General features: G+C 59.1%; 106 protein-coding genes, 3 tRNA genes and 2 pseudogenes (1 of these 111 only partly in view). 55 read left to right on the top strand and 56 right to left on the bottom strand.

Going from position 1 to position 112,051, the window contains the following annotated elements; all coding sequences use genetic code 11:
• On the bottom strand, positions 1-2,281 hold the 5' portion of the coding sequence (gene gltB / locus PVE98_RS17680; protein ID WP_033749257.1) for a glutamate synthase large subunit. 2,189 nt of this gene lie to the left of the window's left edge; only the first 2,281 of its 4,470 coding nucleotides appear in the window; its start codon is at positions 2,279-2,281; its stop codon lies beyond the left edge, outside the window.
• An 849-nt stretch (positions 2,282-3,130) separates the two neighbouring features.
• Here gltB and arcB point away from each other — a divergent pair.
• Both arcB and mtgA read left to right on the top strand, forming a co-directional pair.
• Positions 3,131-5,473 carry an aerobic respiration two-component sensor histidine kinase ArcB gene (arcB, locus tag PVE98_RS17675; protein WP_096072471.1) on the top strand — a complete coding sequence of 781 codons (2,343 nt, stop codon included), beginning with the start codon at positions 3,131-3,133 and terminating at the stop codon, positions 5,471-5,473.
• 883 nt (positions 5,474-6,356) lie between these two features.
• A complete protein-coding gene (mtgA, locus tag PVE98_RS17670) occupies positions 6,357-7,076 on the top strand; it encodes a monofunctional biosynthetic peptidoglycan transglycosylase (RefSeq protein WP_313620447.1) in 720 nt (239 codons plus the stop codon).
• Positions 7,077-7,079: 3 nt separating this feature from the next.
• Here mtgA and npr read toward each other — a convergent pair whose 3' ends face one another.
• The 11 genes from npr to PVE98_RS17615 all read right to left on the bottom strand — a co-directional run bounded on the left by npr (position 7,080) and on the right by PVE98_RS17615 (position 15,071).
• Positions 7,080-7,352, bottom strand: coding sequence for a PTS phosphocarrier protein NPr (gene npr / locus PVE98_RS17665; protein WP_033749260.1), 273 nt, complete (start codon positions 7,350-7,352; stop codon positions 7,080-7,082).
• On the bottom strand, positions 7,349-8,203 hold the full coding sequence (rapZ, locus tag PVE98_RS17660; RefSeq protein ID WP_033749261.1) for an RNase adapter RapZ: 855 nt from the start codon (positions 8,201-8,203) through the stop codon (positions 7,349-7,351). Before rapZ ends, npr begins: the two co-directional genes overlap by 4 nt.
• Before the next feature lie 54 nt (positions 8,204-8,257).
• A complete protein-coding gene (ptsN, locus tag PVE98_RS17655) occupies positions 8,258-8,737 on the bottom strand; it encodes a PTS IIA-like nitrogen regulatory protein PtsN (RefSeq protein WP_033749262.1) in 480 nt (159 codons plus the stop codon).
• Positions 8,738-8,893: 156 nt separating this feature from the next.
• Positions 8,894-9,181, bottom strand: coding sequence for a ribosome hibernation promoting factor (gene hpf / locus PVE98_RS17650; protein ID WP_048784682.1), 288 nt, complete (start codon positions 9,179-9,181; stop codon positions 8,894-8,896).
• A 21-nt stretch (positions 9,182-9,202) separates the two neighbouring features.
• Entirely contained in the window at positions 9,203-10,636 is a 1,434-nt protein-coding gene (gene rpoN / locus PVE98_RS17645; RefSeq protein WP_096072473.1) for an RNA polymerase factor sigma-54, read from the bottom strand.
• 47 nt (positions 10,637-10,683) lie between these two features.
• Entirely contained in the window at positions 10,684-11,409 is a 726-nt protein-coding gene (lptB, locus tag PVE98_RS17640) for an LPS export ABC transporter ATP-binding protein (RefSeq protein ID WP_033749265.1), read from the bottom strand.
• 5 nt (positions 11,410-11,414) lie between these two features.
• Complete coding sequence (lptA, locus tag PVE98_RS17635) at positions 11,415-11,963, bottom strand: lipopolysaccharide ABC transporter substrate-binding protein LptA (protein WP_033749266.1); 549 nt, start codon at positions 11,961-11,963, stop codon at positions 11,415-11,417.
• The gene (gene lptC / locus PVE98_RS17630) at positions 11,932-12,510 is read right to left on the bottom strand and encodes an LPS export ABC transporter periplasmic protein LptC (RefSeq protein ID WP_033793307.1); all 579 of its coding nucleotides are present in this window, start codon (positions 12,508-12,510) and stop codon (positions 11,932-11,934) included. The genes lptA and lptC overlap by 32 nt, the downstream gene beginning before the upstream one ends.
• Positions 12,507-13,073 carry a 3-deoxy-manno-octulosonate-8-phosphatase KdsC gene (kdsC, locus tag PVE98_RS17625; protein ID WP_033749268.1) on the bottom strand — a complete coding sequence of 189 codons (567 nt, stop codon included), beginning with the start codon at positions 13,071-13,073 and terminating at the stop codon, positions 12,507-12,509. Before kdsC ends, lptC begins: the two co-directional genes overlap by 4 nt.
• Before the next feature lie 13 nt (positions 13,074-13,086).
• Positions 13,087-14,073, bottom strand: coding sequence for an arabinose-5-phosphate isomerase KdsD (gene kdsD / locus PVE98_RS17620; RefSeq protein ID WP_033749269.1), 987 nt, complete (start codon positions 14,071-14,073; stop codon positions 13,087-13,089).
• A gap of 17 nt (positions 14,074-14,090) precedes the next feature.
• On the bottom strand, positions 14,091-15,071 hold the full coding sequence (locus tag PVE98_RS17615; RefSeq protein ID WP_096072474.1) for a calcium/sodium antiporter: 981 nt from the start codon (positions 15,069-15,071) through the stop codon (positions 14,091-14,093).
• 225 nt (positions 15,072-15,296) lie between these two features.
• On the opposite strand from PVE98_RS17615, the gene mlaF reads away from it, so the two are divergent.
• The 7 genes from mlaF to murA all read left to right on the top strand — a co-directional run bounded on the left by mlaF (position 15,297) and on the right by murA (position 20,102).
• Positions 15,297-16,112 carry a phospholipid ABC transporter ATP-binding protein MlaF gene (mlaF, locus tag PVE98_RS17610; protein ID WP_033749271.1) on the top strand — a complete coding sequence of 272 codons (816 nt, stop codon included), beginning with the start codon at positions 15,297-15,299 and terminating at the stop codon, positions 16,110-16,112.
• 4 nt (positions 16,113-16,116) lie between these two features.
• Positions 16,117-16,899 carry a lipid asymmetry maintenance ABC transporter permease subunit MlaE gene (gene mlaE / locus PVE98_RS17605; RefSeq protein WP_033749272.1) on the top strand — a complete coding sequence of 261 codons (783 nt, stop codon included), beginning with the start codon at positions 16,117-16,119 and terminating at the stop codon, positions 16,897-16,899.
• 4 nt (positions 16,900-16,903) lie between these two features.
• Positions 16,904-17,449, top strand: a complete 546-nt coding sequence (gene mlaD / locus PVE98_RS17600; protein ID WP_096072475.1) for an outer membrane lipid asymmetry maintenance protein MlaD — start codon at positions 16,904-16,906, stop codon at positions 17,447-17,449.
• 13 nt (positions 17,450-17,462) lie between these two features.
• The gene (gene mlaC, locus PVE98_RS17595; RefSeq protein ID WP_033749275.1) at positions 17,463-18,095 is read left to right on the top strand and encodes a phospholipid-binding protein MlaC; all 633 of its coding nucleotides are present in this window, start codon (positions 17,463-17,465) and stop codon (positions 18,093-18,095) included.
• Between the two features lie 2 nt (positions 18,096-18,097).
• Complete coding sequence (mlaB, locus tag PVE98_RS17590; RefSeq protein WP_033749276.1) at positions 18,098-18,403, top strand: lipid asymmetry maintenance protein MlaB; 306 nt, start codon at positions 18,098-18,100, stop codon at positions 18,401-18,403.
• A gap of 115 nt (positions 18,404-18,518) precedes the next feature.
• Positions 18,519-18,776 (top strand): BolA family iron metabolism protein IbaG, encoded by a 258-nt coding sequence (ibaG, locus tag PVE98_RS17585; protein ID WP_033749277.1) that lies wholly within the window; start codon positions 18,519-18,521, stop codon positions 18,774-18,776.
• A 66-nt stretch (positions 18,777-18,842) separates the two neighbouring features.
• A complete protein-coding gene (murA, locus tag PVE98_RS17580) occupies positions 18,843-20,102 on the top strand; it encodes a UDP-N-acetylglucosamine 1-carboxyvinyltransferase (protein WP_033749278.1) in 1,260 nt (419 codons plus the stop codon).
• A 64-nt stretch (positions 20,103-20,166) separates the two neighbouring features.
• Here murA and PVE98_RS17575 read toward each other — a convergent pair whose 3' ends face one another.
• The gene (locus PVE98_RS17575) at positions 20,167-20,469 is read right to left on the bottom strand and encodes a helix-turn-helix transcriptional regulator (protein WP_033749279.1); all 303 of its coding nucleotides are present in this window, start codon (positions 20,467-20,469) and stop codon (positions 20,167-20,169) included.
• Between the two features lie 248 nt (positions 20,470-20,717).
• On the bottom strand, positions 20,718-21,689 hold the full coding sequence (gene ispB / locus PVE98_RS17570) for an octaprenyl diphosphate synthase (RefSeq protein WP_033749280.1): 972 nt from the start codon (positions 21,687-21,689) through the stop codon (positions 20,718-20,720).
• Positions 21,690-21,945: 256 nt separating this feature from the next.
• Here ispB and rplU point away from each other — a divergent pair, with 256 nt between their 5' ends.
• From rplU to cgtA, 3 genes are all read left to right on the top strand, one after another.
• Positions 21,946-22,257, top strand: coding sequence for a 50S ribosomal protein L21 (rplU, locus tag PVE98_RS17565; RefSeq protein ID WP_033749281.1), 312 nt, complete (start codon positions 21,946-21,948; stop codon positions 22,255-22,257).
• Between the two features lie 15 nt (positions 22,258-22,272).
• On the top strand, positions 22,273-22,530 hold the full coding sequence (gene rpmA / locus PVE98_RS17560) for a 50S ribosomal protein L27 (protein WP_006121751.1): 258 nt from the start codon (positions 22,273-22,275) through the stop codon (positions 22,528-22,530).
• A 229-nt stretch (positions 22,531-22,759) separates the two neighbouring features.
• A complete protein-coding gene (cgtA, locus tag PVE98_RS17555) occupies positions 22,760-23,932 on the top strand; it encodes an Obg family GTPase CgtA (RefSeq protein ID WP_048784677.1) in 1,173 nt (390 codons plus the stop codon).
• A gap of 39 nt (positions 23,933-23,971) precedes the next feature.
• Here cgtA and PVE98_RS17550 read toward each other — a convergent pair whose 3' ends face one another.
• Genes PVE98_RS17550 through PVE98_RS17530 form a run of 5 tightly spaced genes read right to left on the bottom strand, consistent with a single transcriptional unit; the run spans position 23,972 to position 28,824 of the window.
• Positions 23,972-24,388 carry a hotdog fold thioesterase gene (locus PVE98_RS17550; protein ID WP_096072476.1) on the bottom strand — a complete coding sequence of 139 codons (417 nt, stop codon included), beginning with the start codon at positions 24,386-24,388 and terminating at the stop codon, positions 23,972-23,974.
• Positions 24,389-24,391: 3 nt separating this feature from the next.
• Positions 24,392-25,150: a 2,3-dihydro-2,3-dihydroxybenzoate dehydrogenase gene (gene dhbA / locus PVE98_RS17545; RefSeq protein ID WP_096072477.1), complete on the bottom strand. Its 759-nt coding sequence runs from the start codon at positions 25,148-25,150 to the stop codon at positions 24,392-24,394.
• Entirely contained in the window at positions 25,150-26,001 is an 852-nt protein-coding gene (locus PVE98_RS17540) for an isochorismatase (RefSeq protein ID WP_096072478.1), read from the bottom strand. Before PVE98_RS17540 ends, dhbA begins: the two co-directional genes overlap by 1 nt.
• Positions 26,002-26,018: 17 nt before the next feature.
• On the bottom strand, positions 26,019-27,635 hold the full coding sequence (locus PVE98_RS17535) for a (2,3-dihydroxybenzoyl)adenylate synthase (protein ID WP_096072479.1): 1,617 nt from the start codon (positions 27,633-27,635) through the stop codon (positions 26,019-26,021).
• Between the two features lie 10 nt (positions 27,636-27,645).
• Positions 27,646-28,824, bottom strand: coding sequence for an isochorismate synthase (locus tag PVE98_RS17530; RefSeq protein WP_033749632.1), 1,179 nt, complete (start codon positions 28,822-28,824; stop codon positions 27,646-27,648).
• Between the two features lie 177 nt (positions 28,825-29,001).
• Here PVE98_RS17530 and fepB point away from each other — a divergent pair, with 177 nt between their 5' ends.
• On the top strand, positions 29,002-29,967 hold the full coding sequence (gene fepB, locus PVE98_RS17525) for a Fe2+-enterobactin ABC transporter substrate-binding protein (RefSeq protein WP_096072480.1): 966 nt from the start codon (positions 29,002-29,004) through the stop codon (positions 29,965-29,967).
• Here the strand turns inward: fepB and entS are convergent.
• A complete protein-coding gene (entS, locus tag PVE98_RS17520; protein ID WP_096072481.1) occupies positions 29,962-31,212 on the bottom strand; it encodes an enterobactin transporter EntS in 1,251 nt (416 codons plus the stop codon). The genes fepB and entS overlap by 6 nt on opposite strands.
• 144 nt (positions 31,213-31,356) lie before the next feature.
• Between entS and fepD the strand changes: the two genes are divergently transcribed.
• From fepD to PVE98_RS17505, 3 genes are read left to right on the top strand one after another with little or no spacing between them, the layout of a single operon-like run.
• Positions 31,357-32,346: a Fe(3+)-siderophore ABC transporter permease gene (fepD, locus tag PVE98_RS17515; protein ID WP_096072482.1), complete on the top strand. Its 990-nt coding sequence runs from the start codon at positions 31,357-31,359 to the stop codon at positions 32,344-32,346.
• The gene (gene fepG, locus PVE98_RS17510) at positions 32,343-33,323 is read left to right on the top strand and encodes an iron-enterobactin ABC transporter permease (RefSeq protein ID WP_096072483.1); all 981 of its coding nucleotides are present in this window, start codon (positions 32,343-32,345) and stop codon (positions 33,321-33,323) included. Before fepD ends, fepG begins: the two co-directional genes overlap by 4 nt.
• Positions 33,320-34,120: an ATP-binding cassette domain-containing protein gene (locus PVE98_RS17505; protein ID WP_096072484.1), complete on the top strand. Its 801-nt coding sequence runs from the start codon at positions 33,320-33,322 to the stop codon at positions 34,118-34,120. Before fepG ends, PVE98_RS17505 begins: the two co-directional genes overlap by 4 nt.
• Positions 34,121-34,279: 159 nt before the next feature.
• Here the strand turns inward: PVE98_RS17505 and PVE98_RS17500 are convergent, their stop codons facing one another.
• Genes PVE98_RS17500 through fes form a run of 3 tightly spaced genes read right to left on the bottom strand, consistent with a single transcriptional unit; the run spans position 34,280 to position 39,663 of the window.
• Positions 34,280-38,200, bottom strand: a complete 3,921-nt coding sequence (locus PVE98_RS17500) for an enterobactin synthase subunit F (protein WP_096072485.1) — start codon at positions 38,198-38,200, stop codon at positions 34,280-34,282.
• On the bottom strand, positions 38,193-38,411 hold the full coding sequence (locus PVE98_RS17495) for an MbtH family protein (protein WP_096072486.1): 219 nt from the start codon (positions 38,409-38,411) through the stop codon (positions 38,193-38,195). The genes PVE98_RS17500 and PVE98_RS17495 overlap by 8 nt, the downstream gene beginning before the upstream one ends.
• A 40-nt stretch (positions 38,412-38,451) precedes the next feature.
• Positions 38,452-39,663, bottom strand: coding sequence for an enterochelin esterase (gene fes, locus PVE98_RS17490; RefSeq protein WP_096072487.1), 1,212 nt, complete (start codon positions 39,661-39,663; stop codon positions 38,452-38,454).
• A gap of 276 nt (positions 39,664-39,939) precedes the next feature.
• On the opposite strand from fes, the gene PVE98_RS17485 reads away from it, so the two are divergent.
• Positions 39,940-42,174, top strand: a complete 2,235-nt coding sequence (locus tag PVE98_RS17485) for a TonB-dependent siderophore receptor (protein ID WP_096072488.1) — start codon at positions 39,940-39,942, stop codon at positions 42,172-42,174.
• On the opposite strand, the gene pmrB is transcribed toward PVE98_RS17485, so the two are convergent.
• The 3 genes from pmrB to dacB are packed head-to-tail and all read right to left on the bottom strand — an operon-like array spanning position 42,175 to position 45,329.
• Positions 42,175-43,233 (bottom strand): two-component system sensor histidine kinase PmrB, encoded by a 1,059-nt coding sequence (gene pmrB, locus PVE98_RS17480; RefSeq protein ID WP_407568527.1) that lies wholly within the window; start codon positions 43,231-43,233, stop codon positions 42,175-42,177.
• Complete coding sequence (gene pmrA / locus PVE98_RS17475; RefSeq protein WP_033749300.1) at positions 43,230-43,892, bottom strand: two-component system response regulator PmrA; 663 nt, start codon at positions 43,890-43,892, stop codon at positions 43,230-43,232. The genes pmrB and pmrA overlap by 4 nt, the downstream gene beginning before the upstream one ends.
• 3 nt (positions 43,893-43,895) lie before the next feature.
• Positions 43,896-45,329 carry a serine-type D-Ala-D-Ala carboxypeptidase gene (gene dacB, locus PVE98_RS17470; protein WP_048785414.1) on the bottom strand — a complete coding sequence of 478 codons (1,434 nt, stop codon included), beginning with the start codon at positions 45,327-45,329 and terminating at the stop codon, positions 43,896-43,898.
• 250 nt (positions 45,330-45,579) lie between these two features.
• Here dacB and greA point away from each other — a divergent pair, with 250 nt between their 5' ends.
• Entirely contained in the window at positions 45,580-46,056 is a 477-nt protein-coding gene (gene greA / locus PVE98_RS17465) for a transcription elongation factor GreA (protein WP_033749304.1), read from the top strand.
• Between the two features lie 121 nt (positions 46,057-46,177).
• Here greA and yhbY read toward each other — a convergent pair whose 3' ends face one another.
• Entirely contained in the window at positions 46,178-46,471 is a 294-nt protein-coding gene (gene yhbY, locus PVE98_RS17460) for a ribosome assembly RNA-binding protein YhbY (protein WP_033749305.1), read from the bottom strand.
• Positions 46,472-46,597: 126 nt separating this feature from the next.
• Between yhbY and rlmE the strand changes: the two genes are divergently transcribed.
• From rlmE to PVE98_RS17375, 17 genes are all read left to right on the top strand, one after another.
• Complete coding sequence (rlmE, locus tag PVE98_RS17455; protein ID WP_033749635.1) at positions 46,598-47,227, top strand: 23S rRNA (uridine(2552)-2'-O)-methyltransferase RlmE; 630 nt, start codon at positions 46,598-46,600, stop codon at positions 47,225-47,227.
• Between the two features lie 112 nt (positions 47,228-47,339).
• The gene (gene ftsH, locus PVE98_RS17450; protein ID WP_033749306.1) at positions 47,340-49,265 is read left to right on the top strand and encodes an ATP-dependent zinc metalloprotease FtsH; all 1,926 of its coding nucleotides are present in this window, start codon (positions 47,340-47,342) and stop codon (positions 49,263-49,265) included.
• 81 nt (positions 49,266-49,346) lie between these two features.
• Positions 49,347-50,180, top strand: a complete 834-nt coding sequence (gene folP / locus PVE98_RS17445) for a dihydropteroate synthase (protein WP_096072491.1) — start codon at positions 49,347-49,349, stop codon at positions 50,178-50,180.
• Between the two features lie 7 nt (positions 50,181-50,187).
• A complete protein-coding gene (gene glmM, locus PVE98_RS17440) occupies positions 50,188-51,522 on the top strand; it encodes a phosphoglucosamine mutase (protein ID WP_407568526.1) in 1,335 nt (444 codons plus the stop codon).
• Between the two features lie 216 nt (positions 51,523-51,738).
• Entirely contained in the window at positions 51,739-52,068 is a 330-nt protein-coding gene (gene secG, locus PVE98_RS17435) for a preprotein translocase subunit SecG (RefSeq protein ID WP_033749638.1), read from the top strand.
• 48 nt (positions 52,069-52,116) lie between these two features.
• Positions 52,117-52,203 (top strand) — tRNA-Leu (locus PVE98_RS17430).
• 58 nt (positions 52,204-52,261) lie between these two features.
• Positions 52,262-52,338: transfer RNA gene (locus PVE98_RS17425), tRNA-Met, on the top strand.
• A gap of 209 nt (positions 52,339-52,547) precedes the next feature.
• Positions 52,548-53,000, top strand: coding sequence for a ribosome maturation factor RimP (gene rimP, locus PVE98_RS17420; RefSeq protein WP_033749310.1), 453 nt, complete (start codon positions 52,548-52,550; stop codon positions 52,998-53,000).
• 24 nt (positions 53,001-53,024) lie between these two features.
• The gene (gene nusA, locus PVE98_RS17415) at positions 53,025-54,512 is read left to right on the top strand and encodes a transcription termination factor NusA (RefSeq protein ID WP_033749311.1); all 1,488 of its coding nucleotides are present in this window, start codon (positions 53,025-53,027) and stop codon (positions 54,510-54,512) included.
• Positions 54,513-54,529: 17 nt separating this feature from the next.
• Positions 54,530-57,217: a translation initiation factor IF-2 gene (gene infB, locus PVE98_RS17410; RefSeq protein ID WP_033749312.1), complete on the top strand. Its 2,688-nt coding sequence runs from the start codon at positions 54,530-54,532 to the stop codon at positions 57,215-57,217.
• A 65-nt stretch (positions 57,218-57,282) separates the two neighbouring features.
• Positions 57,283-57,690, top strand: a complete 408-nt coding sequence (gene rbfA, locus PVE98_RS17405; RefSeq protein WP_033749639.1) for a 30S ribosome-binding factor RbfA — start codon at positions 57,283-57,285, stop codon at positions 57,688-57,690.
• Positions 57,690-58,634, top strand: a complete 945-nt coding sequence (gene truB, locus PVE98_RS17400) for a tRNA pseudouridine(55) synthase TruB (RefSeq protein ID WP_096072493.1) — start codon at positions 57,690-57,692, stop codon at positions 58,632-58,634. Before rbfA ends, truB begins: the two co-directional genes overlap by 1 nt.
• Before the next feature lie 118 nt (positions 58,635-58,752).
• Entirely contained in the window at positions 58,753-59,022 is a 270-nt protein-coding gene (gene rpsO / locus PVE98_RS17395) for a 30S ribosomal protein S15 (RefSeq protein ID WP_033749314.1), read from the top strand.
• A 307-nt stretch (positions 59,023-59,329) separates the two neighbouring features.
• Positions 59,330-61,465 (top strand): polyribonucleotide nucleotidyltransferase, encoded by a 2,136-nt coding sequence (gene pnp, locus PVE98_RS17390; RefSeq protein WP_096072494.1) that lies wholly within the window; start codon positions 59,330-59,332, stop codon positions 61,463-61,465.
• 131 nt (positions 61,466-61,596) lie between these two features.
• Entirely contained in the window at positions 61,597-62,481 is an 885-nt protein-coding gene (nlpI, locus tag PVE98_RS17385) for a lipoprotein NlpI (RefSeq protein ID WP_033749316.1), read from the top strand.
• A gap of 105 nt (positions 62,482-62,586) precedes the next feature.
• Positions 62,587-62,643: a protein YrbN gene (yrbN, locus tag PVE98_RS17380; protein ID WP_100229640.1), complete on the top strand. Its 57-nt coding sequence runs from the start codon at positions 62,587-62,589 to the stop codon at positions 62,641-62,643.
• 16 nt (positions 62,644-62,659) lie between these two features.
• Positions 62,660-64,573, top strand: a complete 1,914-nt coding sequence (locus PVE98_RS17375; RefSeq protein WP_048781994.1) for a DEAD/DEAH family ATP-dependent RNA helicase — start codon at positions 62,660-62,662, stop codon at positions 64,571-64,573.
• A gap of 69 nt (positions 64,574-64,642) precedes the next feature.
• Here PVE98_RS17375 and PVE98_RS17370 read toward each other — a convergent pair whose 3' ends face one another.
• Complete coding sequence (locus tag PVE98_RS17370; protein WP_096072495.1) at positions 64,643-65,389, bottom strand: SDR family NAD(P)-dependent oxidoreductase; 747 nt, start codon at positions 65,387-65,389, stop codon at positions 64,643-64,645.
• Positions 65,390-65,569: 180 nt separating this feature from the next.
• Here PVE98_RS17370 and PVE98_RS17365 point away from each other — a divergent pair, with 180 nt between their 5' ends.
• A complete protein-coding gene (locus PVE98_RS17365; RefSeq protein WP_096072496.1) occupies positions 65,570-66,472 on the top strand; it encodes an AraC family transcriptional regulator in 903 nt (300 codons plus the stop codon).
• Positions 66,473-66,490: 18 nt separating this feature from the next.
• Here the strand turns inward: PVE98_RS17365 and PVE98_RS17360 are convergent, their stop codons facing one another.
• The 3 genes from PVE98_RS17360 to PVE98_RS17350 all read right to left on the bottom strand — a co-directional run bounded on the left by PVE98_RS17360 (position 66,491) and on the right by PVE98_RS17350 (position 69,505).
• Complete coding sequence (locus tag PVE98_RS17360; RefSeq protein WP_033749321.1) at positions 66,491-67,501, bottom strand: luciferase-like monooxygenase; 1,011 nt, start codon at positions 67,499-67,501, stop codon at positions 66,491-66,493.
• 116 nt (positions 67,502-67,617) lie between these two features.
• Positions 67,618-68,499 (bottom strand): U32 family peptidase, encoded by an 882-nt coding sequence (locus PVE98_RS17355; RefSeq protein WP_096072497.1) that lies wholly within the window; start codon positions 68,497-68,499, stop codon positions 67,618-67,620.
• Between the two features lie 10 nt (positions 68,500-68,509).
• Positions 68,510-69,505, bottom strand: coding sequence for a peptidase U32 family protein (locus PVE98_RS17350; protein ID WP_096072498.1), 996 nt, complete (start codon positions 69,503-69,505; stop codon positions 68,510-68,512).
• 203 nt (positions 69,506-69,708) lie between these two features.
• Between PVE98_RS17350 and PVE98_RS17345 the strand changes: the two genes are divergently transcribed.
• Together PVE98_RS17345 and PVE98_RS17340 are read left to right on the top strand one after the other, a co-directional pair.
• The gene (locus tag PVE98_RS17345; RefSeq protein ID WP_096072499.1) at positions 69,709-70,233 is read left to right on the top strand and encodes an SCP2 domain-containing protein; all 525 of its coding nucleotides are present in this window, start codon (positions 69,709-69,711) and stop codon (positions 70,231-70,233) included.
• Positions 70,227-70,733: a GNAT family N-acetyltransferase gene (locus PVE98_RS17340; protein ID WP_096072500.1), complete on the top strand. Its 507-nt coding sequence runs from the start codon at positions 70,227-70,229 to the stop codon at positions 70,731-70,733. Before PVE98_RS17345 ends, PVE98_RS17340 begins: the two co-directional genes overlap by 7 nt.
• On the opposite strand, the gene PVE98_RS17335 is transcribed toward PVE98_RS17340, so the two are convergent.
• Positions 70,717-71,004: a GIY-YIG nuclease family protein gene (locus PVE98_RS17335; RefSeq protein WP_033749640.1), complete on the bottom strand. Its 288-nt coding sequence runs from the start codon at positions 71,002-71,004 to the stop codon at positions 70,717-70,719. The genes PVE98_RS17340 and PVE98_RS17335 overlap by 17 nt on opposite strands.
• A 90-nt stretch (positions 71,005-71,094) precedes the next feature.
• Here PVE98_RS17335 and PVE98_RS17330 point away from each other — a divergent pair, with 90 nt between their 5' ends.
• Entirely contained in the window at positions 71,095-71,541 is a 447-nt protein-coding gene (locus PVE98_RS17330) for a YhbP family protein (protein ID WP_033749327.1), read from the top strand.
• A gap of 18 nt (positions 71,542-71,559) precedes the next feature.
• On the opposite strand, the gene PVE98_RS17325 is transcribed toward PVE98_RS17330, so the two are convergent.
• Positions 71,560-72,081 (bottom strand): type 1 glutamine amidotransferase domain-containing protein, encoded by a 522-nt coding sequence (locus PVE98_RS17325; protein ID WP_033749328.1) that lies wholly within the window; start codon positions 72,079-72,081, stop codon positions 71,560-71,562.
• Positions 72,082-72,224: 143 nt separating this feature from the next.
• On the opposite strand from PVE98_RS17325, the gene PVE98_RS17320 reads away from it, so the two are divergent.
• Positions 72,225-72,851: an NAD-dependent epimerase/dehydratase family protein gene (locus tag PVE98_RS17320; RefSeq protein ID WP_096072501.1), complete on the top strand. Its 627-nt coding sequence runs from the start codon at positions 72,225-72,227 to the stop codon at positions 72,849-72,851.
• On the opposite strand, the gene nrdG is transcribed toward PVE98_RS17320, so the two are convergent.
• From nrdG to argF, 6 genes are all read right to left on the bottom strand, one after another.
• Positions 72,848-73,324, bottom strand: a complete 477-nt coding sequence (nrdG, locus tag PVE98_RS17315; RefSeq protein WP_187143672.1) for an anaerobic ribonucleoside-triphosphate reductase-activating protein — start codon at positions 73,322-73,324, stop codon at positions 72,848-72,850. The genes PVE98_RS17320 and nrdG overlap by 4 nt on opposite strands.
• The gene (nrdD, locus tag PVE98_RS17310; protein ID WP_096072503.1) at positions 73,324-75,462 is read right to left on the bottom strand and encodes an anaerobic ribonucleoside-triphosphate reductase; all 2,139 of its coding nucleotides are present in this window, start codon (positions 75,460-75,462) and stop codon (positions 73,324-73,326) included. Before nrdD ends, nrdG begins: the two co-directional genes overlap by 1 nt.
• 197 nt (positions 75,463-75,659) lie before the next feature.
• Positions 75,660-76,046, bottom strand: coding sequence for a 2-iminobutanoate/2-iminopropanoate deaminase (gene ridA / locus PVE98_RS17305; RefSeq protein WP_048781966.1), 387 nt, complete (start codon positions 76,044-76,046; stop codon positions 75,660-75,662).
• Between the two features lie 82 nt (positions 76,047-76,128).
• On the bottom strand, positions 76,129-76,593 hold the full coding sequence (gene pyrI / locus PVE98_RS17300; RefSeq protein WP_033749334.1) for an aspartate carbamoyltransferase regulatory subunit: 465 nt from the start codon (positions 76,591-76,593) through the stop codon (positions 76,129-76,131).
• 12 nt (positions 76,594-76,605) lie between these two features.
• Positions 76,606-77,541: an aspartate carbamoyltransferase gene (gene pyrB / locus PVE98_RS17295; protein WP_096072504.1), complete on the bottom strand. Its 936-nt coding sequence runs from the start codon at positions 77,539-77,541 to the stop codon at positions 76,606-76,608.
• Positions 77,542-77,775: 234 nt separating this feature from the next.
• Positions 77,776-78,783: an ornithine carbamoyltransferase gene (gene argF, locus PVE98_RS17290; RefSeq protein ID WP_033749336.1), complete on the bottom strand. Its 1,008-nt coding sequence runs from the start codon at positions 78,781-78,783 to the stop codon at positions 77,776-77,778.
• Between the two features lie 163 nt (positions 78,784-78,946).
• On the opposite strand from argF, the gene rraB reads away from it, so the two are divergent.
• Both rraB and miaE read left to right on the top strand, forming a co-directional pair.
• Entirely contained in the window at positions 78,947-79,375 is a 429-nt protein-coding gene (gene rraB / locus PVE98_RS17285) for a ribonuclease E inhibitor RraB (protein WP_048781961.1), read from the top strand.
• Between the two features lie 56 nt (positions 79,376-79,431).
• The gene (gene miaE, locus PVE98_RS17280; RefSeq protein WP_033749339.1) at positions 79,432-80,193 is read left to right on the top strand and encodes a tRNA isopentenyl-2-thiomethyl-A-37 hydroxylase MiaE; all 762 of its coding nucleotides are present in this window, start codon (positions 79,432-79,434) and stop codon (positions 80,191-80,193) included.
• A 14-nt stretch (positions 80,194-80,207) separates the two neighbouring features.
• Here the strand turns inward: miaE and PVE98_RS17275 are convergent, their stop codons facing one another.
• The 4 genes from PVE98_RS17275 to pepA all read right to left on the bottom strand — a co-directional run bounded on the left by PVE98_RS17275 (position 80,208) and on the right by pepA (position 85,753).
• On the bottom strand, positions 80,208-80,714 hold the full coding sequence (locus PVE98_RS17275) for a GNAT family N-acetyltransferase (RefSeq protein WP_096072505.1): 507 nt from the start codon (positions 80,712-80,714) through the stop codon (positions 80,208-80,210).
• Between the two features lie 72 nt (positions 80,715-80,786).
• Positions 80,787-83,642, bottom strand: a complete 2,856-nt coding sequence (locus tag PVE98_RS17270; protein WP_096072506.1) for a valine--tRNA ligase — start codon at positions 83,640-83,642, stop codon at positions 80,787-80,789.
• A 5-nt stretch (positions 83,643-83,647) separates the two neighbouring features.
• Positions 83,648-84,106 (bottom strand): DNA polymerase III subunit chi, encoded by a 459-nt coding sequence (locus PVE98_RS17265; protein ID WP_033749344.1) that lies wholly within the window; start codon positions 84,104-84,106, stop codon positions 83,648-83,650.
• Positions 84,107-84,241: 135 nt separating this feature from the next.
• On the bottom strand, positions 84,242-85,753 hold the full coding sequence (gene pepA / locus PVE98_RS17260) for a leucyl aminopeptidase (RefSeq protein WP_096072507.1): 1,512 nt from the start codon (positions 85,751-85,753) through the stop codon (positions 84,242-84,244).
• A gap of 258 nt (positions 85,754-86,011) precedes the next feature.
• Between pepA and lptF the strand changes: the two genes are divergently transcribed.
• The 3 genes from lptF (at position 86,012) to PVE98_RS17245 (ending at position 88,577) form a co-directional block, all read left to right on the top strand.
• Positions 86,012-87,112: an LPS export ABC transporter permease LptF gene (gene lptF, locus PVE98_RS17255; protein ID WP_033749346.1), complete on the top strand. Its 1,101-nt coding sequence runs from the start codon at positions 86,012-86,014 to the stop codon at positions 87,110-87,112.
• On the top strand, positions 87,112-88,188 hold the full coding sequence (lptG, locus tag PVE98_RS17250; RefSeq protein ID WP_033749348.1) for an LPS export ABC transporter permease LptG: 1,077 nt from the start codon (positions 87,112-87,114) through the stop codon (positions 88,186-88,188). Before lptF ends, lptG begins: the two co-directional genes overlap by 1 nt.
• A gap of 200 nt (positions 88,189-88,388) precedes the next feature.
• The gene (locus tag PVE98_RS17245) at positions 88,389-88,577 is read left to right on the top strand and encodes a hypothetical protein (RefSeq protein ID WP_127908363.1); all 189 of its coding nucleotides are present in this window, start codon (positions 88,389-88,391) and stop codon (positions 88,575-88,577) included.
• 85 nt (positions 88,578-88,662) lie between these two features.
• Here the strand turns inward: PVE98_RS17245 and PVE98_RS17240 are convergent, their stop codons facing one another.
• From PVE98_RS17240 to PVE98_RS17230, 3 genes are all read right to left on the bottom strand, one after another.
• On the bottom strand, positions 88,663-89,943 hold the full coding sequence (locus PVE98_RS17240; RefSeq protein ID WP_096073863.1) for a DUF445 domain-containing protein: 1,281 nt from the start codon (positions 89,941-89,943) through the stop codon (positions 88,663-88,665).
• A gap of 41 nt (positions 89,944-89,984) precedes the next feature.
• A complete protein-coding gene (locus tag PVE98_RS17235) occupies positions 89,985-91,487 on the bottom strand; it encodes a helicase HerA-like C-terminal domain-containing protein (RefSeq protein ID WP_096072508.1) in 1,503 nt (500 codons plus the stop codon).
• 140 nt (positions 91,488-91,627) lie between these two features.
• Positions 91,628-93,199, bottom strand: a complete 1,572-nt coding sequence (locus PVE98_RS17230; protein ID WP_096072509.1) for an ABC transporter substrate-binding protein — start codon at positions 93,197-93,199, stop codon at positions 91,628-91,630.
• Positions 93,200-93,781: 582 nt separating this feature from the next.
• Between PVE98_RS17230 and PVE98_RS17225 the strand changes: the two genes are divergently transcribed.
• The 3 genes from PVE98_RS17225 to PVE98_RS17215 are packed head-to-tail and all read left to right on the top strand — an operon-like array spanning position 93,782 to position 97,575.
• The gene (locus PVE98_RS17225; RefSeq protein ID WP_033749351.1) at positions 93,782-94,510 is read left to right on the top strand and encodes a gluconate 2-dehydrogenase subunit 3 family protein; all 729 of its coding nucleotides are present in this window, start codon (positions 93,782-93,784) and stop codon (positions 94,508-94,510) included.
• Between the two features lie 34 nt (positions 94,511-94,544).
• On the top strand, positions 94,545-96,314 hold the full coding sequence (locus tag PVE98_RS17220; RefSeq protein WP_096072510.1) for a GMC family oxidoreductase: 1,770 nt from the start codon (positions 94,545-94,547) through the stop codon (positions 96,312-96,314).
• 4 nt (positions 96,315-96,318) lie between these two features.
• Entirely contained in the window at positions 96,319-97,575 is a 1,257-nt protein-coding gene (locus tag PVE98_RS17215; RefSeq protein ID WP_096072511.1) for a cytochrome c, read from the top strand.
• A gap of 194 nt (positions 97,576-97,769) precedes the next feature.
• Here PVE98_RS17215 and PVE98_RS17210 read toward each other — a convergent pair whose 3' ends face one another.
• The 4 genes from PVE98_RS17210 to PVE98_RS17195 all read right to left on the bottom strand — a co-directional run bounded on the left by PVE98_RS17210 (position 97,770) and on the right by PVE98_RS17195 (position 100,301).
• Complete coding sequence (locus PVE98_RS17210; protein WP_096072512.1) at positions 97,770-98,447, bottom strand: MarC family NAAT transporter; 678 nt, start codon at positions 98,445-98,447, stop codon at positions 97,770-97,772.
• A 23-nt stretch (positions 98,448-98,470) separates the two neighbouring features.
• A complete protein-coding gene (locus PVE98_RS17205) occupies positions 98,471-99,106 on the bottom strand; it encodes a hypothetical protein (RefSeq protein ID WP_033749355.1) in 636 nt (211 codons plus the stop codon).
• 95 nt (positions 99,107-99,201) lie between these two features.
• Positions 99,202-99,681: a carboxymuconolactone decarboxylase family protein gene (locus PVE98_RS17200; protein ID WP_096072513.1), complete on the bottom strand. Its 480-nt coding sequence runs from the start codon at positions 99,679-99,681 to the stop codon at positions 99,202-99,204.
• Between the two features lie 14 nt (positions 99,682-99,695).
• A complete protein-coding gene (locus tag PVE98_RS17195; RefSeq protein WP_096072514.1) occupies positions 99,696-100,301 on the bottom strand; it encodes an FMN-dependent NADH-azoreductase in 606 nt (201 codons plus the stop codon).
• A 95-nt stretch (positions 100,302-100,396) separates the two neighbouring features.
• On the opposite strand from PVE98_RS17195, the gene PVE98_RS17190 reads away from it, so the two are divergent.
• On the top strand, positions 100,397-101,782 hold the full coding sequence (locus PVE98_RS17190; protein ID WP_187143617.1) for a PLP-dependent aminotransferase family protein: 1,386 nt from the start codon (positions 100,397-100,399) through the stop codon (positions 101,780-101,782).
• Between the two features lie 57 nt (positions 101,783-101,839).
• On the opposite strand, the gene PVE98_RS17185 is transcribed toward PVE98_RS17190, so the two are convergent.
• Positions 101,840-102,361, bottom strand: coding sequence for a DUF2501 domain-containing protein (locus tag PVE98_RS17185; protein ID WP_096072516.1), 522 nt, complete (start codon positions 102,359-102,361; stop codon positions 101,840-101,842).
• Between the two features lie 269 nt (positions 102,362-102,630).
• Between PVE98_RS17185 and PVE98_RS17180 the strand changes: the two genes are divergently transcribed.
• Positions 102,631-102,715, top strand: a tRNA-Leu gene (locus PVE98_RS17180).
• Between the two features lie 163 nt (positions 102,716-102,878).
• Positions 102,879-104,067: pseudogene (locus PVE98_RS17175) on the top strand (tyrosine-type recombinase/integrase).
• A 488-nt stretch (positions 104,068-104,555) separates the two neighbouring features.
• Here the strand turns inward: PVE98_RS17175 and PVE98_RS17170 are convergent.
• Positions 104,556-105,272: a hypothetical protein gene (locus PVE98_RS17170; RefSeq protein WP_407568525.1), complete on the bottom strand. Its 717-nt coding sequence runs from the start codon at positions 105,270-105,272 to the stop codon at positions 104,556-104,558.
• Between the two features lie 362 nt (positions 105,273-105,634).
• Positions 105,635-106,148 (bottom strand): annotated as a pseudogene (locus PVE98_RS17165) (primase-like DNA-binding domain-containing protein); the annotation flags it as partial.
• Positions 106,149-106,767: 619 nt separating this feature from the next.
• On the opposite strand from PVE98_RS17165, the gene symE reads away from it, so the two are divergent.
• Positions 106,768-107,100, top strand: coding sequence for an endoribonuclease SymE (gene symE, locus PVE98_RS17160; RefSeq protein ID WP_096072519.1), 333 nt, complete (start codon positions 106,768-106,770; stop codon positions 107,098-107,100).
• Between the two features lie 35 nt (positions 107,101-107,135).
• Here the strand turns inward: symE and PVE98_RS17155 are convergent, their stop codons facing one another.
• Together PVE98_RS17155 and PVE98_RS17150 are read right to left on the bottom strand one after the other, a co-directional pair.
• Positions 107,136-107,744 carry a bifunctional 2-polyprenyl-6-hydroxyphenol methylase/3-demethylubiquinol 3-O-methyltransferase UbiG gene (locus tag PVE98_RS17155; protein WP_227741467.1) on the bottom strand — a complete coding sequence of 203 codons (609 nt, stop codon included), beginning with the start codon at positions 107,742-107,744 and terminating at the stop codon, positions 107,136-107,138.
• A complete protein-coding gene (locus PVE98_RS17150) occupies positions 107,741-108,754 on the bottom strand; it encodes an HNH endonuclease (RefSeq protein WP_333620636.1) in 1,014 nt (337 codons plus the stop codon). The genes PVE98_RS17155 and PVE98_RS17150 overlap by 4 nt, the downstream gene beginning before the upstream one ends.
• A gap of 240 nt (positions 108,755-108,994) precedes the next feature.
• Here PVE98_RS17150 and PVE98_RS17145 point away from each other — a divergent pair, with 240 nt between their 5' ends.
• Entirely contained in the window at positions 108,995-110,011 is a 1,017-nt protein-coding gene (locus PVE98_RS17145; RefSeq protein ID WP_096072520.1) for an isopenicillin N synthase family oxygenase, read from the top strand.
• 9 nt (positions 110,012-110,020) lie between these two features.
• Positions 110,021-110,812 carry a MetQ/NlpA family ABC transporter substrate-binding protein gene (locus PVE98_RS17140; RefSeq protein ID WP_096072521.1) on the top strand — a complete coding sequence of 264 codons (792 nt, stop codon included), beginning with the start codon at positions 110,021-110,023 and terminating at the stop codon, positions 110,810-110,812.
• Positions 110,813-110,887: 75 nt separating this feature from the next.
• On the opposite strand, the gene PVE98_RS17135 is transcribed toward PVE98_RS17140, so the two are convergent.
• Complete coding sequence (locus PVE98_RS17135) at positions 110,888-111,097, bottom strand: hypothetical protein (RefSeq protein WP_127908365.1); 210 nt, start codon at positions 111,095-111,097, stop codon at positions 110,888-110,890.
• Positions 111,098-111,277: 180 nt separating this feature from the next.
• Between PVE98_RS17135 and PVE98_RS17130 the strand changes: the two genes are divergently transcribed.
• Positions 111,278-112,024, top strand: a complete 747-nt coding sequence (locus PVE98_RS17130; RefSeq protein WP_369826141.1) for a CDP-diacylglycerol diphosphatase — start codon at positions 111,278-111,280, stop codon at positions 112,022-112,024.
• The last annotated feature ends 27 nt before the right edge of the window (positions 112,025-112,051 follow it).

Here is a 112,051-nt window from a genome sequence, read left to right as displayed (position 1 = left end):
CGGCGAAGCTGGCGCCGCTGATGCGGCTGACCACGCCCTGGAAGCAGAGGCGCGATACATCGGCATGCAGGCCCACCGCTTCGAACAGTTTCGAGCAGCGATAGGAGGCGATGGTCGAGATGCCCATTTTGGACATGATCTTGTAAAGGCCTTTGTTGATGCCGTTACGGTAGTTCAGCATCACGGCGCGATAGTCTTTTTCGATCACGTTGCTGTCGACCATCTTCGCCAGCGATTCATAGGCCAGGTAAGGATAGATAGCGGTCGCGCCGAAGCCGAGCAGTACGGCAAAGTGGTGCGGATCGCGCGCGCTGGCGGTCTCGACGATAATGTTGGCGTCGCAGCGCAGGTTTTTCTCAACCAGACGCGTCTGCACCGCGCCGACGATCATCGGCGCCGGAACCGGCAGGCGATTTTCGCCGATGGCGCGATCGGAGAGCACCAGCAGCACGGTACCGTCGCGCACCATACGTTCGGCCTCGTCGCACAGCGCGTGCATCGCCTGTTCCAGCGTTTGCGTCGCCGGGTCGAAGGTGCAGTCGAGCGTGTCGGCGCGATAGTACTCGCCTTCCATGGTGGTCAGCTGATTAAAGTCGGACCACAGCAGGATAGGGGACTTAAAGCTGACGCGGTGCGCCTGACCTTCCGCTTCGCAGAAGACGTTCATTTCGCGGCCGATGCTGGTGGCCAGCGACATCACATGGTTTTCACGCAGCGGATCGATCGGCGGGTTGGTCACCTGCGCAAACTGCTGGCGGAAATAGTCATAAATAATACGCGGGCGGCTGGAGAGTACGGCAAACGGCGTGTCGTCGCCCATCGAGCCGACCGCTTCCTGGCCGTTCTCGCCCAGCACGCGAATAATAGTGTCGAGCTCTTCGCTGCTGTAGCCGAACTGCTTCTGGTAAGTCGCCAGCAGCGGATCGTTCAGCTCGCGGCTGCCGACCTGGTCGTCAGGCAGATCTTCGAACGGCACCAGACGCTTAACGTTTTTCTCCATCCACTCTTTATAGGGATGGCGACTCTTCAGATCGTTATCGGTTTCCGCCGAATGGAGGATGCGCCCGATACGGGTGTCGATCACCATCAGCTCACCGGGACCGACGCGGCCTTTCTCTACCACTTCGTCCGGCTGGTAATCCCAGATGCCGACTTCGGAGGCGCAGGTGATCAGCTTGTCTTTGGTAATCACGTAGCGCGCCGGACGCAGGCCGTTACGGTCAAGGTTACAGGCGGCGTAGCGGCCGTCGGACATGACGATGCCCGCCGGGCCGTCCCACGGCTCCATATGCATGGAGTTGAAGTCGAAGAAGGCGCGCAGTTCCGGATCCATATCCGGGTTGTTTTGCCATGCGGGCGGCACCAGCAGGCGCATCGCGCGCACCAGGTCCATGCCGCCGTTGAGGAACAGCTCCAGCATGTTGTCCATCGAACTGGAGTCGGAGCCGGTTTCATTGACGAACGGCCCGGCGTTCTGCAGATCGGGGATCAGCGGCGTATTGAATTTGTAGGCGCGCGCGCGCGCCCACTGCCGGTTACCGGCGATGGTGTTGATTTCGCCGTTGTGCGCCATATAGCGGAACGGCTGCGCCAGCGGCCAGCGCGGTACGGTATTGGTAGAGAAGCGCTGATGGAACAGGCAGATAGCCGATTCCAGACGCAGGTCCGCCAGATCGAGATAGAAGCGCGGCAGGTCGGCCGGCATACACAGGCCTTTGTAGATATTGACCTGGTTAGAGAAGCTACAGATATAAAATGCTTTATCGTCGGTCTGTTCAATGCGCTTTTCCGCGCGGCGGCGCGCCATATAAAGGCGACGCTCCATATCGCGCGGACGCCAGCCGGCCGGGGCGTTAATAAAGAGCTGCTGAATGCGCGGCATAGAGGAGAGGGCGATCTCTCCCAATACGTCCTGATTGACGGGCACGTCGCGCCAGCCGACCACAGAGAGGGTTTCACGGACCACTTCCTCTTCCACAATGCGGCGGCTCGCCTGAGCCTCTTCTTCATCATGGCTCAGGAACAGCATGCCCACGGCGTAATTTTTCGCCAGGCGCCAGCCTTTTTCTTCCGCAACGACGCGGAAGAAACGGTCAGGTTTTTGTAATAACAGACCACAGCCGTCGCCGGTCTTGCCGTCGGCAAGGATCGCGCCACGGTGTTGCATACGGGCCAGCGCGTGGATAGCGGTACGCACCACCTTGTGGCTAGGTTCGCCTTCTATATGGGCGATGAGGCCGAAACCACAGTTATCCTTTTCAAGGGATTTGTCATACAACATTTCAGTGAACCTCCCCAGGCTCTGTGGATTCCCTTTGGTCGGGCTACGGGCGCAGAAAGTGCTAAGCGACAGGCTGGCGCGCATCGTGCGCTGCACTCCTGTGTCGCCCCATCTGTCTGGCCTTTGGCGTCGTTGTCACAAGCGTCGTGGTCTTGTTACAGGGGGAATCTCTGTTACTGCATAAATATGACGAGTTGAGCACCCGTCCAGAAAGCTTCCAGCGGATTTCCAACTTATCGGGAAAGCGGAATAAGGTCAAATAGCGTTCCTGGTCGTCTTTTTATCAGGGTGTTGTTGCTTAACTTACTGAATTTCATTCATTTAAATGCTAAAAAAGCGGCTGCAGGCCATTACCTCTGCCCGGCCGAAATGTGAACTGTCTCACTGTCATGCAGCCGTCACATCCCTTCGCCGTGCTGGTTTGATATGCTTTAACAGCAGAATCTGCTGGATAGCAGATTACCCGCACATCATGTATCTGTTTTTCTTATAACAGCCTTTTTGCCGCAAATGAGCAGGCTTCATAAGTAAAATTAATCAGGATGAGCGCGACTATTCACGCAATTAAAATGAATTTCTATTCAAATGGAAAAAGGGATGCCGGGACAACGAAAGGTTGTCGACAAAGAAAAAGAAAGGTTTGGATCACAGTCGCCACGCAACAGGCGGCCCTTCAGATTATTCGGTTGGCGCAATTAGTCAAGTGATTTAGCGCCAGCGCAGGTATCGTCGGCGATCGTGGCGTCAGATGCACTATAACGGGGCGTAACGCGCGCTTTCCGGCGCTTCGTCGCGCCATCGGCAGAGTAATTACGCTATGATGAGCCTGTTCTTTTCCAGGGAGTTCGTATGAAACAGATTCGCCTGCTGGCGCAGTATTATGTTGATTTGATGGTTAAGCTGGGACTGGTGCGTTTTTCGCTGCTGCTGGCGTCGGCGCTGGTGGTGCTGGCGATGGTGGTGCAGATGGCGGTGACCATGGTGCTGCGCGGCCATGTCGAGAGCATCGACGTGGTACGTTCAGTGTTCTTCGGGCTGCTGATTACGCCCTGGGCGGTCTACTTTCTCTCGGTGGTGGTCGATCAGCTGGAGGAGTCGCGTCAGCGTCTGTCGCGGCTGGTGGACAAGCTGGAAGAGATGCGCACCCGCGATTTAGAGCTCAATCAGCAGATGAAAGAGACCATCACCCAGCTCAATCAGGAAATTAACGATCGTATCAAGGCGGAGCAGGCGCGCGAGCAGGTGATGGATAAGCTGCGCGAGGAGATGGCGCGCCGCGAACAGGCGCAGATCGAACTGGAACAGCAATCCTCGTTTCTCCGCTCTTTCCTCGACGCTTCGCCCGATCTGGTGTTCTACCGCAATATCGACAAGCAGTTTTCCGGCTGTAACCGCGCCATGGAGTTGCTGACCGGCAAAAGCGAAAAGCAGCTGATCGGCCTGACGCCGCGCGATATTTATGACGATGACGCTGCTACCAAAGTGCTGGAGACGGATGAAAAAGTTTTCCGTCATAACGTGTCGCTCACTTATGAACAGTGGCTGCAATATCCGGACGGGCGCAAAGCCTGTTTTGAAATTCGTAAAGTGCCTTACTACGACCGCGTAGGCAAACGCAGCGGGCTAATGGGCTTTGGCCGCGATATTACCGAGCGTAAGCGCTATCAGGACGCGCTGGAGAATGCCAGCCGGGAGAAAACCACCTTTATCTCTACGATCAGCCACGAGCTGCGTACGCCGCTTAACGGCATTGTGGGCCTGAGCCGCATTTTGCTCGATACCGATCTCAATCAGGAGCAGCTGAAATACCTGAAAACCATTCACGTTTCAGCGATTACGCTCGGCAATATCTTCAACGACGTTATCGAAGTCGACAAGATCGAGCGCCGTAAGGTGCAGCTGGATAATCAGCCGCTCGACTTCACCGGCTTCCTGGCGGATCTGGAGAACCTTTCCGGGCTGCTGGCGCAGCCGAAAGGGCTCAGATTCGTGATGGCGCCTGAGCTACCGCTGCCGCACAAGATTTGCGCCGACGGCACGCGCCTGCGCCAGATCCTGTGGAACCTGATCGGCAACGCGGTGAAGTTCACCCAGCAGGGCGAAATCGTGGTGCGCGTCGCCTACGAGCCGAACGAGACTCTGCGCTTCGAGGTTGAAGACTCCGGGCAGGGTATTCCACAGGAAGAGCAGGACAAGATCTTCGCCATGTATTATCAGGTGAAAGATCAGCACGGCGGCAAGCCGGCCACCGGTACCGGCATCGGGCTGGCGGTGTCGCGTCGCCTGGCGCAGGCGATGGGCGGCGATATTACCGTACGCAGCGCGCCGGGCCAGGGCTCCTGCTTTACCGTGCTGATCAAGGCACCGCGCGTGGCCGAAGAGGTGGAAGATGACAGCAGGGACGACAGCATGCCGCTGCCGGCGCTGCACGTTTTGCTGGTGGAAGATATCGAGCTGAACGTAATCGTGGCGCGGTCGGTGCTGGAGAAGCTTGGCTGCAGCGTCGAGGTCGCCATGACCGGCCAGGCCGCGCTGGAGATGTTCGATCCGCTGGAATTCGATCTCGCCCTGCTGGATATCCAGCTGCCGGATATGACCGGCCTCGACGTCTCGCGCGCCATCCATCAGCGTTATCCAGACGCCAGCCTGCCGCCGCTGGTGGCGCTGACCGCCAACGTGCTCAAAGACAAAAAAGAGTATCTGGAGGCCGGTATGGACGACGTGCTGAGCAAACCGCTTTCCGTTCCGGCGCTGACCGCCATGATCAAGAAGTTCTGGGATCATCAGAACGAAGAGATCGACGCTGACCACCCTGAAAGCGATGACAAGACGCGCGCGCTGCTGGATGTGCCGATGCTGGAGCAATATATCGAACTGGTGGGTCCCAGCCTGATTACGCAGAGCCTGACGATGTTTGAACAGATGATGCCTGGCTATCTGGAGGTGCTCGATTCGAATCTTATGGCGCGCGACCAGAAAGGCATTGCGGAAGAGGGGCACAAAATTAAAGGCGCGGCGGGATCGGTCGGGTTACAGCATCTGCAGCAGGTGGCTAAACAGATTCAAAGCCCGGAACTGCCGGCATGGTGGGACAACGTAGGCGAATGGGTCGAAGAGCTCAAGCGCGAGTGGCGTCATGACGTTCAGGTATTGCGCGACTGGGTGGCGGAAAGAGAAAACCAGGGGGCTTAAAAAAAATGACCCCAGTCGAAGACCGGGGTGCGCGAATACTGCGCCAACACCAGGGAAAAAGTCGCTGTTGCTATACTTGGAGGAGTTTAAGCGCAGCAGCGTGGTATCGGTTAACGTCTGTCATCACCTTAGCAAATTCATCAATGACCAGGTAAAGATTCATTAAAATGTGTGATGTTGAGCAGCGTTTAAATACAGAAAACATTAATTTGGCAACACAGTCAAGCAAGGAATTAATTTCTGCGTTGCATTGCGCTTATTTTGACCAATTGTTGCATTTTTTGTGCGGTTTTCGTTTGCCGTGACGATAAGCGCATGGCCTCAAACCAGGGAAAAGGGCACCCAACCGTTTTTAGCCGTTTTAAGTATGATAACGCAATGAAATTTAAAGTATAAAGTGCTGTTGCCACGATATTATCCAAAACGTTTTGGAAAGCGCGCCTTTAAAGTTCCAGATTTAAATTAAGTCCTGTCATTTTACAGGGCGCTAAGCATAAAATTGAGTGGCACAGACAGCGCTACGAAGATCAAATTAGCAGCCTGAAGTTGCCTGTTGTGTAACCATTCGCTTCAATTGGTGAAAAGCACAACAGTACGCTGTCTGTCATAGTTTAGAAAATCGAATCATTAGAAATGGTGCTTATTACAAATCGTTAAGTGTATGGCGTGGAAAGCGATAAGCGGACAACAAGTATGGAACCGATTCCTTTTTTACGGAAGTGCTTGATGTCATTCGATCTGTTTTAATATTTTACGGTCAAAACTGCGCTGCAACGGTTAAGCAACGCGTAAATTCAGACGCTTCTTCAGCGATTTTGACCAAGACGCGACTTTCATCACGTCGGGAATTGATTAATGCAGGGAACAGGTAAGAGAACATTGCATGAGCAAGAATAAAGGGAACCGCTGGCAACGCGTTAAGCGCGCTGTTATCGGCGCAGTGGTCGCCATAGCGGGGATCTGGGTCGCCGGAATTATTCTGTTTTCCTTTCTGCCGGTGCCGTTTTCCGCGGTAATGGCGGAACGGCAAATCGGTGCCTGGCTGCGCGGCGACTTTCATTATGTCGCGCACGCCGACTGGGCGGGCCACGACGAGATATCGTCCTGGATGGCGCTGGCGGTGATTGCCGCAGAAGATCAAAAATTTCCTGAGCACTGGGGTTTTGACGTCGACGCGATTGAAACGGCGCTGGGCAGCGAAGGCGAGCGCATGCGCGGCGCCTCGACACTGTCGCAGCAAACGGCGAAAAATCTTTTTCTCTGGGATGGGCGCAGCTGGGTGAGGAAAGGGCTGGAGGCGGGCTTAACGGTCGGTATCGAAACGGTCTGGACCAAACGTCGCATCCTGACGGTTTATCTCAATATCGCCGAGTTCGGGCAGGGCACCTTCGGCGTGGAGGCGGCGGCGCAGCGCTATTTTCATAAGCCGGCCAGCCGTTTGACGATAGCGGAAGCGGCGCTGCTGGCGGCGGTGCTGCCGAATCCCATCCGTTTTCGCGCCGACGCGCCTTCAGGCTATGTGCGGCAGCGTCAGCAGTGGATTATGCGCCAGATGCGCCAGCTAGGCGGAGAAGGCTTTTTGCAGCGCCATCATCTCAACTAGTCTTTACTCTTCGTCGAAGCCGGCTTCGAAAAGTTCGATGACGGCAGTCAGCGCCTGGCGCTCTTCCGGGCCGCTGGCTTCAATTTCAATATGACCGCCTTTCGCCGAGTCGAGCATCAGCAGGGCAATGACGCTGCTGGCCTCCGCCTCGGTGCCGGATTCGTTACGCAGCAACACTTCGGCGTCGAAGCTCTGCACCAGCTCAAACAGCTTCATGGCCGGACGCGCGTGCATGCCCAGCTTATTTTTGATTTCCACGGTTTGTTTGACGGTCATGATTTGCGTTTTTCCAGCGTACGATGGCGTGACTGCACGTTTTTGCCGCGTGAGCGGAAGTAGTCCGCCAGCTGCTCGGCGATATAGACCGAACGGTGTTTACCGCCGGTACAGCCGATGGCGACGGTCAGATAGCTGCGGTTGTTGGTTTCCAGCATGGGCAGCCAAAGTTCAAGGTAGCTGCGTGTCTGGTAGATAAAGTTGTGCACTTCCGTATGGCGATCGAGAAACGCCGCTACGGGGCGATCGAGGCCGGTCATCGGCCGCAGCTTGGGATCCCAGTGCGGGTTCGGCAGAAAGCGCACGTCAAAAACGTAGTCAGCGTCGATAGGGATGCCGTGCTTAAAGCCAAAAGACTCGAATACCATGGTCAGTTCGCGTTCGCGCTTGCCCAACAGGCGCGTGCGCAGCATCTCCGCCAGCTCGTGAACCGACATTTCTGAGGTATCGATAATTAAATCGGCGCGCGAGCGCAGCGGCTCCAGCAGATCGTTCTCTTCATCGATGGCGCTTTCCAGCGACAGATTTTTGCTGGAGAGCGGGTGCAGGCGGCGCGTGTCGCTGTAGCGGCGGATTAGCGTATTGCGATCGGCGTCCAGAAACAGCAGCTGCGGCGAAAAGGCGTCCGGCAGATTATTCAGCGCATGTTCGAATACCTCTGGCGACTCCGGCATATTGCGCACGTCGATGCTGACGGCGGCCGAAATATTGCGCTCCACCAGCGAGTTCGCCAGCTCGGGCAACAGCACCACGGGCAGGTTATCGACGCAGTAGAACCCCATATCTTCCAGCGCGCGTAGCGCCACCGACTTTCCTGAGCCTGACCGACCGCTAACGATCATCAGCACCATGACCTTCTCTCCCGTTTTAAACCGGCGCGCACGCCGGTAAAAGCGCAGCGCGCGTTACTGCTCCTCTGGAGCTTCTGTAATAATGGCGTAGAGTTCTTCATCGCTCTGCGCCGCGCGCAGGCGGCGACACACGGTCTTATCCGCCAGGCGTTTCGCGACCAGAGACAGCGTGTGCAGATGGGTTTTGCACTGATCCGCCGGCACTAGCAGCGCAAACAGCAGATCGACCGGCTGGTTGTCCACCGCATCAAATGCGATAGGCTGGTCGAGGCTGATAAAGACGCCGACGGCGCGCAGCGTATCCTCTTCCAGTTTGCCGTGCGGAATGGCGATACCGTTGCCGATACCGGTGCTGCCCATGCGTTCACGGGTCAGGATCGCTTCAAACAGCGTTTGATGCGGCAGATTAAGCTGCTTCGCTGCCAGCTCGCTAATAATTTCTAGCGCGCGCTTTTTACTCTGGCAGTGTACGCCGCTGCGCGTACAGTCCGGCGTCAGCACGGTGCTCAGTTCCAGTGTCAGATCGTTGTTCATTGTCGTTTCACTTGCGAGTTCACAGAGCCGCAGGCCTGCCGCGCTAAACGGCCGCGCGGTATCCCGTGGCGCTTGCACAGATGGCAAAACGGGGCGGTAAATCCGCCCCATCCTGACCGCCCCGAGCGCGCGGCAAGCGCGCTGCAAGCGTGAAGGTTAGTGTTTTTTCAGTTTGTCTTTGTGCCGGGTGAGCTGACGGGCGAGTTTATCCACCAGTCCGTCAAGCGCCGCGTACATATCTTCCGCTTCCGACGTGGCGTGCAGCTCGCCGCCGTTGACGTGCAAAGTCGCTTCCGCAACCTGAGTGACCTTTTCCACTTTCAGAACAATATAAACCTGATTGATACGATCGAAGTAGTGTTCCAGTTTGGCAAATTTCGTGTTGATGAATTCACGCAGTGGTTCGGTGATTTCAACGTTTTGCCCAGTGAGGTTTAGCTGCATAGGTCTTCCTTCTCATTTCGGTCAAACCAGCTGTTTACGCTGGTTGGAGGGCGGGATAGATAAAGACTCGCGATATTTAGCGACGGTCCGGCGCGCCACCATGATGCCCTGTTCAGATAACATGGTGGTGAGCTTGCTGTCACTCAAGGGTTTAGCGGGATTCTCCGCCGAGATTAATTTTTTCACCAGCGCGCGGATCGCCGTAGAAGAGGCTTCGCCGCCGCCTTCGGTATTCACGTGGCTGGAGAAAAAATATTTAAGTTCGAAGATGCCGCGCGGGCTGTGCAGGTATTTCTGCGTGGTCACGCGAGAGATGGTGGATTCATGCATATCTACGGCCTGGGCGATATCCGCCAGCACCATCGGACGCATAAACTCTTCGCCCTGCTCGAAAAAGGCCTGCTGCTGCTCAACGATGCAGCGCGTAACCTTCAGCAGCGTGTCATTGCGGCTTTCCAGGCTTTTGATCAGCCAGCGCGCTTCCTGCAGATTGCTGCGGATAAACTGGCTGTCGCTGTCATTGCGCGCCGCGCCGCCCATAGCGGCATACTGCTGATTAATTCTGAGACGCGGCACGCTATCGGCGTTGAGCTCAACCGTCCAGCGCTTGCCGACCTTGCGCACCAGCACATCGGGAATGACATATTCCGGCTCGCCGGTCTGCACCGACTGGCCAGGACGCGGATCCAGCGACTGAATCAGCAGCATCGCCTCTTTCAGCACATCTTCTTTGAAACGGGTGACGCGCATCAGGCTGCGGAAATCGTGGTTGGCCAGCAGGTCAAGATGGTCGCTGACGATTAAACGCGCTTCGGCCAGCATCGGCGTGGTCGGCGCGAACTGAGAAAGCTGCACCAGCAGGCAGTCGCGCAGGTCGCGCGCGCCGACCCCGACCGGATCGAAGCGCTGAATGCGCTTCAGCACCGCCTCGACCTCATCCAGCGCCAGCTCTTCATCGCCCATGCTGTCGAGGATATCGTCAAGCGAAACGGTGAGATAGCCGGTATCGTCGATGGCGTCGACGATCGAGGTAGCGATAGCGCGATCGGTATCGGTAAAGGGCGTTAAATCCACCTGCCACATCAGATAGTCCTGCAGCGACTGGGTGGTTTCGCCCTGATAGACCGGCAGCTCGTCGTCCTGATAGTCGGTGCCGGTGCCGGAAGGGGTGCCTGCGGTATACATCTCGTCCCAGGTGGCGTCGAGCGGCAAATCGTCCGGCATCTCTTTCTGTTCAAGCGCCTCGCGCGTGTCCAGCACCTCATCTTCCTGATAGTCGCGGCTGTCGATCTCTTCATGCACTTCAGCCTGTTCCAGCAGCGGATTGCTCTCCAGCGCCAGCTGCAGCTCTTGCTGCAGTTCAAGCGTAGAGAGTTGCAGCAGCCGGATGGCCTGCTGCAACTGTGGAGTCATCGCCAGCTGTTGGCTGAACCTGAGTTGCAAACCTTGCTTCATATTCAGGACGGGATTTCCTAAGCAAACATCGTATTAACGACACCTTATCAGAGTCTGAACTCTTCGCCCAAATAAACCCGTTTAACCTGCTCATCTTCAAGAATTTCATTCGGCGTGCCGTGAGCGATAAGACGCCCCTGGCTGACGATATAGGCGCGTTCGCAAACCGCCAGGGTTTCACGTACGTTATGGTCGGTAATCAGCACGCCGAGCCCGCTGTCGCGCAGGTGCTCGATGATTTTTTTAATGTCGATAACCGAGATGGGGTCAACGCCGGCGAAAGGCTCATCCAGCAGGATAAATTTAGGATTGGCGGCCAGCGCGCGCGCAATCTCGACGCGGCGGCGCTCGCCGCCCGACAGCGCCTGACCCATGCTGTCGCGCAGATGGGCGATATGGAACTCATCCATCAGCTCGTTAGCGCGATCCTGACGTTGCTCTTCGGTAAGATCGTCGCGAATTTGCAGCACCGCCATCAGATTGTCATAGACGCTGAGACGGCGGAAAATCGACGCCTCCTGCGGCAAATAGCCGATGCCGCGGCGCGCGCGGGCGTGCAGCGGCAGGATGCTGATATCATCCTCGTCGATCACGATGCGGCCCGCGTCGCGCGGCACGATGCCGACGACCATGTAGAAGGTGGTGGTTTTGCCCGCGCCGTTAGGGCCGAGCAGGCCGACGATCTCGCCTGATTTCACCTGCAGGCTGACATCTTCCACCACGCGACGGCCTTTATAGGCCTTCGCCAGATTTTCTGCGATTAAAGTGGCCATAGCGATCAGTTACTCTTTTTCGGGCTGTTAGCGTTCTTGTCCTGCAGCTGCGACGGCACCAGCACAGTGGTGACGCGCTTGCTCTGACCCTGGCTGTAGGCCTGCATTTTCTGCTCTTTGACCAGATAGGTAATACGGTCGCCTTTGATATTGCTGTCCTGCTGCTCGATATAAGCGTTGCCGGTCAGCTCGACGAAATCTTTCGCCAGCTCATAGTGCAGCTTAGCGGCGTGGCCCTGAACCGGCTTGCCGCTGTCCTGCATCTGGTAGAAGGTGGCGGGATTGCCGTAGGCGTCCACGATGGTTTTATTGCTGTCGCCGCCGGGACGCGTCACCACCACTTTATCGGCGGTGATTTTGATCGTTCCCTGCGTCACGATGACGTTGCCGGTAAAGGTCGCCACATTGCCTTGCAGGTCCAGCGCCTGGTTCTCGGAATCGATGTTGACGGGTTTGTCCGAGTCGCCGGTCACCGCCAGCGCGGGCAAGCTGGCCGCCAGCAGAGCGCCGACCAGGAAAAACTTAAGGCTGTTGTTGTGCATTTTGAATTTCATAATAAGTTTTGACCTTTTCAATCAACTCGGCGTTTTTCGTCCGTAAATTCCCGCGCATCTTCATGCCGGTAGAGTTAAAACCGCGCCCGAACAAGGTAACCTGATCGTCGGAGGTCACGTCCTGCGAGACGAGGTTGACCTGCGCGTTGTCAGTTTTGATGCGCTGCAGCTGCGAATCCTGCGTCAGGGTATTCACCTCGACGTGGCCATACAGATAAAGCATACGATCTTTGGTTAATTTGGCTTTATCGGCGCGCACCGACCATGTCGGCACTTTATTTTCGTCGTAGGTGGTCATTACCGGCTTATCGAACCAGCTCACTTCATCCGTCGCGAAATAGGTCACTTTATCGGACACCAGTTTGTAAGCCAGCGCCCCTTGCGGGTTGTAGACCACGGTGTTCGAATTCGCGCTGGTATAGGTCGGCTCCTGATCGTTGGCGGCGACCGGCGCGCTGCTTTCATCCTGACTGGTCAGGTTCCAGCCGATTAGCACCAGCGCAATTAAGGCCAGAATCAGCGTTATCCAACGCCTGCTTTTACTCATACTGATTGCCCTTTGGCATCCTCAAATTTGTTCTGCGCCATTAAAATCAGGTCGCACAGTTCGCGTACTGCGCCGCGTCCGCCGGCGATACGCGTAACGTAATGGGCGCGCGGCGGCAGCACCGGATGCGCATCCGCTACCGCCACGCTCAGCCCTACTCGGGCCATCACTGGCCAGTCGATTAGGTCATCGCCGATGTAGGCGACCTGCTCATCGGAAAGCGACAGTTTATCCAGAAGTTCGCGATAGGCCAAAAGCTTATCGGACTGTCCCTGGTAAAGATGGCGAATGCCTAAAGTTTTGCAGCGATCCTCCATCAGACGCGCGTTGCGTCCGGTAATAATCGCTACCTCTATATCAGAGGTTAGCAAACAGCGGATGCCGTAGCCGTCGCGCACGTTAAAAGCTTTCAGCTCTTCGCCGTTATTGCCCATATAGATCACGCCGTCAGACATCACGCCGTCAACGTCGCAAATCAGCAGACGGATCTGACTGGCGCGTGCCATCACCTCCGCGCTGACCGGGCCGTAGCAGGTTTCTACCAGGGAAGTATTTACCGACATTCTCATTTCCTGTTCAGACTACGCCGGCGCGCAGCATGTCATGCATATGTACCACACCGAGCAGACGATCGTCATCGGCCACCAGCACAGCGGTAATGTTTTTGTTTTGCATCAGGTTCAGCGCCTCGACCGCCAGCATATTAGGGCGAACCCGAATGCCACCGCGCGTCATCACTTCTGAAATGGTGGCCTTCTGAAAGTCGATGCCCATATCGAAGATGCGGCGCAGGTCGCCGTCGGTAAAGATGCCCTCGATCTTCATCAGATCGTCGACGATAACCGTCAGCCCTAAATTTTTGCGCGTAATCTCCAGCAGCGCGTCGCGCAGCGAGGCGTCGCGCGTCACGTGCGGGATTTCGTCGCCGCTGTGCATGATGTCGCTCACGTGCAGCAGCAGCTTGCGGCCCAGCGCGCCGCCCGGATGCGACAGCGCGAAATCTTCCGCGGTAAAGCCGCGCGCTTCCAGCAGTGCTACCGCCAGCGCATCGCCCATTACCAGCGTTGCCGTGGTGCTGCTGGTGGGAGCGAGCCCGAGCGGGCAAGCTTCCTGCGGCACTTTTACGCACAGATGCACGTCGGCGGCGCGGCCCATGGCGCTATCGGGGCGGCTGGTGAGGCAGATAAGCGGCACATGCTGGCGCTTCAGCACCGGGATCAGCGCCAGAATCTCGTTGGACTCGCCGCTGTTAGAGATAGCAAGCACCACATCGCTGCGGCCGACCATGCCAAGATCGCCGTGGCTGGCTTCGCCCGGATGCACGAAAAAGGCGGGCGTGCCGGTACTGGCGAAGGTGGCGGCCATCTTTTTGCCGATATGGCCCGACTTGCCCATGCCCATGACGACGACTTTTCCCTGGCAGCGATAGATCATCTCGCAGGCGCGGGTAAAGTCGTCGTTAATATACTGGTCCAGCTGCTCCAGACCTTCACGCTCGATGCGCAGTACCGCTTTTCCCGCCGTCTGAAAGTCGAAATTCGCGTTTGAAAGCTGAGTTGACATGGCAAATCGGTCCTTTGTTATCCGTCGAGGAAAGCGGGCTGAATCCACAAAAGCGCGCCCCAGACGATGAAACCACAGAGTAAGAAAGCGCCCGCGGCGCGCCCGATGCGGCGGCGGCGCTGCAGGCAGAGCAGGGCGAACAGCGCGCTGACGGCCAGCATGACCCAGTAATCGCGCGCGAAGGCGTGCTCGTCCACGCTACCGGGGTTGATCAGCGCCGGTAAGCCCAGCACGATGGCGATATTATAAATATTGGCGCCGATGAGATTGCCGATGGCGATATCATCTTCGCCTTTCAGCGCGCCCGCCAGCACCGTCGCCAGCTCCGGCAGACTGGTGCCTACCGCGATCAGCGTGGCGCCCATCACCAGCTCGCTGACGCCGAAATAATCGGCAAAGGTGGTGGCGTTGTCGATCACCATGCGCGTCGCCATGGGCAAAATAATCAGCGCGACCGCCAGCCAGAGAAAGGCGACCGTGTTGCCGCTCTCTTCGCGCGGCAGCTCCGCGAGCTGTTCGCGCGTCAGGGTATCGCTATTGTCCCGCTCGGCGCGGCGCGCGAAGCGGATCGCCACCAGCAGATAGGCGATGGCGATGGCAATCAGGCCGAGGCCGTCAAGGCGGCTCAGGTAGTTATCGAACAGCATCAGACCGCTGAGCAGCGAGACCAGCAGCATCAGCGGCAGTTCGCGCCGGATCAGATTGGAGTATATGTTCAGAGGGTGCAGCAGCGCTGCGCCGCCGAGTATCAGTAAAATATTGGTAATATTGGATCCCAGCGCGGTGCCGACGGCGAGATCCATCTGGCCGTGCTGCGCGGCTGAAAAAGAGAGGATCATCTCGGGTAGCGAAGTGCCGATGCTGACGACCGTCATGCCGATAATCAGCGGCGGGATGCCAAAGGATCGACACAGTATCGCGGCGCTAAACACCAGGCGATCGGCGCCATAAGCCAGTAAAATCAAACCAATGATCAGCAGGGCGGCGGCTACGAACATGAAAAATCCTTGGATGAAATGCGTTGCCGACACGTCTTGTGCGGCAGGTTTCAGGTTCTGTCATCAGAAACAGGCGCTGATTTTGACCGTCTGAGCGGCAAAAGTAAATTTTATGCCCGCTTTCGCCAAATGAAGGCAGTAAGTTTCTGTAATGCTATCGTGAACTGGCGCGTTACAGGCTACCATCGTAGGCTTTATAACGCCCGATCCACAGAAGAGGTAATAATGGACCAACAGGAAACGAACCTGGTTGAGGTTCGTGGCGTCAGTTTTACTCGCGGCGATCGTCCGATTTTCGACGATATTTCGCTGACGGTGCCAAAGGGAAAAGTTACGGCCATTATGGGGCCGTCGGGCATAGGCAAAACCACGCTGCTGCGCCTGATCGGCGGCCAGCTGCAGCCCGATCGAGGCGAAATCTGGTTTCGCGGCGAAAATATTCCCAGCTTGTCCCGCGCGAAGCTTTATGAAACCCGTAAAAAGATGAGCATGCTGTTCCAGTCCGGCGCGCTGTTCACCGACCTGACGGTATATGAAAACGTGGCCTGGCCGCTGCGCGAGCATACGCAGCTGCCTGCGGCGCTGCTGCACAGCACGGTGATGATGAAGCTGGAAGCGGTGGGACTGCGCGGCGCGGCGCAGCTGAAGCCGGCAGAGCTTTCCGGCGGCATGGCGCGCCGCGCCGCGCTGGCGCGCGCGATCGCGCTTGAGCCGGAGCTCATCATGTTCGACGAACCTTTTGTCGGCCAGGATCCCATTACTATGGGCGTGCTGGTCAAGCTGATCGACGAGCTCAACCATTCGCTGGGTCTCACCTGCATTGTGGTATCGCACGATGTGCCGGAGGTGCTCAGCATCGCCGACAGGGCCTATATTGTGGCTGGCCAGAAAATCATTGCGCAGGGCAGCACGCCGGAGCTGCGGCAAAATCCCGACCCGCGCGTGCGTCAGTTTCTGGATGGGATTGCGGACGGACCTGTCCCGTTCCGGTTTGCCGCCGGAGACTATCTTGCCGACTTAACCGGCTCAGGGAGAGTGTAAGCCAATGTTGTTAAAGGCGCTGGCGTCATTAGGACGCCGGGGAATCAATACCTGCTCCACCTTTGGTCGGGCAGGCTTAATGCTGTTTCACGCGCTGGTAGGGAAACCTGCCTTTCGTAAACACACGCCGCTGCTGATCAAACAGCTTTACAGCGTCGGCGTCTTATCGCTGTTGATTATCGTCGTGTCCGGGCTGTTTATCGGCATGGTGCTGGGGCTGCAAGGCTATCTGGTGCTGACCACCTACAGCGCGGAAACCAGTCTCGGCATGCTGGTGGCGCTGTCGCTGCTGCGCGAGCTGGGGCCGGTCGTGACCGCGCTACTGTTCGCCGGCCGCGCCGGATCGGCGCTGACGGCGGAGATTGGCCTGATGAAGGCGACCGAACAGCTCTCCAGCATGGAGATGATGGCGGTCGATCCGCTGCGCCGCGTTGTCTCGCCGCGTTTCTGGGCGGGCTTTATCAGCATGCCGCTGCTGACGCTGATTTTTACCGCCGTCGGCATCGCTGGCGGCGCGCTGGTTGGCGTGAGCTGGAAGGGCATCGACCCCGGCTTTTTCTGGTCGGCGATGCAAAACGCGGTCGATTTTCGCACTGACGTAATCAACTGCATTATCAAAAGCGCCGTTTTTGCCGTGACGGTCACCTGGATCGCGCTGTTTAACGGTTACGACGCGATTCCGACCTCTGAAGGGATTAGCCGCGCGACGACGCGCACCGTGGTGCACGCCTCGCTGGCGGTGCTCGGTCTGGATTTTGTGCTGACAGCACTGATGTTTGGGAACTAATGCAATGCAAAGCAAAAAAAGCGAAATTTGGGTTGGCGTGTTTATGCTTCTGGCGCTGGTGGCGATGCTGTTTCTCTGCCTGCGCGTGGCGGATCTTAAGTCGCTCGGTACGCAGCCGACCTGGCAGCTTTACGCCACCTTCGATAATATCGGCGGCCTGAAAGTCAGCTCGCCGGTTAAAATCGGCGGCGTGGTGATCGGCCGCGTTACTGACATCTCCCTTGAACCTAAAACGCTGCTGCCGCGCGTCACTATGGCGATCAGCGAGGAGTACGCCGACAAGATTTCCGATACCAGCTCGCTGGCGATCCGCACGCAAGGCTTACTCGGCGAGCAGTTTTTAGCGTTGAATTTAGGCTTTGACGATCCCGAGCTGGGCTCGGCGATGTTGAAAGACGGCGACACGCTCCGCGATACCAAATCGGCGATCGTGCTGGAGGACCTGATTGGTCAGTTCCTGTATAAGAGCGGCGGCGACAAGAAAGACGATACGGATACCAAGGATCCGCAGGGCGAAGAGAACGCGCCTGCGGCCCCGGCCCAACCCTGAGAGGTAACAATCGATGTTTAAACGTTTACTGATGGTCGCCATGCTGGTCATCGCGCCGCTGGCCGCGGCGAATGCAGCCGATCAAACCAACCCCTATAAGCTGATGAACGAAGCGGCGGCGAAGACCTTCACGCGCCTGAAAAACGAACAGCCGAAGATTAAGCAGAACCCCAACTATCTGCGCGACGTCGTGCGTCAGGAGCTGCTGCCCTACGTGCAGATCAAGTATGCCGGCGCGTTAGTGCTCGGCCGCTACTACCGCGAGGCGACGCCGGCGCAGCGCGAAGCCTACTTCAACGCCTTCGGCGACTATCTGGCGCAGGCTTATGGTCAGGCGCTGGCGCTCTATCACGGCCAGACTTATCAGATCCAGCCGGAGCAGCCGCTGGGCGACGCTAAAATCATCGCTATTCGCGTGACCATTATCGATCCCAACGGCCGCCCGCCGGTACGTCTCGATTTCCAGTGGCGTAAGAACAGCCAGAGCGGCAACTGGCAGGCGTACGATATGGTGGCGGAAGGCGTCAGCATGATCACCACCAAACAAAACGAGTGGAGCGATCTGCTGCGCACCAAAGGCATCGACGGCCTGACCGCGCAGCTTAAAACCTATGCGGCGCAGCCGATTACGCTGGATAAACAGTAACGATGCATGAGTCATTACGCTGGCAGCGTGACGCCAGCACGCTGTCGCTGTACGGCGAACTGAACCGCGATACGCTGCTGGCGCTGTGGCAGCAGCGCGACACGCTGATCGACAAAGCAGAGATTATCGACGTTTCCGGACTGGCGCGCGTCGACTCGGCCGGTCTGGCGCTGCTGGTGCACCTGCGTGAAATCGCCCGCGCTCAGGGCGTCACGCCGCGTTTTAGCGGCATCAGCGAGAAATTGCAGTCGCTGATCACTCTCTACAATCTTCAGCAGATTATTGTTTCTGCGGAAAAAAGCAGCTGACCGCTTTCTCACGCTCTTAAGCCCCTGTTTCTGGCAGGGGCTTTTGCATGTTTAAGAGTCCGCCGCTTTCCTCTAAGATGTCCCCCTTTATTCTTTACAACTTAAGTAATGAGCAATGGAAAACAGTGAAATTCAGGCCGTGCTGATGAAAGCGCTGCCGCTGGACGAAGTCCACGTGATGAGCAACGACGGCAGCCACTTTCAGGTAATTGCCGTAGGTGAAATGTTTGGCGAGCTGAGCCGCGTGAAAAAACAGCAGGCCGTTTACGCGCCGCTGATGGAGTATATCGCCGACAACCGCATTCATGCCGTCTCCATTAAAACTTATACCCCTGCTGAATGGGCGCGCGACCGTAAACTCAACGGTTTCTGAGCCTTCATCATGGGCGCTCGCCGCTGGCGAGCTCTTCCCGTCTTTAGTTAATTGAGAGCCGTGTTAATGGACAAATTTCGTGTGCAAGGCCCCACCCGTCTGAGTGGTGAAGTAACCATTTCCGGGGCGAAAAATGCCGCGCTGCCGATTCTGTTTGCTGCGTTGCTGGCTGAAGAGCCGGTCGAGATCCAGAACGTGCCGAAGCTGCGCGATATCGATACCACAATGAAGCTGCTGAGCCAGTTGGGTGCGAAGGTTGAGCGCAACGGCTCCGTCCACGTCGACGCCAGCAAGGTCGATATTTACTGCGCGCCGTACGATTTAGTGAAAACCATGCGCGCTTCTATCTGGGCGCTCGGACCGCTGGTCGCGCGCTTCGGCCAGGGTCAGGTCTCCTTGCCGGGCGGCTGCGCCATCGGCGCGCGTCCGGTCGATCTGCATATTACGGGCCTGGAGCAGCTGGGCGCCGAAATCAAGCTGGAAGAGGGCTACGTTAAAGCCTCTGTCGACGGCCGCCTGAAAGGCGCGCATATCGTGATGGATAAAGTGAGCGTAGGCGCGACCGTGACCATCATGAGCGCGGCGACGCTGGCTACCGGCGTCACCATTATCGAGAACGCGGCGCGTGAACCGGAAATTGTCGATACGGCCAACTTCCTGATTACGCTGGGCGCGAAGATCAGCGGCGCAGGCACCGACAAGATCACCATCGAAGGCGTTGAGCGTCTGGGCGGCGGCGTCTATCGCGTCCTGCCGGACCGCATCGAAACCGGCACCTTCCTGGTGGCGGCGGCGATCTCAGGCGGCAAAGTGCTGTGTCACAACACCCAGCCGGACACGCTGGACGCCGTACTGGCGAAGCTGCGCGACGCGGGCGCCGACATCGAAACCGGCGACGACTGGATTAGCCTGGACATGCACGGCAAACGCCCTAAAGCGGTTAACGTACGCACGGCGCCGCATCCGGGCTTCCCAACGGACATGCAGGCGCAGTTCACCCTGCTTAACCTGGTGGCGGAAGGCACGGGCGTCATCACCGAAACCATTTTCGAAAACCGCTTTATGCACATCCCGGAGCTGATCCGTATGGGCGCGCACGCGGAAATCGAGAGCAACACTGCCATCTGCCACGGCGTGGAAAAACTCTCCGGCGCGCAGGTGATGGCGACCGATCTGCGGGCGTCAGCGAGCCTGGTGCTGGCGGGTTGCATCGCCGAAGGCACGACGCTGGTGGATCGCATCTACCATATCGATCGCGGCTATGAGCACATCGAAGATAAGCTGAAGGCGATGGGCGCGCAGATTGAACGCGTAAGCGCTGAATAAACCCAGCGCGAATAAGAAAACCAGCCACGGCAGCGCGGCTGGTTTTTTTTTGCCTGTTCGATCCTCAGGCGCTGGCGGGATCCTGCTTGCGCTTCTCGTCTCCTGCGGGGGATCGAATACGCTTTTTGCGATCCAGCAGCAGGTGGGTCTGCGGATCGTAGTAGCGGCTTGGCCAGATCTCAGCGGGATGGACCTCAATCGCCTCCGCAATTAGCCACTCTCCTTTCGGCCAGGGACGCGAAAGGGCATTGGCCAGCGTGGATGAACTCAAGCCCGCCTGGCGTGACAACGCCGCCAGCGTCGTGCCGCGTCTGCGCAGCGCGGCAATCACATCGGCGGGATGCCAGTCTTCACTCCTTTTTTGCATATCGCATTCTCCTTGTTCCTTGCGTGAATATTCCCAGTGCAGCGAGGGATCTTGCTCTTTTCTCTTATCTGGAAAGTTGTGGAATTTTTATACCAGAAAGTTTCTTGTTGTTTCCAGTAATTTTTGGCCCAGTCGCGAGAAGTGAGCGTCTCGACGCAAAAGCGCGGCAACAAGAGAGAGGCGTTTCTGAAAAAAGTGAAGCGGGAAGGGGAAAGCAGCGGAGCTGCGGCGGCAGCTCCGAAGGGAGATCAGAAATCGCGCTGGACAGACATATGCGCCAGCGCTTCGAGCGCGCTGCGCCAGGGCGATTCCGGCAGCGCGCTGAGCGCCGCAATAGCCTTATCCGCTTCCTGCTCGGCGCGCTTGCGGGTCCATTCCAGCGAACCGCACTGCTGCATGGCGGCGAGCACCGGTTCGAGCAGGTGACGGCCGTTGCCCTGTTCGATCGCCTCGCGGATCATCTTCGTCTGTTCCGGCGTGCCGTTATGCATCGCATGCAGCAGCGGCAGCGTCGGCTTGCCTTCGCTGAGATCGTCGCCGGTATTTTTGCCCAGCGTGGCGCCGTCGGCGCTGTAGTCGAGCAGATCGTCGATTAACTGGAAAGCGGTGCCGAGAAAGCGTCCGTAATCCTGCATCGCTTTCTCCTGCGCCGGCGTGGCGTCGGCGAGAATAGCGGATGCCTGCGAAGCGGCTTCGAACAAACGCGCGGTTTTGCTGTAAATCACGCGCATATAGCTCTCTTCGGTGATATCCGGATCGTTGACGTTCATCAGCTGCAGCACTTCGCCTTCGGCTATTACGTTCACCGCTTCGGACATCAGCGCCAGAATGCGCAGCGAGCCCATGCTGGTCATCATCTGGAAGGCGCGCGTATAGATAAAGTCGCCGACCAGCACGCTGGCCGCATTGCCGAACGCCGCGTTAGCGGTGGCTTTGCCGCGACGCATATCGGATTCATCCACCACGTCGTCATGCAGCAGCGTCGCGGTGTGGATAAATTCGATCAGCGCCGCGTTAATGACGTGCAGCTCGCCCTGGTAGCCGAGCGCGCGTGCCGAAAGCACGGCGATCATCGGACGGATGCGCTTGCCGCCGCCGCTGATGATGTAATAGCCAAGCTGATTAATCAGCGAGACCTCGGAATTCAGCTGGTCGAGGATGGTCTGGTTGACGGCCGCCATATCCTGCGCGGTTAATTCATTAATTTGTTCTAAGTTCATTCGTCTGTTCAGCTTTGACTCGTTTCAACGGCTCATGGTACGTGCTTTAACCAGCCTGAGTTCGGGTAATCTGTTACTGATTGTACTTGAATTTTCCGGATGAGAAACGTTTGCGATCGGCCTGTGTTTTTTTTCTGCAAGAGAGTGCAAAGTGCTCTTGTCTTCTGCTGGAGATTTGCGTAGAATTCGCGCCCTATTGTGAATATTTATCGCGCCGCCTGATGAACGAAAGGCATGCGCAGAAGCGGAGTTTTATATGTACGCGGTTTTCCAAAGTGGTGGTAAACAACACCGAGTAAGCGAAGGTCAGACCGTTCGCCTGGAAAAGCTGGACATCGCAACCGGTGAAACCATTGAGTTTGACCAGGTGCTGATGATCGCAAATGGCGAAGACGTGAAAATCGGCGCGCCACTGGTTTCAGGCGGCGTTATCAAAGCTGAAATCGTTGCTCACGGTCGTGGCGAGAAAGTTAAAATCGTTAAGTTTCGTCGTCGTAAGCACTACCGTAAGCAGGCTGGCCACCGTCAGTGGTTCACTGATGTGAAAATCACTGGCATCAGCGCTTAAGAGGAGATCTGACAAATGGCACATAAAAAGGCTGGTGGCTCGACTCGTAACGGTCGTGACTCCAATGCAAAACGTCTGGGTGTAAAACGTTTCGGTGGCGAATCTGTTCTGGCAGGTAGCATCATCGTTCGTCAGCGTGGCACTAAATTCCACGCCGGTAACAACGTAGGTTGTGGTCGTGACCACACCCTGTTCGCTACCGCAGACGGCAAAGTTAAATTCGAAGTGAAAGGTCCGAACAACCGTAAATACATCAGCATCGTTGCTGAGTAAGGTTGTCGTGACGCAGACAGCGACTGTCTGAACGCACGAATAAAAGCCCCGCAGCCATTGCGGGGCTTTTTACATTCTGCGACCTGTCGTTGCGTATTGCTGTACACTTTATGTACGCCTGATGCAAATCAGTCCTGATTTATCCGCCGCCGGTCAGCGCAGACAGACCCTGGCGGACCCGTTCGCAGCCCAGCAGGGCGCGCGGACGATTGTGTGACGGAGAAAGAAAATGAAGTTTGTTGATGAAGCGACAATCCTGGTGGTTGCCGGCGATGGCGGCAATGGCTGCGTCAGCTTCCGCCGTGAAAAATATATTCCGAAAGGCGGTCCAGACGGCGGCGACGGCGGCGACGGCGGCGATGTCTATCTGGTTGCTGACGAGAACCTGAATACCCTGATTGACTACCGCTTTGAGAAATCCTTCCGCGCCGAACGCGGTCAGAACGGCCAGAGCCGCGACTGTACCGGCAAACGCGGTCAGGACATTATCGTTAAGGTGCCGGTCGGCACGCGCGTGATCGATCAGGGCACCGGCGAAACGCTGGGCGATATGACGCGTCACGAGCAGAAGCTGATGGTCGCCAAAGGCGGCTGGCACGGCCTGGGCAACACGCGCTTTAAATCCTCGGTAAACCGTACCCCGCGTCAGAAAACCATGGGAACGCCGGGCGAGAAGCGCGATTTGCAGCTGGAGCTGATGCTGCTGGCTGACGTTGGCATGCTGGGCCTGCCGAACGCCGGTAAATCGACCTTTATCCGCGCCGTCTCTGCGGCCAAGCCGAAAGTGGCGGATTATCCGTTTACCACGCTGGTGCCGAGTCTGGGCGTGGTGCGCATGGACAGCGAGCAGAGCTTCGTTATCGCCGATATTCCGGGCCTGATTGAAGGCGCCGCCGACGGCGCTGGCCTCGGCATTCGCTTCCTGAAGCACCTCGAGCGCTGCCGCGTACTGCTGCACCTGATCGATATCGCGCCGATCGACGAGTCCGATCCGGTGGACAACGCGCGCATTATTCTCGGCGAGCTGGAAAAGTACAGCGACAAGCTGTTCAACAAGCCGCGCTGGCTGGTGTTCAATAAAATCGACGTCATCGGCGAAGAGGAAGCGCAGGCGCGCGCCAAAGCGATTGCCGAAGCGCTGGGCTGGGAAGAGAAATATTATCTGATCTCCGCAGCAAGCCGTCAGGGCGTGCAGGATCTCTGCTGGGACGTGATGAGTTTCATCAACGCCAACCCGAAAGAAGCGGAAGAAGAAGAGAAGAAACCCGAGAAAGTCGAGTTCATGTGGGATGATTACCACCGTGAAACGATGGAAAGCGTGGTTGAAGAAGAAGATGAAGAGTGGGATGACGACTGGGACGAAGATGACGACGAAGGCGTCGAAATCATCTACCAGCGTTAATGCCGGAAAAAAGGGACAGCGAAAGCTGTCCCTTTTTCGTTACCCCAGCACCGCCACCGTCAGGCGCGACGAGCAGCAGAGCTGACCGCGCGCGTTGCGGATTTCAATCTGCCACACCTGATTGCGTGAGCCGATATGCAGCGGGCGGCAGATGCCGCGCACTTCGCCGCTGGAGACCGAGCGGTGATGGCTGGCGTTCACCTCAATGCCCACCACGCTTTTGCCCTCTTCAGTGCAGAGATAGCCGGCGATCGAGCCCATCGACTCCGCCAGCACCACCGACGCGCCGCCATGCAGAAGGCCGAAAGGCTGATGGGTGCGCGCATCGACCGGCATGACCGCCTCCAGGTAATCGTCGCCGATGGCGGTAAAGCGGATGCCGATATGCGCCACCAGCGAGTTCTCGCCGATCGCGTTCAGCGCGTCGAGATCGGTCTCGCGTTTCCAGATCGCCATCGGTCAGGCTCCCAGCGTCGCGCCGCCGTCGACTACGATATCCTGCAGCGCCACGTGGCTGGCAAGATCCGAGGCGAGAAACAGCACGTTGTTGGCGATCTCCTGCGGCGTGGCGATCTTCCGCAGCGGGATCCCCAGCTTATATTGATCCGGGAAACCGTCGATCATCTCCTGCTCGGCGGTCGGCGTATGCCACAGGCTGCGCTGCATCTCGGTGTCGGTCGAGCCGGGCGAAACGATATTGCAGCGCACGCCATAGGGCGCTATCTCCAGCCCGACCGTCAGAGTGAGGCTGCGCAGCGCGGCTTTTGACGCGCCGTAGGCCGACATGCCGATACGCGGCGCGTGCGCCGAGTTAGAGGCGATAGAGATAATGGCGCCTGCACGCTGCTGGCGAAATACCGGCAGCGTCTGCTGGAACATATTGAAGGCGCCGCCGACGTTGACCGCCAGACAGGCCTGGAAATCCGCGGCGGAAATTTCGTCGGTGGCGCCGATACGCAGGATGCCCGCGCCGTTCACCAGCACGTCGAGGCGCGGCTGCTGTGCCAGCAGGCGCTGGCACACCGTTTTCACCTGTCCGGCATCGGCCACGTCAAGCGTATGGCAGGCGAAAGGGTAATCGATGTCGTGAAAGCGCAGATCGAAGCCCTGAACCTGCGCGCCCGCGGCGTGAAACGCCAGCGCGGTGTAGTAGCCGATGCCCTGGCCTGCGCCGGTCACCCAGACCTGTTTACCGCTAAAGTCGAAGCGCTGGCTCATTACGCAGGCTCCCGTGACAGCAGCGCCCACCAGCCGTCGATAGTGGGATTTTTCGCCAGGCTGACGAAGTCGATATCGCCGTGCGCCTGACGCCAGCGCGCCGCCAGCGCCATCATGCGCACCGAATCGAGACCGTAGTCGATCAGGTTCTCATTATCTTCCGGCACGTCGTCATCTTCCAGCAGCGGCAGAACCAGCGCGCGCAGATCCTCCTTGCTGAGCGGCAGCGGCATTAAATCTGCGGTCATCACCACTTTGCCGCTGCGTCCGGCGGTATAGGTCAGCGCCATCATATGTTCTTCGCGGCTAAAGTCCGCCAGCGCATCCGCCACCATAAAGGGCTGGATGTTGCGCATAAAGGCATCGGTCGCGGTGGTCAGGCAGCCGATGTGGGCGTACACGCCGGTGATGATCAGCTGATCGCGTCCCATCTCCTGCAGAATCGACTCCAGCGGCGAGCGGACAAAGGCGCTGTAGCGCCACTTGGTCAGCACCTGATCCTCGGCGTCGGGCGCCAGCGCATCGACAATCTTCTGCTGCTCGGGATGTTTGTTCAGGCCCGGCCCCCACATATCGTTCAGCAGCGCGCGATCTTCATCGCTCTGCTGATTAGGCTGCGCGGTGTAGAACACCGGGATGCCCTGCGACTTGCACCAGGCGCGCAGGCGGGCAATGTTCTCCACGACCTGATTGACCAGCGGGCTGTTTTCACCCCAGAAGTTAAGAAAGTAGGCCTGCATATCGTGAATCAGCAGGGCGGCGCGCTGCGGCTCCAGCGTCCATTTCACCTTGTTGGCGGGCAGCTCGGCGGCGGCAGGCAGCGAATATGAGGTCAGTTTTGGAATAGCCATAAAATCTCCGGAACAGGTCAGGCTTGCGCTTGTTGATCGGCAAGCTGTTGGCGCAGGCGTTTCTTGTCTACTTTGCCGACGGGCGTCAGCGGCAGCGCATCCACGCAGGTAATACGATCGGGCAGTTTATATTCGGCGACGCCCAGCTCGCGCAGATGGCGGCGCAGCGCCACCGGCTTGAGCGGCTGACGCGCGACGATAAAGGCGCAGCTTTTTTCACCCATCAGCTCGTCATGCATCGACACCAGCGCCGCATGGATCACGTCCGTATGGCGCTGCAGCAGGTTTTCGATCTCCTCGGCAGCAATCTTTTCGCCGCCGCGGTTGATCTGATCTTTCTCACGCCCCTGCACGGTGATATAGCCCTGCGGGTTAATCTCGATCAGATCGCCCGAGCAGTAAAAACCGTCGGCGTCGAAGCTGGCGGCGTTGTGCTCCGGGCTTTTATAGTAGCCGCGGAAGGTATAGGGGCCGCGCGTCATCAGGCGGCCAATGGCGCCGGTCGGCAGCGGATCGCCGTTCTCGTCGGCTACCCAGACCTCATCGTCCGGCGAAATCGGACGGCCCTGAGTCGTGAGAATGGTGCGCTCGTCGTCGTCGAACCGGGTGTAGTTCACCAGCCCTTCGGCCATGCCGAACACCTGCTGCAGCCGGCAGCCGATCTCGCTCTGAATGCGCGCCGCCAGCGTTTCGCCCAGTTTGGCGCCGCCGACCTGCATCCGCTGCAGCGACGCCAGCGCCTGGTTGCTGCCCCACTCCTGGATCGCCTGCAGCCACAGGCTGACGGCGGGCGGCACCAGGCCGGTATCGGTGACCTGGTGCTTTTCAATCAGCGGGAAGCAGTTCGTCGCGCTGGGATCCTCGGCCAGAATCACCTGGCCGCCCGCGTAGAAGACGCCGAGCGCGCCGGGCGAGCTCATCGCAAAGTTATGCGGCGCGGGCAGGGCGATCAGATAACGCGTGTCGGCGGTGACCGCGCAGATCTCGTCGCTGGCGCGGATGCTGTAGTAGTAGTCGTTGTGGGTGCGCGGGATCAGCTTCGGCGTGCCGGTGCTGCCGCCAGAGAGCTGGAAAAAGGCGACTTCGTCAGCGGCGGTCGGCGTCGGCTGAAAATCGCCCGCCGCTTCGGCCATGAGCGCTTCCAGCGTGTTTTCCGGCTGGTTGTCATTGCGCAGGATCACCTGCCGCAGCGACGGCTGCGCGGCGCACAGCGCGTCGATAAAACTGTCGTCGGCGAACAACGCATGGCGGCGATCGGCGATCAGCAGCGCGGGTTCGATCTGCGCGGCGTAGGCCTGCAGCTCGGTGCGCTGGTGGCTGAACAGCGCATAGACCGAGGCGACGCCCAGCTTGAACAGGGCGAAAACGGTAACGTAGAAGTCGGCGACGTTGCCAAGCTGCACCAGCGCGGTGTCGCCGTTTTTCAATCCGCGGCGCTGTAGCGCGGCGGCGAGGTTGTCGCTGCGCTGCGCCAGCTGACGGTAGCTCAGCCGCAGATCGCCTTCGATAACGGCGATGGCGTCGCTATTTTCATGACGCGCCAGGATATCGGTCATCGGCACATCCAGCCAGTAGCCTTTCTCGCGGTAGCGTGCCGCCAGATCGTCTGGCCAGCGATGGTAAGGGATCGACATGGTATTTCCTTTATTGCAGTCCAAAAGCACGCAGCATGGTGTCGAGTTTGACACCTGTCTCGCGCCATTCTGATTCCGGTTGCGAATCGGCCACGATGCCCGCGCCGGCAAACAGGCGCACCCGCGCGCCGTGCACGGTGCCGCAGCGGATAGTCACGACCCATTCGCCGTTGCCCTGCTCGTCGCACCAGCCGACGATGCCGCCGAACAGGCGGCGGTCAAACGGCTCCAGCGTCTGGATCAGCTGCTGCGCGCGCCTGTGCGGGAAGCCGCTCAGCGCCGGCGTCGGATGCAGCAGGCAGGCGAGCGACAGCGCGTTCTCCTGCTCGTCGAGCGCTTCGCCGTCAATCTGCGTCGCCAGATGCCACAGCGTGGCGGTGGTGAGCAGAGAAGGGGTGGCGGGCACCGAGAGCAGGCGGCTGCGCGGCTGCAGCACCTCGCGCATCGCGTCGGTCACCAGCTTGTGCTCGTGGCGATCTTTCGTCGACTGCATCAGGGCGTCGCCTGCGGCCCTGTCGCGCTGCGCGTCGGCGTCGCGTCGCGCGGAGCCGGCCAGCGGGCAGGAGCTGAAATCACGCCCCGCTTTACGCAGCATCAGCTCCGGGCTGGCGCCCACCAGCGAGCCGCCCTGCGGCAGCGGCAGGTGAAAGTGATAGCTGTTCGGGTTTTGCGCCACGATGCGCTGCATCAGCGCGGCGATATCCACCGGCTGCTCCGTCACGATATCCATCAGGCGCGACAGCACGACTTTATCCAGTTCGCCGCGCTGCGTTGCAGCCACGGCCTCTGCCACCATGGCGGTAAATACATCGTGCTCCGGCATGGCGGCACGGCGGCGCACCTGCGGCAGCGGCGCCTGAACGGCGGGCAGCGCAGCCTGAAGATCGGCGCGGTTGAAGGTCTGATGCGATTCCGGAATAAACAGCGCGGCGGGCTGCGTGACGTCGAAGGGGATGGCGCCGACCAGAATCGGATGGGCGATGCCCTGTTTTTTTGCCGATGCGAAGTGGCGTCGCAGCTGCTGTTGAAAGTCGCCGTTCAGCGCGTCGCCATCGGTCGCCGGCGTGGCGATCGTGGTGTAGCAGCCTTGCGTAGCGATACTGCGCCACGGGGATGTGAAGATAAATCCCCGGCACAGCGCGGAGAAATCCTCAAGCAGGGGATTTCCAAACGTCAACGTTTCCACCATAATTTTCACCTATAAATGATAAGATAACTAATAATGATTATCATTTGTATTGTGGTTCTGTAACCTACGTTGATTAGGCTGGAGTGTCAATAAATTCGCGGCAGTGAGCGCGCGATCTCAGCATGATGCGTAGAGGCGACAGAAGGTTGTATTACAGTAAAAGGTGGACTGAATCTTATGTTTAAGCGGATTTTTACCACGGTGGCCGCGCTGGCTTTCATGACCGTGCTGGCTCACCCGGACGCGCGGGCGGAAGGCGGCTGGCCGCGCACGCTGCAAAGCGCCGGCGGTAGCGTCACGCTGGAGAAAGCGCCGCAGCGCATTGTCTCTACCAGCGTCACCCTGACCGGCTCGCTGCTGGCGATCGACGCGCCGGTCATCGCCAGCGGGGCGACCGCGCCGGGCAGCCGACTGGCGGACGAGCAAGGCTTTTTCCGTCAGTGGAGCGACGTCGCGAAGCGTAAAAATCTCAAGCGGCTCTATATTGGTGAACCGAGCGCCGAAGCGGTGGCCGCCGAAGCGCCAGATCTGATTATCGTCAGCGCGACCGGCAATGACTCCGCGCTCAAGCTGGTGGATCAGTTCTCGGCTATCGCGCCGACGCTGGTGGTGAACTATGACGATAAAAGCTGGCAGCAGCTGGTGACGCTGCTCGGCGAAGCGACTGGCCACGAGGCGGATGCGGCGGCGCGCGTGAAGGCGTTCGATGCGCAAGAGGCGGCGCTGAAGCAGAAAATCACGCTGCCGCCGCAGCCGGTTTCCGCGATGGTATTTAACGGCGGCGGCCGCGCGGTGAACCTGTGGACCCGCGAATCGGCGCAGGGCAAGCTACTGGAGCAGCTCGGCTTTACGCTCGCCGTGCCGCCTGCGGATCTGCAGCAAACCCACAGCATGGGCCAGCGCAAAGATATTATTCAGCTCTCGGGCGAGAACGTCGCCAGCGGCCTGAACGGCAACAGCTTCCTGCTGTTCGCCGCGGAGGAGCAAGGGGCGAAACAGCTGATGCAGAATCCGTTCCTGGCGCAAACCACGGCGGTGAAGCAGCAGCAGGTTTACGCGCTGGGCGCCGACACCTTCCGTCTTGACTACTACAGCGCCCGCCATCTGCTGGCGCGTCTGGAGCAGCTGTTCGTTAAGTCATGACGCCTCTTCCGCCAGCGTCGGCGCTGGCGGTTGATAGCGTCGCAGCTTCGCCATCAGCATCCACATCACTCCTCCCAGCAGCGCCGCGCCGAAACCGAACAGCGCGGCGGCCTGCTGCGGCAGCAGCCATGACCCCAGCGCGCCGATCATCGCCGCGCCGATCGCATCGCCGGTGACGTTCTGCGCCGTCCACAGGCTGTTGATGCGTCCCAGCAGCGCATCGGGCGTCAGCGACTGGATCAGCTGGTACTGCACCAGGCTGTTAACGGCGCTGCAGTAGCCGAACGCCGCCAGGCAGGCAAGGCCAAGGGCGAACTGCGGCATCAGGCTGAAGGCGCCAAGCGCGAGGAAAGCGGCGACGGCGCTGGCTAACATCACTTTGCCTGGCTGCGGCGTCTGCGCCAGCCGTCCGCTGGTCAGCGCGCCCAGCGCCGCGCCGAGCGGCACGGCGGCGTACATCAGTCCCAGCTCATCGAGGCTGACCTGCCAGTGCGGCGCCAGCGCCGGATAGAGCACGCGCACCGCGCTCGCCAGCGTGACCAGCGCGCCGATCAGCGCCGCCATGCCCACCAGCGGCGCGGCGAACAGAAATTGTACGCCGCTGGCGAGCGCTCGCAGCGGATGTTCGCGCGGCTGCGGCGGCGGCGGCATCACGGGCAGCCGCAGCAGGGTCAACACGGTGAGCAGCGTGCCGAGGGCGGCGAGGCCGTAGTTCCACGCCGCGCCGCCGTGCGCCAGCACCAGCCCGCCGACGGCGGGAGAGAGAATCGCGCCGAAGCGCACCGTGAGCATGGTAATGGCGCCCGCCTGCATCAGGTTTTCGCGTCCCACCAGCGCCGGCGTCGCCGCCAGCAGCGCCGTGACGCCGATCGCGCCGAAGAAACCATCCCACAGGCCGAGCAAAAAGACCGCGCTGACCGACGGCGTCGGCAGCGAGGCGTTAACGGCGAGCGCCACGAAGCCGAGGCCGCAGGTAGATCGCGCAATCAGGATTAGCCGTTTGCGCTCGTAGCGATCCGCCAGCACGCCGCCGGTGAGCAGTCCGACGAACATGCCCGCGCCCGCCAGGGTCACCGCCAGCCCGACCAGCGCGGGCGAGCGGGTCAGCTGCTGGATCTGTACCGGCACGGCAATCGCCAGCATGCCGAGCGCGACGATAGAGATAAAACGGGCGATAAAGACGGCGCGAAAAGCGGGATGCGTCTTCAACAGGCTGAGATCGATGAGAAGGGAGGGTTTGTTCATTGCTTCGCCTTTTGCTGCGGTTTTCCTCGCTATGGTCGAGGCGAATCATGGTAACATACAAAAATACGAGTAATAACGATAACAAGTATCATTATCAAATTGACGCGTTCGCTGCGTCAGTGAACAGTGAAGGTTCGGAACGTTATGCGCCAACTCACCGCAATAGCCGCTTCAGGGACGCTGCTGTTGCTCCTGCTCGCGCTCAGCCTAATGCTCGGCGCCAAATCGATCGCCATTCATGATGTTTACCTGGCCCTCACTACCCGCTGCGGCAGCGCCGACTGCGTTATCGTGCGCGAGGCGCGGCTGCCGCGCACCCTTGCCGGCCTGCTGGCGGGCTGCGCGCTCGGACTGGCGGGCGCGCTGATGCAGAGCCTGACGCGCAATCCGCTTGCCGATCCCGGCATTCTCGGCGTTAACGCGGGCGCAGGTTTCGCCGTGGTGCTGGGCATTGCCCTGTTCGGCGCGGATTCGCCGGCCGACTGGCTCGGCTTCGCCTTCGTCGGCGCGCTGCTGGCGTCGCTGCTGGTGGCGCTGACCGGCGCGCTCGGCGGCGGCCGCGTCAATCCGGTGCGCCTGACCCTGGCGGGCGTGGCGCTCGGCGCGGTGCTGGAAGGGCTGACTTCCGGACTCTCGCTTCTCAACCCCGATATTTACGATCATCTGCGCTTCTGGCACAGCGGCTCGCTGGATATTCGCAGCTTTGCCGTGCTGCGCGCCACCTGGCCAGCGGTAGCGGTCGGCGCGCTGATCGCGCTGCTGCTGGCGCGCGCGCTCAATACCCTGAGCATGGGCGGCGATCTGGCGACGGCGCTCGGCACGCGCGTGGCGCGTACCCAACTGCTGGGGCTGCTGGCTATCGCCCTGCTGAGCGGCGCCGCCACGGCCGCCGTCGGCCCCATCGCCTTTGTCGGGCTGATGACGCCGCATCTGGCCCGCTGGCTGTGGGGCAACGACCACCGCTGGATGCTGCCCGGCATGCTGCTGATCACCCCCTGTCTGCTGCTGGCCGCCGATATTCTGGGCCGCCTGATGGTGCCGGGCGAACTGCGCGTCTCGGTGGTCACCGCGCTGCTCGGCGCGCCGATGCTGATCGTGCTGGTGCGCCGCAAGCTGGGGAGAGGGCAGGTATGAGTCGGGCGATGATGCACGCCATCTGGCTGCTGGCGGCCTGCGCGCTGCTGGCCTTTTTCGGCGTTACGCGCGGCGCGCTGCCGGTTACGGGCGCGCAACTCTGGCAGCTGGTTACCGGCGAGGCGGCGCGCAACGTTCAGCTGATCGTGCTGGAGTGGCGGCTGCCGCGCGTGGCGATGGCGCTGCTGCTCGGCGCGGCGCTCGGGATCAGCGGCGCGATTTTTCAGTCGCTGTTGCGCAACCCGCTCGGCAGCCCCGATATTCTCGGCTTCAATACCGGCGCCTATAGCGGCGTGCTGGTGGCGCTGGTGCTGTTTCAGCAAAACAGCGAGGCGATGACGCTGGCGGCATTGCTGGGCGGCGTGTTGACCGCTGGCGTAGTTTATCTGTTCGCCTGGCGCAACGGCGTAGAGACCTTCCGGCTGATTATCGTCGGCATCAGCGTGCGCGCGCTGCTGATGGCGCTTAACGGCTGGCTGATTATCAGCGCCTCGCTGGAGGCGGCGCTCAGCGCCGGGCTGTGGAGCGCCGGATCGCTTAACGGCATCACCTGGGCGAAAACCGCGCCGGCGGTTGCCGTGCTAGCGGCGGCGCTGCTGCTGACCGCGCTGCTGGCGCGGCGTATGCGCCTGCTGGAGATGGGCGACGACACCGCCTGCGCGCTGGGCGTGCCGGTAGAGCGCAGCCGGCTGTGGCTGATGCTGCTCGGGGTGGTGCTGACCGCCGCCTCGACCGCGCTGGCCGGCCCCATTTCGTTCGTCGCTCTGCTGGCACCGCAGATCGCTCGTCGCCTGTGCGGCGGCATCAAAGGCGCGCTGCCGCTGGCGGCGCTGTGCGGCGCGCTGCTGCTGCTGGCGGCGGACTATGCTGCGCAGCATCTTTTCCTGCCGTATCAGCTGCCGGTCGGTGTGATTACCGTCAGCCTTGGCGGACTTTATTTGATTGCACTACTGGTCAGGGAGGCGCGACGCCAATGACAGAGAAGATTGCGCGCCTGCAGGGCGACGCGCTGACGCTGGGCTACGAGAAAAAAGTGGTGGCGGAGGGGCTGTCGGTGACCATTCCGGATGGCGAACTGACGGTGATCATCGGCCCCAACGCCTGCGGCAAATCGACGCTGCTGCGCGCGCTGAGCCGCCTGGCGCCGCCGCTGAAGGGGCAGGTGCTGCTCGACGGCGAGGCGATTTCGCGCCTCTCCACCAAAGAGGTGGCGCGGCGTCTCGGTCTGCTGCCGCAGAGTTCGCAGGCGCCCTCCGGCATCAGCGTCAGCGAGCTGGTGGCGCGCGGGCGCTATCCGCATCAGCCGCTGTTCGGCCGCTGGCGCGACGAGGACGAAGCGGCGGTGCAGCAGGCGATGCAGGCGACCGGCGTGGCGGATATCGCCGCGCAGCCGGTGGATCAGCTTTCCGGCGGCCAGCGCCAGCGCGTCTGGATCGCCATGGTGCTGGCGCAGCAGACGCCGCTGCTGCTGCTGGACGAACCCACCACCTGGCTCGATATTACCCATCAGATCGAACTGCTGGAGCTGATGCAGGATCTCAATCAGCAGCATGGCCGCACGCTGGTGGTGGTGCTGCACGATCTGAATCAGGCGTGCCGCTACGCCACGCATCTTATCGCGATGCGCAGCGGCCAGATTGTCGCCGAGGGCAGGCCGTCGGAGATTGTCACGCCAGAACTGATTGAGGCGGTCTATGGACTGCGCTGCGTTATCGTTGAGGATCCGGTGGCGCATACGCCGATGATTGTGCCGCTGGGACGCGGGCGCAACTGAGGCGCTAGCTAAAACCCGCACTGCGTATAAAGGAGCGGGTAGTCTGGCCCGAAGAGCAAAGCGTCCCGCGCCAGGGATGGCGCGGGACGAGCGGGCATGGATGCCTTAAGCGACTTTGCGATCGGGCCAGACTACCCGCGACCGCACCTTTCTTCAGAATCAGGCAAACTTCGCCAGCAGCTGCTGCAATTGCGGCCCGATCTGCTCGAACATGCGCGGCGAGATAATCTCGACGTGGGCGCACGCCAGCGGCCGCACCTCAAGCTCACCCACATAGGGCGCCCATGCGCGATGCGCATCCTGACCCGGCTGCTGCGTCTCGGTGGCGAGGAACAGCGTGGCGCGACCGCTGAAGCGCGCGCTGCGCGCCGTCGCCAGCAGCCGCACCGAGCTGGCGTAGTTGGCCTCGATGGCGTCGAACATCGCCTCCAGGCCTTCGCCCGCCTGCTGACGCTGGGCGGCGACAAACTGCTCGCGCTCACGGTTCACCTCTTCCAGCACCGCCGGATCGAGCTGATTCTTGCCGCGCTTCTCGTCCCAGTTCTGCGTCTCCGGCGGCCAGGTGTCGAGCAGGCCGAGGAACGCCACCTCTTCGCCCAGCGCCTCCAGCCGCGCGGCGATGCCCTGCGCCAGCGTGCCGCCCAGCGAATAGCCGAGGAAATAGTAGGGGCCCTGCGGCTGCTGCTGGCGCAGCGTGGCGAGATGCGCGTCGCACACCTCATCGAGATGCGCCGCCTGACTGAGCGGGCCGCTGGCGTCGGGCGACTGAATGCCGACGATAGACCAGCGCGCGTCGAGATAGCGCTGCAGAATGCTGAACTGCCAGGCGAAGCCGGACGCGGGATGGAAGCAGAACAGCGTCGGCCCACTGCCGACACGCAGCGGCAGCACCGGCTCGAAGCCGGCGGTTTGCGCCGTCTGCGCATCGCTCAGCAGCGCCGCCAGCTTCTCAACCGTCGAGGCGACCATGATCTGGCCGACGGAAACCGGCTGCTTCAGCTGGCGCCGCAGCTGCGCCGCCAGCCGCATCGCCAGCAGCGAGTGGCCGCCGAGGGCGAAGAAATCCTCCTGCGCGCCGACGCTGTCGCGTTCCAGCAGCGCGGCGAATGCCTCTGCCAGCTGCGTCTCCAGGCCCGGCAGCGGGGCGCGGCTCGCGTCGCCCGCGCGACTTTGCGGCAGCGGCAGGGCTTTACGATCCAGCTTGCCGTTGCTGCTGAGCGGCAGCGCCTCCAACGTGACGATCGCCACCGGCACCATATGCGCCGGCAGCTGCTGCGCCAGCGCGGCGCGCATCGCCTCGCTATCAACGGCGCGGTCTGCCACCACATAGCCCACCAGCTGGCGCGCGTCGCCCTGCTGCGCGCCGGCGTTGCCCAGCACCACCGCGTGGGTGACCGCCTGCTGCACGCCCGGCAGCGCCGCCAGCGCATGATCGATTTCATTCAGCTCGATACGCTGTCCGCGGATCTTCAGCTGATCGTCGCTGCGGCCCAGATACTCTACCGCGCCGTTCGCCAGCCAGCGCGCCACGTCGCCGGTACGGTACATGCGCGTGCCGTCGCCGAACGGATCGGCGACGAAACGGCTGGCGGTGAGATCGGGACGATCGAGATAGCCGTGCGCCAGCTGCACGCCGGTAAGATAGAGATCGCCCGCGACGCCTGGCGGAACCGGCTGCAGGCGCGCGTCGAGGATGCGCAGGCCGGTGTTCCAGACCGGGAAGCCGATCGGCACGCTGGCGCCTTCCACCGCCGCCAGCTCCGGGCCGAAGGCAGGGTAGTAGCTGACGTCTACCGCCGCTTCGGTGGGGCCGTAGAGATTATGCAGCGGCGTCTGAGTCAGCGCTTCCCACTGGCGCGACAGATCGGCCGGCAGCGCTTCGCCGCTGCAGAAGACGCGGCGCAGGCTGGCGCAGCGCGCCACCGCATCCTCGTCCTGCAATGAGGCGACGAAGGCCGCCAGCATCGAGGGAACAAAGTGGGTCGTGGTGACGCGATAGCGCGCAAAAAGCTGCTGCAGCGCGTCGGGATCGCGGTGCGCCTCCGGCGGCGCCATCACCAGCTGCGCGCCGGTCATCAGCGGCCAGAAAAATTCCCAGACCGAGACGTCGAAGCTGCTGGGGGTCTTCTGTAACACCACATCCGTGGCATCGAGCGGGTAGCTCGCCTGCATCCACAGCAGACGGTTGACGATCGCCTCATGACTGACCAGCACGCCTTTGGGACGGCCGGTCGAGCCGGAGGTATAAATAAGATAGGCGCCGTCCTGCGGGCGCGGCGGCTGCCCAGGCGCGGGCGCGGCGACGCCGGGCAGCAGCGCGTCGTAGAAGAGCGGAGCAACCGGCGAAAGAGCGGCGAAGCGCGTCGCCAGCGCGCGGCTGACGATCAGCGTCTTCGGCGCGGCGTCCTCCAGCATCATCTGCAGACGGTCGTCGGGATAGCCGGTATCCAGCGGCAGGTAAGTAGCGCCGACGCTGACGATCGCCTGCAGCGCCAGCGACAGAAAGACCGCGCGCGGCAGCGCCACGGCGACGATATCGCCGCGCCGCACGCCGCTGGCGATCAGCTGCTGTCCCAGCGCCTCGACCTGCTGCCGCATCTCGCGGTAGCTGAGCCGGTGGCTATCGTCCGCCAGCGCGGGCGCGTCCGGGGTGCGCCGCGCCTGCGCCTGCAGCAGGCTGTCGAGCGTGGCCGCTGGCAGCGCCATCGCGGTCTGATTGATGCTCTCCAGCTGCTGATGTTCCGCTTCGGTCAGCAGATCCAGTTCGCCGCAGGGGCGCTCCGGCTGCGCCGCCAGCTGCCGCAGCAGCAGATCGAAACGGCTGGCGTGCTGCGTCAGCGTTGTTTCCTGATAGCGTTCCGCATTAGCCAGCAGCTCCAGCGTCAGCTCGCCCTGTTCGCTGAGGTAGATCGCGATCTCGAGGTCGCGCACCGGCCCGGAGGCGAGCTGATGCGTTATCCCTTCCACCCCGTTGAAGTCGAGCTGATAGTCGAACATCTTCAGGTTGATTACCGGGCCGTAAAGCGGATCGCCGTCGCCGAGCCGTCCGGCGTCGCGCTGCACCTGCTCGGCGTCGAAGCGCTGATGACGACGCATCTTTTTCACTTCTGCGGCCAGCTGGCGGGCCAGCGCGCCGAGCGGCTGAGCGGGATCGTAATGCACCGCCATCGGCAGCACGTTAATCACCGGTCCGGTGGCGCAGAGCGCCGCCGAGCCGATGCGGCGCATAAAGATAAAGCCGGCGGCGAAATCGTTCTGGCCGCTCAGGCGCGCCAGCCACAGCGCCACCAGCGCAAAGGCGGCGTCAGCCGCGCTGACCTCCAGCTGCTGAACCAGCGACTGAAAGCGCGCACTCTCCAGTGAGAAAGTGTGACGCAGCAGCGCGGTGCTGGCGCTCTGTCCGGCCAGCGGCAGGGAAGAAATCGAGGCGGGCGGCGGCAGCTGCGCGCTCTTTTCGCGCCAGAAGTCGCGATCCCGCTGCCAGTTCGGCGAAGCCTGATAGCGCTGATACTCCTCTACCACCTCGCTGAAGGGCGTAAAAGGCGTCGGTTCCGGCGTTTCGTTGCGCATCCACGCGGTATAGAGGTTAGCGATGCGGCGCGTCAGGGCGGTAAAGCTAAAGCCGTCCACCACCAGATGATGATAGCGCTGATACCAGAACCAGCGCTGCTCTCCCAGCCGCATCAGCTGGTGATGCCACAGCGGCGCGCCGCTCAGCACGCGCAGATCGCCAGCCATATCGACGCGCATCAGATGGCGCGCGGCGGCCTCTGGATCGGCGTGCTGACGCAGGTCGACGATCTCAGGCAGGAGAAAGGTTTGCGGCGACAGCCACTGCACCGCCTCACCCTCAAGCTCGCCGAACGCCATGTTTAGCGTATCCGCCTCTTGCATTCCAGCGACGATCGCCTTGCTCAGCAGCGCGCTGTCCAGCTCGCCTCGCAGCTCGACAAAGTGCGCGACCGCATAGGCGTTAGTCTGCTGCGACAGCTGGTCGGCCATCCAGATGCCGGGCTGCGCCGCCACCAGCGGCAGGATTTTCTGGTCGGTATGGTATGGGTTCATCAGCGTCTCAGACATGGTCGCTCCGGTGCGTGCTCGGGTGGGCCGGGCGAATATCGCGCCAGTTCGCGTTGAGCCAGCTCAAACATTCCGCCTGCGGCTGCGGGCCGAAGAGGCAGCGCCAGCCAGCGGGCAGGGCGCGAAAAGCGGGCCAGAGGCTGTACTGCTGGCGATCGTTGATCAGCACGAGACAATCCTGCTGCGGATCGTCAAAGGGATTAGGTTGCATATCGGTCTCCTGCCCGCAACAGTCGGGCTAGCCAGGCGATTTAAAGAAGATGTTGCCACATTGCTTTCAGTCCATTGAGCAGCCCGCCGCGCCAGCACAGCGCGTCGTGGCCCCCGTCGACCGGATGAAAAACGACCTGATGCCCTGCGGCGGACAGGTCCTGTTGAAGCTGCTGGTTTGCTTTGAATATCAGCTGTTCGCGGCGTCCCGCTTCCAGATAGATGCGCGATGGCGCGAGACGGTATTCGCCCTGCTGCAGCTGCTGGATCAGCCTGCCGTTGGGCTGACCGCGTTCCGGCCACCAGAACGAACCGGAGAGGCTGATGGCGCCGCCGAAATGGTGCGGCCAGTTAAGCGCGGCGTAGACGGACGACAGCCCGCCGAAGCTCTGCCCGCTCACCAGCGTCTCAGCGGCGCTGACGCGATGCGGCGCCCAGCCCTGCAGCTGCGGCAGCAGCTCTTCCTGCAGGGCCAGCCAGAAGTCGGGATTGCAGGGCAGTTCGCGGCTGCGGTGTTCGCGGTCGATGATATCGATCATGACGTAGACCGCCGGCGGGAGTTCGCCAGCGTCGGTGAGCTGTTGCAGCGGCCAGGCGATCGGCATGCTGTTAGCCCAGAACTGGCCGTCCAGCAGCAGCGCCAGCGGACGTGCGGTCGGCTGCGCGTCGCCGGTGGCGTAAATCCACACCGAACGGCGATTGCCGAGGCGCGCGCTGTGCCAGATATGATGCTGAAGCGGCAGCGCGGGCGCGCGACCGCTGTCGACCGCCTGCCAGACGCGCTGATCGGGCGCGTCCGGCAGATGCAGCGGCGAGACATGCATGCCGCGTCCGCCCGCCCAGCCGCGCTGCGGGTTCAGCGCATCCGCCTGCGCGGTGGGGAATTTTTCGCGCCACCAGGCGCGCAGGGTCGTCATATCCGGCTCGCCCTCAAAATCGGCGGGATCGCTGTCGGGCATCAGGCAGTAGCTGCCGCGCCAGCTGGCGGGCAGCTGCGTGCGCCAGAACCAGACGTCGGTGCCAGGGATGCGGCTAAGCGAGCGGGGCGCGGCGCGCTGATGATGATCGGTGACGCCGGTGATATTGATCCAGACGCGACGGGTAGAGGAGGTGGCTTCGCTTCCCTGCGGATCGCGCCAGAAAAAGGTGACGGCGCATTCACCGCGCCCGGCGGGTTCGATTAAGGGAAGACCCTGCTGCTGTAATGTTCGCCACCAGGATTCACTGCCGGTTTCGTTGGTTAACCACGTCATAGAGAGCTTATTTACTGGGCCAGAAGCACCTGAAGGTGCGCGGATGTTATGAAGAATACTATTGATAATTATTTGCATTTGCAATAGGGTGTTTTCCGCTCCGACATCAAGGAGCGCGCGCGTTCCGCCAGCCTCATCCGCCTGTATTGTCAGACAGATGTTCCGCAAAGGAGAGCCTGGGCGCGGCTGGAATGCTTGCTCGCAAGGAAAGACTCTTTTACCGGCGCGCCCGCAGGAGACGGTGAGGTTTCCGCAGGCAATCCAGGAATATAAAAAATGCCTACATTATCCCGTTTGTCATTAGCCATTCTCATTGAACTCGGCCTGGCCGCGACCAGCGTGCAGGCTGCCGACACCAGCACTGCTTCAACTGCCGACGTCGGCGATACCCTGGTGGTCAGCGCGGCGCAGCAGAACCTGCAGGCGCCGGGCGTCTCCACCATCACCGCCGACGAGATTAAAAAGCGACCGCCTGCGCGCGACGTATCGGAGATCATCCGCACCATGCCGGGCGTCAATCTGACCGGCAACTCCACCAGCGGCCAGCGCGGCAACAATCGCCAGATCGATATTCGCGGCATGGGGCCGGAAAATACTCTGATCCTAGTGGACGGCATGCCGGTCTCCAGCCGCAACTCGGTGCGTCTCGGCTGGCGCGGCGAACGCGATACGCGCGGCGACACCAACTGGGTGCCGCCGGAGATGATCGAACGTATCGAGGTGATCCGCGGGCCGGCAGCGGTGCGCTACGGCAACGGCGCGGCGGGCGGCGTGGTGAATATCATTACCAAAAAGTATGACGACAAGCAGTGGCACGGATCCTGGAACGCCTATTACAACGTGCCGGAGCATAAGGACGAGGGCGCGACGCGCCGCACCAACTTCAGCCTGGAAGGGCCGCTGGGCGACGACGTCAGCTTCCGACTCTACGGCAACCTGGCGAAAACCCAGGCGGACGCGTATGACATCAACGAAGGGCATGCGGCGGACCGCACCGGCACCTACGCCGGCAGCTATCCGGGCGGGCGCGAAGGGGTGGTCAATAAAGATATCAACGCGCTGCTGCGCTGGGCGTTCGCGCCGATGCAGGCGCTGGAGTTTCAGGCGGGCTACAGCCGTCAGGGCAACCTCTATGCTGGCGACACCCAGAACACCAACACCAGCGCGCTGGTGAAAAGCCTGTATGGCAAAGAGACTAACCGCCTCTATCGGCAGAACTTTGCAGTGAAGTGGACCGGCGCCTGGGATAACGGCATCAGCACCAACAGCTACGCGCGCTATGAAAATACCCGCAACTCGCGCATCAACGAAGGGCTGGCGGGCGGCACCGAAGGCATCTTCTCCAACAGCGGCTTCAATACCATCGAGCTGGACGATGTGCTGCTGCACAGCGAAGTCAGCGTGCCGTTCGAGATGCTGGTAAATCAGACCGCCACCCTCGGCATCGAGTGGAACCAGCAGCGGATGAAAGATCCTTCGTCGACCACGCAGGCCGCCTCTAACGGCGCGGTGCCAGGTATCGCCAGCAGCGGACGCAGCCCCTATTCGCAGGCGGAAATTTTTTCGCTGTTCGCCGAAGACAATATGGAGCTGACCGACAGCACCATGCTGACGCCAAGCCTGCGCTTCGATCACCACTCTATCGTCGGCGATAACTGGAGCCCGTCGCTTAACCTTTCCCAGGGCTTAGGGGACGATTTCACGCTGAAGATGGGCATCGGGCGCGCCTATAAAGCGCCGAGCCTTTATCAGACCAACCCCAACTATCTGCTCTACAGCAACGGCCAGGGCTGCGCGGCCAGCACCGGCGCCTGCTATCTGCAGGGCAACAGAGACCTGAAAGCGGAAAACAGCATCAATAAAGAGATTGGCCTGGAGTGGAAGCATGAAGGCTATCAGGCGGGGCTGACCTGGTTCCGCAACGACTATCGCAACAAGATCGAAGCGGGCTATGGGCCGTCCGGCAAAGCCTCGAACGGCACCACCGACATTTATAAGTGGGAGAACGTGCCGAAAGCGGTGGTGGAAGGGCTGGAGGGCTCGGTGAATATTCCCGTGACGGAGAGCATCGCGTGGAATAACAACTTCACTTATATGTTGCAGAGCAAGAATAAAGAGACCGGCGATCGCCTGTCGATTATTCCCGACTATACGCTCAACTCAACGCTGAGCTGGCAGGCGACGCAGGATTTGTCTCTGCAAACCACCCTGACCTGGTACGGCAAGCAGGTGCCGAAGAAGTATGATTACAAAGGCAATGCCGTTACCGGCAGCGCGACCGATGAGGTGAGTCCTTACTCAGTGGTCGGCCTGAGCGGCACTTATGACGTTAATAAATACGCCAGCGTGACGCTCGGCATCGACAACCTGTTCGATAAGCGCCACTACCGCCAGGGCAACGCCCAGACTACCGGCAACGCCAACACCAACTCTTATCTGTATGGCGCGGGCGCGAATACCTACAATGAGTCTGGCCGTACTTATTACGTCAGCCTGAATACGCACTTCTAATCAGTTAAGCCGTAACGGCAGCACGCAGCGGGCAATCAGCCCGCTGCGATCGCTGCGATTGATCAGCTTTAGCTCGCCATAGTGCATCTGCAAAATACGCAGCACGATATTCAGCCCCAGGCCGCTGCCGCCGTAGCGCTGATCGCGACGGCGAAACGCTTTGGTCAGCTCTTCCGCCGCATCGGGATCGATGCCTGGCCCCTCATCAATCACGCTGAGGACGATATGGCCGTCGCTCTCTTCGAGCCTGATTTCAATCTGACTCTCCGTCGGGCTATAGCGCGAGGCGTTCTCCAGCAGATTGCGCAGCAGCAGACGCAGCAGCACCGGTTCGCCCTGGCTTTGCGCCACCGCCTTGTCCGGCCAGCTAAGCTGCTGCTGACGCAGTTCAACCAGTTCGCGCATCTCCGGCTGCAGCGGCTGCAAAATGTCCGCCTGCCAGTGAATCGCCTGCGCATGCCCGCTGGCCAGCGCCTGGCTGGCGCGCGCCAGCATCAGCAGCTGCTCGACGGTATGCATCAACTGATCGATACGCGCCACCAGCATTTCGCTGTGCGGCACGCCCTGCTGCTGCAACAGCTCAAGATGCAGGCGCAGTCCGGCGAGCGGGGTGCGCAGCTCATGCGCGGCGTCCGCCGTGAAAAGCCGCTCCTGCTGCAGCGTGTGATCGAGGCGCGCCAGCAGCTGGTTAATCGCGCCGGTTACCGCCACCACCTCTTCCATATCGGACTGAATGGCGAGCGGCGTCAGGTTGTCGGCGGAGCGCTGCGCCAGGCTGGTCTGCAGCGCGCGCAGCGGACGCACGATCCAGCTAATCGCCCAGAAGGAGAGCACCAGCGTCAGGCCGACCATGACGACAGAGGGCAGCAGCAGCGAGGCGATCGCTTCGCGGATCTCATTTTCGACGCGATCGTTGCGCGCCTTAGCGGAGAGGGTTTCGTTGACGAGAAAGCTGATCTGCTCGCGGCTTTCGTGCCACAGCCAGAAGGCGCTCATGATCTGACAGGTGAGCAGAATCAGCGCCAGCATAATCAGCAAGCGCTGACGCATGCTGTTCATTCGCGGTTCTCCAGCCGGTAGCCGACGCCGCGCACGGTTTTAATGCGATCTTTGCCCAGCTTGCGGCGCAGATTATGGATATGCACCTCTAGCGTGTTAGAGCCGGTATCGTCCTGCCAGCTGTAGAGATCCTGCTGCAGCGTTTCGCGATGCACATTTTGTCCGATGCGCATCAGCAGACGCGTCAGCAGCGCGAACTCTTTGGGCGTAACGTCAAGCGGCTGATTCTCCAGCAGCACCTGCTGCGAAGAGAGGTTCAGCGTAAGATCGCCCTGGCGCAGCAGGTTATCGCTGTGGCCCTGATAGCGGCGGATCAGGGCGCGCACGCGCGCCTGCAGCTCCGCCAGCGCCAGCGGCTTGATCAGATAGTCGTCGGCGCCGGCGTCGAGCCCCTCCACGCGATCGCTGAGCGCGTCGCGCGCGGTCAGGATCAGCACCGGCAGATCGACACCCGCTCGCCGCCACTGCCGCAGCAGATCGCCGCCGTCGCGATCCGGCAGGCCGAGATCCAGCACGATCAGGCTGTACTGCGCGCTGTGCAGCAGCGCGTCCGCCTCGGCGGCGCTGGAGGCGCAGTCAACGGCGTAACCCTGGCTGCTCAGCGCCTGGCTCAGACCGCCCTGCAGCAGTACATCGTCCTCAACGATCAATATTTTCATGCGTTAGTTGTTCTGATAGATATCCCGATAGAGACGGCTCTCAAAGCGTACCAGCGGAATACGCCGCGTGCGCTGGTCCTGCGGCGGCACCGCATAGCCCGACAGGTACTGCACAAAGGCGACGCGCGCGCCGCTGGCGGTGGTGATAAAGCCAGCCAAATTATAGACACCCTGCAGCGAGCCGGTTTTCGCCGACACTTTGCCGTCCACGCCCGCCTCGTGCAGGCCGCCGCGATATTGCAGCGTGCCGTCGTGGCCCGCCAGCGGCAGCATGGAGATGTAGTCCAGCGTCGCGTCGTTTTTCGCAATGTACTGCAACACCTGCATCATGGTATCCGGCGCGATGAGGTCATGGCGCGACAGCCCCGATCCATCCACCTGAATGCTGTTGCCTAAATCAATGTTGGCTTTCTCGCGCAGGATACGGCGGATAGCGTCCGATCCGGCGCGGAAGGTGCCGGGCACGTTGAAATAGTGATGGCCGATAGTGCGGAACACCGTGTCGGCAATCATGTTGTCTGACTTTTTCAGCATAGTATGCAGCAGCGAATGCAGCGGCGCGGACTGGGTGGACGCCAGCACGGTGCCCGGCGACGTGACCTGCGTCTGGCGTACCAGGTGACCGCTGTAGTCGATATCAGCCTGACGCAGCTCCTGCTTCAGGATCTCTCCGGCCCAGGCGGCGTCGTCCTGTACGGCGAACGCCAGCGGCAGCGGCTCCGCGCGCTGGCGCATGCAGCCGGTCAGCGTATAGCGGTTGAGCTCGCCCGGCACCACGTCCAGCTCGCAATACTGCGCTTCGCCGCTGTTGCGGCCGAGGGTGCGCACCTGGCTGAACATATGGGCGGGGTAGTAAGAGGCGATACGCACGAAGGCGGTTTCGCCCGGCGTGCTGGCGCTGTAGAGCGACACGGAGAAGCAGTTTTTATCGACGATAGCGGCGCCTGGCGGCGCGCTGAAGCACTGCGTCAGATCGTTCCACGGCCAGCCCGGCGCCATGTCATGGCTGGCGAACACCGAGGTGTCGATCACCAGGTTGCCTTTGATATGGGTGACGCCCTGCTTTTTCAGCGCGGCGACCATATTGCGCAGATCCTGTCGACCCAGCGTCGGATCGCCGGCAAAGCGCGCGACCAGATCGCCGTTTAGCGTGCCGTCGCTGATGGCGCCTTTGGTTTCCAGCGTAGTCTGGAAGCGATAGTCGCCGCCCAGCTCCAGCAGCGCCGCCAGCGCGGTAATCACCTTCATGGTGCTGGCGGGCAACGCCATCTGTTTGCCGTGATAATCGATTATTGGGGTGCTGGCGCCGATTTTCTGCACCATCAGCGCCAGATTGGCGCCATCCGGCAAATACTGCATGTATTCATCTACGGGCGCTGCTTGTGCCTGCAGCATAAACGCACAGGTTAGTCCGGTAACAAGTCGTGAAAATCGCATAATCTCGCGGTAACTGGCAGGTGAAGCCGTCAATACTACGTCCCGCAGCGGTGGAAAGTAAACGATGACCCGCAGGGAACTCTGGGTTAAAATACGTATCAAAATGCAAAACCAGATTCTGGCCTGGAACCTTTTCCGGGTCAGGATTCTTTTATTTGCAAAACGAGGGTCAGGCCCTGCAGAACCGGTTTTTCTGTGGACACTGGTCAGGATGACGCCGTTAAAACAGGAAAGAGAGCGAGGAGCTTAAATGAATCAGATTCCGATGACGTTAAGGGGCGCCGAAAAGCTGCGCGAAGAGCTGAACGAGCTGAAAACCGTTAAACGCCCGCGCATCATCGCCTCAATCGCTGAAGCACGTGAGCACGGCGATCTGAAAGAGAACGCGGAGTATCACGCCGCGCGCGAAGAGCAAGGGTTTTGCGAAGGTCGTATTCAGGAGATCGAAGCCAAGTTGTCTAACGCGCAGGTTATCGACGTCACCACCATTCCGAACAACGGCCGCGTGATCTTCGGCGCGACCGTAACCGTGCTCAACACCGATACCGACGAAGAGTCGACCTATCGCATCGTGGGCGACGACGAAGCGGACTTTAAGCAAAATCTGATTTCGGTCAACTCGCCGATGGCGCGCGGTCTGGTAGGAAAAGAGGTGGACGATGTGACCATCATCAAAACCCCGGGCGGCGATGTTGAGTATGAAATTCTTAAAGTGGAATACCTTTAAGAGAGAGCTACGCTTTGAAAAGCGTCGAAGCATTATGTAAAGAATGGAAAAGGCCGCGATGCGGCCTTTTAACCCATGCGGGAGCATGGCACTTTCTCTGGCCGGTTGCCCGGCGACGCCTTTAGCGCGGCAGAGAAATCTTGCTCTCTTTAGAAGGGCGATACAGCACCAGCGTTTTGCCGATCACCTGCACGTTGCCGGCTTTGGTCTCACGCACGATAGCCTCAACGATCAGCTGTTTGGTTTCACGGTCTTCCGAGGCAATTTTCACCTTGATCAGTTCGTGATGTTCCAGCGCGGATTCGATTTCGGCCAGCACGCCTTCGGTCAGGCCGTTGCCGCCGATCATGACCACGGGTTTCAGTGGATGGGCGAGGCCTTTCAGGTGCTGTTTTTGTTTGGTACTTAGATTCATCGTATTTTTTGCTTACTCAGGGATTGAAAACGGTTCATTCTACCGCCATCTCGGGGTTATCACCAAATCAACGCAACCCATTGCGTGCAGGTTTATCGCTGCGATGACGATTTAGTTGAGAAAATTATGACGGGTAAAAAGCGTTCGGCCAGCTCCAGCCGCTGGCTACAGGAACACTTTAGCGATAAATATGTGCTTCAGGCACAGAAAAAGGGGTTGCGTTCGCGCGCCTGGTTTAAACTTGATGAAATACAACAGGGTGACAAGCTTTTCAAACCCGGTATGACCGTGGTAGATCTGGGTGCGGCGCCCGGCGGCTGGTCGCAGTATGTGGTCCAGCAGATCGGCTCTTCGGGACGCGTTATCGCCTGCGATATTCTGCCGATGGATCCTATCGTCGGCGTCGATTTCCTTCAGGGCGATTTTCGTGAAGAATCGGTGATCAAGGCGCTGCTCGATCGCGTAGGCGATCAAAAAGTGCAGGTGGTCATGTCGGATATGGCGCCCAACATGAGCGGGACGCCGGCAGTCGATATTCCCCGGTCGATGTATTTGGTTGAACTGGCGCTCGAAATGTGTCGGGATATCCTGGCGCCGGGCGGCAGTTTTGTAGTGAAAGTGTTTCAGGGAGATGGCTTCGATGAATACCTGCGGGAAATTCGCTCCCTGTTTACGAAAGTGAAAATTCGTAAGCCGGACGCTTCGCGATCTCGTTCGCGCGAAGTGTACATTGTGGCGACAGGGCGCAAACTATAGCCCAATTGATGAAGTTGCAGCCCACCAGCCGCGATTCCATGTATGAAGGATATATAGTACCCTACGCTGTCTGTTAACACCGTTGTAATATGAGGTTAATCCCTTGAGTGACATGGCGAAAAACCTGATTCTCTGGTTAGTCATCGCGGTCGTGCTGATGTCAGTATTCCAGAGCTTTGGGCCCAGCGAGTCGAATGGCCGTAGGGTTGATTATTCAACCTTCCTGTCGGAAGTGAACCAGGATCAGGTCCGCGAGGCACGTATTAACGGGCGTGAGATTAACGTAATCAAGAAAGACAGTAATAAATACACGACCTACATTCCTGTCAATGATCCCAAGTTACTCGATAACCTGTTGACCAAAAACGTCAAAGTGGTTGGCGAACCGCCGGAAGAGCCGAGCCTGCTGGCTTCGATCTTCATCTCCTGGTTCCCGATGCTGCTGCTGATTGGCGTGTGGATCTTCTTTATGCGCCAGATGCAGGGCGGCGGCGGCAAAGGCGCGATGTCCTTTGGCAAAAGCAAAGCCCGTATGCTGACGGAAGATCAGATCAAAACCACTTTCGCTGACGTGGCAGGCTGCGACGAAGCGAAAGAGGAAGTGGGCGAACTGGTCGAGTATCTGCGCGAACCGAGCCGCTTTCAGAAGCTGGGCGGTAAAATCCCGAAAGGCGTGCTGATGGTGGGCCCGCCAGGTACCGGTAAAACCCTGCTGGCGAAAGCGATCGCAGGCGAAGCGAAAGTACCGTTCTTTACCATTTCCGGTTCCGACTTCGTGGAAATGTTCGTGGGCGTCGGCGCCTCTCGCGTACGCGACATGTTCGAACAGGCCAAGAAAGCCGCACCGTGTATCATCTTTATCGATGAGATCGACGCCGTCGGTCGTCAGCGCGGCGCAGGTTTAGGCGGCGGTCACGATGAACGTGAACAGACCCTGAACCAGATGCTGGTTGAGATGGACGGCTTTGAAGGTAATGAAGGTATTATCGTTATCGCCGCGACTAACCGTCCAGACGTTCTCGACCCGGCGCTGCTGCGTCCAGGCCGCTTTGACCGTCAGGTCGTCGTGGGTCTGCCGGACGTGCGCGGCCGCGAACAGATTCTGAAAGTGCATATGCGCCGCGTGCCGCTGGCGACCGATATCGACGCCGGCATCATCGCGCGCGGTACGCCGGGCTTCTCCGGTGCGGATCTCGCTAACCTGGTGAACGAAGCGGCGCTGTTTGCCGCACGCGGCAACAAGCGTGTGGTATCGATGGTTGAGTTCGAGAAAGCGAAAGACAAAATCATGATGGGTGCGGAACGTCGCTCCATGGTGATGACGGAAGCGCAGAAAGAATCCACCGCATACCACGAAGCGGGCCACGCGATTATCGGCCGCCTGGTGCCGGAACACGATCCGGTGCACAAGGTAACGATTATTCCGCGCGGACGTGCGCTTGGCGTGACCTTCTTCCTGCCTGAAGGCGACGCTATCAGCGCCAGCCGTCAGAAGCTGGAAAGCCAGATCTCTACCCTGTACGGCGGTCGCCTGGCTGAAGAGATTATTTACGGTGCGGAACACGTTTCCACCGGCGCCTCTAACGACATCAAAGTGGCCACTAACCTGGCGCGCAACATGGTGACGCAGTGGGGCTTCTCGGAAAAACTGGGTCCGTTGCTTTATGCGGAAGAAGAGGGCGAAGTGTTCCTCGGCCGTTCCGTGGCGAAAGCGAAACATATGTCTGACGAAACCGCGCGCATTATCGACCAGGAAGTTAAACACCTGATCGACAGCAACTACCAGCGCGCGCGCCGTATTCTGAGCGAGAACATGGACATCCTTCACGCGATGAAAGACGCGCTGATGAAGTATGAAACCATCGATGCGCCGCAGATCGACGACCTGATGGCGCGCCGCGAAGTGCGTCCGCCAGCGGGCTGGGAAGATCCGGGCAGCAATTCCGACAGCAACGGCACGCCGAAGGCGCCGCGTCCGGTCGATGAGCCGCGCACGCCGAATCCTGGCAATACCATGTCAGAGCAGTTCGACAAATAACAGGGTTTCACCCTTGCAAAAACCCCGGCTGGTCCGGGGTTTTTTACATCCGTAATCAGGTAATCAGAGGAGATTTTCCCCATGAAGTTGTACGCCCGTGATACCCATCTCGATCTGTCGTTTCCCCATGTGATGGGCATTTTGAATGTCACGCCGGACTCCTTCTCCGATGGTGGAAAACATCACACGCTGGTCGAGGCGCTGACGCATACCAATGAAATGGTTAACGCGGGCGCCACCATTATCGACGTCGGCGGCGAGTCGACCCGTCCGGGGGCGGATGAGGTAAGCGTCGACGAGGAGCTGGCGCGCGTTATTCCGGTGGTAGAGGCGATTGCGCAGCGTTTCGAGGTGTGGATTTCGGTTGATACCTCAAAAGCGGAGGTTATCCGTGAAGCAGCGCGAGCGGGCGCTCACATTATTAACGATATTCGCTCGCTCTCTGAACCCGGCGCGCTGGAAGCGGCGGCGGCGGCAGATTTGCCGGTTTGCCTGATGCATATGCAGGGCGAGCCGCGCACCATGCAGCAGGCGCCTGAGTATTGCAATGTGGTAAGCGAAGTGGATGCTTACTTCGTGCATCAAATCGCGCGCTGCGAGGCTGCAGGCATCAAAAAAGAACATCTGCTGCTCGACCCTGGCTTCGGTTTCGGTAAGAATCTCAACCACAACTATGAACTGCTGGCCCACCTTAGCCATTTTCACCATTTCGGGCTGCCGCTGCTGGTGGGCATGTCGCGCAAATCTATGATTGGTCAGCTGTTGAACGTCGGGCCTTCGCAGCGTCTGACGGGCAGCCTGACCTGCGCAACGATCGCCGCGATGCAGGGCGCGCAGATCATTCGCGTACATGACGTAAAAGAGACGGTCGAGGCGATGCGCGTTGTCGAAGCGACACGGAGAGCAAAAGGATAATTAAGGCATGAGTAATCGTAAATATTTTGGTACAGACGGCATTCGCGGCAAGGTTGGCGAAGCGCCGATTACCCCTGATTTTGTACTAAAGCTGGGCTGGGCGGCGGGAAAAGTGCTGGCGCGTCACGGCTCACGAAAGGTGCTGATCGGTAAAGATACGCGTATCTCCGGCTATATGCTGGAGTCGGCGCTGGAAGCGGGCCTGGCGGCGGCGGGCTTGTCCGCCGCCTTTACCGGCCCGATGCCGACGCCCGCCATCGCCTATCTGACGCGCACCTTCCGCGCCGAAGCGGGCATCGTCATCTCCGCGTCGCATAACCCGTTCGACGATAACGGCATTAAATTCTTTTCTGCCGAAGGCACCAAGCTGCCGGACGAGGTAGAAGAGGCGATTGAGCTGGAAATGGAGAAGCCGCTGACCTGCGTCGAGTCCGCCGAGCTGGGGCGCGCCAGCCGTATCGTAGACGCCGCCGGCCGCTATATCGAGTTTTGCAAGGGCTCCTTTCCGAGCGAGCTTAGTCTTAACGGCCTGAAAATCGTGGTCGACTGCGCGAACGGCGCCACCTACCACATTGCGCCGAACGTGCTGCGCGAGCTGGGCGCCACCGTTATCGCTATCGCCACGCAGCCCGACGGCATGAATATCAACAAAGAGTGCGGCACGACCGATCTGCGTATGCTGCAGCAGCGCGTGCTAGCGGAAAAGGCGGATATCGGCCTGGCTTACGACGGCGACGGCGACCGCATCATGATGGTCGACCATTTAGGCGAGAAGGTCGATGGCGACCAGATCCTGTATATCATCGCGCGCGAAGGGCTGCGTCAGGGCCAGCTGCGCGGCGGCGTGGTCGGCACCCTGATGAGCAATATGGGCCTCGAGCTGGCGCTGAAGCAGCTCGGCATCCCTTTCGCCCGCGCCAAAGTGGGCGACCGCTACGTGCTGGAAAAGATGCAGGAGAAGCAGTGGCGACTCGGCGCGGAGAACTCCGGCCACGTTATTCTGCTGGATAAAACCACCACCGGCGACGGTATCGTAGCAAGTTTGCAAGTGCTCACTGCAATGGTGCGCAACCATATGAGTCTGCATGACCTGTGCAGTGGCATGAAGATGCTGCCGCAGGTGCTGGTAAACGTGCGCTTCAGCGGCACGAACGACCCGCTGGAAGACGAGACGGTAAAAAGCGTGACGGCGGAAGTGGAAAAGACGCTGGCCGGACGCGGACGCGTGCTGCTGCGTAAATCGGGTACCGAGCCGTTGATTCGCGTGATGGTCGAAGGGGAAAACGAAGCGCAGGTTACTGAGCTGGCGCATCGTATCGCCGAGCAGGTCAAAGCGGTTTAAGGCATGAACGGCGGACGGTTTTACGCCGATCCGCCGTTAAAATCATCAGGATGGCGCTTTTTTCCGCAGTCGATCGCGGCGAAGAAAATTACCCTTGCAGAGGGGTGCGCCTTTGGTTAGTATTCACACCCGCTTCTGATGGGTGATGACGACACGGCCCATCTATACTGGCTGAAGCTTAACTGTGCGGTTATCGCGCAAGGAAACAGGTTGATTATGTACGAAGCTCTTTTAGTTATCTTCCTTATTGTAGCCATCGCCCTCGTGGGTTTGATTATGCTGCAGCAAGGTAAAGGCGCTGATATGGGAGCCTCATTCGGTGCAGGCGCATCCGCAACGCTGTTCGGTTCTACGGGTTCAGGTAACTTCATGACTCGCATGACCGGCATTCTCGCGGCGCTGTTCTTCATCATCAGCCTTGTTCTGGGTAACCTGAACACCAATAAGACTTCAAAAGGAAGCGAGTGGGAAAATCTGTCAGCGCCGGCGCAGTCAACGACTCAGCCAGCACAACCGGCAACGCCGGGTAACGATATCCCGAAATAAGTTCGTCATGCTTGCGACGCGACAGATTCAAGTCGTGGTCTGAACAGTGCCGAGGTGGTGGAATTGGTAGACACGCTACCTTGAGGTGGTAGTGCCCGATTGGGCTTACGGGTTCAAGTCCCGTCCTCGGTACCAAATCTGGTTTTACTTGCAAATATCGCAAGATCAGCGTAACATTCGTCACGTTTTCGGACGCGGGGTGGAGCAGCCTGGTAGCTCGTCGGGCTCATAACCCGAAGGTCGTCGGTTCAAATCCGGCCCCCGCAACCACTTTCCCTTAGAGTTCTTTTTCAAATATACTGTGTGCATCGACGGGCGCATCGCAGCGAGTTTTGAAAAAAATTCTTCTGGACAGTGCCGAGCCGCTTAGCGGCGTACAGGGTCCAGTCACAAAAAGCCCCGAATTTTCGGGGTTTTTTGTTATCAGGAAATCGCAACACTGGGCTATTAAGCCCTTTTTTTATGTCTTGGGGGTGGGCTTGTCCACATTAGAGCAAAAATTGACAGAGTTGGTATCGGCTCCGGTAGAAGCGCTCGGCTACGAACTGGTCGGTATCGAATTCGTTCGCGGTCGCACATCAACCCTGCGCATCTATATTGATAGTGAAGATGGCATCAATGTCGATGATTGCGCGGATGTCAGCCACCAGGTAAGCGCGGTGCTGGATGTGGAAGATCCCATCACCGTGGCTTACAACCTTGAAGTCTCCTCACCGGGACTGGATCGCCCGATGTTTACCGCGGAACACTACGTGCGGTATACAGGCGAAGAAGTCAGTCTGGTCCTGCGTATGGCGGTACAGAACCGTCGTAAATGGCAGGGCATCATCAAGTCGGTCGACGGCGAGATGGTGACGGTGACCGTTGAGGGTAAAGACGAGGTGTTCGCGCTGAGCAATATTCAGAAAGCGAACCTGGTCCCCCACTTTTAAAAGTCCGGATTGAGGCTAACCAGGATGAACAAAGAGATCTTAGCTGTTGTAGAAGCCGTTTCTAACGAAAAAGCCCTGCCGCGTGAGAAAATCTTCGAAGCGCTGGAGAGCGCGCTGGCAACTGCAACCAAGAAGAAGTACGAGCAAGAGATTGACGTTCGCGTCAGCATCGATCGCAAAAGCGGCGACTTCGACACCTTCCGCCGTTGGGAAGTGGTAGAAGAAGTGACGCAGCCGACGCGCGAGATCACGCTGGAGGCAGCCCGCTTCGAGGATGAAGCGTTCAATCTGGGCGATTACGTTGAAGATCAGATCGAATCGGTCACCTTTGACCGTATCACGACCCAGACCGCGAAGCAGGTTATCGTGCAGAAAGTGCGCGAAGCCGAGCGTGCGATGGTGGTCGATCAGTTCCGCCAGCACGAAGGCGAAATCATCACCGGCGTGGTGAAGAAAGTGAATCGCGACAACATCACTCTTGATCTCGGCAGCAACGCCGAAGCGGTGATTTTGCGCGAAGATATGCTGCCGCGTGAGAACTTCCGTCCGGGCGACCGTATTCGCGGCGTGCTTTACGCCGTACGTCCGGAAGCGCGCGGCGCGCAGCTGTTCGTGACCCGTTCCAAGCCGGAAATGCTGATCGAGCTGTTCCGCATTGAGGTGCCGGAAATCGGCGAAGAAGTCATCGAAATTAAAGCGGCGGCTCGCGATCCGGGTTCACGCGCTAAAATTGCGGTGAAAACCAACGACAAACGCATCGATCCGGTCGGCGCCTGCGTCGGTATGCGCGGCGCGCGCGTACAGGCTGTTTCCAGCGAACTGGGCGGCGAGCGTATCGATATCGTGCTGTGGGACGATAACCCGGCGCAGTTTGTTATTAACGCCATGGCTCCGGCCGACGTGGCGTCAATCGTGGTTGATGAAGATAACCACACCATGGATATCGCTGTTGAAGCCGGCAATCTGGCTCAGGCGATCGGCCGTAACGGCCAAAACGTGCGTCTGGCTTCCCAGCTGAGCGGCTGGGAGCTGAACGTGATGACCGTCGATGATCTGCAGGCGAAACACCAGGCCGAAGCGCATGCTGCTATTGATATGTTTACTAAACATCTCGACATCGACGAAGAGTTCGCCACCGTACTGGTGGAAGAGGGCTTCTCTTCGCTGGAAGAGCTGGCATACGTGCCGATCAACGAGCTGCTGGACGTTGATGGTCTGGACGAAGAGACCGTAGAAGCCCTGCGTGAACGAGCCAAAAATGCGTTAACCACCCTGGCGCTGGCGAAAGAAGAGAGCCGTGGTAATCAGGAGCCCGCTGAGGATCTTCTGAATCTCGACGGCCTGGATCGTACGCTGGCGTACCGCCTGGCGGCGAAAGGCGTTTGCACGCTGGAAGATCTCGCCGAGCAAGGTGTCGACGACCTGACGGATATTGAAGGGCTGAATGATGAGCAAGCCGGCGCGCTGATTATGGCCGCGCGAAATATCTGCTGGTTCGGCGATGACGCGTAATAACAGGAAGGAACAGCATGACAGATGTAACCGTAAAATCGCTGGCCGCAGAGATTCAGACCCCGGTCGATCGCCTGGTTCAGCAATTTGCTGACGCAGGGATCCGCAAGTCGGAGAACGACGCGGTCACGCAGCAAGAGAAAGAAACTTTATTGTCTCACCTCAATCGCGAGCATGGTCAGACCGGCTCAAGCAAGTTAACATTGCAGCGTAAGACGCGCAGTACCTTGAATATCCCAGGCACCGGGGGTAAAAGTAAATCGGTGCAAATCGAAGTCCGCAAAAAGCGCACCTACGTAAAAGGTGATGCGGAAGCTGAACAGGCAGAAGCAGAAGCCCAGGCTCAGCGTGAAGCGGAAGAAAAGGCGCAACGCGAGGCTGAAGAAAAAGCCCGTCGCGAAGCTGAAGAAAAAGCGCAACGTGAAGCCGAAGAGAAAGCCAAGCGCGAAGCCGCTGAAAAGGCGAAGCGTGAAGCAGCGGAAAAAGAAAAAGTGACGAATCATCAAACCGACGATATGACCAAGGCTGCGCAGTCCGACAAAGCCCGTCGCGAAGCCGAAGCGGCTGAACTGAAGCGTAAAGCGGAAGAAGAAGCGCGCCGTAAGCTCGAAGAAGACGCTCGCCGCGTCGCTGAAGAAGCGCGCCGCCTGGCTGAAGAAAAATCGGCTGAATGGGAAAAACCTGAGGAAGAAGACAAAGGCGACTATCACGTCACCACTTCGACTCATGCCCGTCAGGCAGAAGACGAAAACGACCGCCAGGTAGAAGCGGGCCGCGCACGCGCGCGCACCACTGCTAAAGCGGCGCGTCCGGCGAAGAAAGGCAACAAGCATTCTGAAGCTAAAACCGATCGCGAAGAAGCGCGCGCGCAGATTCGTGGCGGCAAAGGCGGCAAACACCGCAAGCCAAGCGCACTGCAGCAGGGCTTCAATAAACCTGCTCAGGTTGTTAACCGCGACGTCATCATTGGCGAAACCATTACCGTAGCCGAACTGGCTAACAAAATGGCGGTGAAAGGTTCGCAGGTCATCAAAGCGATGATGAAGATGGGCGCCATGGCGACCATCAACCAGGTTATCGATCAGGAAACGGCTCAGCTGGTTGCGGAAGAGATGGGTCACAAAGTGATCCTGCGCCGCGAGAACGAGCTGGAAGAAGCGGTAATGAGCGATCGCGATACCGATGCCGCGCAGGAATCCCGCGCGCCGGTCGTGACCATCATGGGCCACGTCGACCACGGTAAAACCTCGCTGCTGGACTACATCCGTTCGACCAAAGTCGCCTCTGGCGAAGCGGGCGGCATTACCCAGCACATCGGTGCTTACCATGTCGAAACCGACAACGGCATGATCACCTTCCTCGACACCCCGGGCCACGCCGCGTTTACCGCGATGCGTGCGCGTGGTGCGCAGGCGACGGATATCGTTATCCTCGTGGTGGCGGCTGACGACGGCGTGATGCCGCAGACCATCGAAGCGATCCAGCACGCGAAAGCGGCGGGCGTGCCGGTGGTGGTTGCCGTCAACAAAATCGATAAGCCGGAAGCCGATCCGGATCGCGTCAAGAACGAACTGACTCAGTACGGCATCATCCCGGAAGAGTGGGGCGGCGAAAACATGTTCGTCAACGTCTCTGCGAAAGCCGGTACCGGCATCGACGATCTGCTGAATGCGATTCTGCTGCAGGCGGAAGTGCTGGAGCTGACCGCTATTCGCGAAGGCATGGCGAGCGGCGTGGTGATCGAATCCTTCCTGGATAAAGGTCGTGGTCCGGTCGCTACCGTACTGGTGCGCGAAGGTACCCTGAATAAAGGCGACATCGTGCTGTGCGGCTTCGAATACGGCCGTGTGCGTGCGATGCGCGACGAACTGGGCCGCGAAGTCATGGAAGCGGGTCCGTCCATTCCGGTGGAAATCCTCGGTCTCTCCGGCGTGCCGGCAGCGGGCGACGAAGCGACCGTAGTGCGCGACGAGAAGAAAGCGCGTGAAGTTGCGCTCTATCGTCAGGGCAAGTTCCGCGAAGTCAAACTGGCGCGTCAGCAGAAGGCGAAGCTGGAGAACATGTTCGCCAACATGACCGAAGGCGAAGTCTCCGAGCTGAACATCGTGCTGAAGTCCGACGTCCAGGGTTCTGTGGAAGCGATCTCCGACTCGCTGCTGAAACTCTCCACCGACGAAGTGAAGGTGAAGATTATCGGTTCGGGCGTAGGTGGTATCACCGAAACCGACGCCACGCTGGCTGCGGCGTCCAACGCCATCATCCTTGGCTTCAACGTGCGTGCCGATGCCTCTGCGCGTCGCGTCATCGATGCTGAAAACGTCGACCTGCGTTACTACTCCGTCATCTATAATCTGATCGACGAAGTGAAAGCGGCGATGAGCGGCATGCTGGCGCCGGAGTTCAAACAGCAGATTATCGGTCTGGCTGAAGTTCGTGACGTGTTCAAGTCACCGAAATTCGGCGCGATCGCCGGCTGTATGGTCACCGAAGGCAACATCAAGCGTCACAACCCGATCCGCGTTCTGCGCGACAACGTGGTTATCTACGAAGGCGAGCTGGAATCTCTGCGTCGCTTCAAAGATGACGTCAACGAAGTGCGTAACGGCATGGAGTGTGGTATCGGCGTGAAGAACTACAACGACGTTCGCGTTGGCGATATGATCGAAGTGTTCGAAGTGATCGAAGTTAAGCGCACCATCGAATAAGCATTACGCGATGTGTTGCAATTTGGGAGGCCGCTGGCCTCCCGAATTATTTTGGAGAGATGATTATGGCGAAAGAATTTGGCCGCCCGCAGCGCGTGTCGCAGGAGCTGCAAAAAGAGATCGCAATCATTCTGCAGCGCGAGATTAAAGATCCGCGTCTCGGCATGATGGTGACGGTATCCGGCGTGGAAGTGTCGCGCGATCTCGCGTATGCCAAAGTGTTTGTCACCTTCCTTAACGACAAAGACGAGGAAGCGGTGAAAAATGGCCTGAAGGCGCTGAAAGAGGCTTCTGGCTATATCCGTATTCTGCTCGGCAAAGCGATGCGTCTGCGTATCGTGCCGGAACTGACCTTCTTCTACGACAATTCGCTGATTGAAGGTATGCGCATGTCGAACCTGGTGTCGAACGTCATCAAGAACGACGTCGAGCGTCGCGGTGAAAACCCGGCGGAAGATGACAAGGAGGACTGATGAGTCGTCCTCGTCGTCGCGGTCGCGACGTCCACGGCGTGTTCCTGCTCGACAAGCAGCAGGGCGCGTCGTCCAACGATGTGCTGCAAAAAGTTAAACGTCTGTTTAACGCCAACAAAGCGGGCCACACCGGCGCGCTCGATCCGCTGGCGACCGGCATGCTGCCGATTTGTCTCGGCGAAGCGACTAAGTTCTCTCAGTATCTGCTCGACTCGGATAAGCGTTATCGCGTTATCGCGCGCCTCGGCGAGCGCACCGATACTTCCGACGCCGACGGCAATATCGTCGAAACGCGTCCGGTCTCTTTTAGTCAGCAGCAACTCGACGTGGCGCTGGAGAGCTTTCGCGGCGAGACGATGCAGGTGCCGACCATGTTCTCGGCGCTGAAGTATCAGGGCCGAAAGCTGTATGAGTACGCGCGCGAAGGCGTGACCGTGCCGCGTGAAGCGCGTCCGATTACCGTCTTCGAGCTGCAGTTTATTCGCTGGGAAGGCGATGAGCTGGAGCTGGAAATCCATGTCTCCAAAGGCACCTATATCCGCACCATTATTGACGATCTGGGCGAGAAGCTCGGCTGCGGCGCGCATGTCATTATGCTGCGTCGTTTGCAGGTGGCGCGCTATCCGATCGAAAAGATGATGACGCTGGAGCAGCTGCAGGCCGTCGCGGCGACGGTAAACGCGGCGGAGACGCCCGATTACGCGCCGCTCGATGCGCTTCTGCTGCCGATGGATAGCCCGGCGGACGCGTTTCCCCTCGTTAATCTGCCTTCCGCCGTCGCCGCCTTCTTCAAACAGGGCATGCCGGTTCAGGCAGCGAATGCGCCGCAGCAGGGACTGGTGCGCGTTACCGAAGGCGATACGCATAAATTTATCGGCATGGCCGAAATCGCCGCTGACGGGCGCGTAGCGCCGCGTCGTCTGGTGGTGGAGTATCCCGCGTAACGTTACGCAACGCTGTATTTGCGTTGCTCTCGGGCGAAGAGTAGAATAGCGCGGCTTTAAAGCGGGTAGCTGAATTAGAGATCGGCGCCCATACATTCATTTATTACTGGAGTTTATTATGTCTCTAAGCGTAGAAGCTAAAGCAGAGATCGTTGCTAAATACGGTCGTGGCGCTAACGACAGCGGCTCAACCGAAGTTCAGGTTGCACTGCTGACTGCCCAGATTAGCCACCTGCAGGGTCACTTCTCTGAGCACAAGAAAGACCACCACAGCCGTCGCGGTCTGCTGCGCATGGTATCTCAGCGTCGTAAGCTGCTGGACTACCTGAAGCGTAAAGACGTTGCACGCTACACCAGCCTGATCGAAAGCCTGGGCCTGCGTCGCTAAGTCTGAAGAATCTGATCAAGGATGTAGCGCAGAGAGTTTGCGAAAAAACGCGTCTTGCGATCAGATTCGTGCGAGTTTCACGAAAAGGGGGCCTTTACGGCCCCTTTTTTCGAGCAATGCGCAGCAATCCGGACCAAACTCATGTATTGTTGCAGTGAGTGATCTTCGTTTGCAGAGGTTCGCGCGGCTAATGAGAGGCTTTACCGCAGATTCGGTTAAGGGTTGTCATTAGTCGCGAGGATGCAACTGAAGATCGGTAATCCATGGCACGCCAGAAAGGCGCTGCCCCGAAGTTAAGGAATTCATTTTGCTGAACCCGATCGTACGTCAATTCCAATATGGTCAGCATACCGTCACGCTGGAAACCGGCATGATGGCGCGCCAGGCCACCGCAGCCGTTATGGCCAGCATGGACGACACCGCTGTATTCGTTACCGTTGTTGGTCAGAAAAAAGCCAAACCCGGCCAGGACTTCTTCCCGCTGACCGTGAACTACCAGGAGCGTACCTACGCCGCTGGCCGTATCCCGGGCAGCTTCTTCCGTCGCGAAGGCCGTCCTAGCGAAGGCGAAACCCTGATTGCGCGTCTGATTGACCGCCCGATTCGTCCGCTGTTCCCGGAAGGCTTCGTCAACGAAGTTCAGGTTATCGCCACCGTGGTGTCCGTTAACCCGCAGGTTAACCCGGATATCGTTGCGATGATCGGCGCCTCTGCCGCGCTGGCGCTGTCAGGCCTGCCGTTCAACGGTCCGATCGGCGCCGCGCGCGTCGGCTACATCAACGACCAGTATGTGCTGAACCCGACCGCTGACGAAATCAAACAGTCTCGTCTGGATCTGGTAGTTGCCGGTACGCAGAATGCGGTACTGATGGTTGAGTCCGAAGCGGACATCCTGACCGAAGATCAGATGCTGGGTGCAGTGGTGTTCGGCCACGAGCAGCAGCAGGTCGTTATCGAAAACATCAATTCTCTGGTCGCAGAAGCGGGTAAACCGCGCTGGGACTGGCAGCCTGAGCCGGCTAACGACGCGCTGATCGCACGCGTTGCCGCTCTGGCTGAAGCGCGCATCAGCGACGCTTACCGCATCACCGACAAGCAAGAGCGCTACACCCAGGTTGGCGTCATCAAAGACGAAACCATCGCCGCGCTGCTGGCTGAAGACGAAACGCTGGATGACGCTGAAATCGGCGACATCGTTCATAGCCTGGAAAAGAACGTGGTGCGTACCCGTATCCTGAACGGCGAACCGCGTATCGACGGCCGTGAAAAAGATATGATCCGTGGTCTGGACGTTCGTACCGGCGTACTGCCGCGCACGCACGGCTCGGCGCTGTTCACCCGTGGCGAAACGCAGGCGCTGGTCGCCGCGACGCTGGGTACCGCGCGCGACGCGCAGAACCTGGACGAGCTGATGGGCGAACGTACCGACAGCTTCCTGTTCCACTACAACTTCCCTCCTTACTCGGTAGGCGAAACCGGTATGGTCGGCTCGCCGAAGCGTCGTGAGATTGGTCACGGTCGCCTGGCGAAGCGCGGCGTGCTGGCCGTGATGCCGAAGCAGGAAGAGTTCCCGTACACCGTGCGCGTTGTTTCTGAAATCACCGAATCCAACGGCTCGTCCTCTATGGCTTCCGTATGCGGCGCTTCACTGGCGCTGATGGATGCCGGCGTGCCGATCAAAGCGGCCGTTGCAGGCATCGCGATGGGTCTGGTGAAAGAAGATGAGAAGTTCGTGGTACTGTCTGACATCCTCGGCGACGAAGATCACCTCGGCGACATGGACTTCAAAGTAGCCGGTAGCCGCGAAGGCATCACCGCGCTGCAGATGGACATCAAAATCGAAGGCATCACCCGCGAAATCATGCAGGTTGCCCTGAATCAGGCCAAAGGTGCGCGTCTGCATATCCTGGGCGTGATGGAGCTGGCGATCAGCACGCCGCGTAAAGAGATCTCCGAGTTCGCGCCGCGCATTTACACCATCAAGATCAATTCCGACAAGATCAAAGATGTGATTGGTAAAGGCGGTTCCGTAATCCGCGCGCTGACCGAAGAGACCGGCACCACCATCGAAATCGAAGACGACGGCACCGTGAAAATCGCGGCGACCGACGGTCTGAAGGCGAAAGAGGCGATTCGTCGCATCGAAGAGATTACTGCCGAGATCGAAGTGGGCCGTGTGTACAGCGGTAAAGTGACCCGTATCGTCGACTTCGGCGCCTTCGTCGCTATCGGCGGCGGCAAGGAAGGTCTGGTGCACATTTCTCAGATCGCGGACAAGCGCGTAGAGAAAGTGACCGACTACCTGCAGATGGGCCAGGAAGTGCCGGTTAAGGTACTGGAAGTGGACCGTCAGGGCCGCGTCCGTCTGAGCATCAAAGAAGCGACAGAGTCTAAGCCTCAGGGCGAAGAAGCTGCCGTGACCAGCGCGCCAGACGCAGAGTAATTCCCTGTTTGCCTCTCCTTATCCCACCGCGGATGGGAGAGGCGTTTGTGTCATCGCGAGGGCGGGAATCCTTGTGCACAGCAGCCGGATGACAGGAGCGTTATCCTAATGTTTGTATTCGGGAGTGGGAAATGAAGCCTTTTTTGCGCTGGTGTTTTGTTGCGACAGCTATCACGCTGGCAGGATGCAGCAACTCCAATTGGCGTAAGAACGAAGTTCTTGCAGTACCTCTACAGCCCACACTGCAGCAGGAAGTGATTCTGGCGCGCATGGAACAAATTCTTGCCAGTCGCGCCCTTACCGATGATGAACGCGCACAGCTATTATATGAGCGCGGAGTGTTGTATGATAGTCTCGGTCTGAGAGCACTAGCGCGGAACGATTTCTCGCAAGCGCTGTCTATAAGACCAGATATGCCGGAAGTGTTTAACTATCTCGGCATATATTTAACGCAGGCAGGCAATTTTGATGCTGCCTATGAAGCGTTTGATTCTGTACTTGAGCTTGATCCAACTTACAATTATGCGCATTTAAACCGTGGTATCGCTCTCTATTACGGCGGTCGATACAAGTTAGCGCAAGATGATCTGCTGGCGTTTTATCAAGACGATCCCAACGATCCTTTCCGCAGCCTGTGGCTCTATCTCGATGAACGCGAGATGGACGCTGATAAGGCGAAAGTTGCGCTGCAGCAGCGTTACGACAAAGCGGCCCGTGATCAATGGGGATGGAACATTGTCGAATTCTACCTTGGCGACATCAGTGAAAGCACGCTGATGGAACGTCTCAAGGCAGACGCAACGGATAACACCTCGCTCGCTGAACATCTCAGTGAAACCAACTTCTATTTAGGTAAGCACTACCTAAGTCTGGGGGAGAAGGACAACGCGAAAGCGCTGTTCAAACTGGCGGTGGCCAACAACGTCAATAACTTTGTTGAACACCGATACGCATTGTTGGAACTGGCGCAACTCGGCCAGACACAAGACGATTTATCAGAATCTGACCAGCAATAGCTGACGAACTTTTATTGCCTGAAGTACCCGTTATGTCATCATCTTCCGGGATGAGGGCCTTTCTGTTCGTCAAAACTTCTAATTTGAGCCGGTTCACACTTTTTGATGAAAATGACTGAAAATTTTCACGACGAGTTATGTAGACTGGCCGCCGCAATCTAAGAGGCACGTGTACTACATGACTGATATCCAAACCACTTTTGCTGACCTGGGCCTGAACGCCGACATCCTCGAATCACTGAACGGCATGGGCTACGTTAAGCCTTCTCCGATCCAGGCTGAGTGTATTCCTCACCTGCTGGCGGGCCGTGACGTACTGGGCATGGCGCAGACCGGCAGTGGTAAAACCGCGGCGTTCTCGCTGCCGCTGTTAAACAACATTGATCCTTCTCTTCGCGCACCGCAGATCCTGGTGCTGGCGCCTACCCGCGAACTGGCGGTTCAGGTTGCTGAAGCGATGACCGAATTCTCTAAACATATGCGTGGCGTCAACGTCGTGGCCCTTTACGGCGGCCAGCGTTATGACGTGCAGCTGCGCGCGCTGCGTCAGGGCCCGCAAATCGTGGTGGGCACCCCGGGTCGTCTGCTCGACCACCTGAAACGCGGTACGCTGGATCTCTCTAATCTGCGTGGCCTGGTGCTGGACGAAGCTGATGAAATGCTGCGTATGGGCTTCATCGAAGACGTTGAAACCATCATGGCGCAGATCCCGGAAGGTCATCAGACCGCGCTGTTCTCAGCGACCATGCCGGAAGCGATCCGTCGCATCACCAAGCGTTTCATGAAAGATCCGCAGGAAGTGCGCATTCAGTCCAGCGTCACTACGCGCCCGGACATCAGCCAGTCTTACTGGACGGCGTACGGTCGTAAAACCGACGCGCTGGTGCGTTTCCTTGAAGCGGAAGATTTCGATGCCGCTATCATCTTCGTGCGTACCAAAAACGCTACGCTGGAAGTGGCTGAAGCGCTGGAGCGCAGCGGCTACAACAGCGCCGCGCTGAACGGCGACATGAACCAGGCGCTGCGTGAGCAGACTCTGGAGCGTCTGAAAGATGGCCGTCTCGATATCCTGATCGCCACCGACGTTGCGGCGCGTGGTCTGGACGTTGAGCGCATTAGCCTGGTCGTTAACTACGACATTCCGCTGGACGCTGAGTCTTACGTTCACCGTATCGGTCGTACCGGCCGCGCCGGCCGTGCTGGTCGCGCGCTGCTGTTCGTCGAGAACCGCGAGCGTCGTCTGCTGCGCAACATCGAGCGCACCATGAAGCTGACCATTCCGGAAGTCGAACTGCCGAACGCTGAACTGCTGAGCACTCGTCGTCTGGAGAAATTCGCCGGACGCGTACAGCAGCAGCTGGAAAGCAGCGATCTGGACCAGTATCGCGCACTGCTGGAGAAACTCTCTCCGCAGGACGAGCTGGATATGGAAACGCTGGCCGCCGCGCTGCTGAAAATGGCGCAGGGCGAACGTCCGCTGATCGTCCAGCCGGACGCGCCGCGTCCGCAGCGTCGCGAGTTCCGCGATCGTGACGACCGTCGTGATGACCGTCGCAGCCCGCGTGAAGCGCGTGACAACCGCGAAGGCGGCGATCGTCCGCGTCGCGAACGTCGCGACGTCGGCGAAATGGAGCTGTACCGCATTGAAGTGGGCCGTGACGACGGCGTTGAAGTGCGTCACATCGTCGGCGCTATCGCCAACGAAGGCGACATCAGCAGCCGCTACATCGGCAACATCAAGCTGTTTGGCACCCACTCGACTATCGAGCTGCCGAAAGGCATGCCGGGCGATATCCTGCAGCACTTCACCCGCACGCGTATTCTCAATAAACCGATGAATATGCAGCTGCTGGGCGATGCGCAGCCGCAGAGCGAAGCGCGCGGCGAACGTCGCGGCGGCGGCCGTGATTTCGGCGGCGAGCGTCGTGGCGGCGGCAACCGTGAAGGCGGTCGCGAAGGCGGACGTCGTTTCTCTTCCGAGCGTCGCGAAGGCGGTCGTGAAGGCGGACGCAGCAGCTTCAGCCGTGAAGGCAGCCGCGGTCCGCGTCGCGAAGAGGGCGCTGCAGCAGCGCCGCGTCGTCGCGAGTTCTGATAATCAGCCTGGCTGATTGATAAAAAGGGAAGCCCTCGGGCTTCCCTTTTTTTATCTTCAATTTTCGCGTTACGCGCCGCCGGCGATCAGGACGCGCTCGCCACTGATATAGGCGGCCTCCTCCGAGGCGAGAAACAGCGCCACCTGCGCCACATCTTCCGGCAGTCCGAAACGCCCCAGCGGCGTCGCCGCCAGCAGCTGCGCCTTGAGCTGCGGATTGAGTTTCTTCGCGGACAGCAGCCCTTCCGTCATAATAATGCCCGGCGCCAGCGCGTTAACGCGAATATTGCGCGGGCCCAGCTCGCGCGCCAGCCCCTGCGTCAGCGTATCGATTGCGCCTTTGGTCGTCGCCCAGAGCACCGAACCCGGCGTGCTCTGCTGGCTGTTCAGCGCGCTGAGATTGATAATGCAGCCGCCGTGCGCCGGAAAACGTCGCGCCGCCTGCTGACAAACCAGCAGCGTGCCGAGCAGATTCACGTTGAGCTGCTGCTGCATCTCCAGCAGGCTCAGGGCGCCAAACTCGCCGTGATGAAACTGCCCGGCGTTATTGACCACAATATCGGGCGCGCCAAAGTGCGCCTGCGCGGTGTCGAACAGCCGCTCGACGTCCGCTTCGCGGGAAATATCCGCCTGTACCGCCAGCCCTTCGCTGCCCAGCGTACGAATATCGCTCACCACATCCGCTGCGCCCACTTCATCCTGGCGGTAGTTGACAACTACGCGCGCGCCGGCCGCGGCGAACGCCGTAGCAATCGCCGCGCCAATGCCCTTCGAGGCGCCCGTCACCAGCGCAATTTTTCCGTCAAGTGCTTTCATCTTGTCTCTCCACCTGAGTATCGCGTCTGCAAAATATGCGCTTTCAGGTCAATTGGGCGGTAGCGCAATCCTGCAAGTCTCTTGCACAATCCTGCAAATCTGGCGGCGAGGCGGCTGCCTTCGTCGCGCGTTCGGGTAACATGTTCAATACACTTTACTCGCGGAGAAAAGGAAGAGGATATGGCGGAACCGGCACAGCTGGCGCATCTGGCGCAGCTTATCGCGCGGCATGCAGCCGACGATGGCCGTCACGACAGCGCGATTGATTTTCTCTTTTTCGGTCGCAGCTCCCGGCCGTCCGAACCCACCTATCATGCTCAATGGGCCAGCTTCGCGCTGGTGGCGCAGGGCGGAAAAGCGCTGCGTATGGGAGAGGAGATTATTCACTACGGCCCCGGCGATCTGCTGCTGGTGACGATGGATATGCCGGTGCGCTCCTGCGTAACGGTCGCCACGCCCGAGAAGCCGAATCTCGGCATCGGCATCGCAATAAACGAAGAGAGACTGATGCGCTATCTCGATACGTTTCCGCTCACTTCGCCGCTGGTGGAAGCGCGCACCGAGCGCGGCATCGCCGCGCACAAAGTGTCGCCGCTGCTGGTGGATGCGGTTATCCGCCTGATTCGCCTGCTGGATCAGCCGCAGGATATCGCCGCGCTGGCGCCGCTTATCGAGCAGGAGATCTTCTATCGTCTGCTGACCGGTCCGGAGGGCGGGCGCATCCTCAATATGGCGCTGGCGGAGCGGCCGGGCAACAAGGTGGCGCGCGCGGCGCGCTGGCTGCGGGAGAATTTTCATCAGCCGTTGAAAATCGGCCGGCTCGCCAGCAGCGTCGGTATGAGCGCCTCTTCGCTGCACCATCATTTCAAAGCGGTCACCGCGATGACGCCGATGCAGTATCAGAAGCAGCTGCGTCTCAACGAGGCGCGACGGCTGATGATGGTAGAGAAGCTGGATGCCGGAACGGCGGGCTATCGCGTGGGGTACCAGAGCGCGTCGCAGTTCAGCCGGGAATACAGCCGTTTTTACGGCCGGTCTCCCGCGCGCGACGTGCGCCAGCTGGCGGTGGGGCCGGAAGCGTAGCGCCCACCGCAGAAGAGCTTACAGCGAGCGGGCCGCTTCCATCGCGATGGCGAAGGAGCGCAGACGCGCTTCGGTATCGAAGATTTGGCCGTTGACCATGATCTCATCCGCCTGGGTTTCACGCATCAGTCCGGCCAGGCCGTGACGCACTTTATCGGCATCGCCGACCAGCGACATGCTCAGCGCCTGCTGCACGCCATACTGCTCCGACGGCGACCACAGATTATCCATGTTTTCCACCGGCGCAGGCAGCGGGCCCGGCTTGCCGCGGCGCAGGTTGATAAACTGCTGCTGCTGCGAAGTGAACAAGAAGCGCGCGTCGCGCTCGCTGTCGGCGGCGACGACGTTGATGCAGACCATGGCGTACGGCTTGTCCAGACGCGCCGAAGGCTGGAATTTTTCACGATAGAGATGCAGCGCCTGGAACAGCTGATCGGGCGCGAAGTGCGACGCAAAGGCGAACGGCAGGCCGAGCTGCGCCGAGAGCTGTGCGCTGTAGAGGCTGGAGCCAAGCAGCCAGACGGGAATCTTCATGCCGAGGCCAGGCACGGGCTGAACCGGCGGCTGCGCATCTTCGTCGGCGTCGAACCAGTTAATCAGCTCCTGAACATCATCCGGGAAGGTATCCGCATGGATGCTGGAGAGGTGGCGGCGCAGCGCCATCATGGTGCGCTGGTCGGAGCCCGGCGCGCGGCCCAGGCCTAAATCGATGCGACCGGGATAGAGCGACGCCAGGGTGCCGAACTGTTCGGCGATCACCAGCGGCGCATGGTTCGGCAGCATAATGCCGCCCGATCCCAGATGCAGGGTTGTGGTGTTGGCCGCCAGATAGCCGATCAGCACCGAGGTCGCCGCGCTGGCGATGCCGGTCATATTATGGTGCTCAGCCAGCCAGTAACGTTCATAGCCCAACGCTTCCGCCTGACGCGCCAGCGCCAGCGAGGTATGAAAGGCATCGCGCGCGGTGGAACCCTGCGGAATTGGCGCCAGATCCAGCACGGAAAGACGAAGGGGTTTTTTCTCAGACATGGGCACTCCAGTTGGGTATGGCGCAGGTGATGATTGACCTGCACCAACCAGTATTACGTAATAATGCCCATATTAAAACTGCTAACAAAGGCAGGCGGCTAGCCTGTATGTGCCTTTCAGGAGGATAACAGCGTCATGCCGGCCACTTTACGCCAGTAGCCGTTGCAGTCGTTGCCGTTGGCCATCATCAGCGGCGACTGCCCCTCTTCATTGGCGCGGAAGCGGGCGATCTCATCCAGCGTCGCGGTGCTTTGCGGCGACAGACGCAGAATATCGACCCAGCCACGCATGCCGACCAGATCGTTGCCGAGGTTGTAGCAGTAGCCGCTCATCGTCTGAATGCCGTTTAGCACGAACACCTGCTGGCCTTCCTGCGAGTGGACGCGGCGTCCGTTAGGATAGTTAATGCAGCAGGTCTGACAGTCGTCTTTGGCGCGATGTTCGGCGCGGGCGGTAAAGCAGCGCGCCGACAGCGCCAGCGGCAGATAGCCGTAGCCCAGCACTTCGACCTCGAACCGGCCGCGGATGTTACGCTCTTCGCTCTGCTGCAGCAGCTGCAGCAGCCAGTCGCGCGACATCTCCACCGGCATGCACCAGCGCGTCATGCCCTCTTTTACCAGCAGATGCAGGGTTTCGACGTTATAGACGTTAAGCGTGGGCCCGGCGACAAAGGGCAGCTTGCGCTCGGCCGCCATATTCACCGTGCCGATGTCGTTGGCCTCGATGAGAAATTCGCCGTTATCGACGTAGCGCTTCAGCTCTTTCAGCTCCGAAGGCGACTGCAGCAGCGCCAGCGTGCTCAGCACTACCTGCTTGCCGCTGGCCGCCAGCTCGCGCGCCAGCTCCATCCAGCGCTGATACGAGGTGGCGCGTCGTTTGCTGCACACCGCTTCGCCAAGGTAGACGATATCCGCACTGCTGTTCGCCGCCTGCTGGTAAAAGCTCGCCAGCTGCTCTGTCGGCCAGTACCACAGCACCGGACCGATTGCGTATTGCATTCTCTTCTCCTTATTGCCATTCACGGTGGTAAGCGCCAAGCGTGGTCTGCGAGCCTTCGGAGAGCTCATCGAGCGCCGCCGTCCAGGCCTCGGTAACCGCAAAGTTCTCCGGCTCGCGGGTGCAGCGATCGATCGCCTGTCGCCAGACGCGCGCCACCTGCGCCACATAGGCCGGGCTGCGCTGACGTCCCTCAATCTTCACCGAGGCGACGCCCGCGCGCAGCAGATCCGGCAGCAGCGTCAGGGTATTGAGGCTGGTGGGCTCCTCCAGTACGTGATAGCGCTGGCCGTCGACCTGATAGCGGCCTTTGCACAGCGTGGGATAGCCGGCGCTCTCATCCGGCGCGTAGCGATCGATCAGCACGTCGTTAAGGCGCGACTCCATGCCGTTGGGCGTTTGCTGCCAGCGCACGAACTTCGCCGGCGAACAGGCGCCCGCGCTGTTGGGCGACTCGCCGGTCAGCCAGGAGGAGAGATAGCAGCGGCCTTCCGCCATAATGCAGAGGCTGCCGAAGGCGAACACCTCGAGCGGCACCGGCGTCTCGCGCGCCAGCTGCTTCACCTGATGCAGCGACAGCACGCGCGGCAGCACCACGCGGCTCAGCGCGAAGTGACGATGGTAGAAGCGCACCGCTTCCAGATTGGTGGCGGAGGCCTGTACCGACAGATGGCGTTCAACCTCGGGATAGCGCTGCGCGGCGTACTCCAGCGTGGCGATATCGGCAAGGATCAGCGCGTCCGCGCCGTTCTGCGCCGCCACGTCGATGGCGCGTTGCCAGCGGCCCATGCCGTCAGGATGAGCGAAGGTATTAATAGCGACATGTAATTTACGGCGATGCTGATGCAGATAGCGCGCCGCTTCCGCCAGCTTCTTGTCGGTAAAGTTCAGCCCGGCGAAGTGGCGCGCGTTGGTGTCATCTTTCAGTCCGACATACACCGCATCGGCGCCATTCTCCACCGCTGAACGCACGGCAGGCAGATTACCGGCCGGACACAGCAGTTCCATAGTGATCCCTCGTCGACAGGATAAGGCGACGAGTCTAGGCAAGCGGCCGGGCGGAAATGTTGATTTGGGGCAGTGAATCGCCAGTTGACGAGACGGATAGCGGAAATTTCGCGCAGCGTGGCGGTGAAATTATTGATCTCGGCTGCAGCGTGCGGCGGCGGATGTGGCAATATACCTGAAATTTTCTAAAGGGAGAGACGCCCGTGTTTCAACAGTTACGTGCTGAGTTAGTGAAAAAAGGCCCGAAATTCCTTGCTTTACCTGTTTCGCTGACCCCGTTCCCGTTAAAAAAAGCCTTTCTGCAACAACTCCTAAACTGGCAATTTCGTCATGCTTTGGCGGAAGGTGAGTTAGACTTTCTGCAGGCGCGTCATCTGGGTATCGAGATTGCGGATGTGGGTTTACGCTGGATTACCACCATTGAAGAGGGCCAGCTCAGGGTCGTACAGAATGCCGAAGCGGACGTCTGGTTTCGCGGCAATGCTAACGATCTGCTGCTGGTCGCCGCCCGTAAAGCGGATCCGGATATGCTGTTTTTCCAGCGTCGTCTGCTGATCGAAGGCGACACGGAGCTGGGACTGGAGGTAAAAAACCTGATGGATGCTCTGGAACTCGAGGCCATGCCCACGGCGTTGCGCACGGGACTGCAGCAGCTGGCTGCGTTTGTCGAAGCGGGAATGAAACAGGACGCGAAGGCCGCACAGGCGCGCGCGGAGAGTGTATGTTAATTCGCACAGAAATAGGCGTGGATGCGGCAAGCATCGACAGTTTGTTAAGACGCAGCTTCAAGACCGAAGCGGAAGCCGAACTGGTTCAGCAGCTGCGGGAAGACGGGCTGCTGACGCTGGGCGTGGTGGCGACGGACGACGAAGGCCAGGTGCTGGGCTACGCTGCCTTCAGCCCGGTAACCTTACAGGGCGAAGATCGCAACTGGGTCGGCCTGGCGCCGCTGGCGGTAGACGAAAGCGTGCGCGGCCAGAAAATCGGCGAGCAGCTGATCTACGCCGGGCTGGATACGCTGAATGAGTTCGGCTACGGCGCGGTGGTGGTGGTGGGCGATCCGGCATACTACCATCGCTTCGGCTTCGAGCCGGCCGCACGCCACGGGCTGCGCTGCCGCTGGCCAGGCGCCGAAGCGGCGTTTCAGGTCTATCGCCTGGCGGACGACGCCTTTGTCGGCGCGGAAGGCGAGATCGATTTTGCCGAGCCGTTTAGCCGGCTTGCGTAAGCCAGCTGACGAGGCAGTCCGGCTGTTGCGCCACCAGCCGCAACTTCTGCTGGCGGCTGAGCTGCTTGACCTGGTACTCCAGCCGCGACGCCGCGGCGCGGTCGCCGGCGTCGCAGCGATACACCAGCGCCAGCGGGCCTCTGCCGCGCAGCGCGCGCGCGCCGCGTCCGGCTGCATGCTGTTCGACGCGCCGCGTCACGTCGGTGGTAATGCCGGTGTAGAGCGCGCCGGCGGCGGTCTGGACGATATAGAGCTGCCAGCCCTCATTCATAATCTGCATCCCTGAATCTTTACTGCCGGGCAGTGTAGCGCGCCAGCGGCGCGGCGGCTATCCGGCGATCTTTGCACGGAGCAATAGAACGTGTCTGACCATTCTCATCTGGTGCGTTACCTGAAAAAACAGCATGTCCTCTCTCTTTGCTGTCAGGCCGACGGCGATCTCTGGTGCGCCAACTGTTTTTACGTCTTCGACGAGGCGCGTATGGCGTTCTGGCTGATGACCGAACCCGACACGCGCCACGGCGCGCTGTTGCAGGCCAATCCGCAGGTCGCGGGCACGGTGAACGGCCAGCCGAAAACCGTGCTGCTGATTAAAGGCGTGCAGTATCGCGGCCATATCGCGCTGCTCGACGGCGACGCGGAAGCGCAGGCGCGCAAGGCGTATCAAAAACGTTTTCCGGTGGCGCGCAAAGTCTCTGCGCCGCTGTGGGAGATTCAGCTGGATGAGGTCAAGATGACCGATAATGCGCTAGGATTTGGCAAAAAAATTAGCTGGCGGCGGGAAGAAAATGAAATCCCTTTCCCCTGAGGGAAAGGGAAACCGGCATTACGACGCCTGCAGAATACGCAGCGACTCGCGGTTAAAGGCCGGGAGATCGTCCGGCGTGCGGCTGGTGACGAGACGATCGTCATCCACAATCACCTCTTCGTCATAGAAGTCCGCGCCGGCGTTGCGCAGATCGATAGCGATCGCCTTCACGCAGGTCATCTTGCGGCCGCGCACGCCGTTCGCGCTGATCAGCAGCTGCGGGCCGTGGCAGATAGCGAAAATCGGTTTGCCGCTGGCGACGAACTCTTTGGTAAAGGCGACGAAACGATCGTCGCTGCGCAGCGAATCGGGCGAGTGGCCGCCTGGCAGCAGCAGCGCGTCGAATTCGGCCGGGCTGACCTCGTCAATGGCGCGGTCGATTTTCACCTGCGCTTCGCCCTGTTTGCCGGTAACGGTTTTACCCGCCTCTTTCTCAATGGTCACCACCTCAAAGCCCGCCTGTTTATAGGCGTCGGCCGGTGAGGTGAACTCTGAGTCTTCAAATTCGTCGGTAATCAACACCGCAATCTTCTTGCTCATTTTTCCCCTCCTCATGATGGTTTGCGCACGATGCGCTCTCCTGGTGAACAGGTTAAGCCTGGTTGTTTGTGCTGAAAATGCAAGCCGGGCGGCGAAAGCTGACTATATTTCAGAGTAATGGCAACAGCTTAGCGGGAGACGAGATGCATCGTGTATTGGTAACCGGCGCGACAGGCCTGGTGGGCGCGCATCTGCTGCGCTTGCTGGTGGCGGATGCGCGCGTCGACGAAATCATCGCGCCGACGCGTCGCCCGCTGCCGCCGATGAATAAGGTGGTCAATCTGGTAGAGGCGGACCTGACCGACGTGCTGCGCCCGCTCAGCGTCGCTATCGACAGCGTATTTTGCTGTCTCGGCACCACGCGCAAAGAGGCGGGCAGTAAAGCGGCGTTCCTGCACGTCGACTATACGCTGGTGGTGGATACCGGACTGAACGGGCTGCGGCTGGGTGCGAAGCAGATGGTGGCGGTCAGCGCACACGGCGCGAACCGCCATTCGCCCTTTTTCTATAACCGGGTAAAAGGCGAGATGGAGACGGCGCTGCGTCATCAGGGCTGGCCGCGTCTGACGCTGGTGCGGCCTTCGCTGCTGCTGGGCGAGCGCACGCGCAAACGTCCCGGCGAAAGCCTGATGGCGCCGCTGTTCAGCGTGCTGCCCGGCAACTGGCGTTCGGTCTCTGCGCTGGCGGTGGCAAAATGCATGCACGCCTGCGCCTTTCAGCCAGCCGGTGATAGCGTCGAGATTATCGAGTCGGGGCAAATCCCGCGTTAGCCGCGCTCTTTGCTCAGATCCCAGATAATCTGATTGCGGCTGCCGCGCCACAGCAGCGTCGCATCTTTTTCCGGCTCGACGAAGCGCCCGTCAATCAGCACGTCGATATAACTCAGCACCTCGCGCTGGGCGCAGCTTAGCTCGGCGCGCTGATAGCCGGTCCAGAGCCAGATATCTTTGCCGGGACACTCGGCGCGCACGCGTTTCACCAGCCGACGGATATGCGGCACGTTGTGCGGATGCAGCGGATCGCCGCCGCTCAGCGACAGGCCCTGACGCCGGATACGCCTGTCCTGCAGATCGGCGATCAGGCGCTCCTCGTGTTCAAGGGTGAAAGGCGTGCCGGAGTCGAGCCGCCAGGTGCTCTGGTTATAGCAGCCGCGGCACTGATGCTCGCATCCGGCCACGAACAGCGTGCAGCGCGTGCCGGGGCCGTTAACGATATCGACATCATAGTAGCGATGAAAATGCATCATCCCAGCGGTCCGCTCTCCAGATGTTTAACGCGTCGCTGCACCTCTTCCTGCTTGCCGGCGTTGAACGGGCGTGCGTCGGGGCTGCCGAGATAGCCGCAGACGCGGCGCGTTACCGACACGCGCGCCGGATCGTGATTGCCGCAGTTCGGGCAGGTAAAGCCGCGGCTGGTGCAGCTGAACTCGCCGGTAAAGCCGCACTCATAGCATTCGTCGATCGGCGTATTGGTGCCGTAATAGGGCACGCGATCGTAGCTGTAATCCCATACATCCTCGAGCGCCTTGAGATTATGCTGCACGTTGGGGTATTCGCCGTAACAGATGAAGCCGCCGTTCGCCAGCGGCGGATAGGGCGCTTCAAAGTCGATCTTGTCGTAAGGGTTGACCTTCTTCTCGACGTCGAGGTGAAAGCTGTTGGTGTAGTAGCCTTTATCGGTGACGCCCGGCACCACGCCGAACTCCGCGGCATCGAGGCGGCAGAAGCGGTCGCAGAGGTTTTCGCTCGGCGTGCTGTAGAGGCTGAAGCCGTAGCCGGTTTCCGCTTTCCAGGCGTCGGTCGCGGCGCGCAGGCGCGAGACAATCTCGATCCCTTTGGCGCGCAGCGCGGGATCGTCATAGGGATGGCGCGCGCCGCCGCTCAGCGCGTTCAGGGTTTCATGCAGGCCGATATAGCCCAGCGACAGCGAGGCGCGCCCGTTGCGGAAAATCGGCCCCACTTCGTCATCGGCGTTAAGCCGCACGCCGCAGGCGCCCTCCATGTAGAGGATCGGCGCCACGCGCGCTTTGGTTTTTTCCAGGCGGGCGATTCGCGTCATCAGCGCGCGCTTCGCCAGCGCCAGCCGCTTGTCGAGCAGCGTCCAGAAGCGCGCCTCGTCGCCCTGCGCCTCCAGCGCGATGCGCGGCAGATTGAGGCTGATGACCCCCAGATTGTTGCGGCCGTCGTGAATTTCGACGCCGTTTTCCTCATAGACGCCGAGAAAGCTGCGGCAGCCCATCGGTGTTTTAAAAGAGCCGGTGACTTTTACTACCTGGTCGTAGTTAAGAATATCGGGATACATGCGCTTGCTGGCGCACTCCAGCGCCAGCTGTTTGATATCGTAGTTGATATCGCCCGGACGGCGATTGAGCCCTTCGCGAATCGCGAAGACCAGCTTGGGAAAGACGGCGGTCTTATGGTTTTTGCCCAGCCCGGCGATGCGGTTGCGCAGGATCGACTGCTGGATAAGCCGTGCCGCCCAGCTGGTGCCGAGCCCGAAGCCGAAGGTGACGAACGGCGTCTGGCCGTTGGCGGTGTGCAGCGTGTTGACCTCGTACTCCAGCGACTGAAAGGCGTCGTAGCACTCTTTCTCGGTGCGCGCCCGCGCGTAGGCCTCGACGTCGGCAATCTGCCATTCGGCGGCGATAGCGCGATGCTTTTCCATGCTGAGCTGCACAAAGGGCGCCAGCACCTCGTCGATACGGTTAATGGTGGTGCCGCCGTAAATATGGCTGGCGACCTGCGCGATAATTTGCGCGGTGACCGCCGTGGCGGTGGCTATAGATTTCGGCGGTTCGATCTCGGCGTTGCCCATCTTGAAGCCGTTGGTGAGCATGCCTTTCAGATCGATCAGCATACAGTTGAACATGGGGAAGAACGGGGAGTAGTCGAGATCGTGATAGTGGATCTCGCCGCGCTCGTGCGCCTGCACCACGTCGCGCGGCAACAGCTGCTGCTGCGCATAGTGTTTCGCGACGATGCCCGCCAGCAGGTCGCGCTGCGTCGGGATCACCTTGCTGTCTTTATTGGCGTTTTCGTTCAGCAGCGCGGCGTTGGTCTGATCGACCAGGCCGCGAATGGCGTGGTGCAGCTTGCCGCGCTGCTCGCGCGCCACGTCGCGATCGTGACGATATTCAATATAGGCGCGCGCCAGCTGCGGATAAGGGCCGCACATCAGCGTCTCTTCAACCGCGAACTGAATATCGCGGATATCCACTTCGGCGCTATCGGCCAGCTTCTCGCTGACGCGCTGAGCCACCGTTGCGCACCAGGGCGCGTCGTCGACCTGCGCCGCGCGCGCCGCAGCGGCCACCGCCGCCTCGATTCTTGCTGCGTCAAACTCTGAGCGACAGCCGTCGCGCTTCACCACTACCTTTGCCATGCTCTCTCCATCCGCTACATGTTGTGCTGCCGAAGATTCTAGCCACTATATATGGATATCAGGAGAATATAATCGCCGCAGTTTTGACCTGAAACAAAGAAGATTGGGTCGTGGCGCAAAGCCAGGCAGAAGAGAAAATGGAGGGCTAATCAGCGGGGCACGAGATGCGCGCTGCGGGCGCAGCGCGCAGCGGATCCTTAGCGGCGCAGGGCGATCGCTTCGATCTCGATCTTCACATCTTTCGGCAGACGCGCCACTTCCACGCAGGAGCGCGCCGGGAAGCTGGCGTTATGCTCGGCGAAGAAGGCTTCGTAGGTGGCGTTGACGGTGGCGAAGTCGTTAAGGTCTTTGACGAACACCGTGGTTTTCACGATGTCGCCAACCTGCAGGCCAGCCGCTTCAACGATCGCTTTCACATTTTCCAGCGACTGACGCGCCTGGGCGTCGATCGCGTCTGGCACCGTGCCGGTCGCCGGATCTACCGGGATCTGGCCGGAGGTGATGATCATATTGCCCAGATCCACGCCCTGCACATAGGGACCGATCGCCGCTGGCGCTTTTTCCGTACTGATTTCGCGAGACATACTTGCTCCTTAAGAGTGACGCAGCGGCGGCAAGCCGCCGCTGGCGAGAAACATCGCCCCATTATAGGGACGAGCAGGGCGATTACCAGTGACCGAGCACCACGTGGTGCGCAAAGGCTTTCTCGCAATATTTGCAGGTCAGCAGCACCTCGGCATCGCGCTTTTTCACCGCAAAGCTGGAGAAGACCGGCTCGCTGCGGCTGATGCAGTTGCCGTTGGGACAGGTCAGCACGCGCTCAATACGCTCCGGCAGCGTCGGCGCGATTTTCGCAACCACTTCATAGTCGTCGATGCGGTTGACCGTGGCGTGCGGCGCATAGACCGCCAGCTGATTGATCTGATCCTCGGTAAGAAAGGTGTTCTCAATCTTGATCAGATCTTTGCGCCCCAGCTCGCCCGAAGGCAGGTTAAGGCCGATGGTGATGCGCTGGTCGGTTTCGGTGAGGCGAAACAGCGAGAGCAGCTTAAACCCGACCTGCGCCGGAATATGGTCGATGACCGTGCCGCGCTTGATCGCTTCTACCTGCAGTTTGTTGTCGTGAGTCATGGCGATTGCTCCTTACAGATCCTGTTCGCTGTTGAGTACCAGCGCCAGCAGAGCCTGACGCGCGAAGATGCCGTTGCCCGCCTGCTGGAAATACCAGGCGTAGGGCGTTTTATCCACGTCGGTGGCGATCTCGTCAACGCGCGGAAGCGGATGCAGCACTTTCATATTGTCGCGCGCGCCGGCCAGATCCGCCGCGCGCAGAATAAACTGCGCCTTGACGTTAGCGTATTCCGACGGGTCGAGGCGCTCTTTCTGCACGCGGGTCATATAGAGAATATCGGCGTGCGGGATCACCGCTTCGATGCTGTCGTGGCGCGACCAGACAATGCCGCGCTCGTCCAGCGTATCGGTGATATAGGCCGGCATCGCCAGCGCGTCGGGTGCGATAAAGTAGAAGCGGTTGCCGTCGAACTTCGCCAGCGCCTGCGTCAGGGAGTGCACCGTGCGGCCATATTTCAGGTCGCCTACCATGGCGATGCTCAGTTTGTCCAGGCGGCTCTGCGTCTCAAGAATGGTAAAGAGATCCAGCAGTGTCTGGGTCGGATGCTGATTGGCGCCGTCCCCGGCGTTGAGGATCGGCACGCCGCCGGAAAATTCCGTGGCGAGCCGCGCCGCGCCCTCTTGCGGATGACGCATCACGATGGCGTCGACGTAGGTGCCGATAACGGAAATGGTATCCGCCAGAGTTTCGCCCTTTTTGCCGAGCGAGGTGTTGCTGCCGTCGGCGAAGCCCACCACCGACGCGCCCAGCCGGTGCATCGCCGTTTCAAACGACAGGCGCGTGCGCGTCGAGGCTTCAAAAAAGCAGCTGGCGATGACCTTGTGCTTCAGCAGTTCCGGCTGCGGGTTGGCTTTCAGCCGCGCAGCGGTATGCAGCACCAGCTCTAGTTCATCGCGGCTGAGATCGTTAATAGAAATAATATGTTTGCGATATAACGGGTTAGCCATAGTTCGCCTCTCTGAGCTGCCGAATTGCGGACAAAAAAAAGCCCCTGCTTAAGGGGCTTTTTTTACGATCGGGTTGATGACGGAAAAAACAGGGGCGCCGCCTGCGTTCAGGCGTGATGTCGCGTGAATGTTTGCGCTGCGCTGTTGCATGCTTCCTCCGGCAAATTGGGGCGCATTATACCCGTCCGGCGTTTTGCATCAAGGGAAACGTTTGCGGATCGGCTGGCTGAGCGGCTACGCCTGGCTCAGCGTCGCCACCATGACCGCTTTAATGGTGTGCATACGGTTCTCCGCCTGGTCGAATACGATGCTGTGCTCCGATTCGAAAACTTCGTTGCTCACCTCCATGCCGCCGTGCAGACCGTACTGCTCGGCCATCTGACGCCCCAGCGTGGTCTGATCGTCATGAAACGCCGGCAGACAGTGCAGAAACTTCACCTGCGGGTTGCCGGTCAGCTGCAGCATCGCCTGATTGACCTGATAGTCGCGCAGCAGCGCAATGCGCTCTTCCCATACCGCTTTCGCTTCGCCCATCGACACCCAGACGTCGGTATAGATAAAGTCCGCGCCCTTGACGCCTGCGGCGATATCCTCGGTCAGGGTGATGCTGCCGCCGGTTTGCTGCGCCGCCTGGCGGCAGGTTTCGACCAGATCGGCTTCCGGCCAGCAGCCTTTCGGCGCGACCAGACGCAAATCCAGGCCGGTCACCGCTGCCGCTTCCAGCATGCTGTTGCCCATGTTGTTGCGGGCGTCGCCGACGTAGACCAGCGTCATCTCGCTCAGCGCCTTGCCCGGCAGATGCTCCTGCATGGTGAGCAGATCCGCCAGCAGCTGGGTAGGGTGGAACTCGGTTGTGAGGCCGTTCCACACCGGCACGCCGGCGAATTCCGCCAGCGTCTCTACCAGCGCCTGGCCGTAGCCGCGGTACTGGATGCCGTCATACATGCGGCCCAGCACGCGGGCGGTATCTTTCATCGACTCTTTATGGCCGATCTGGCTGCCGCTCGGGCCGAGATAAGTGACATTAGCGCCCTGATCGTATGCGGCAACTTCGAAAGAGCATCGGGTGCGGGTCGAGTCTTTTTCGAAGATGAGCGCGATGTTTTTGCCCTTCAGGCGCTGGGTTTCGCTACCGTTTTTTTTAGCGCGTTTTAATTCAGCGGCGAGGTCGAGCAGGGAGGTGATATCGGCCGGGCTAAAATCGAGCAGCCGAAGGAAGTGGCGTTGAAAAAGGTGACTCATAACGGGCTCCAGTGCGTCCATTCTGATTGAATGAAAATTCAATCTAAACGTATGAATATTCATTTTCAACCCCAGCGTAAAGAAACTTTCCGTTTTGAGTAGTGGCGCGCCGGGCAGTGTGGGAAAATACTTGTTTATTGCCGAACACTGAGGGGAATTCGCCATGGCATATGAAGCATTGCTGGAAGAGCAGCGTGAAGAGACACGCCTGATCATTGATGAGCTGCTGGAAGACGGCAGCGATCCGGATGCGCTCTATACCATTGAACATCATCTCTCCTGCAACAACTTCGACTCGCTGGAAAAAGCGGCCGTCGACGCGTTTAAGCTGGGTTATGAAGTGACCGAGCCAGAAGAGCTGGAGCTGGAGGACGGCACCACGGTGATGTGCGTCGATATCCTCAGCGAGTCGGCGCTGAAGCCTGAGCTGATCGACGCGCAGGTTGAGCAGCTGGTCAATCTGGTGGGCAAATACAACGTCGACTACGACGGCTGGGGCACCTACTTCGAAGATCCCGACGCCGAAGATGAAGATGACGACGAAGATGGCGACATTATCGACGGCGACGAAGATACCGGCGTCCGCCACTGATTTCCCCTGGCGGAGCCGCGCGCTCCGCCTTTCCGTTTCCTGCCTTTTGAACAGACATGAACTACGCACCGCTGCTTGAGCCTATCTATCAGTTTCTACACTGCCGCACGCCGCAAGCCTGGATTGACGAGGCGCGCAAACCGGAAAACCTGACGCTGCTGCTGACCGACCATCTGGTTTGCGAACTGAAAGCGGCGCAGACCGCCACCTGGCTGATCCGTAAGTATGTCGCCGACAAGCCGAGCGGCGAGGCGATCCTCGCCTGGCTGAAGCCCTACGAAGATTTTATTTTCCGCGAGCACCCCGACAGCCAGTTTATTCAGGCGCATAAAAGCCTTTCTAAAAGCATCATTGTGCGCAACGAGCTGCCCTGGGCGGACGATCTGGTGGAGAAGATGGTGCTGCTGATTAAAGAGGAGCTGCACCACTTTTATCAGGTATGGGAGATTATGCAGGCGCGCGGCTTGCCCTATAAAAAGATCACCTCCAGCCGCTATGCCAAAGGGCTGCTGCGGGAGATCACCACGCACGAGCCCGATACGCTGGTGGACAAGCTGATCTGCGGCGCCTATATCGAAGCGCGATCCTGCGAACGCTTCGCCAGCCTGGCGCCCTGGCTGGATGCGGAGCTGGAGAAGTTCTATATCTCGCTGCTGCGTTCGGAAGCGCGCCACTATCAGGACTATTTAGCCCTGGCGGCGCAGATCTCGCCGAAGGATATCGCGCCGCGCGTGCGGGCGATTGGTGAAGCGGAGGCGAAGCTGATTAGCGAGCCGGACGCGGAGCTGCGCTTTCACAGCGGCGTGCCGGCCTTCTGACCGGGAAGGCGCGCTTATAGCGTCTTCAGCATTCTGTATTCGCAGTCGCCGTGGCCGGTACAGCCGAGCACCTCGTCGATGCGTTCAAAGCCCAGCGACTCGTAGAGTTTAATGGCGCGCGTCAGAGTGCCTGTGGTTTCCAGATAGCAGCGGCGGAAGCCGCGCTGGCGCGCATGCTCCATCGCGCGCAGCGCCAGCTCGCGCGCCACGCCGAAGCCGCGTACCTCCGGCAGGAAATACATTTTCTGCAGCTCGCAGATATCAGGCGCACTGCAGGCGAGCGGGGCGATGCCGCCTCCGCCTGCGACTTTCCCCTGGTGCTCCACAATCCAGTAGGCGCTGTGCTCGGCGCTGTAAAGTTCATACAGGCTGTCGAGCTGCGGATCGGCCACGGTATAGCCTTTGTCGGCGGTCAGGCCGAACTCTGCTGAGACGGTGCGGATAACCTGGGCGATATGGGGATTGTCGGCGGCGCTGATAGGGCGCAGCTTAAGCGCCAGCTGCAGTGCTGAAGTCGTCATAATCTTTTCCGATTAAAATAATAAAGCCGGGCAAGCCCGGCTTCGTTTTTTTACGCTGTCAGACTCAAATGCTTACAATGCCGCAATCACTGCCTGCTGTTCAATCAGTTTCGCTTTCGACTGCTCCAGCTCGGCAACGCGCTCGCGCTCTTTCGCTACTACCGCTTCCGGCGCGCGCGAAACAAAGCCTTCGTTCGCCAGCTTGACCTGAATCTTCTCGATTTCGACGTCGAGCTTGCCCAGCTCTTTCGCCAGACGATCCAGCTCCGCCGCCTTGTCTACCAGGCCCGCCATCGGGATCAGCAGCTCGGCGCCTTCGACGATTTTCGTCACGGACACCGGCCCTTTCTCGCCCGCCGGCAGGATGGTCAGGCTCTCCAGACGCGCCAGGCGCGACAGGAAAGTGCGGTTCGCTTCCACACGGCGCAGCGCCGCAGGAGAACAGTCGCGCAGCAGCACGTCGAGCGGCTTGCTCAGGGCGATATTCATTTCGGCGCGGATATTACGCACCGCGACGATCGCCTGCTTCATCCACTCGATATCCGCCATCGCTTCCGCATCCACTTTCGCCGCGTCGTACTGCGGGAAAGGCTGCAGCATAATGGTGTCGTCGCTGATGTTCTTCAGCACCTTCACACGCTGCCAGATGGTCTCGGTGATAAACGGAATGATCGGATGGGCAAGGCGCAGCAGCGCTTCCAGCACCGTCACCAGCGTATTGCGCGTGCCGCGCAGCTCCGCTTCGCTGCCGTTGTTCATTACCGGCTTAGTCAGCTCCAGGTACCAGTCGCAGAACTGGTTCCAGGTGAAGTCATAGAGAATATTCGCGGCGATATCGAAACGATAGCTGTCCAGCGCCTCGCGGTACGCTTTCACCGTGTTATTGAACTCGGCGAGGATCCAACGATCTGCCAGCGACAGCGTCATCTCGCCGCCGTTCTGACCGCAATCCTGATCTTCGGTGTTCATCAGCACGAAACGGCTGGCGTTCCACAGCTTGTTGCAGAAGTTGCGGTAGCCTTCAAGACGCTTCATATCCCAGTTGATGTCGCGGCCGGTCGAGGCGAGCGCCGCCAGGGTAAAGCGCAGCGCGTCGGTGCCTGATGGCTCGATGCCGTCCGGGAACTGCTTCTCGGTGCGCTTGCGGATCTTCTCCGCCAGCTGCGGCTGCATCATGTTGCCGGTACGTTTTTCCAGCAGATCTTCCAGCGAGATGCCGTCGACCATATCCAGCGGATCGATAACGTTGCCTTTAGATTTCGACATCTTCTGGCCTTCTTCGTCGCGGATCAGACCGGTCATATAGACGGTCTTGAACGGCACCTGCGGCTTGCCGTCTTCATCTTTGAGGAAGTGCATGGTCAGCATGATCATGCGGGCGATCCAGAAGAAGATAATGTCGAAGCCGCTTACCAGCACGCTGGTCGGGTGGAATTGACGCAGCGCGTCGGTGTTCTCCGGCCAGCCGAGGGTCGAGAAGGTCCAGAGGCCAGAGGAGAACCAGGTGTCGAGCACGTCTTCGTCCTGACGCAGTGCCACGTCCGCGCCCAGGTTGTTTTCGCTGCGCACTTCCTCTTCGCTGCGGCCAACATAGACGTTGCCGTCGTTGTCGTACCAGGCCGGAATGCGGTGGCCCCACCAGAGCTGGCGCGAAATACACCAGTCCTGAATATCGCGCATCCAGGAGAAGTACATGTTTTCATACTGCTTCGGCACGAACTGGATATCGCCGTTCTCGACCGCCTCGACCGCGACTTTCGCCAGCGGCGCGGTACGCACGTACCACTGGTCGGTCAGCATCGGCTCGATCACCACGCCGCCGCGATCGCCGTAAGGCACGGTCAGGTCGTGCGGTTTGATCTCGTCCAGCAGGCCCAGTTCGTCCACGGCGGCGACAATCGCCTTACGCGCGGCGAAGCGCTCCATCTTTTGGAACGCCGCCGGGATCTCGTCCGAGCAGGCGTCGCTCACTTCGCCGTTGGTGTCGTACACCTGGGCGCGCTCGCGGATATCGCCGTCGAAGGTCAGGATATTGATCATCGGCAGCTTGTGGCGACGACCGACTTCATAGTCGTTGAAGTCGTGCGCCGGCGTGATTTTTACGCAGCCAGTGCCTTTCTCCATATCCGCGTGCTCGTCGCCCACGATGGGAATGCGACGGTTCACCAGCGGCAGGAGCACCTCTTTGCCGATCAGATCTTTGTAGCGCGGGTCTTCCGGGTTGACCGCCACGCCGGTATCGCCCAGCAGGGTTTCTGGACGCGTGGTGGCGACCACCAGATAATCTTTGCCTTCGGCGGTTTTCACGCCGTCCGCCAGCGGATAGCGGATGTGCCACATCGAGCCTTTGCTCTCGCGGTTTTCCACTTCCAGATCGGAAATCGCGGTGCGCAGTTTCGGATCCCAGTTCACCAGGCGTTTGCCGCGATAGATCAGATTCTCTTTATGCAGGCGAACAAACACCTCTTTCACCGCATTGGAGAGGCCGTCGTCCATGGTGAAGCGCTCGCGCTCCCAGTCCACGGAGTTGCCGAGGCGGCGCATCTGGCGGGTAATGGTGCCGCCCGATTCCGCCTTCCACTGCCAGATCTTCTCGATAAAGGCGTCGCGGCCGTAGTCCTGGCGCGTTTTGCCCTCTTCGGCGGCGATCTTGCGCTCTACAACCATCTGGGTGGCGATGCCCGCATGGTCGGTGCCGACCTGCCACAGCGTGTTTTTCCCCTGCATGCGCTGGTAGCGGATCATGGTGTCCATGATGGTCTGCTGGAAAGCGTGACCCATGTGCAGGCTGCCGGTGACGTTCGGCGGCGGGATCATTATGCAGAAGCTTTCCTGGCTGGTATCGCCGTTAGGCTTGAAATAGCCTTGCTCTTCCCAGTGCTCGTAAAGCGGCTGCTCGATGTCTTGCGGGTTATATGTTTTTTCCATTTCTGCTATGTCGTTTGCGGCTGCGGCGGCGTGGCCGTATTCAATTGGAAACCAACGCTGCGGTACGCTTTATAGCGGTCGCGCGCCAGCTGTTTCTGAGACTCTTCGTAGGGTACGAAGTCTATCACTTCATGGAAAGCAGTAGCAAAATCTGCAAACTGCGGCAGCAGGCTGATCAGCAGATCGCGCGGCGAGCTGCCGCGACGCTGCGGCCAGGCGAGCTCGACCGGCGCGCCGTAGCGCGGACCTTCGCCCGCCAGGTTGTGCGGCACGAAGGCGTTGGCCGGGCGCTGCCACAGCGCCTCGTCGAGGCGAATGGCCTGCTGTTCGTCTTCACAGGCGATCAAAATGCGTTTGCCCGCCCGCCAGCGCGTTTCCGCCAGATCGCACACCAGCGCCTCGATGGCGCTCAGCTCTTCGCTGGGCGAGTCCGTTTCCATTACGTAGAAGGTTGCGTTTTTCATGGAAATGCCTTGTGGGTGAGAGGTGTCGATGTTACCAGCTAAGGCGCGCGGTAGCACTTCCCGATGAGATGGATATGGCGTCTGCGGTGGTATAAATCAATGCGCGCCGCCCCTGAGAGCGGCGCGCAGCGGGACTTAGTCGTCGCCGTTCAGTCCGGCGCGGTTCAGCAGGAACTGCGACAGCATCGGCACCGGACGACCGGTTGCGCCTTTGGCTTTGCCGGAGCGCCAGGCAGTGCCGGCGATATCCAGGTGCGCCCAGTTATATTTACGCGCAAAGCGCGCCAGGAAGCAGGCGGCGGTAATCGCGCCGCCGGGACGGCCGCCGATATTCGCCATATCGGCGAAGTTCGATTCCAGCTGCTCCTGATATTCGTCCGCCATCGGCAGGCGCCAGGCGCGGTCGCCGGACTGTTCTGACGCGCCGATCAGCTCGTGCGCCAGCGGATTGTGGTTCGACAGCAGGCCGCTGACGTGATGGCCGAGCGCGATAACGCAGGCGCCGGTCAGGGTCGCCACGTCGATCACCACTTCCGGATCGAAGCGCTCTACGTAGGTCAGCGCGTCGCACAGCACCAGGCGGCCTTCCGCATCGGTATTCAGCACTTCTACCGTCTGGCCGGACATGGTGGTCAGCACGTCGCCCGGACGCATGGCGCGGCCGTCCGGCATGTTTTCACAACCCGCCAGCACGCCGACCACGTTAAGCGGCAGGTTCAGCTCGGCCACCATGCGCATCACGCCGTAGACCGACGCCGCGCCGCACATGTCGTACTTCATCTCGTCCATCGATTCCGCGGGCTTGATGGAGATGCCGCCGGAGTCGAAGGTCAGCCCTTTGCCCACCAGCACGATAGGGCGCGCGTCCGCATCCGGGTTGCCTTTGTACTCGATGACCGACATCAGCGACTCGTTCTGCGAGCCTGCGCCCACCGCGAGATAGGCGTTCATGCCCAGCTCTTTCATCTGCTGTTCGCCGATGACGCGCGTGGTGACGTTTTTGCTGTAGGCGTCCGCCAGCTGGCGCGCCTGCGAGGCGAGATAGGCGGCGTTGCAGATGTTGGGCGGCATATTGCCGAGATCTTTCGCCGCCTTCACGCCGGCGGCGACCGCCAGACCGTGCTGGATAGCGCGCTCGCCGCTGGTGAGTTCGCGGCGCGTCGGCACGTTGAACACCAGTTTGCGCAGCGGACGGCGCGGTTCGGTTTTATTGCTTTTCAGCTGGTCGAAGTTATAAAGCGCTTCTTTGGAGGTTTCGACCGCCTGACGCACTTTCCAGTAGGTATTGCGGCTTTTTACATGCAGCTCGGTGAGAAAGCAGACCGCTTCCATCGAACCGGTGTCGTTCAGGGTATTAATGGTTTTCTGGATCACCTGCTTATACTGGCGCTCGTCCAACTCACGCTCTTTGCCGCAGCCAATCAGCAGAATGCGCTCGGAAAGAATATTAGGTACATGATGCAGCAGCAGGGTCTGGCCCACTTTGCCTTCCAGCTCGCCGCGGCGCAGCAGGGCGCTGATGTAGCCATCGCTGATTTTGTCTAACTGCTCGGCGATCGGCGACAGACGACGCGGCTCGAAAACACCGACAACAATGCAGGCGCTGCGCTGTTTTTCCGGGCTTCCGCTTTTTACACTGAACTCCATGCACTCTCCTGAATCTTAAAGACAACGGCCGCGGCTGTCGCTAGAATGGTCCGCTTGATACCACAGAGGTAAAAAATTTTGTTGGTAATCAGCGTTCGAACTACGTTTAGTGTGGCAATGCGTTAATTTTCACCACCCTGACGCATTTGTCATACCATTTTAGCTGCGACGCAGGCCATTGATGAAGAAAAATGGCTAATAAGCGTTGAAACTAGCGATTTTCCTGCAAAAAGACAAGTTATCACAGGCGTACTAAGCGTGATCATCATTAGATATCTGGTTCGGGAAACGCTCAAAAGCCAGCTGGCTATCCTTTTCATCCTGCTGCTTATCTTCTTTTGTCAGAAGTTAGTGCGGATTTTAGGGGCTGCGGTGGACGGCGAAATCCCAACAAATCTCGTTCTGACTCTGTTAGGGCTTGGCGTGCCTGAAATGGCACAACTTATTCTGCCGTTAAGCCTGTTTCTGGCGATCCTGATGACGCTGGGCAAGCTCTATACCGACAGCGAAATCACCGTGATGCACGCCTGCGGATTAGGCAAAAGCGTGCTGGTGAAGGCGGCGATGGTGCTGATGCTGCTCACCTCCGTCGTGGCGGCGGTCAACGTTATCTGGCTCGGTCCCTGGTCCTCGCGCTATCAGGACGAGGTGACGCAAAACGCCAAAGCCAACCCTGGCGCGGCGGCGCTCGCGGCCGGCCAGTTCCAGAGCTCCAGCGACGGCAGTTCGGTGCTGTTTATCGAAAACGTCAAGGGCAACCAGTTCGGCAACGTCTTCCTGGCGCAGCTGCGCGCCAAGGGCAACGCGCGGCCGTCGGTGGTGCTGGCGGACAGCGGCCATATGGAGCAGCACAAAGACGGCTCGCAGGTGGTGACGCTGGATAAAGGCACCCGCTTCGAAGGCACGGCGATGCTGCGCGACTTCCGTATTACCGACTTCACCAACTACCAGGCGCGAGTCGGCTATAAAGAGGCGACGCTCGATCCGAACGACGCCGAGCAGTCCGATCTCACCACGCTGCTCAGCAACGACACGCCGGCGTTCCGCTCCGAGCTGCACTGGCGCTTTACGCTGATCTTCTCGGTGCTGGTGATGGCGCTGATGGTAGTGCCGCTCAGCGTGGTCAACCCGCGTCAGGGACGCGTGTTGTCGATGCTGCCCGCGATGCTGCTCTATCTGATCTTCTTCCTGCTGCAGAGCTCGCTGAAGTCGAATGCGGCGAAAGGGCGGCTCGATCCGGCGATCTGGATGTGGGTGGTGAATATCAGCTATCTGCTGCTGGCGGTAGCCCTTAACCTGTGGGATACGGTGCCGATGCGCCGCGTGCGCGCCCGCTTCAGCCGCGGAGGTTCCGTCTGATGTTTCGCGTTCTCGACCGTTATATCGGTAAAACCATTTTCAATACCATCATGCTGACGCTGTTCATGCTGGTGTCGCTCTCCGGCATCATCAAGTTCGTCGATCAGCTGCGTAAGACCGGGCAGGGCGCCTATACCGCGCTCGCCGCCGGTTACTACACGCTGCTCAGCGTGCCGAAGGATATTGAGATCTTCTTCCCGATGGCGGCGCTGCTTGGCGCGCTGCTGGGACTGGGCACGCTGGCGCAGCGCAGCGAGCTGGTGGTAATGCAGGCAGCGGGCTTTACCCGCATGCAGGTGGCGCTGTCGGTGATGAAAACCGCTATCCCGCTGGTGCTGCTGACCATGGCGATCGGCGAGTTTCTCGCCCCGGCGGGCGAGCAGATGGCGCGTAACTACCGCGCGACTCAGCTCTACGGCGGCGCGCTGGTATCGACGCAGAACGGCCTGTGGGCGAAGGACGGCAATAACTTTATCTATATCGAACGCGTGCGCGGCGATAACCAGCTCGACGGCGTCAGCATCTATAACTTCAGTGACGACCGTCGTCTGAAGAGCGTGCGCTACGCCGCCAGCGCCACCTGGGACCAGGCGAACAAGCGCTGGAATCTGGCGCAGGTGGATGAGTCGGATCTCAACGATCCGAAGCAGATTAGCGGCTCCCAGAGCCTGAGCGGCGAATGGAAAACCAACCTGACGCCGGACAAGCTCGGCGTGGTGGCGCTCGATCCCGACGCGCTGTCGATTCGCGGCCTCTATAACTACAGCAAGTACCTGAAGCAGAGCGGTCAGGAGTCGGGACGCTATCGGCTCAATATGTGGAGCAAGATTTTCCAGCCGCTGTCGGTGGCGGTGATGATGCTGATGGCGCTGTCGTTTATCTTCGGACCGCTGCGTAGCGTGTCGATGGGCGTGCGCGTGGTGACAGGCATCAGCTTCGGCTTTCTGTTCTACGTGCTGGACCAGATCTTTGGTCCGCTGAGCCTGGTGTACGGTCTGCCGCCGATAATGGGGGCCATCCTGCCCAGCGCCGCCTTCTTCGCCATTAGCCTGTTCCTGCTGGTTAAGCGGCGTTAAGCCCAGATATCAACCCAGAAGCAAAAGAGAGGCCGCAAATTGCGGCCTCTCTCTTATAACACGCTGAAAACCGGTAGCCTTTAACGGTATCGCTGATGACTCGCTTTTTCAGCTATGCCAGGCTCTGTGGAGGTTTTTTTCAGCGCCATGAAAGAATGTGCGAACTGGCGCAGCGAATGCCGCAACATGAGGTCCCACTGATGACGATTGCAGAACAACTCAGGCAGGAAGGCGAGCTAAAGGGCAAACGGGAAGGGATGCTTGAAGGCGAGCTCAAGGGCAAGCTCGACGTCGCGCGCAGCCTGCTGAAAATGCAGCTGCCGCGCGACACCATCTTGCAGGCGACCGGGCTGACGGAAGAAGAACTCGATCGCCTCGGCGACCATTAACCCTCTGAAGCCGAAACCCACGCTAGCCAACGCAATAAAAGAACCCGCCTTAAAAAGCGGGTTCTGTCTGTCGTCGCGAGTGGTTTTAACGCGCCAGCATCGGCAACAGCGCCGGAAGCTGCGACAGCAGATAGAGGATCAGCCCGATAGTGCCGCCCACCAGCGTGCCGTTGATGCGGATAAACTGCAGGTCCTTGCCGATATTCAGCTCGATCTGCTGCGACATATCGCGCGCGTCCCAGCTCTTCACCGTATCGCTGATATGACGCGTCAGGAAGGCGGCGAACTCCGGCGCGACGCTGCGCGCGGCCTCCTCCAGATGACGGTTCATCGAGGCGCGTAGCGCGTCGTCGCGCGCCAGGTTCTCGCCCAGCCACAGCGCCGCCTGGCGCACCTTCTCCTGCACGCGCGAGTCGTCGCTGTTGAGATCGGTTTTCAGCCAGGCGCGCAGGTCGTTCCACAGCTCGCCGATATAGCGGTTCAGCGACGCATCCTCTTTGATCCAGCGCTTTATCTCCTCTGCGCGCGCCGCCATCTCGGGATCGTGCTTCAGCTTCTCAATCAGCCGATCCACCGCGCGGTTAAAGCCGAGGCGCAGCTCGTGGCCCTGATCGGCCGCCACGTCGTCGAGCACCGAGTCCACCGCGTTGGCGACCAGCTCGGCGCTGTGCTCGCCCAGCCAGTCGGTCGGCAGCATTTTGGCCTTAATGGGATGCTCGCGCTTCAGCCAGCGCACAATCTGCATGGCGATAAAGTCGCGCGTGGCGGGCTTGTGCATCAGGCGCAGCAGCTGATCGATCGCCGCGTCGAGCAGCTCCTGATGGCGGTTGTTTTTGGTCAGGCTCTCCAGCAGCACCGCGCTGGTCTGCGACAGATCGACCTTGTCGATGGCGCGATGCACCGCGCGGCGCATAAAGGCCTGGATGCGCGCGTCGTCGGTAAGATCGAGGAAGCCGCGCATCACCTGCAAAAGATGACGCCCGACGCGGTCGGCATTGCCCGGCGCGTTAAGCCACTGCGCCAGCATCTGCGCCGGATCGTGGCGGCGGATCAGCGCCAGCAGCGAGTCGGTATCAAGAAACTTCTCCTGCACGAAGCGGCCAAGGTTGTCGCCGATGCGATCTTTATTGCGCGGGATAATCGCCGTATGGCGCGAGATAAAGGGCACCGGCACGCGGCGAAACAGCGCCACCACGGCGAACCAGTCCGCCAGCGCGCCGACCATCGCCGCTTCAGTGATCGCCTTCACGCCGCTGACCCAGAAGTTAGGCGGCAGAAAAAGGGTGGTGATAAAGGTGGCGGCGGCCAGCAGCAGCAGGCCGAGCGCCAGACGTTTTGTCCGTTTAAGTTCGCGTAATTTATCCATGCTCACAGCTTAGCAGAGGCCAAACCGCTGCGGAAACCGCCTTAGCGACGGCGTCCGCCCAGCAGGCTGCCGAGCACCCCGCGAATAATCTGGTTGGCAATCTGCCGCGTGGCGCTTTTCGCCACGCTCTGCACGATGCCGTCATGCTTGCCGCCGCGTGGGCCGGTATGGCCGAACAGCACCTCTTTCAGCCCGCCGAGAATGCCATCGTCAACCTCGACCTTGTTGCCCTTCGCCTGCGGCGCGTCAGCCTGCTCGCTGGCGCCTTTCACGCCCTGATGCAGCTTCTCATAGGCGGACTCGCGGTCGATCTCCTCGTCATATTTGCCCGCCAGCGGCGAGTGGTTGATCAAACCGTTGCGCTCGTCAAGGCTGACCGGCCCCATACGCGAGCCGGGCGCGATTACCATTGCGCGCTCAACCACCGACGGGCTGCCTTTTTCATCCAGGAAAGAGATCAGCGCTTCGCCGGTGCCCAGCGCCTGAATCGCCTCGACGGTATTGAACGCCGGGTTGGCGCGCAGGGTGTCGGCGGCGCTCTTCACCGCCTTCTGATCTTTCGGCGTAAAGGCGCGCAGCGCGTGCTGCACGCGGTTGCCGAGCTGGCCAAGCACGCTCTCGGGCACGTCGGCGGGGTTCTGGGTGACGAACCAGACGCCGACGCCTTTCGAGCGGATCAGACGCATTACCTGTTCGACCTTCTCCAGCAGCACCGGCGGCGCGTCGTTGAACAGCAGATGCGCCTCGTCGAAGAAGAACACCATCTTCGGCTTCTCCAGATCGCCCGCTTCCGGCAGATGTTCATAAAGCTCCGACAGCAGCCACAGCAGGCTGGTGGCATAGAGCTTCGGCTGCTGGTAGAGCTTGTCCGCCGCCAGAATATTGATAAAGCCTTTGCCGTCGGCGTCGACGCGCATCCAGTCGCGGATATTGAGCATCGGCTCGCCGAAGAAGTGCTCCGCGCCCTGCTGCTCCAGCGCCAGCAGCCCGCGCTGGATGGCGCCCACCGACGCGCTGTTAATATTGCCGTACTGCGTCTGGAAGCTTTTGGCGTTGTCGCCGATGTACTGCGTCATCGCGCGCAGATCTTTAAAGTCGAGCAGCAGCAGTCCCTGATCGTCGGCGACGCGGAAGATAATCTGCAGCACGCCGCTCTGGATCTCGTTGAGATTCAGCAGGCGCGCCAGCAGCAGCGGGCCGAGGTCGGAGACGGTGGCGCGCACCGGATGGCCCTGTTGGCCGAAGATATCCCACAGCATCACCGGACTGCGCTGCGGCTGCCAGTCGGTGACGCCGATCTTCGCCAGCCGCGCCAGCAGTTTCTCGCTCTGCTGACCTTCCGCCGCGATGCCGGTCAGGTCGCCTTTCACGTCCGCCATAAATACCGGCACGCCGACAGAGGAGAAAGATTCAGCCAGCTTTTGCAGCGTCACGGTTTTGCCGGTGCCGGTCGCGCCGGTGATCAGCCCGTGGCGATTCGCCATGGCGGGCAGAAGGTGGAGTTGCACATCGGGCGTCTGGGCAATAAGCAGCGGGGCAGTCATAGGTTCACTCTCTGACAAAGGACATTGTCTGAAGGATAGCAAGCGCGGCGGGGGAAAGAGAGAGTATTGCGCTGAAACGGCTGTGCGATATAAGCGCCGTTGAGGCTGGCGCGCGGGACGATGCCCGCGCGCCACGAGGGTTATTTTTGCACCTCGTCCAGCAGCAGCATGCTGACGCCGATGCCCTGCTTAACGTTGCTGAGATTCTTGCGCACCGCCACCTGCTGCGCGCCCTGCAGAATAGTGACGAACGGCGAATTCTGCTGCACCTCGGTCTGTAAATGGGTGTAGAGGGCGCGACGCTGTGCGGCATCGCTTTCGCCCGCTGCCTTGCGCGTCTCGGCGCTCAGCGCAGGGATATCCCAGCCGACGCGCCACGCCAGGGTTTTCGAGCCGCCCGGCACGTTATAGGCGAAGGCGCTGGCGTTGGTGTTCGGGTCGATATAGTCCGCGCCCCAGTATACGAAGATGGACTGGAAATCGCGGGCGCGCATTTTGCTCCACAGCTCTGACTCGGCCACCGGCTGAATATCCAGATTGACGTCCGCCTTCGCGAAGCTCGCCTGCAGCGCCTGCGCCACGTCGATATAGGGCGGCTGATTTACCACCGTCAGGGCGATATGGGTGCCCGGGGCGATGCCGCCATCCTTCAGGATCGCCTTTGCCTTGCTGACGTCGTAGTGGAACGGGGTGGTGTTGAGCGCGCCGTCAAAGCCGTCCGGCAGGAAGCTCTGATGGATGCGGTACTGACCTTTAAGCAGCTGGTTGGCGAGGCTGTCGTAGTCCACCAGCCAGCGCGCCGCCTGCCACAGCGCCGGATTGCCGAGCGCCGGCTGCTGCGCGTTTTTGGTGTTGAAGCCGAGGTAGTAGACCAGGCTCGACGGGAAAGCGTCGATACGCACGTTGGCATCGCTCTTCAGCGCGGCGATCTGATCGGGGCCAAGCTGGTAGGCGACATCCACATCGCCCTGCTGGATCAGCAGGCGACGGGTGCCGGGATCGGCGACGCCCTTCAGCAGCACGCGCTTCAGGTGCGGCTGCGGCGCGGCGTGCGGATTGGCCTCCAGCACCAGCGCCTGCAGCGGCACAAACTGTTTGATGGAAAACGCGCCGCTGCCCGCGGAATGCGTCTTCAGCCAGCCGTTGCCGGTGTCGTTATTGCTGGCGTGCTGCAGCGCGGTTTTGCTGTCGACTACTGAGCTGACCGGCGCGGTGAGCAGACGCAGCGCCAGATCCTGGCCGATTTGCGCCGGCCAGCGGATCTCCAGCTGGTGGTCATTGAGCGCCGTGAACTGGCTGTCGATATTGTCAGGCGTCCAGCCGAACTCGCCGAGAATAAAGGAGGGCGCTTTGTTGAGCTTCACCGCGCGCGTCAGCGAGAAGATGACATCTTGCGCGGTCACCGGATTGCCGCTGACGAAGCGCGCATCGGGATTGAGGTTGAAGATCAGGCTATGGGGCGTTTCGCCCTGCTGCCAGCTTCGCGCCAGCAGTGGCGACAGCTTTTGCGGATCGTCTTTATTCGGCTCCGCCAGCGTCTGGTAAACATTACGCAGGCTGCTGTTGCTGACCGTTTCAAAGCTCTCTGCCGGATCGAAACTGATAATGCCGTCGAGCGGCACGGCGATAACCAGCGTATCTTTCGGCGTCCCGGCGTGCGCCATCGGCGCTAAGGCCAGCGCGCTTAATATCACAAGCAAAATGCGTCGCATAGAAGTTTATCCTGAGTCGTTGATAAACCGACTATATCCGCGGCGCGCCAGAGTCAAAATGCCTCTTTGTTATGAGCTTTGCATAAAAAGATCGTCTGCTATTTTCGCGCTTTTCACTGTTTTAGCGCGGCGGGGATGAGGGAAATCCATTTATTTAGCGCCCGCCCAAAAATAGCTGTTTGATAAAAGAGCGATCACATTTTCCGCAATATGTCATTGCTGCTGTAAATAAGTGAATATATTGTTGCCGATGAGAATAGTTCTCTTGTATGGAAGTATGATTTTTTTTGATTGATTATTTTCGGCAACAGTCACCCACCGCAAATAAAAATGGTCCTGCGCACAAATTTTCTGGTTAATAAATCATCAATTGTGCGATTTTAAACAAAATTCCCGCTTTCACAGCCTGTTACCCGCCTGTAACCATCCAATAACACAATTATAAATTTTCACTAAAACACATTTTTACTTTTATTGTTACATTTAGACATATCTATATCCCTAATATTGCCGCGGAAATGACCGATAAGATTTGTGTTTAACAAATATATTACTTTTACAGCAAGTGAGAGTCGTGCCGCTATGCTTCTTGAAAAACCCACCACCAGACGAAAGTTTTTGCTCGGGTCTCTACTGGCGTTGCCGCTAGGTGACCTGGTTTTAAAAGGGCTGACCGCAGCGCAGGCGGCAGAAATGGCCGCGCCGGAACTGGCCGACTATAAACCGGGCTTTTTTAGCGCGGACGAGTGGCAGTTTATTCTGGCCGCGACCGATCGCCTGATCCCGGCAGGCGGCAAAGGCAAAGCGCCAGGCGCGCTGGAAACCAACGTGCCGATCTTTATCGACCAGCAGTTGCAGACCAGCGAGTTCGGCGATGAGATCTACATGCAGGGCCCGTTCAACGTCCACGCCGATCCCACCTTCGGCTACCAGATTCCGTTTACGCCGCAGCAGATGTACCACACCGCGATCAAGCTGGTGACGCAGTGGGTGCAGACCACCTACAGCAAGCCGTTCCAGCAGCTCACGCTGGAAGAGAAAGATGACGTGTTGACCAAACTCAACAAGAACGGCATCGACTTCGCCGCGCTGGGCGAAGGCAATCTGAAAGCGTCGCAGTTCTTCAGCCAGCTGCTCTCTGATACCAAGCACGGCTATCTCGCGGATCCGATGTACGGCGGCAACAAAGGCATGAAAGCCTGGATCGCCATCGGCTTCCCGGGCGCGCGCGCCAGCTTCACCGAATGGGTGAAGCAGCACAACGTGCCTTATCCGCTGGGACCGGTCAGCCTTTTGGGTGAACGCGCTTAACGGCGTTGAATCAGGTATTTGAGACAGGATTATCATGGCACAGATTACTAAAAAAGAAGTCGACGTCGTCGTTTGCGGCCTCGGCTGGGCCGGCTCGCTGATGAGCATCGAACTGGCGCTGGCGGGCCTTGAAGTGCGCGCCTTAGAGCGCGGCGGCGAGCGCGACTACCCCGATTTCGCCTACCCGAAACCGGCTGACGAATACGCCTACAACGTGCGCAACAAAGTGTTCGCTACGCCGAAAGAAGTGGCGGTCACCGTGCGCTACGACACCACCCAGACCGCGCTGCCGACCCGTAAATGGGGCGCGTTCGCGCCAGGCACCGGCGTGGGCGGCGCAGGCATGCACTGGACGGCGGTACTGATCCGTCCAACGCCAACCGACATCAAGCTGAAAACCTACGTGGACGAGGCCTACAAGCCGGGCATCCTGCAGGAAGATATGCGCGTGATGGACTTCCCGTTCAGCTGGGAAGAGATCGAACCTTACTACTACAAGTTCGAGTTGATCTGCGGCCAGTCGGGCACCACCGGCAACCTGCGCGGTCAGATTCTGGAAGGCGGCGACCCGTTCGAAGGTCCGCGCTCCGAGCCTTACCCGCTGCCGGCGCTGGAAGACACGCTGAACAACGTGATGTTTAAAGAAGCGGCGACGAAGCTGGGCTACCATCCGTTCCCGAACCCGTCGGCGTGCGTTTCCCGCGCGTGGAAAAACCCGTACGGCAACCAGATCGCCCCCTGCAACTACTGCGGCTATTGCTCGAAGTATCCGTGCCTGAACTACTCCAAAGCGTCGCCGCAGACCGCGGTGATGGATGCGCTGAAGCGCATGCCGAACTTCTCCTACGAAGTGCACGCTGAAGTGGTGAAGGTGGTGCTGCATGACGACAAGAAGACCGCCAAAGGCGTGATCTACTACGACGTCGACGGCAACGAAGTGTTCCAGCCGGCGAAGATTGTCGTGCTCTCCAGCTTCCAGCTCTACAACGTGCGTCTGATGCTGCTTTCCGGCATCGGCAAGCCGTATAACCCGATCACCGAAGAGGGCGTGGTAGGACGTAACTACGCCTTCCTGTCGAACGGCGGCGCGACCCTGTTCTTCAAGGATAAAAACTTCAACCCGTACGCCACCGCAGGCGCCACCGGCCAGATGTTCAACGACATCTCGCCAGGCAACTTCGACGGTCCGGGCCTCGGCTTCCTCGGCGGCGCGAAGATCCACAGCTCGCAGGCCACCGGCACGCCGATCGCCACCTCGCTGCCGAAAGGCACGCCGAACTGGGGCATGGGCTACAAAGAGGGTCTGGAAGAGTGGTACGGCCACTCTATGAAGATCAGCATTACCACGACCTGCCAGTCGTACCGCGACGTCTATCTGGACCTCGATCCGAACTACACCGACCACCGCGGCCAGCCGCTGCTGCGCATGACCTTTAACTGGAAACAGAACGAGCTCAAGCTGCAGCAGTACCTGAAGGGCATCGTCGGCAATATCGGCAAAGAACTGAACCCGGACAGCATGAGCATGAGCTTCCTGCCGATGGACGCCAACTTCGACCTGACCAAGTACGTCTCCACCCACAACGTGGGCGGCGCGGTGATGGGCGACAACCCGAAAACCTCTGCGCTGAACAAGTATCTGCAGAGCTGGGACGTGCATAACGTGTTTGTACCGGGCGGCAACGCCTTCCCGCAGAACTTCCAGGCGAACCCGACCGACACCATCGGCGCGATTACCCTGATGGCGGCGCAGGCGATCAAGGAACAGTATCTGAAGAACCCCGGTCCACTGGTACAGGCATAAGCATATGAAACTGAAATCATTGTTACTCGCCAACGCCGTGCTGCTGGGATGCATGGCGAGTCAGGCGCATGCGGAAGATGAGGCCCAGCTGATCAAGAAGGGCGAATACCTGTCGCGTCTCGGCGACTGTATGGCCTGTCACTCTGTCGCGGGCAAGCCGGACTATTCCGGCGGGCTGGCGATTGAGTCGAACCTCGGCACCATCTATTCGACCAACATCACGCCGGACAAGGCGCATGGTATCGGCAACTACAGCGAGCAGCAGTTCTCCGACGCGGTGCGCAAAGGCGTGCTGCCGGACGGTTCGCGCCTCTATCCGGCGATGCCGTACCCGGACTACGCCAAAATCAGCGATGAAGATATGCACGCGCTGTATGTCTACTTTATGAAGGGCGTGCAGCCGAGCGCCGAGCAGCCGCCGGAGACCAGCCTGAGCTTTCCGTTCAGCCAGCGCTGGGGCATGCGTTTCTGGAACTGGGCCTTTACCAGCGACAAGCCGTTCCAGCCGATCGGCGGCGCCTCTGAAGAGATCAACCGCGGCGCCTATATCGTCGAGAGCCTCGGCCACTGCGGCAGCTGCCACACGCCGCGCGGCCTCGGCATGAACGAGAAGGCGCTCGACAGCGGCGATGCGAAGTTCCTGGCGGGCGGCAGCCTGAATAACTGGGACGTGCCGTCGCTGCGCGGTCTGCCGCGCTGGAGCGAGCAGGAGATCGTCGATTACCTGCAGACCGGCCGTAACGACAAGGCAGCGGTAGGCGGCGAGATGAAGTCGGTGATTGAGCACAGCAGCTCGCATATGACCGACGCCGATCTCAAAGCGGTCGCGGCCTACCTGAAGTTCCTTGGCGGCAATCCGCCGCTGCAGGCCTACAACGTGCAGGCGCAGCAGAAGACCGAAGCGAAGCTGACGGCGGCGAAGAACCTGAGCGAAGGCGAGCGTCTCTACATCGACAACTGCGGCGCCTGCCACTTTGTCACCGGTAAAGGCGCGCCGGGGATCTTCCCGGAGCTGGATCAGGCAACCATCGTTAACGCTAAAGATCCGACCGGGTTGATCCACACTATCCTGGAAGGCGCGCAGCAGCCCTCTACCGAGAAGGCGCCGTCGACGCTGGCGATGCCGGGCTTCGGCAAGCGTCTGAGCGACGACGAAGTGGCGCAGCTCGCGACCTTTATCCGTCAGGGCTGGAGCAACAATGCGCCGGCGGTGACCAAGGATCAGGTTGCGGATGTACGGAAGTCGCTGAAGCACGACTAAAGGGCACTGCGTCTTCTTTCAGATGGCTGAGAAGTCTGCAAGCGGGTGAGAAGGACCGAAGAGCAAAGCGTCCCGCGACAGGGATGTCGCGGGCCGAGCTGGCAGGGATGCCGCTTTTTGCGTCTTTGCGATCGGGCCTTCTCACCCGCGTCAGCACCTTACCTGAAAATATTAAGGGCGCCTTGCGCCCTTTTTTAATGGAAATTATGTCCCACTTCCAGCACGCCGTTAATCACAAACTGCACGCCCATACAGACCAGTAAAAAGCCCATCAGGCGCGAGATCGCCTCGATGCCGCCTTTCCCCACCAGCTTCATAATGCTGCCTGAACTGCGCAGCGCGACCCACAGGATCACCGCCACCAGCAGAAAGGTGAGCGGCGGCGCCACGGCAATCACCCACGCGGGAAAACTGACGCCGCTTTTCACCGTCGAGGCGGAGCTGATAATCATCGCGATGGTGCCGGGACCGGCAGTACTCGGCATCGCCAGCGGCACAAAGGCGATATTGACCGGCTCATGACGTGCGTCGCTGTTCTCCAGCTCATCCTGCTTGTGCTGCGCCTCCACCGAGTGACCGACCGGCTGCGCGGGAAACAGCATGCGAAAGCCGATAAAGGCGACGATCAGCCCGCCCGCAATGCGCAGGCCGGGAATCGAGATGCCGAAGGTATTGAGCACCGCGTTGCCCGCATACCAGGCCACCATCATAATGGCGAAAACATAGATAGAGGCCTGCAGCGCCTGGCGGTTGCGCTCGCTGAAGTTCATTTCGCCCGCCAGCCCCAGGAACAGCGCCACGGTGGTGAGCGGGTTAGCGAGCGGCAGCAGCACGATCAGCCCTAATCCCACCGCTTCTAATAACGCCTGCATATGCGTCCTCTTCTGTCGCGGGATTAGTGTTTAGGCCGTTCCATCGCTTCCAGCAGCTCCGGGAAGAAATCTTCCAGCAGCTCGGGCGTCATCAGCTCCGGATAGCGCATCAGGTGCTCGCGGATGCGTTCGCTCAGCTCCGGGATCAGGCTCTGCGCGGCAGCGAGCGCGGTGATCTTCTTCTGCTTCACCAGGCGCAGCACGTCATCCGGCAGGCTGTCTTCGTCGTCTTCCTCTTCCACCTCTTCCAGCGCGTCGAGATCGTCGAACATATCGAGCAGCGCCTCAATCTGCGGCGTGCGCGACACATACTGTTCCGGCTTCTCCTCTTCCAGATAGCGCAGCAGCGCGCGCACCGGCGAGCCGTCCGGCGTGGCGGGCGGCGAGGAGGTGAACCACTCCAGCATCAGGTGGGTGCTGACGCGATGAACGTGATAGCCGTTATCCACCAGCTCGTCGGCGAGGATATCGGCGGTGTCATGCTCAAGCAGGCAAATATGGGTGCGATTCGGCGTGAACTGTTCCAGCCACTGGTAGATCTCTTCAATCACCGCATCGTCGTACTGGAAGTTTTTGCTCAGATAGCTGCCGTCCGGCTGATGTACGGTCGCGAAAATGAGATCGGGATCGAAGTAAATCGCAATGTTGATGCCTTTCATGCGTGCTGTCCTTTGTAGTGCAAAACCTCACTATAGCCTCAGGGCGCGCAGAAAAACATGGGGCGGCCAGCAGCCTGCGCTGCTGGCGTTAAAAATTAATGTAATTCAGCGCGATCCAGCCCGTAGGCGCTGTCGAGCGCGCCCGGCGCCATCTGCGACAGGATCTGCAGACGGTTCCAGCTATTGATCGCCGCGATGGTAAAGGCCAGCTCGCTGATCTCCACCTCGGAGAAGTGCTCGCGCAGCTCGCCGTAGAGCGCCTCGCTGACGCCCTGTTCGCCGATGCGCGTCAGGGCTTCGGTCAGCGCCAGCGCCGCTTTCTCCCGCGCGCTAAACAGCGGCGACTCGCGCCAGATGGCGACGTGATGCAGACGCAGCTCGCGCTCGCCGTGCAGCTTCGCCTCCTTCACGTGCATATCGAGGCAGAACGCACAGTGGTTCAGCTGCGAGGAGCGGATATCCACCAGATGCTTCAGCGTGGCGTCCAGCGAAGTTTTGCGTAGCGCCATGGAGACGTCGCCGAGGGATTTAGCCAGCGCCGGGACGGTTTTAAAGTGGTTAACGCGTGATGTCATGATGCTTTCCTCTTTCAGAACAGTGAATTAATGGTTTTTAACGCATGGGGCAATGCGGTGGCGCGGTTGACGGGATCGTGCGTGCCGTCGACGCGGATAAATTCCACATCCTCAATGCCGATGTAGGCGAGCGCGACGCGCACGTAGGGCGTGAACTGATCGTCCTGCGTAAAGGGGCCGTGAGCGAAGACGCTGCCGCTGGCGACCACGGCGTAGACCTTCTTGCCCTTGACCAGCCCGACTTTGCTGCCGTCGGCGGTAAAAGCGAAGGTGCGGCCAGCGCGGGTAATGTGATCGAACCAGGCTTTCAGCACCGAAGGCAGGCCGAGGTTCCACATCGGCGAGGCGATGACCAGCGTATCGCAGGCGAATAGCTGATCCACCAGCCTTTCCGAGGTTTCGATAGCGCTGCGCTGGGCACTGGTGCGCGCCTGCGGCGGCGTAAAAAAGGCGCCGATGGTAAAGGCGTCCAGATGCGGCAGCGGATGCTGCGCCAGATCCAGCACCGTCTCTTCCAGCTGCGGATGGCGGGCGCGCAGCCGCTCGACCAGATGCGCCGAGGCGGCGCGCGACGCAGATCCGCTGATATCGGGGCTGACGTTGATATGTAGTAGCTTCATAGGTGACTCTTTGGCGGCTAAACAATGGAGAGATGATAAGCTTCTATGTCAGAGTAAAAAGGGCCATAAAACGTGAAAACAGGTAGGACATAGCGGTGGGATACAGAGAGATTTACGCGCGCTATCGTCAGCAGATTCAGGCGGGCGTGCTGAAGCCGGGCGACCGCGTGCCGGCGATCCGCGTGCTGGCCAGCGAGCTGCGCGTGGCGCGCAAAACGGTAGAGGCCGCTTACGAGATCCTGATTGGCGAAGGCTACTTCGTCAGCCAGGGCGCGAAGGGCACGCGCGTCAATCCGGCGCTTACGGTTGTCACCAAAGAGGAGCCAGCGTGGCAGCCAGAGGAGAGCGACCTGCCGCTGCGTATTGAGCAGCGGGAGAGCAAGGGCGAGATGCGGCTCGGCATTCCGTCGCTGGACGCCTTTCCGCTGAAGAAGTGGCTGCTGATTTCCGGCAAAGCGGCGCGCAGCCTGCGGCCGGATGAGATGCTGATCCCGCCGGTGATGGGCTATACGCCGCTGCGCGAGGCGATCGCCAGCTACCTCAACATCTCGCGCGGGCTCGACTGCCAGCCGGAGCAGATCTTTATCACCAGCGGCTATCGCGCCAACCTGCGGCTGATTCTGGCGGTGCTGGCGCAGGCGGGCGACAAGGTGCTGTTTGAAGATCCCGGCTACTTCTTCGGGCAGAAGCTGCTGAAGCGGATCGCGCCTAACCTGCACTATGTGCCGGTCGATCGCGACGGGATCGACGTCGATCATCTGTTGCGCTATCACGCCGACGCGCGCTTTGCGGTGGTGACGCCGACCCATCAGAGCCCGCTGGCGGTAACGCTGTCGCTGCCGCGCAAGCATCAGCTGCTGGCGTGGGCACAGGAGAACGAGAGCTGGATTATCGAGGATGACTATGACGGGGAGTTTCACTACACGCGCAAGGTGATCCCGGCGCTAAAAAGCCTCGATACGCATGACCGGGTGATCTACACCGGCACTTTCAGTAAAACCATCATGCCCGCGATGCGCATCGGCTATCTGGTGATGCCCAAAGCGACTCTGGCGCGCTTTCGCGAGCTGGGCGAGATTCTGGAGAACGGCCTGCCGCTGCTGCCGCAGAAAATCCTCGCGCAGTTCCTCAGCGAAGGGCACTTCTATCGGCATATTAAAAAGATGCGCATTCTCTACCAGCAGCGCCGCCGCATGATGCTCGACGCGTTGCAGGCCTGCTTCCCGGATCTGTTTGAGTATCAGCTTACCGACGGCGGCATGCATATCGTCGCCTTTCTGCGGCGCGGCATTCAGGATGTGGCGCTGGCGGAGGTGTGGCAGCGCTATCAGCTGCGCGTGCTGCCGCTCTCCGGCTGGTATATGCAGACGCAGAAGCGCTACGGGCTGGTGATTGGCTATACCAATATTCGGTCGTATGAGCAGGCGCTGGCGCTGTTAGAGGGCGTGAAAGAGGAGACAAGAAGGGCGATGGCGCGTTAGGGCCGTAAAGCAATAAAGAGAGGCGCGAGGGACAGCTCGCGCCGGTACAGCGGCGGATTACATGCCGATGTATTTTTTGCCCTGCTTCAGCACTACGTCGCAGGCTTTGGTTTTCAGCTTCTCGCCCATCGGCGAGTTGCTCAGGCTCTGCAGATTCAGCTGCTGGCCGTTGCCGGTGTTAAGCAGGCCGGCGATGCCCTGCTGGTAGTCGGTGCTCTGCGTCTGCGCTGTCTGCGTGCTCAGGCCGAGCTTGTCCAGCACCTGCTCTTTCACCGACTTCACGTTGTTATCCACGACGTTGTGCTGCACGCAGTACTGCATCACGCCTGCGGCGTTGGTCATACTGTTGGCGCTGACCGCCTTGTCGCCGCCGTTCAGCAGGCCCGTCAGCGAGCCGAGCGATAGCCCGCCGTTCTGCGCGGTGCTGTTAGTGGCGCTGGTGTTGCTGTTGTTCTGCTGGCTAAGCTGCGACGCTGCACTGCTCAGCTGATCCTGCCAGCTTGCCGCCGATGCACCGCCTGCCATCAGCAGCGCGCTGAACCCCATCCCCAAAATTGTTCGTTGTGTGGCTTTATTCATCTCAACCTCATTTTCTGTGTATCCCGCGCGCGATGCGTTGCTGCGCCAGTTTTGCTAAGAGGAACATGGGGTGAGAAAGTTCCGAGTGCGGGAGGTGAGAAGGGTGGAATCGGAGGATTCTGTAGGGGAAGGGTTGGGCGTGCTGGTGCGGGAAGGCGATCGAGGAGCTATGGCGCTTTTTTGGACGTTTAGCGCCCAGGTAAGGTGATTCCGGTTGCGCGGCTGGTGGGTAACGGTATAATCCTCAACGTTTTCCGCATCCCTTCCGTGCCGGAGTGGCGAAATCGGTAGACGCAGTTGATTCAAAATCAACCGTAGAAATACGTGCCGGTTCGAGTCCGGCCTTCGGCACCAGTATTCTGGCCATCCTCGTCCGAGGAAGTCCAAAAATATCTTAAAATCAATAGAAAGACTTTTCTATCGTCCCTGAACTTCCGAGGTCATCCATTGATATCTGACAAGTCTGGGTATCAGAATGGGAGCACTTCGCTTTGATAAACTTTTGACCCCCAAAAATATGCCTTTAACTGACATCGCGGCCCGTACCGCAAAGCCTCGTGAGAAATAGTATAAACTCACTAACGGCCACGGATTGTATCTTCTCGTTAAACCAACCGGTTCTAAGCGCCGGTATCTCAAGTACCGTTTTGAAGGTAAAGAGCAGAAAGGCGTTGGGTGCTTATCCTTTTCTTTCCTTGCAAAAGCGCGTGAGAAACGTGATGAGATACGCGGCTGATTGTGGAAGAAGTTAGCCCAATGCTAGCAAAGGAGAAGTAAGGCAACAGGAAGAAGCAATATTCAACACTTTTGAAAAAGTGGATTATGATTGGCATACGAATAATAAATGCTGGTCTGTAGGCTATCCTGAGCGAGTTTAGCGTAACCTTGAACGTAATATCTTCCCAGCTATTGAAAAGCGAAATATTGCTGATTTAGTAACCCGAGTCCTGCTGTTGCCTCTAAAAGAGGTGGAGCATAACGGCCGCCTGGATGTGGCTTCCCGCTTGCAACAAAGGATCACGGGTATTATGCATTATGCGGTTTAGATTGGCATTACTGACCGTAATCCCGCTTAAGATCTTGCCGGGGCAATCATAATGAGAAAAGCTACTCACAGACCAGCTCTGCCTTTAGAACGCTTATCTGATTTTCTTCAGCGTATCGAAATACATAAAGGCCGCCTTCTTACCCGTTAAGCTCTTAGGCTCAGCCTGTTCATCTTTATTCGTTTCAGTGAATTAAGGTTTGCAAAATGGAGCAAAATTGGCCTTGAAAAAAGCTATAGACTATCTCTGTCGAGCACGAAGCGATTGAAGGAGTCAAACACTCCCCGTGGTTCGAAAATGCGAGCCGTCCATCTGGTGCCGCTATCAAGACAGGCTTTAATCATTTTCGGAGAAATCTAGGAACTGAGCGGAAACATCATCATTCATCCTCTTTGCAGGATGGGATACAGCACGAAAACAGAAGTGTGCGGTCATGGATTTAGGGCAATGGCGAGTAATGCATTAGTTGAATGTGGCCTGTGGTCGCGTGATGCTGTTGAAAGACAGATGAATCATCAGGAACGTAATGGGGTTCGTGCTGCCTACCTTCATAAGGCAGAGTACCTTGAAGAGCGGCGGCTCATGGTGCAGTGGTGGGCTGATTATTTGGTCAGCAATAACGAATGTCACCTGACTCCATATGAGTTCAGCAGGCGCTAAGCCAAAAAAAAGATTTTACGGGAAAAGTGTGTTCACCCTATTCATCTTTGCTTTTTATATTTTAAAATCAACCATATAATTGGTGGTGACTAGATTTAATATTCTTCATTACTCTTCACCTTGGGTGCACAGTGCTCACCTTTGGGTTTAAAAAATGATTAGAGAAGGTTTGACTCCTTGATGGTTTATACCCAGTGTGTCCTTAGCGCGTAGTAGCCTTAGAGGCCCATTAATGGGTAGTGCGCTGTGCCTGTATAAAGCTGTTCGTTAACCGTAGATCTATCTGGTTAGTGATTGTAGAAGCGGATTTATTGCTTGTTAAACCTTATACACTCGAGTGGTTATGTAGGCATAAAGTTAATCTCTTGCCCCTTATGTGTACCTTCAAGGGCGCATGCTAGAAAATTAGTCTAATGGCTAAAAATTATCTATCATTTAATAATGGGCATAGTAAATATCAAAGCCTCTCATAATTTATAGTATCTAGGTTAATATGACCAACAGCTTTCAGATTTAGCAAAGATATCATCATCACGACAGGCTGTCTTAATAGCATTTATTATATTGCCATCACCAATAGGTGTCCAATAATTATCAACAACAAAATATCTTTTACGTTGACTTAAATCTATCAAATGCAAATCCTTTAAAGTGGATTCCACTTTCTCCAAGTAGACATTCTTTGATGTTGTTTCATATTCAACATATACTATGACATATTCAGGTACCATATAATCTCTTGCTACAAGAGGAGGGATGCGAAAGTTAATATCGGATTTGGCGTTTAGCACATAGCCATTCATCTCCTTATATTCATACGCTGGGACGTAGGAAGTATTACCGCCAGGTAATGAAACTCCGCTTTTGTTAACTTCCGCATAAATATCCTTATTGATCTTAAAAATAACCTCCTGTTCTAGATCAGGGGATACTCTGAATTTTTTTATAATCTGATCAGTTGAGCTATTATTTATGGGTTTGAATTCATACCCTCTTCCAGAAGGTTTAATGAATTTAACCTGCACGTCACCTGTTAGGAAATCGTAGGTAAACCCACCTATAAAGGCAAGGATTCCTGTTGCCGCTAACCATAAAACAAGGCTATTGATTTTATTTAATAATGGTTTTCGTGCATTATTCTTTACCTTTTTTTTTGTTTTGAAATCGTGCGGGGTTCTTTTCTTATTCGTTTTTTTTCTTGCCATCTATTTACGCATGTCCTTTTCATCTGTGGTTGTGACCAGACTCCTGAATATCTTATTATTATTTAATTTAAGGGGTAAATCAATTTTATCATTCACTTTCTATAAATTTTCTGTTGCTACAGGAGTTGCGATAAAAGTTATCTAAAATGAATTTTTAATGCGTGGCGGGTTCTGGTCATAGGTAATAGTTATAACTTATAAGATTTTAAGGGTGAATCAGCTCTTATAGGAGAAGGGTTGATCACATAATGGAAAAGAAAAATATCCAAATAATATATATTAGGAATGTTCTGGTTTATCAAACCTCTCATATAAAAGGCGAAAAACCGGCTGGGCCGGTTTGTTTTTAATCGTGCAGCACATGCATCGCAGCGCGGCAGCCATTCAGCCTCGCAGTCCTTTCGCAGCTTCACACTGGCCTGGATACCATTCTTTGTCTTGCGCTTCAGCAACTTTATCTCATACTCCTTCAGCGTCTGCGGCAACGTCAGGCCGAACGCGCTCAGGCTCATGGGATCCTGAAGGCTCTGGCCTCTATAAAAAAATAGGCGTGATAGAGATAGCGGCACGGGTTCAGCGGGCAAATCTTCACGTTGCCGATAAATAAACAGTCCGGTCGGCGCACTCAGCGGCGTCAGGTAGTCACAAAAATCGACCTGTGGGTCGGCGCTGCGCTTGATTTCTAGCGCCTCCTCTGACGACTGCTGCGCCTGTAGCAGCTTGGGCGTCGTCCGGGCATGTGAAGCGCTGTATCCAGTAGCGCACAATAACTGCCAGCTCACCGGCAATCTTCTCTAACAGTTAAGGGGCGCGCTCGTTCCCTAGTGTCACATCCAGGAACGGCAGAATTACCCGGCGACAGGACAAGCCACCGCTTACGGGCTAAATTTTCCCTTGGTGTTTGTTTTGACTTTTACTTAACAAATGCCAGTATTCACGTTGCTTGTTCAAGTATTAAATATGCATGCGTTGACTTTTTCGTCTTTGAAAGACACTGTCAGATATTTAGTTTTGGAGCAAAACCTGAATTTCATTTTCAGTGAATAAACCTCCTGAATATACATGTCAATGCTCTATCCGAATTGACCATCATCAATCAATGGCGATTAAATGTAAAGTGGGGAAAGGGCAGGAAGAAAATGGCATCTTGTTGATATATTTTGAAAGCAGACTGAATAATTTGATGAGATCCGCTTAGTGAGTCTTCAGCAACAGTTAAGGCTATTTATTTGATATGAGATTTTTAATTCAGATAGCATGATATAAAAAGCATGGTTTTTTGAGCGCAATTTTTATGCAATTTTTATTCTTTATGTCAAAAAAAACAGTTTGGCTATATATTAAAATAGTTTGAGAAGTAGCATATATTAACCTGCTTGTAACTGGACTTATTTCCCTTTTTCTGATGATATATACAGGTATTTAGCGCGGCACGGATGTGCTGCAACACCTCCGCGCCGCTAATCACAATCACTATTTATAGGGAATAGTAATCATGACTGACACGCATTCTATTGTACAACCGTCTGAACCAGAAGTCTTCGCGGCAAATAATCGCCAAATAACCGTTGGCTATGCGAGTCGCTATCCGGATTACCGTCGAACGCCCGCCATCACCATGAAAGGGCAATGGCTGGAGGCCGCTGGTTTTACCACTGGCACGACGGTTGAGATGAAGGTAATGAAAGGCTGCATTGTGCTCACAACCCAACAGCAAGAGAACGAGCTAATGCAGTCGCTGCGTCAGGCGTGCAAGCTGTCGGCGCGGAAACAAAAGCAGGTGCTGGAATTTATTAAAGTGATTGCCGGTAAACAGAAAGCCGCATAAATGGAAAACCGCTCCTGACACAGCATCGGGGGCGGTTAAATATCGGAAACTCGTGACTCTGTTTTCCCAACCAACACATTTACCCACCGATCGCTTCTTTCCCGCCGCCGATCCTCACTCATCCACTCCTGTATCACCCTAAGCTCATCAACCTCAATCCCCTTCAACACCTCCGCAATCTTTCCCTCACGCATATCCGTAAACGCCCGACCATTATCTTCCCGCTCGCCCTGACCATACTTAAAAGACGCATACAGCACGCCGCCAGCTTTCAACGCCTGCGCCAGCCGCCTGAACACTTCCGGTAGCTCCGCCAGTGGCACATGCAGCAGCGAGGCGCAGCACCAGATCCCGTCATAGCGCGCAACCGCATCCAGCTCTTGAAACCGCATCACCTTAACCGGTAAGCCACTATGCTGACTCGCCAGCGCAGCCAGTTCCGGCGAGGCATCAAACGCCTCAACCTGAAATCCCTGTTCAGCAAAGGCTTTGGCGTCGCGTCCTGAACCACAACCGGCATCCAGAACAGCGCCGTGCGCAGGGAGCAGGGCAGTGAAGCGATCGCGGATCTCTGCCATATCAACCGCGACCGTGCTCTCGAAGAACTGCTGCGCATTGCGCTGATAGTAGCGTTGCGTACTCAAAATAAGGCGTCTCCACAAGCCTGAGGCTGCCAGATATGGAACAACACGCTGCGCGCCGCCTGCCAGCCTGATGCCAGAAAGCTGCGCCGCACCGCTTCACTGTTGCCGGTCTGCTGAATCAGCGTCTCGCGTAGCGGCAGATGGCTGTTAATAAAATACTCGTTGCGCTTATGCAACCGTTCCAGCAGCGGCTGAGACGGGATATGGGCGAGCTTGCCTTCCTTGCCGCGATTACAGCTCTGACACGCCAGCACCAGATTCCAGACGCCGTTGAGGTTCGGCACCCGGTCACGCGCCGCCCACGGAATAAAGTGATCGACATCGGTGAGATCCGCATGTCCGCGCTCAAGGCTGACCGGCCGATAGCAGTAGAAGCAGCGGCTTTTCTGGTAGCCGTTCAGGCTGTTGCGACAGCTGGTGATATCGACGCGTCGCTCGCGCTGGCGCGTAAACAGAACCTGCTGCTCACTGTCATACTCCACTGCCACCAGATTACGTGACACGCCCATCGACCAGGCCTGTTCGACCAGCCGCCAGCGCGCATCGGTCTCATGGATGAGGTTCTGAAACTGCTGGGTCTCGGTCAGCTTAAAGAACGCCTCGGTAAGCCGGATACCTTTTTGCGTTTTACGTTCATCAAGAAAAAAGCGCACGTCAATCTCTGCGCGGTTCACGTTGTGAAAGGCATCAATCACGTTAGCGAAGCCGCGCTTAACGGTAACCGCTAGCAGCGCCTCTTCGCTGATTTCGCCATGATTGAACTGCGTACAGGCGTCAAGAAACTGGCTGCTTTTGGTTGTGATCTGCTTTGGCGCCTGCTCAAGATGGCGGCACAGATGCTGGCTGAACGGGCGTGCCAGCGCTTCCAGAGAGATAAGATCGTTGCCCTGCGTATGCAGATCGTAAAGCGCATGCGCCAGCGCGAATTTGTAGGATGCGACGTTGTTGCCGAACAGAATGACGCCGCGCCAGTAGTTCTCCAGCGTGGGATCGGCCTGATAAAAAAGCATGTTGCCTTGTCCTGAACGAAGCCAATTTGCGAGCTGGCTTCCAGATTAACGAAACAAGTAACAGCTTTGCATAACAGGGGGAGAAATGCATCCCGGCCCCGATCCCTAATCTCTTTCCCGCATACCCTTTCCCCAACTTCTTCTAAAAACCCCTTGCGATAACATATAGCGCTTCACTATTTCCCGATGCGTTTTATTAGTGCGAGGGTAAATCCGGGCATCCTCTCTGGAAAACGCACAATGACCTGGACAAGCTTACCGGTGCTGGATCTGGCGCAACTCGCCGGCAGCGAAATCGAACAAAACGAGTTTTTAACCCGCCTGCGCGAAAGCGCGCGCGACGTGGGCTTTTTCTACCTCATCAACCACGGCATCAACCCGCAGCTGCAGCAGAACGTGCAGAGCATTACGCGCGCCTTTTTCGATCTGCCGCAGGAAGAGAAGCTGCGCGTCTCGATGATCCACTCGCCACACTTCCGCGGCTACAACCTGGCGGGCGTAGAGTACACCCGCGAGCAGCGAGACCAGCGCGAGCAGTTCGATATCGGCGCGGATCGCGAGCCGCTGCTGCTGCAGCCGGACGATGCGGCGTGGAAGCGTCTGCAGGGACCCAACCTCTGGCCGGAGGCGCTGCCGCAGCTGCGTCCGGTGATCAACGCATGGCAGCAGGAGATGACCGCTGTAGCGCTACGCCTGCTGCGCGCTTTCGCCCGTTCGCTGTCGCTGCCGGAAGACGCCTTCGACGCGCTCTACGGCCGCTATCCCAACGAGCATGTCAAGCTGATCCGCTATCCCGGACAGAGCGCCGAGGAAAGCCAGCAGGGCGTCGGCGCGCATAAAGACTCCGGCTTTCTCACCTTCCTGCTGCAGGACGAGCAGCGCGGGCTGCAGGTTGAGGTGACGCCAGGCTACTGGGTCGATGCCGCGCCGAAGCCGGGTGCGTTCGTGGTGAATATCGGCGAGCTGCTGGAACTGGCGACCAACGGCTATCTGCGCGCCACCGTGCACCGCGTGCTCTCGCCGCCAGAAGGGCAGGAGCGCATCTCCATCGCCTTTTTCCTCGGCGCGCAGCTCGACACTCAGGTGCCAATCTATCAGCTGCCCGACGCGCTGGCGGCGGAAGCGCTGGGGCCGACCAGCGATCCCACTAATCCGCTGATCCGCGACGTGGGCTGGAATTACCTCAAAGGACGTTTACGCTCGCACCGCGATGTGGCGCAGCGCTATTACGGCGATTATCTCAAGACACTTTCATAAGGACATTGCATGAAAAAGAAGATGGTAGCGACTCTGGCGCTGGCGGCGCTCTTCTCGGGCGCCAGTTCAGCGGCGGTGCTGCGCGTGGCGGCGGATCCGGTCCCGCACAGCGAGATCCTCAACTACGTGAAGAAGATCGATCCTGACCTCGATCTGCAGGTCATCGAACTCAACGGCAACCTCAACGCCAACGAGCTGCTGGCGCGCGGCGACGTCGACGCCAACTACTTCCAGCATGTGCCTTATCTGCGCGATCAGGAGAAGGCGCTGGGCGAGACGTTCGACGTGGCGGCGACGGTGCATATCGAGCCGCTGGGGCTCTACTCGCGCAAGGTGAAATCCCTCAAGGCTGTCCCGGACGGCGCGCAGGTGGCGGTGCCGAACAACGTCACCAACCTGAGCCGCGCGCTCTATCTGCTGCAGGCCAACGGACTGATTACCCTGAAGGCGGGCAAGAACGACGCCATCAACAACCTGGCGACGCCGGCGGATATCGACAGCAACCCGCATCACCTGAAGATCGTCGAGATCGAGTCGCCGCAGCTGCCGCGCGCGCTGGATGACGTGCAGTTCGCGGTAATCAACGGCAACTACGCGCTACAGGCGGGCCTGACGCCGTCGAAGGACGCGCTGGCGCTGGAGAAAGCGCAGGGCAACCCTTACGCCAACGTGCTGGTGACCACGCCGAAGCTGGCGAACGATCCGCGCATCAAAGAACTGGCGAAAGATCTCGCCTCGCCGCAGGTGGCGAAGTTTATCGAGCAGCAGTACCACGGCTCGGTGATCCCGGTGAATCCATAATCCTGAAGCGATAAAGCGGGATGGGGCCGCGCGCCGCATCCCGCTGTGCCGTTCGCCATGATTTACCGTCGTCTTTTAATGACGTGGGATCCTGACCGGCGGCGTCTCTGTCCAGTCTGGCCGCTCGCCAGACATCACCGCCCGCTGCTGAGAGGGCGTCATCGGCTGGAAAATATCCGGCATCGCGCGCCGAGTGTTATCCGGCGCTCTACTCGCCGAACCGTTATCGTAACTACAGGCGGATAAGCCACAGGCAACCAGCGTCGACACAAGAAGCTTTTTCATAAATCCTTTTCCCCGAATGAAAATCAGGAAGCCGCCGGAGAGCGAAAGGGCAGTCGCCGCTCCGATCGGCGCTTCGTTTTACATCATTTCTCGCTAATATTATCAGGAAGCGCAACGTCAAACGTGGCGCCACCCACAACTACGGCTGACTCTATGCGATTAAGGTTTTTTCGAGGATGGATGCTCGCTGCCCTGGCGCTTTTGCTGGGCGGATGCGCGCGCTCCGACGCGCTATGGATGGTGACGCAGGATCTCTGCATGACCAACTACCACTACCGGCGCGACCCGGCGCCCTGCCAGCAGATCTATCAGCCGCAGAGCAAAGAGCAGGGCTTCAGCATCCTGCAGAATCCGCGCTATCCCTACCATTTTATCCTGGTGCCGAACCTGGCGATGTCCGGCATCGAGAGCATCGCGCTGACGCGTGAGGGCCGCACCGACTACTTCGGCTATGCCTGGCTGATGCGCTACCGCCTGATGGCGGCGTATGGCGCCGACGTCCCTGACGACAAACTGGGCATGGCGATTAACTCCGCCTGGGGACGCAGCCAGAACCAGCTGCATATTCATCTCACCTGTCTGCGCGAGGACGTGCGCCGCCAGCTGCAGGCGGAGCGACCTTACATTAGTGAGCAGTGGCGGCCGTTGCCCGACCGCCTGCTGAACCATACTTACTATGCCCGCCGCGTGATGCAGCCAGCGGCGATGGGCATCTATCCCATTGCTTCGGTGGCGCGCCATTTTCAGCTGTCGCCGCCGCAGCTGGCGGAGTATGGCGTGGCGTTGATACCTACGACCTTCTCGGGAGAAAAGGGATTTATCCTGCTGACCACGCGGCGCGGCTGGGACAAAGGCAACCGCGCCTCGGTGGAGTCTTTGATGGATAAACGCTGCGAGATACTTACGGCTCTTAAGCCTGGCCGTTAAGCCAGAAGGTAAAGATTGGGCGCAGTT

The sequence above is a fragment of the Pantoea sp. GABEPS69 genome, assembly GCF_045780835.1.
GTDB classification, from domain to species: Bacteria; Pseudomonadota; Gammaproteobacteria; order Enterobacterales; family Enterobacteriaceae; genus Pantoea; species Pantoea septica.
The sequence above is the reverse complement of the archived record's forward strand: the minus strand, read 5'-3'. Positions and strand labels throughout refer to the sequence as shown.

Excerpts from the sequence above, each read along its gene's own strand:
- arcB (WP_096072471.1), top strand. The coding sequence starts at position 3,131 with ATGAAACAGATTCGCCTGCTGGCGCAGTATTATGTTGATTTGATGGTT.
- mtgA (WP_313620447.1), top strand. The coding sequence starts at position 6,357 with ATGAGCAAGAATAAAGGGAACCGCTGGCAACGCGTTAAGCGCGCTGTT.
- npr (WP_033749260.1), bottom strand. The coding sequence starts at position 7,352 with ATGACCGTCAAACAAACCGTGGAAATCAAAAATAAGCTGGGCATGCAC.
- rapZ (WP_033749261.1), bottom strand. The coding sequence starts at position 8,203 with ATGGTGCTGATGATCGTTAGCGGTCGGTCAGGCTCAGGAAAGTCGGTG.
- ptsN (WP_033749262.1), bottom strand. The coding sequence starts at position 8,737 with ATGAACAACGATCTGACACTGGAACTGAGCACCGTGCTGACGCCGGAC.
- hpf (WP_048784682.1), bottom strand. The coding sequence starts at position 9,181 with ATGCAGCTAAACCTCACTGGGCAAAACGTTGAAATCACCGAACCACTG.
- rpoN (WP_096072473.1), bottom strand. The coding sequence starts at position 10,636 with ATGAAGCAAGGTTTGCAACTCAGGTTCAGCCAACAGCTGGCGATGACT.
- lptB (WP_033749265.1), bottom strand. The coding sequence starts at position 11,409 with ATGGCCACTTTAATCGCAGAAAATCTGGCGAAGGCCTATAAAGGCCGT.
- lptA (WP_033749266.1), bottom strand. The coding sequence starts at position 11,963 with ATGAAATTCAAAATGCACAACAACAGCCTTAAGTTTTTCCTGGTCGGC.
- lptC (WP_033793307.1), bottom strand. The coding sequence starts at position 12,510 with ATGAGTAAAAGCAGGCGTTGGATAACGCTGATTCTGGCCTTAATTGCG.
- kdsC (WP_033749268.1), bottom strand. The coding sequence starts at position 13,073 with ATGTCGGTAAATACTTCCCTGGTAGAAACCTGCTACGGCCCGGTCAGC.
- kdsD (WP_033749269.1), bottom strand. The coding sequence starts at position 14,073 with ATGTCAACTCAGCTTTCAAACGCGAATTTCGACTTTCAGACGGCGGGA.
- PVE98_RS17615 (WP_096072474.1), bottom strand. The coding sequence starts at position 15,071 with ATGTTCGTAGCCGCCGCCCTGCTGATCATTGGTTTGATTTTACTGGCT.
- mlaF (WP_033749271.1), top strand. The coding sequence starts at position 15,297 with ATGGACCAACAGGAAACGAACCTGGTTGAGGTTCGTGGCGTCAGTTTT.
- mlaE (WP_033749272.1), top strand. The coding sequence starts at position 16,117 with ATGTTGTTAAAGGCGCTGGCGTCATTAGGACGCCGGGGAATCAATACC.
- mlaD (WP_096072475.1), top strand. The coding sequence starts at position 16,904 with ATGCAAAGCAAAAAAAGCGAAATTTGGGTTGGCGTGTTTATGCTTCTG.
- mlaC (WP_033749275.1), top strand. The coding sequence starts at position 17,463 with ATGTTTAAACGTTTACTGATGGTCGCCATGCTGGTCATCGCGCCGCTG.
- mlaB (WP_033749276.1), top strand. The coding sequence starts at position 18,098 with ATGCATGAGTCATTACGCTGGCAGCGTGACGCCAGCACGCTGTCGCTG.
- ibaG (WP_033749277.1), top strand. The coding sequence starts at position 18,519 with ATGGAAAACAGTGAAATTCAGGCCGTGCTGATGAAAGCGCTGCCGCTG.
- murA (WP_033749278.1), top strand. The coding sequence starts at position 18,843 with ATGGACAAATTTCGTGTGCAAGGCCCCACCCGTCTGAGTGGTGAAGTA.
- PVE98_RS17575 (WP_033749279.1), bottom strand. The coding sequence starts at position 20,469 with ATGCAAAAAAGGAGTGAAGACTGGCATCCCGCCGATGTGATTGCCGCG.
- ispB (WP_033749280.1), bottom strand. The coding sequence starts at position 21,689 with ATGAACTTAGAACAAATTAATGAATTAACCGCGCAGGATATGGCGGCC.
- rplU (WP_033749281.1), top strand. The coding sequence starts at position 21,946 with ATGTACGCGGTTTTCCAAAGTGGTGGTAAACAACACCGAGTAAGCGAA.
- rpmA (WP_006121751.1), top strand. The coding sequence starts at position 22,273 with ATGGCACATAAAAAGGCTGGTGGCTCGACTCGTAACGGTCGTGACTCC.
- cgtA (WP_048784677.1), top strand. The coding sequence starts at position 22,760 with ATGAAGTTTGTTGATGAAGCGACAATCCTGGTGGTTGCCGGCGATGGC.
- PVE98_RS17550 (WP_096072476.1), bottom strand. The coding sequence starts at position 24,388 with ATGGCGATCTGGAAACGCGAGACCGATCTCGACGCGCTGAACGCGATC.
- dhbA (WP_096072477.1), bottom strand. The coding sequence starts at position 25,150 with ATGAGCCAGCGCTTCGACTTTAGCGGTAAACAGGTCTGGGTGACCGGC.
- PVE98_RS17540 (WP_096072478.1), bottom strand. The coding sequence starts at position 26,001 with ATGGCTATTCCAAAACTGACCTCATATTCGCTGCCTGCCGCCGCCGAG.
- PVE98_RS17535 (WP_096072479.1), bottom strand. The coding sequence starts at position 27,635 with ATGTCGATCCCTTACCATCGCTGGCCAGACGATCTGGCGGCACGCTAC.
- PVE98_RS17530 (WP_033749632.1), bottom strand. The coding sequence starts at position 28,824 with ATGGTGGAAACGTTGACGTTTGGAAATCCCCTGCTTGAGGATTTCTCC.
- fepB (WP_096072480.1), top strand. The coding sequence starts at position 29,002 with ATGTTTAAGCGGATTTTTACCACGGTGGCCGCGCTGGCTTTCATGACC.
- entS (WP_096072481.1), bottom strand. The coding sequence starts at position 31,212 with ATGAACAAACCCTCCCTTCTCATCGATCTCAGCCTGTTGAAGACGCAT.
- fepD (WP_096072482.1), top strand. The coding sequence starts at position 31,357 with ATGCGCCAACTCACCGCAATAGCCGCTTCAGGGACGCTGCTGTTGCTC.
- fepG (WP_096072483.1), top strand. The coding sequence starts at position 32,343 with ATGAGTCGGGCGATGATGCACGCCATCTGGCTGCTGGCGGCCTGCGCG.
- PVE98_RS17505 (WP_096072484.1), top strand. The coding sequence starts at position 33,320 with ATGACAGAGAAGATTGCGCGCCTGCAGGGCGACGCGCTGACGCTGGGC.
- PVE98_RS17500 (WP_096072485.1), bottom strand. The coding sequence starts at position 38,200 with ATGTCTGAGACGCTGATGAACCCATACCATACCGACCAGAAAATCCTG.
- PVE98_RS17495 (WP_096072486.1), bottom strand. The coding sequence starts at position 38,411 with ATGCAACCTAATCCCTTTGACGATCCGCAGCAGGATTGTCTCGTGCTG.
- fes (WP_096072487.1), bottom strand. The coding sequence starts at position 39,663 with ATGACGTGGTTAACCAACGAAACCGGCAGTGAATCCTGGTGGCGAACA.
- PVE98_RS17485 (WP_096072488.1), top strand. The coding sequence starts at position 39,940 with ATGCCTACATTATCCCGTTTGTCATTAGCCATTCTCATTGAACTCGGC.
- pmrB (WP_407568527.1), bottom strand. The coding sequence starts at position 43,233 with ATGAACAGCATGCGTCAGCGCTTGCTGATTATGCTGGCGCTGATTCTG.
- pmrA (WP_033749300.1), bottom strand. The coding sequence starts at position 43,892 with ATGAAAATATTGATCGTTGAGGACGATGTACTGCTGCAGGGCGGTCTG.
- dacB (WP_048785414.1), bottom strand. The coding sequence starts at position 45,329 with ATGCGATTTTCACGACTTGTTACCGGACTAACCTGTGCGTTTATGCTG.
- greA (WP_033749304.1), top strand. The coding sequence starts at position 45,580 with ATGAATCAGATTCCGATGACGTTAAGGGGCGCCGAAAAGCTGCGCGAA.
- yhbY (WP_033749305.1), bottom strand. The coding sequence starts at position 46,471 with ATGAATCTAAGTACCAAACAAAAACAGCACCTGAAAGGCCTCGCCCAT.
- rlmE (WP_033749635.1), top strand. The coding sequence starts at position 46,598 with ATGACGGGTAAAAAGCGTTCGGCCAGCTCCAGCCGCTGGCTACAGGAA.
- ftsH (WP_033749306.1), top strand. The coding sequence starts at position 47,340 with ATGGCGAAAAACCTGATTCTCTGGTTAGTCATCGCGGTCGTGCTGATG.
- folP (WP_096072491.1), top strand. The coding sequence starts at position 49,347 with ATGAAGTTGTACGCCCGTGATACCCATCTCGATCTGTCGTTTCCCCAT.
- glmM (WP_407568526.1), top strand. The coding sequence starts at position 50,188 with ATGAGTAATCGTAAATATTTTGGTACAGACGGCATTCGCGGCAAGGTT.
- secG (WP_033749638.1), top strand. The coding sequence starts at position 51,739 with ATGTACGAAGCTCTTTTAGTTATCTTCCTTATTGTAGCCATCGCCCTC.
- nusA (WP_033749311.1), top strand. The coding sequence starts at position 53,025 with ATGAACAAAGAGATCTTAGCTGTTGTAGAAGCCGTTTCTAACGAAAAA.
- infB (WP_033749312.1), top strand. The coding sequence starts at position 54,530 with ATGACAGATGTAACCGTAAAATCGCTGGCCGCAGAGATTCAGACCCCG.
- rbfA (WP_033749639.1), top strand. The coding sequence starts at position 57,283 with ATGGCGAAAGAATTTGGCCGCCCGCAGCGCGTGTCGCAGGAGCTGCAA.
- truB (WP_096072493.1), top strand. The coding sequence starts at position 57,690 with ATGAGTCGTCCTCGTCGTCGCGGTCGCGACGTCCACGGCGTGTTCCTG.
- rpsO (WP_033749314.1), top strand. The coding sequence starts at position 58,753 with ATGTCTCTAAGCGTAGAAGCTAAAGCAGAGATCGTTGCTAAATACGGT.
- nlpI (WP_033749316.1), top strand. The coding sequence starts at position 61,597 with ATGAAGCCTTTTTTGCGCTGGTGTTTTGTTGCGACAGCTATCACGCTG.
- PVE98_RS17375 (WP_048781994.1), top strand. The coding sequence starts at position 62,660 with ATGACTGATATCCAAACCACTTTTGCTGACCTGGGCCTGAACGCCGAC.
- PVE98_RS17370 (WP_096072495.1), bottom strand. The coding sequence starts at position 65,389 with ATGAAAGCACTTGACGGAAAAATTGCGCTGGTGACGGGCGCCTCGAAG.
- PVE98_RS17365 (WP_096072496.1), top strand. The coding sequence starts at position 65,570 with ATGGCGGAACCGGCACAGCTGGCGCATCTGGCGCAGCTTATCGCGCGG.
- PVE98_RS17360 (WP_033749321.1), bottom strand. The coding sequence starts at position 67,501 with ATGTCTGAGAAAAAACCCCTTCGTCTTTCCGTGCTGGATCTGGCGCCA.
- PVE98_RS17355 (WP_096072497.1), bottom strand. The coding sequence starts at position 68,499 with ATGCAATACGCAATCGGTCCGGTGCTGTGGTACTGGCCGACAGAGCAG.
- PVE98_RS17350 (WP_096072498.1), bottom strand. The coding sequence starts at position 69,505 with ATGGAACTGCTGTGTCCGGCCGGTAATCTGCCTGCCGTGCGTTCAGCG.
- PVE98_RS17340 (WP_096072500.1), top strand. The coding sequence starts at position 70,227 with ATGTTAATTCGCACAGAAATAGGCGTGGATGCGGCAAGCATCGACAGT.
- PVE98_RS17335 (WP_033749640.1), bottom strand. The coding sequence starts at position 71,004 with ATGAATGAGGGCTGGCAGCTCTATATCGTCCAGACCGCCGCCGGCGCG.
- PVE98_RS17325 (WP_033749328.1), bottom strand. The coding sequence starts at position 72,081 with ATGAGCAAGAAGATTGCGGTGTTGATTACCGACGAATTTGAAGACTCA.
- PVE98_RS17320 (WP_096072501.1), top strand. The coding sequence starts at position 72,225 with ATGCATCGTGTATTGGTAACCGGCGCGACAGGCCTGGTGGGCGCGCAT.
- nrdG (WP_187143672.1), bottom strand. The coding sequence starts at position 73,324 with ATGCATTTTCATCGCTACTATGATGTCGATATCGTTAACGGCCCCGGC.
- nrdD (WP_096072503.1), bottom strand. The coding sequence starts at position 75,462 with ATGGCAAAGGTAGTGGTGAAGCGCGACGGCTGTCGCTCAGAGTTTGAC.
- ridA (WP_048781966.1), bottom strand. The coding sequence starts at position 76,046 with ATGTCTCGCGAAATCAGTACGGAAAAAGCGCCAGCGGCGATCGGTCCC.
- pyrI (WP_033749334.1), bottom strand. The coding sequence starts at position 76,593 with ATGACTCACGACAACAAACTGCAGGTAGAAGCGATCAAGCGCGGCACG.
- pyrB (WP_096072504.1), bottom strand. The coding sequence starts at position 77,541 with ATGGCTAACCCGTTATATCGCAAACATATTATTTCTATTAACGATCTC.
- argF (WP_033749336.1), bottom strand. The coding sequence starts at position 78,783 with ATGAGTCACCTTTTTCAACGCCACTTCCTTCGGCTGCTCGATTTTAGC.
- rraB (WP_048781961.1), top strand. The coding sequence starts at position 78,947 with ATGGCATATGAAGCATTGCTGGAAGAGCAGCGTGAAGAGACACGCCTG.
- miaE (WP_033749339.1), top strand. The coding sequence starts at position 79,432 with ATGAACTACGCACCGCTGCTTGAGCCTATCTATCAGTTTCTACACTGC.
- PVE98_RS17275 (WP_096072505.1), bottom strand. The coding sequence starts at position 80,714 with ATGACGACTTCAGCACTGCAGCTGGCGCTTAAGCTGCGCCCTATCAGC.
- PVE98_RS17270 (WP_096072506.1), bottom strand. The coding sequence starts at position 83,642 with ATGGAAAAAACATATAACCCGCAAGACATCGAGCAGCCGCTTTACGAG.
- PVE98_RS17265 (WP_033749344.1), bottom strand. The coding sequence starts at position 84,106 with ATGAAAAACGCAACCTTCTACGTAATGGAAACGGACTCGCCCAGCGAA.
- pepA (WP_096072507.1), bottom strand. The coding sequence starts at position 85,753 with ATGGAGTTCAGTGTAAAAAGCGGAAGCCCGGAAAAACAGCGCAGCGCC.
- lptG (WP_033749348.1), top strand. The coding sequence starts at position 87,112 with ATGTTTCGCGTTCTCGACCGTTATATCGGTAAAACCATTTTCAATACC.
- PVE98_RS17245 (WP_127908363.1), top strand. The coding sequence starts at position 88,389 with ATGACGATTGCAGAACAACTCAGGCAGGAAGGCGAGCTAAAGGGCAAA.
- PVE98_RS17240 (WP_096073863.1), bottom strand. The coding sequence starts at position 89,943 with ATGGATAAATTACGCGAACTTAAACGGACAAAACGTCTGGCGCTCGGC.
- PVE98_RS17235 (WP_096072508.1), bottom strand. The coding sequence starts at position 91,487 with ATGACTGCCCCGCTGCTTATTGCCCAGACGCCCGATGTGCAACTCCAC.
- PVE98_RS17230 (WP_096072509.1), bottom strand. The coding sequence starts at position 93,199 with ATGCGACGCATTTTGCTTGTGATATTAAGCGCGCTGGCCTTAGCGCCG.
- PVE98_RS17225 (WP_033749351.1), top strand. The coding sequence starts at position 93,782 with ATGCTTCTTGAAAAACCCACCACCAGACGAAAGTTTTTGCTCGGGTCT.
- PVE98_RS17220 (WP_096072510.1), top strand. The coding sequence starts at position 94,545 with ATGGCACAGATTACTAAAAAAGAAGTCGACGTCGTCGTTTGCGGCCTC.
- PVE98_RS17215 (WP_096072511.1), top strand. The coding sequence starts at position 96,319 with ATGAAACTGAAATCATTGTTACTCGCCAACGCCGTGCTGCTGGGATGC.
- PVE98_RS17210 (WP_096072512.1), bottom strand. The coding sequence starts at position 98,447 with ATGCAGGCGTTATTAGAAGCGGTGGGATTAGGGCTGATCGTGCTGCTG.
- PVE98_RS17205 (WP_033749355.1), bottom strand. The coding sequence starts at position 99,106 with ATGAAAGGCATCAACATTGCGATTTACTTCGATCCCGATCTCATTTTC.
- PVE98_RS17200 (WP_096072513.1), bottom strand. The coding sequence starts at position 99,681 with ATGACATCACGCGTTAACCACTTTAAAACCGTCCCGGCGCTGGCTAAA.
- PVE98_RS17195 (WP_096072514.1), bottom strand. The coding sequence starts at position 100,301 with ATGAAGCTACTACATATCAACGTCAGCCCCGATATCAGCGGATCTGCG.
- PVE98_RS17185 (WP_096072516.1), bottom strand. The coding sequence starts at position 102,361 with ATGAATAAAGCCACACAACGAACAATTTTGGGGATGGGGTTCAGCGCG.
- PVE98_RS17170 (WP_407568525.1), bottom strand. The coding sequence starts at position 105,272 with ATGGCAAGAAAAAAAACGAATAAGAAAAGAACCCCGCACGATTTCAAA.
- symE (WP_096072519.1), top strand. The coding sequence starts at position 106,768 with ATGACTGACACGCATTCTATTGTACAACCGTCTGAACCAGAAGTCTTC.
- PVE98_RS17150 (WP_333620636.1), bottom strand. The coding sequence starts at position 108,754 with ATGCTTTTTTATCAGGCCGATCCCACGCTGGAGAACTACTGGCGCGGC.
- PVE98_RS17145 (WP_096072520.1), top strand. The coding sequence starts at position 108,995 with ATGACCTGGACAAGCTTACCGGTGCTGGATCTGGCGCAACTCGCCGGC.
- PVE98_RS17140 (WP_096072521.1), top strand. The coding sequence starts at position 110,021 with ATGAAAAAGAAGATGGTAGCGACTCTGGCGCTGGCGGCGCTCTTCTCG.
- PVE98_RS17135 (WP_127908365.1), bottom strand. The coding sequence starts at position 111,097 with ATGAAAAAGCTTCTTGTGTCGACGCTGGTTGCCTGTGGCTTATCCGCC.
- PVE98_RS17130 (WP_369826141.1), top strand. The coding sequence starts at position 111,278 with ATGCTCGCTGCCCTGGCGCTTTTGCTGGGCGGATGCGCGCGCTCCGAC.